The organism is Winogradskyella algicola (assembly GCF_005869935.1).
In the GTDB taxonomy this organism is placed as follows: domain Bacteria; phylum Bacteroidota; class Bacteroidia; order Flavobacteriales; family Flavobacteriaceae; genus Winogradskyella; species Winogradskyella algicola.
On sequence record NZ_SZQF01000001.1, the window covers coordinates 173014 to 288356 of the forward strand.

Annotated in this window: 96 protein-coding genes and 7 tRNA genes (2 of these 103 only partly in view); 50 read left to right on the forward strand and 53 right to left on the reverse strand. The window is 34.0% G+C overall.

Translation table 11 applies throughout. From position 1 onward, the window contains the following. Both FC091_RS00650 and FC091_RS00655 read left to right on the forward strand, forming a co-directional pair. Positions 1-651, forward strand: partial view of a DMT family transporter gene (locus FC091_RS00650; protein ID WP_138432356.1) — the 3' portion only. Its footprint begins 243 nt before the window's first position; only the last 651 of its 894 coding nucleotides appear in the window; its start codon lies beyond the left edge, outside the window; the stop codon is at positions 649-651. Position 652: 1 nt separating this feature from the next. Next, entirely contained in the window at positions 653-1783 is a 1131-nt protein-coding gene (locus FC091_RS00655) for a peptidogalycan biosysnthesis protein (protein WP_138432357.1), read from the forward strand. Between the two features lie 74 nt (positions 1784-1857). Here FC091_RS00655 and FC091_RS00660 read toward each other — a convergent pair whose 3' ends face one another. Beyond that, on the reverse strand, positions 1858-2337 hold the full coding sequence (locus tag FC091_RS00660; protein WP_138432358.1) for an acyl-CoA thioesterase: 480 nt from the start codon (positions 2335-2337) through the stop codon (positions 1858-1860). Positions 2338-2468: 131 nt separating this feature from the next. On the opposite strand from FC091_RS00660, the gene FC091_RS00665 reads away from it, so the two are divergent. From FC091_RS00665 to nadD, 3 genes are all read left to right on the forward strand, one after another. Beyond that, positions 2469-3326 (forward strand): YicC/YloC family endoribonuclease, encoded by an 858-nt coding sequence (locus FC091_RS00665; protein ID WP_076619586.1) that lies wholly within the window; start codon positions 2469-2471, stop codon positions 3324-3326. A gap of 15 nt (positions 3327-3341) precedes the next feature. Then, positions 3342-3932 carry a guanylate kinase gene (gene gmk, locus FC091_RS00670; RefSeq protein ID WP_138432359.1) on the forward strand — a complete coding sequence of 197 codons (591 nt, stop codon included), beginning with the start codon at positions 3342-3344 and terminating at the stop codon, positions 3930-3932. Positions 3933-4042: 110 nt separating this feature from the next. Beyond that, positions 4043-4621, forward strand: coding sequence for a nicotinate (nicotinamide) nucleotide adenylyltransferase (gene nadD / locus FC091_RS00675; protein ID WP_138432360.1), 579 nt, complete (start codon positions 4043-4045; stop codon positions 4619-4621). 20 nt (positions 4622-4641) lie between these two features. Here the strand turns inward: nadD and FC091_RS00680 are convergent, their stop codons facing one another. Further along, positions 4642-5001, reverse strand: a complete 360-nt coding sequence (locus FC091_RS00680) for a YraN family protein (protein WP_138432361.1) — start codon at positions 4999-5001, stop codon at positions 4642-4644. A 25-nt stretch (positions 5002-5026) separates the two neighbouring features. Further along, the gene (locus FC091_RS00685; RefSeq protein ID WP_138432362.1) at positions 5027-5956 is read right to left on the reverse strand and encodes a S66 peptidase family protein; all 930 of its coding nucleotides are present in this window, start codon (positions 5954-5956) and stop codon (positions 5027-5029) included. A 160-nt stretch (positions 5957-6116) separates the two neighbouring features. Here FC091_RS00685 and metG point away from each other — a divergent pair, with 160 nt between their 5' ends. The 3 genes from metG to FC091_RS00700 are packed head-to-tail and all read left to right on the forward strand — an operon-like array spanning position 6117 to position 11650. Continuing rightward, a complete protein-coding gene (gene metG / locus FC091_RS00690) occupies positions 6117-8207 on the forward strand; it encodes a methionine--tRNA ligase (RefSeq protein ID WP_262708970.1) in 2091 nt (696 codons plus the stop codon). 52 nt (positions 8208-8259) lie between these two features. After that, positions 8260-10728: a Plug domain-containing protein gene (locus FC091_RS00695; protein WP_138432364.1), complete on the forward strand. Its 2469-nt coding sequence runs from the start codon at positions 8260-8262 to the stop codon at positions 10726-10728. A gap of 19 nt (positions 10729-10747) precedes the next feature. Beyond that, positions 10748-11650: a histone deacetylase family protein gene (locus FC091_RS00700; protein WP_138432365.1), complete on the forward strand. Its 903-nt coding sequence runs from the start codon at positions 10748-10750 to the stop codon at positions 11648-11650. Positions 11651-11698: 48 nt separating this feature from the next. Here the strand turns inward: FC091_RS00700 and FC091_RS00705 are convergent, their stop codons facing one another. From FC091_RS00705 to FC091_RS00740, 9 genes are all read right to left on the reverse strand, one after another. Continuing rightward, entirely contained in the window at positions 11699-12796 is a 1098-nt protein-coding gene (locus FC091_RS00705) for a slipin family protein (protein WP_138432366.1), read from the reverse strand. Between the two features lie 805 nt (positions 12797-13601). After that, positions 13602-13913, reverse strand: a complete 312-nt coding sequence (locus tag FC091_RS00710; RefSeq protein ID WP_138432367.1) for a hypothetical protein — start codon at positions 13911-13913, stop codon at positions 13602-13604. 22 nt (positions 13914-13935) lie between these two features. Further along, a tRNA-Phe gene (locus tag FC091_RS00715) sits at positions 13936-14008 on the reverse strand. A gap of 450 nt (positions 14009-14458) precedes the next feature. Further along, a tRNA-Leu gene (locus FC091_RS00725) sits at positions 14459-14531 on the reverse strand. 6 nt (positions 14532-14537) lie between these two features. Then, positions 14538-14663 (reverse strand) — tRNA-Met (locus tag FC091_RS15135). A gap of 5 nt (positions 14664-14668) precedes the next feature. Next, positions 14669-14741, reverse strand: a tRNA-Glu gene (locus tag FC091_RS00730). 214 nt (positions 14742-14955) lie between these two features. Then, positions 14956-15027: transfer RNA gene (locus FC091_RS00735), tRNA-Asp, on the reverse strand. A gap of 5 nt (positions 15028-15032) precedes the next feature. Continuing rightward, a tRNA-Tyr gene (locus FC091_RS15140) sits at positions 15033-15114 on the reverse strand. A gap of 54 nt (positions 15115-15168) precedes the next feature. Beyond that, positions 15169-15750, reverse strand: a complete 582-nt coding sequence (locus FC091_RS00740) for a tetratricopeptide repeat protein (protein WP_138432368.1) — start codon at positions 15748-15750, stop codon at positions 15169-15171. 922 nt (positions 15751-16672) lie between these two features. Here FC091_RS00740 and FC091_RS00745 point away from each other — a divergent pair. The 12 genes from FC091_RS00745 to FC091_RS00790 all read left to right on the forward strand — a co-directional run bounded on the left by FC091_RS00745 (position 16673) and on the right by FC091_RS00790 (position 29073). Further along, entirely contained in the window at positions 16673-17197 is a 525-nt protein-coding gene (locus FC091_RS00745) for a ferritin (protein ID WP_138432369.1), read from the forward strand. A gap of 63 nt (positions 17198-17260) precedes the next feature. Continuing rightward, complete coding sequence (locus FC091_RS15145) at positions 17261-17437, forward strand: hypothetical protein (RefSeq protein ID WP_171032428.1); 177 nt, start codon at positions 17261-17263, stop codon at positions 17435-17437. Positions 17438-17486: 49 nt separating this feature from the next. Further along, the gene (locus FC091_RS00750; RefSeq protein WP_138432370.1) at positions 17487-18329 is read left to right on the forward strand and encodes a helix-turn-helix transcriptional regulator; all 843 of its coding nucleotides are present in this window, start codon (positions 17487-17489) and stop codon (positions 18327-18329) included. Between the two features lie 90 nt (positions 18330-18419). Beyond that, the gene (locus FC091_RS15150; protein WP_171032429.1) at positions 18420-18575 is read left to right on the forward strand and encodes a hypothetical protein; all 156 of its coding nucleotides are present in this window, start codon (positions 18420-18422) and stop codon (positions 18573-18575) included. Between the two features lie 123 nt (positions 18576-18698). Further along, positions 18699-19247, forward strand: coding sequence for a carboxymuconolactone decarboxylase family protein (locus FC091_RS00755; protein ID WP_138432371.1), 549 nt, complete (start codon positions 18699-18701; stop codon positions 19245-19247). Positions 19248-19455: 208 nt separating this feature from the next. Continuing rightward, positions 19456-20964 carry a sodium/pantothenate symporter gene (locus FC091_RS00760; RefSeq protein ID WP_138432372.1) on the forward strand — a complete coding sequence of 503 codons (1509 nt, stop codon included), beginning with the start codon at positions 19456-19458 and terminating at the stop codon, positions 20962-20964. Then, a complete protein-coding gene (locus FC091_RS00765) occupies positions 20939-22441 on the forward strand; it encodes a class I adenylate-forming enzyme family protein (protein WP_138432373.1) in 1503 nt (500 codons plus the stop codon). The genes FC091_RS00760 and FC091_RS00765 overlap by 26 nt, the downstream gene beginning before the upstream one ends. A gap of 5 nt (positions 22442-22446) precedes the next feature. Continuing rightward, positions 22447-23394 (forward strand): alpha/beta fold hydrolase, encoded by a 948-nt coding sequence (locus FC091_RS00770; RefSeq protein ID WP_138432374.1) that lies wholly within the window; start codon positions 22447-22449, stop codon positions 23392-23394. 64 nt (positions 23395-23458) lie between these two features. After that, entirely contained in the window at positions 23459-24874 is a 1416-nt protein-coding gene (locus tag FC091_RS00775; RefSeq protein ID WP_138432375.1) for a hypothetical protein, read from the forward strand. Between the two features lie 157 nt (positions 24875-25031). Further along, on the forward strand, positions 25032-27509 hold the full coding sequence (locus tag FC091_RS00780) for a TonB-dependent receptor (RefSeq protein ID WP_138432376.1): 2478 nt from the start codon (positions 25032-25034) through the stop codon (positions 27507-27509). An 18-nt stretch (positions 27510-27527) separates the two neighbouring features. Then, complete coding sequence (locus FC091_RS00785) at positions 27528-28310, forward strand: alpha/beta fold hydrolase (protein WP_138432377.1); 783 nt, start codon at positions 27528-27530, stop codon at positions 28308-28310. Continuing rightward, the gene (locus FC091_RS00790) at positions 28303-29073 is read left to right on the forward strand and encodes a 3-hydroxybutyrate dehydrogenase (protein ID WP_138432378.1); all 771 of its coding nucleotides are present in this window, start codon (positions 28303-28305) and stop codon (positions 29071-29073) included. Before FC091_RS00785 ends, FC091_RS00790 begins: the two co-directional genes overlap by 8 nt. 173 nt (positions 29074-29246) lie before the next feature. Here FC091_RS00790 and FC091_RS00795 read toward each other — a convergent pair whose 3' ends face one another. Continuing rightward, the gene (locus FC091_RS00795; RefSeq protein WP_138432379.1) at positions 29247-29579 is read right to left on the reverse strand and encodes a single-stranded DNA-binding protein; all 333 of its coding nucleotides are present in this window, start codon (positions 29577-29579) and stop codon (positions 29247-29249) included. Positions 29580-29958: 379 nt separating this feature from the next. Beyond that, on the reverse strand, positions 29959-30090 hold the full coding sequence (locus FC091_RS15355) for a hypothetical protein (RefSeq protein WP_262708971.1): 132 nt from the start codon (positions 30088-30090) through the stop codon (positions 29959-29961). A gap of 80 nt (positions 30091-30170) precedes the next feature. On the opposite strand from FC091_RS15355, the gene FC091_RS00800 reads away from it, so the two are divergent. Continuing rightward, a complete protein-coding gene (locus tag FC091_RS00800) occupies positions 30171-30776 on the forward strand; it encodes a hypothetical protein (RefSeq protein WP_138432380.1) in 606 nt (201 codons plus the stop codon). Between the two features lie 180 nt (positions 30777-30956). Here the strand turns inward: FC091_RS00800 and FC091_RS00805 are convergent, their stop codons facing one another. Continuing rightward, positions 30957-31154 carry a transposase gene (locus tag FC091_RS00805; protein ID WP_138433059.1) on the reverse strand — a complete coding sequence of 66 codons (198 nt, stop codon included), beginning with the start codon at positions 31152-31154 and terminating at the stop codon, positions 30957-30959. A gap of 266 nt (positions 31155-31420) precedes the next feature. Here FC091_RS00805 and FC091_RS00810 point away from each other — a divergent pair, with 266 nt between their 5' ends. Beyond that, positions 31421-31771: a hypothetical protein gene (locus FC091_RS00810; protein ID WP_138432381.1), complete on the forward strand. Its 351-nt coding sequence runs from the start codon at positions 31421-31423 to the stop codon at positions 31769-31771. Here the strand turns inward: FC091_RS00810 and FC091_RS00815 are convergent. Beyond that, positions 31768-32250, reverse strand: a complete 483-nt coding sequence (locus FC091_RS00815) for a CBS domain-containing protein (protein ID WP_138432382.1) — start codon at positions 32248-32250, stop codon at positions 31768-31770. The genes FC091_RS00810 and FC091_RS00815 overlap by 4 nt on opposite strands. Before the next feature lie 112 nt (positions 32251-32362). Here FC091_RS00815 and FC091_RS00820 point away from each other — a divergent pair, with 112 nt between their 5' ends. Together FC091_RS00820 and FC091_RS00825 are read left to right on the forward strand one after the other, a co-directional pair. Further along, positions 32363-33172 carry an NAD(P)H-binding protein gene (locus tag FC091_RS00820; RefSeq protein WP_171032430.1) on the forward strand — a complete coding sequence of 270 codons (810 nt, stop codon included), beginning with the start codon at positions 32363-32365 and terminating at the stop codon, positions 33170-33172. A 69-nt stretch (positions 33173-33241) separates the two neighbouring features. Then, positions 33242-33946, forward strand: a complete 705-nt coding sequence (locus FC091_RS00825) for a protein kinase family protein (RefSeq protein ID WP_138432384.1) — start codon at positions 33242-33244, stop codon at positions 33944-33946. A 68-nt stretch (positions 33947-34014) separates the two neighbouring features. Here FC091_RS00825 and FC091_RS00830 read toward each other — a convergent pair whose 3' ends face one another. Then, a complete protein-coding gene (locus FC091_RS00830; protein WP_138432385.1) occupies positions 34015-36081 on the reverse strand; it encodes a M13 family metallopeptidase in 2067 nt (688 codons plus the stop codon). A 190-nt stretch (positions 36082-36271) separates the two neighbouring features. Further along, positions 36272-36799 carry a hypothetical protein gene (locus tag FC091_RS00835; protein ID WP_138432386.1) on the reverse strand — a complete coding sequence of 176 codons (528 nt, stop codon included), beginning with the start codon at positions 36797-36799 and terminating at the stop codon, positions 36272-36274. Between the two features lie 166 nt (positions 36800-36965). Here FC091_RS00835 and FC091_RS00840 point away from each other — a divergent pair, with 166 nt between their 5' ends. Together FC091_RS00840 and FC091_RS00845 are read left to right on the forward strand one after the other, a co-directional pair. Beyond that, entirely contained in the window at positions 36966-37922 is a 957-nt protein-coding gene (locus FC091_RS00840) for an NAD-dependent epimerase/dehydratase family protein (RefSeq protein ID WP_138432387.1), read from the forward strand. A 54-nt stretch (positions 37923-37976) separates the two neighbouring features. Then, positions 37977-40031, forward strand: a complete 2055-nt coding sequence (locus FC091_RS00845) for an ATP-binding protein (protein ID WP_138432388.1) — start codon at positions 37977-37979, stop codon at positions 40029-40031. Between the two features lie 629 nt (positions 40032-40660). Here FC091_RS00845 and FC091_RS00850 read toward each other — a convergent pair. From FC091_RS00850 to FC091_RS00890, 9 genes are read right to left on the reverse strand one after another with little or no spacing between them, the layout of a single operon-like run. After that, positions 40661-41368 (reverse strand): M48 family metallopeptidase, encoded by a 708-nt coding sequence (locus FC091_RS00850; RefSeq protein ID WP_246035776.1) that lies wholly within the window; start codon positions 41366-41368, stop codon positions 40661-40663. Positions 41369-41378: 10 nt separating this feature from the next. Further along, on the reverse strand, positions 41379-44411 hold the full coding sequence (locus FC091_RS00855; RefSeq protein WP_138432389.1) for a type I restriction endonuclease subunit R: 3033 nt from the start codon (positions 44409-44411) through the stop codon (positions 41379-41381). Continuing rightward, the gene (locus tag FC091_RS00860; protein ID WP_138432390.1) at positions 44408-46882 is read right to left on the reverse strand and encodes a DUF262 domain-containing protein; all 2475 of its coding nucleotides are present in this window, start codon (positions 46880-46882) and stop codon (positions 44408-44410) included. Before FC091_RS00860 ends, FC091_RS00855 begins: the two co-directional genes overlap by 4 nt. Then, positions 46879-48756: a DUF262 domain-containing protein gene (locus tag FC091_RS00865; RefSeq protein WP_138432391.1), complete on the reverse strand. Its 1878-nt coding sequence runs from the start codon at positions 48754-48756 to the stop codon at positions 46879-46881. Before FC091_RS00865 ends, FC091_RS00860 begins: the two co-directional genes overlap by 4 nt. Positions 48757-48759: 3 nt before the next feature. Continuing rightward, positions 48760-49269 carry a hypothetical protein gene (locus FC091_RS00870; protein ID WP_138432392.1) on the reverse strand — a complete coding sequence of 170 codons (510 nt, stop codon included), beginning with the start codon at positions 49267-49269 and terminating at the stop codon, positions 48760-48762. Positions 49270-49289: 20 nt separating this feature from the next. After that, a complete protein-coding gene (locus tag FC091_RS00875) occupies positions 49290-49781 on the reverse strand; it encodes a hypothetical protein (protein WP_138432393.1) in 492 nt (163 codons plus the stop codon). A gap of 10 nt (positions 49782-49791) precedes the next feature. After that, positions 49792-51051: a restriction endonuclease subunit S gene (locus tag FC091_RS00880; protein WP_138432394.1), complete on the reverse strand. Its 1260-nt coding sequence runs from the start codon at positions 51049-51051 to the stop codon at positions 49792-49794. Between the two features lie 4 nt (positions 51052-51055). Continuing rightward, entirely contained in the window at positions 51056-51490 is a 435-nt protein-coding gene (locus tag FC091_RS00885) for a hypothetical protein (protein WP_138432395.1), read from the reverse strand. Between the two features lie 17 nt (positions 51491-51507). Beyond that, positions 51508-53940 (reverse strand): type I restriction-modification system subunit M, encoded by a 2433-nt coding sequence (locus FC091_RS00890; RefSeq protein ID WP_138432396.1) that lies wholly within the window; start codon positions 53938-53940, stop codon positions 51508-51510. A 151-nt stretch (positions 53941-54091) separates the two neighbouring features. Here FC091_RS00890 and FC091_RS00895 point away from each other — a divergent pair, with 151 nt between their 5' ends. Beyond that, positions 54092-54292 (forward strand): hypothetical protein, encoded by a 201-nt coding sequence (locus FC091_RS00895; RefSeq protein WP_138432397.1) that lies wholly within the window; start codon positions 54092-54094, stop codon positions 54290-54292. 224 nt (positions 54293-54516) lie between these two features. Beyond that, entirely contained in the window at positions 54517-55011 is a 495-nt protein-coding gene (locus tag FC091_RS00900) for a hypothetical protein (protein WP_138432398.1), read from the forward strand. Between the two features lie 101 nt (positions 55012-55112). Here the strand turns inward: FC091_RS00900 and FC091_RS00905 are convergent, their stop codons facing one another. Beyond that, the gene (locus tag FC091_RS00905) at positions 55113-55610 is read right to left on the reverse strand and encodes an Lrp/AsnC family transcriptional regulator (protein WP_138432399.1); all 498 of its coding nucleotides are present in this window, start codon (positions 55608-55610) and stop codon (positions 55113-55115) included. Positions 55611-55841: 231 nt separating this feature from the next. Between FC091_RS00905 and FC091_RS00910 the strand changes: the two genes are divergently transcribed. Both FC091_RS00910 and FC091_RS00915 read left to right on the forward strand, forming a co-directional pair. Further along, entirely contained in the window at positions 55842-56159 is a 318-nt protein-coding gene (locus tag FC091_RS00910) for a hypothetical protein (protein WP_138432400.1), read from the forward strand. 95 nt (positions 56160-56254) lie between these two features. Beyond that, complete coding sequence (locus FC091_RS00915; RefSeq protein WP_138432401.1) at positions 56255-59611, forward strand: TM0106 family RecB-like putative nuclease; 3357 nt, start codon at positions 56255-56257, stop codon at positions 59609-59611. Between the two features lie 480 nt (positions 59612-60091). On the opposite strand, the gene FC091_RS00920 is transcribed toward FC091_RS00915, so the two are convergent. The 5 genes from FC091_RS00920 to rseP form a co-directional block, all read right to left on the reverse strand. Beyond that, the gene (locus tag FC091_RS00920; RefSeq protein WP_138432402.1) at positions 60092-61018 is read right to left on the reverse strand and encodes an Abi family protein; all 927 of its coding nucleotides are present in this window, start codon (positions 61016-61018) and stop codon (positions 60092-60094) included. A gap of 529 nt (positions 61019-61547) precedes the next feature. Beyond that, a complete protein-coding gene (locus FC091_RS00925; protein ID WP_138432403.1) occupies positions 61548-61904 on the reverse strand; it encodes a hypothetical protein in 357 nt (118 codons plus the stop codon). Then, positions 61905-63119 (reverse strand): site-specific integrase, encoded by a 1215-nt coding sequence (locus FC091_RS00930; protein WP_138432404.1) that lies wholly within the window; start codon positions 63117-63119, stop codon positions 61905-61907. A 225-nt stretch (positions 63120-63344) separates the two neighbouring features. Next, positions 63345-63418, reverse strand: a tRNA-Asn gene (locus FC091_RS00935). 72 nt (positions 63419-63490) lie between these two features. Further along, positions 63491-64834, reverse strand: coding sequence for an RIP metalloprotease RseP (rseP, locus tag FC091_RS00940; protein WP_138432405.1), 1344 nt, complete (start codon positions 64832-64834; stop codon positions 63491-63493). A 194-nt stretch (positions 64835-65028) separates the two neighbouring features. Between rseP and FC091_RS00945 the strand changes: the two genes are divergently transcribed. The 6 genes from FC091_RS00945 (at position 65029) to FC091_RS00975 (ending at position 74223) form a co-directional block, all read left to right on the forward strand. Continuing rightward, positions 65029-65703, forward strand: a complete 675-nt coding sequence (locus tag FC091_RS00945) for an SCO family protein (RefSeq protein WP_138432406.1) — start codon at positions 65029-65031, stop codon at positions 65701-65703. Between the two features lie 78 nt (positions 65704-65781). After that, entirely contained in the window at positions 65782-66009 is a 228-nt protein-coding gene (locus FC091_RS00950) for a FeoA family protein (RefSeq protein ID WP_138432407.1), read from the forward strand. Next, the gene (feoB, locus tag FC091_RS00955; protein ID WP_138432408.1) at positions 66002-68101 is read left to right on the forward strand and encodes a ferrous iron transport protein B; all 2100 of its coding nucleotides are present in this window, start codon (positions 66002-66004) and stop codon (positions 68099-68101) included. The genes FC091_RS00950 and feoB overlap by 8 nt, the downstream gene beginning before the upstream one ends. Before the next feature lie 196 nt (positions 68102-68297). Then, complete coding sequence (locus FC091_RS00965) at positions 68298-68696, forward strand: hypothetical protein (protein ID WP_138432410.1); 399 nt, start codon at positions 68298-68300, stop codon at positions 68694-68696. A gap of 69 nt (positions 68697-68765) precedes the next feature. Further along, complete coding sequence (locus FC091_RS00970) at positions 68766-73085, forward strand: CusA/CzcA family heavy metal efflux RND transporter (protein ID WP_138432411.1); 4320 nt, start codon at positions 68766-68768, stop codon at positions 73083-73085. A gap of 1 nt (position 73086) precedes the next feature. Beyond that, complete coding sequence (locus FC091_RS00975; protein ID WP_138432412.1) at positions 73087-74223, forward strand: efflux RND transporter periplasmic adaptor subunit; 1137 nt, start codon at positions 73087-73089, stop codon at positions 74221-74223. A gap of 6 nt (positions 74224-74229) precedes the next feature. Here FC091_RS00975 and FC091_RS00980 read toward each other — a convergent pair whose 3' ends face one another. Both FC091_RS00980 and FC091_RS00985 read right to left on the reverse strand, forming a co-directional pair. Beyond that, complete coding sequence (locus tag FC091_RS00980) at positions 74230-75051, reverse strand: ZIP family metal transporter (protein ID WP_138432413.1); 822 nt, start codon at positions 75049-75051, stop codon at positions 74230-74232. 49 nt (positions 75052-75100) lie between these two features. Continuing rightward, the gene (locus FC091_RS00985) at positions 75101-75766 is read right to left on the reverse strand and encodes a metal-dependent transcriptional regulator (RefSeq protein ID WP_138432414.1); all 666 of its coding nucleotides are present in this window, start codon (positions 75764-75766) and stop codon (positions 75101-75103) included. 102 nt (positions 75767-75868) lie between these two features. On the opposite strand from FC091_RS00985, the gene FC091_RS00990 reads away from it, so the two are divergent. Further along, a complete protein-coding gene (locus FC091_RS00990; protein ID WP_138432415.1) occupies positions 75869-78160 on the forward strand; it encodes a TonB-dependent receptor in 2292 nt (763 codons plus the stop codon). Between the two features lie 35 nt (positions 78161-78195). Here the strand turns inward: FC091_RS00990 and FC091_RS00995 are convergent, their stop codons facing one another. The 4 genes from FC091_RS00995 to FC091_RS01010 form a co-directional block, all read right to left on the reverse strand. Continuing rightward, a complete protein-coding gene (locus tag FC091_RS00995) occupies positions 78196-78807 on the reverse strand; it encodes a hypothetical protein (protein WP_138432416.1) in 612 nt (203 codons plus the stop codon). A 12-nt stretch (positions 78808-78819) separates the two neighbouring features. After that, on the reverse strand, positions 78820-80820 hold the full coding sequence (locus FC091_RS01000; RefSeq protein WP_138432417.1) for an energy transducer TonB: 2001 nt from the start codon (positions 80818-80820) through the stop codon (positions 78820-78822). 12 nt (positions 80821-80832) lie between these two features. Next, a complete protein-coding gene (locus FC091_RS01005; protein WP_138432418.1) occupies positions 80833-81375 on the reverse strand; it encodes an RNA polymerase sigma factor in 543 nt (180 codons plus the stop codon). A gap of 97 nt (positions 81376-81472) precedes the next feature. Further along, positions 81473-82267 (reverse strand): TerB family tellurite resistance protein, encoded by a 795-nt coding sequence (locus tag FC091_RS01010; RefSeq protein ID WP_138432419.1) that lies wholly within the window; start codon positions 82265-82267, stop codon positions 81473-81475. 119 nt (positions 82268-82386) lie between these two features. Here FC091_RS01010 and FC091_RS01015 point away from each other — a divergent pair, with 119 nt between their 5' ends. The 3 genes from FC091_RS01015 (at position 82387) to FC091_RS01025 (ending at position 84348) form a co-directional block, all read left to right on the forward strand. Next, entirely contained in the window at positions 82387-82797 is a 411-nt protein-coding gene (locus tag FC091_RS01015; RefSeq protein WP_138432420.1) for a BrxA/BrxB family bacilliredoxin, read from the forward strand. A 90-nt stretch (positions 82798-82887) separates the two neighbouring features. Continuing rightward, the gene (locus tag FC091_RS01020; RefSeq protein WP_138432421.1) at positions 82888-83625 is read left to right on the forward strand and encodes a lysophospholipid acyltransferase family protein; all 738 of its coding nucleotides are present in this window, start codon (positions 82888-82890) and stop codon (positions 83623-83625) included. Positions 83626-83691: 66 nt separating this feature from the next. Beyond that, positions 83692-84348: an HD domain-containing protein gene (locus FC091_RS01025; RefSeq protein ID WP_138432422.1), complete on the forward strand. Its 657-nt coding sequence runs from the start codon at positions 83692-83694 to the stop codon at positions 84346-84348. Positions 84349-84404: 56 nt separating this feature from the next. Here the strand turns inward: FC091_RS01025 and FC091_RS01030 are convergent, their stop codons facing one another. Next, complete coding sequence (locus tag FC091_RS01030; protein ID WP_212745825.1) at positions 84405-85187, reverse strand: hypothetical protein; 783 nt, start codon at positions 85185-85187, stop codon at positions 84405-84407. 73 nt (positions 85188-85260) lie between these two features. After that, positions 85261-86133, reverse strand: a complete 873-nt coding sequence (locus FC091_RS01035) for an AraC family transcriptional regulator (protein ID WP_138432423.1) — start codon at positions 86131-86133, stop codon at positions 85261-85263. A gap of 210 nt (positions 86134-86343) precedes the next feature. On the opposite strand from FC091_RS01035, the gene FC091_RS01040 reads away from it, so the two are divergent. Further along, complete coding sequence (locus tag FC091_RS01040) at positions 86344-86901, forward strand: hypothetical protein (RefSeq protein ID WP_138432424.1); 558 nt, start codon at positions 86344-86346, stop codon at positions 86899-86901. Positions 86902-86968: 67 nt separating this feature from the next. Here the strand turns inward: FC091_RS01040 and FC091_RS01045 are convergent, their stop codons facing one another. The 7 genes from FC091_RS01045 to hemH all read right to left on the reverse strand — a co-directional run bounded on the left by FC091_RS01045 (position 86969) and on the right by hemH (position 96790). Beyond that, positions 86969-88042: a PA0069 family radical SAM protein gene (locus FC091_RS01045; protein ID WP_138432425.1), complete on the reverse strand. Its 1074-nt coding sequence runs from the start codon at positions 88040-88042 to the stop codon at positions 86969-86971. A gap of 107 nt (positions 88043-88149) precedes the next feature. Continuing rightward, the gene (locus tag FC091_RS01050) at positions 88150-88932 is read right to left on the reverse strand and encodes an enoyl-CoA hydratase/isomerase family protein (protein WP_138432426.1); all 783 of its coding nucleotides are present in this window, start codon (positions 88930-88932) and stop codon (positions 88150-88152) included. A gap of 53 nt (positions 88933-88985) precedes the next feature. Next, positions 88986-90395, reverse strand: coding sequence for a sensor histidine kinase (locus FC091_RS01055; RefSeq protein ID WP_138432427.1), 1410 nt, complete (start codon positions 90393-90395; stop codon positions 88986-88988). 174 nt (positions 90396-90569) lie between these two features. Continuing rightward, the gene (locus tag FC091_RS01060; RefSeq protein WP_138432428.1) at positions 90570-91118 is read right to left on the reverse strand and encodes a CopD family protein; all 549 of its coding nucleotides are present in this window, start codon (positions 91116-91118) and stop codon (positions 90570-90572) included. A 142-nt stretch (positions 91119-91260) separates the two neighbouring features. Continuing rightward, a complete protein-coding gene (locus tag FC091_RS01065; RefSeq protein ID WP_138432429.1) occupies positions 91261-94347 on the reverse strand; it encodes a VPS10 domain-containing protein in 3087 nt (1028 codons plus the stop codon). Between the two features lie 49 nt (positions 94348-94396). Beyond that, positions 94397-95749: an MATE family efflux transporter gene (locus FC091_RS01070; RefSeq protein ID WP_138432430.1), complete on the reverse strand. Its 1353-nt coding sequence runs from the start codon at positions 95747-95749 to the stop codon at positions 94397-94399. Positions 95750-95752: 3 nt separating this feature from the next. Beyond that, on the reverse strand, positions 95753-96790 hold the full coding sequence (gene hemH / locus FC091_RS01075; RefSeq protein ID WP_138432431.1) for a ferrochelatase: 1038 nt from the start codon (positions 96788-96790) through the stop codon (positions 95753-95755). 225 nt (positions 96791-97015) lie between these two features. On the opposite strand from hemH, the gene FC091_RS01080 reads away from it, so the two are divergent. Further along, a complete protein-coding gene (locus FC091_RS01080) occupies positions 97016-100534 on the forward strand; it encodes a TraB/GumN family protein (protein WP_138432432.1) in 3519 nt (1172 codons plus the stop codon). Between the two features lie 195 nt (positions 100535-100729). On the opposite strand, the gene FC091_RS01085 is transcribed toward FC091_RS01080, so the two are convergent. Further along, positions 100730-101629, reverse strand: coding sequence for an AraC family transcriptional regulator (locus FC091_RS01085; protein ID WP_138432433.1), 900 nt, complete (start codon positions 101627-101629; stop codon positions 100730-100732). Between the two features lie 200 nt (positions 101630-101829). On the opposite strand from FC091_RS01085, the gene hemA reads away from it, so the two are divergent. The 6 genes from hemA (at position 101830) to hemF (ending at position 108779) form a co-directional block, all read left to right on the forward strand. Beyond that, positions 101830-103080: a glutamyl-tRNA reductase gene (gene hemA, locus FC091_RS01090; RefSeq protein WP_138432434.1), complete on the forward strand. Its 1251-nt coding sequence runs from the start codon at positions 101830-101832 to the stop codon at positions 103078-103080. Continuing rightward, positions 103073-104665: a hydroxymethylbilane synthase gene (gene hemC, locus FC091_RS01095; protein WP_138432435.1), complete on the forward strand. Its 1593-nt coding sequence runs from the start codon at positions 103073-103075 to the stop codon at positions 104663-104665. Before hemA ends, hemC begins: the two co-directional genes overlap by 8 nt. Before the next feature lie 52 nt (positions 104666-104717). After that, positions 104718-105743, forward strand: coding sequence for a uroporphyrinogen decarboxylase (gene hemE, locus FC091_RS01100; RefSeq protein WP_138432436.1), 1026 nt, complete (start codon positions 104718-104720; stop codon positions 105741-105743). A gap of 177 nt (positions 105744-105920) precedes the next feature. Further along, entirely contained in the window at positions 105921-106703 is a 783-nt protein-coding gene (locus FC091_RS01105) for an EI24 domain-containing protein (RefSeq protein WP_138432437.1), read from the forward strand. Continuing rightward, positions 106703-107239 carry a GNAT family N-acetyltransferase gene (locus tag FC091_RS01110; RefSeq protein ID WP_138432438.1) on the forward strand — a complete coding sequence of 179 codons (537 nt, stop codon included), beginning with the start codon at positions 106703-106705 and terminating at the stop codon, positions 107237-107239. Before FC091_RS01105 ends, FC091_RS01110 begins: the two co-directional genes overlap by 1 nt. A 637-nt stretch (positions 107240-107876) precedes the next feature. Continuing rightward, positions 107877-108779 (forward strand): oxygen-dependent coproporphyrinogen oxidase, encoded by a 903-nt coding sequence (gene hemF / locus FC091_RS15315; RefSeq protein ID WP_246035798.1) that lies wholly within the window; start codon positions 107877-107879, stop codon positions 108777-108779. A gap of 2 nt (positions 108780-108781) precedes the next feature. Here hemF and FC091_RS01120 read toward each other — a convergent pair whose 3' ends face one another. Next, positions 108782-111418: a DEAD/DEAH box helicase family protein gene (locus FC091_RS01120; RefSeq protein ID WP_171032432.1), complete on the reverse strand. Its 2637-nt coding sequence runs from the start codon at positions 111416-111418 to the stop codon at positions 108782-108784. A 77-nt stretch (positions 111419-111495) separates the two neighbouring features. Between FC091_RS01120 and hemB the strand changes: the two genes are divergently transcribed. Both hemB and FC091_RS01130 read left to right on the forward strand, forming a co-directional pair. Continuing rightward, on the forward strand, positions 111496-112488 hold the full coding sequence (hemB, locus tag FC091_RS01125) for a porphobilinogen synthase (protein WP_138432441.1): 993 nt from the start codon (positions 111496-111498) through the stop codon (positions 112486-112488). A gap of 86 nt (positions 112489-112574) precedes the next feature. Further along, positions 112575-112955, forward strand: a complete 381-nt coding sequence (locus FC091_RS01130; RefSeq protein WP_138432442.1) for a c-type cytochrome — start codon at positions 112575-112577, stop codon at positions 112953-112955. 20 nt (positions 112956-112975) lie between these two features. Here FC091_RS01130 and FC091_RS01135 read toward each other — a convergent pair whose 3' ends face one another. The 3 genes from FC091_RS01135 to FC091_RS01145 form a co-directional block, all read right to left on the reverse strand. Then, a complete protein-coding gene (locus tag FC091_RS01135; protein WP_138432443.1) occupies positions 112976-114250 on the reverse strand; it encodes a hypothetical protein in 1275 nt (424 codons plus the stop codon). Then, positions 114243-114668, reverse strand: a complete 426-nt coding sequence (locus FC091_RS01140) for a hypothetical protein (protein WP_138432444.1) — start codon at positions 114666-114668, stop codon at positions 114243-114245. The genes FC091_RS01135 and FC091_RS01140 overlap by 8 nt, the downstream gene beginning before the upstream one ends. Before the next feature lie 217 nt (positions 114669-114885). Further along, a protein-coding gene (locus FC091_RS01145; RefSeq protein ID WP_138432445.1) for an MG2 domain-containing protein crosses the window boundary here: on the reverse strand, positions 114886-115343 show its end. The gene runs 2299 nt beyond the window's last position; the window shows 458 of its 2757 coding nt (coding positions 2300-2757); its start codon lies off the right edge, out of view — the gene reads right to left on this strand; the stop codon is at positions 114886-114888.

Sequence of the window (115343 nt, forward strand, 5' to 3'; positions counted from 1 at the left end):
AATCTTTTATTCTTTTTTAAAGGTTTAGAATACACATCACCTATACATGCCTCTTCCATTATGACCATTATTCCGGTGATTATCCTTATACTTTCTTCCTATTTTCTAAAAGAGAAAATAACCTCAAAAAAAATTATAGGTATCGTCATTGCGCTATGTGGTGCCCTTGTTCTAACCATTTATGGAAAATCTGGTAGAGCAGGCGACAATATACTATTGGGTAATTTTCTTATCCTAATTAATGCCATTTCGTATAGTATATACGTAATTCTAATAAAAAAACTTACTGAAAAATACCATCCAGTTACATTTATAAAATGGCTATTTTTAATTGGTTTGTTTATGCTAATCCCTTTTGGCTATAATGAATTAGGAGAAGTGCAATGGCAATCATTTACCCCTTATATTACATTCTCTGTAATCTTTGTAGTTGTTGGTGCGACCTTTGGTACTTATCTTTTAAATCCTTTTGCACTAAGCCAGCTAAAAGCCTCAACTGTTGGCATTTTTATTTACCTTCAACCTGTTATAGCTGCACTTTATGCACTTGCTGTTGGAGCTGATTTTATAGATGCAATAAAAATCGGAGCCATGGTTCTTATTTTTACAGGTGTATATTTAGTGACTATGAAACGAAAGCAGAAAAAGTAGTTTGTCTCTTAATTCTGAAATATTTAAAACTGTTGATTCTATTCCAAAATCCTATTGGGACAGTCTCGATTGTACAAATAATATTTATTATTCACCAGAGTTTTTAAAGGCTTTTGAAATAGCAAATACAGATATCGACTTTAATTATATCTTCATTTTAAAAGAAGGTAAGGCTGTTGCTTTTGCAAATACTCAGATTGTAACTATTGGTATAGAAACTATTACCAAAAATATCGCTATGTCTCGTAAATTAAGAAACATAGTAAATAATCTATTTTGCAATAACCACATCAAAGTATTGTTTTGTGGTAATGTGTTTTTAAGTGGCGAATATGGCACATTTTTAAAGGATGGTGAACCAAAGGTAAAAACGTTTAAAGCCATTGCAAAAGCTGTAAAAAAACTCTATCGCTGCAAACGTCTCAGCACCATCTTTATTAAAGATTTTGAAGACGAATCTCTCTACATCACAGATCATTTAAAAACTTTTGATTATACATCCATGCATGTGGAGCCTAACATGATTATTTATCTTGATTCTGCGTGGAACTCTTTTGAAGATTACACTTCTGTTTTAAAGTCTAAATACAGAGTAAAAGCCAATAGAGCTGACGCAAAAAGTGAGTTATTAGAGGTTAAAAATTTCAGTAAAGAAGACATAGAATTTTATAAAGACGAATTACAAAGCTTATACCAAAATACCATTGATAATGCAGATTTTAATGCTCAAATACTAAACCTAAACACCTATACTCAACTAAAAAACACCTACAAAGAATCATTTATTGTTAAAGGTTATTTTCTCGATGGAAAGCTCGTAGGCTTTTTATCTGCAATGCAAAATGGTGACCACCTTGATGCGCATTTTATTGGCATAGACTATTCAAAAAATAAAGAATATGCTATCTATCCTAGAATTTTAAATGATTATGTTCGCTTAGGAATAGAAACTAAATCTTCTCAAATAAACCTTGGCAGAACAGCTTCTGAAATTAAGAGTACACTTGGCGCACAACCGAAAACCTTAACCTGTTATTGCAGGCATAAGTACGCATTGCCAAATAAAGTTCTTAGGCCTTTTATAAAGAATGTTCAGATAAAAACATTTAAGCAGCATCAACCGTTTAAGTAAATTCCTGCGAAAGCAGGAATCTCTTGGTCTTTATTTGCCAACCCTTTGAACTTATGTAAAAGAGTTTCTTGAGTTTAAATCTCTAGTGGTTTCGGTCTTACACCATGTTTCCTAGTATCTTCTTTGGTAAGCACTTTATAGTTTTCAGACTTAGGAAATGTATGTGCCATCTTTAATAATTCGTCAGGCAAAGCAGTCAGTTTTCTAGCTTTTAGGTCTATCCAAGCTCCTTGCATTTCACAATAAGCCAAATGCTCTCCTTTATGGTTATAAAAATTATGTTCAAACATAAAAAGCATACCATCCTCACTCAAACCAGACACTTCAATAGTAACTGTAATTGGCGTACCAATAAAAGACTCTTTAAAATAGTACATATGCTCATAGAATACTACAGGTCCAATATTGTGCTTCATAATTTCTGGCATAGAAAAGCCTTGTTCACTAAAAAAAGACATCCTAGCATGACTCATAAAATTGGTGTAAGCAGAGTTAGCCAAATGGCCATTAGCATCAACATCGCTCCAACGAATTTCAAACTGTTTTTTATACATGGTAAATCTTTGGTTTCGTTAAACAAAGTTAACAAACCTTATTATGCACGCATAAGGGTTTCTAAAAAATTTAAAATAACTTCAAAACGGTTGATTTTTGTACCTTTGCCAAACTTTAATCATATCTTTTAATGATACAATCCATGACTGGTTATGGGAAATCAGTTTTACAACTCCCTACCAAAAAAATATCTATAGAACTAAAATCACTAAACAGTAAGAATTTAGATGTTAATGCACGCATGCCATCCATGTATCGTGCTAAAGAATTAGACATAAGAAAACTTCTGGCCAAACATTTAGTTAGAGGAAAAGTAGATTTTTCGCTTTATGTTGAAATTACTGGTGAAGACACCAGCTCTAAAATCAATAAAACAGTAGTAAAAGAATATATTAAACAACTTAAGGATGTGGTTGATGGTGATGATACAGAACTATTAAAAATGGCTGTTCGTTTACCAGATGCAGTGACGACAGAGCGCGACGATATTGACGAAGACGAATGGTTAAAAATAGCAGATAGTATTAATGAAGCCATCTCTAAAATTGTAAACTACAGAGAAGACGAAGGTGCTATTTTAAAACAAGATTTTACCGATAGAATTGCTACGCTTAGAGAATTGCTAGAGCAAGTCATTGCAATGGATCCAGAACGTATAGAAGGCGTAAGAACGCGACTAGAAAAAGGCATTGCAGATATTAAGGAAAAAGTCGATGAAAATCGTTTTGAACAAGAGCTTGTTTACTATATAGAAAAGTTTGACATCACAGAAGAAAAAGTAAGGTTAGACAACCATTTAGATTACTTCATTAAAGCTTTGAATTCTGACGATTCTAACGGAAAAAAACTTGGTTTTATCTCTCAAGAAATTGGTAGAGAAATCAATACTATTGGTTCAAAATCTAATTATGCACCTATGCAAAAGCTCGTGGTGCAAATGAAAGATGAGCTTGAAAAAATAAAGGAACAATTATTGAATGTGCTTTAATTAAAAACAAATTACGTGTCTAAAGAAGAATTAAAAAAACAAGGCAAGCTTATTGTATTTTCAGCACCTTCAGGTTCTGGTAAAACCACAATTGTTCGTCATTTATTAAAACAACCAGAATTAAATTTAGAGTTTTCAATATCTGCAACATCTCGTGATGCTCGTGGCAACGAAGTGCATGGTAAGGATTATTACTATTTATCATTAAAAGAATTTAAAAACAAAATTAAAAACGATGAGTTTTTAGAATGGGAAGAAGTTTACAGAGATAATTTTTATGGTACATTAAAAGCTGAAGTTGAGCGTATTTGGGCAAAAGGAAAGCATGTTATTTTTGATATTGATGTCTCAGGTGGTTTACGTATAAAACGTAAATTCCCAGAACAAACTTTAGCCATTTTTGTAAAGCCACCAGATTTAAATGAATTGGTAAGACGTTTAAAAGATCGTGGAGAAGAAAGCCCTGAGAAAATAAGTATGCGTGTTGCAAAAGCACCTGCAGAGTTAGCAACAGCTCCACTTTTTGATGAGATTGTTGTGAACTCTAATTTAGACGAAGCTCTAGAAAATGCTTATAAATTAGTATCAGAGTTTATTAAAAAATAAATAGCCATCTGGTCATCCTGAACAGCTACACTGAGCACAGTAGAAGTGTTATTTCAGGGTCTTAATTTGTTAAAATAGATGCTGAAAAAAGTTCAGCATGACAAAATATTATGAAAATAGGTCTTTACTTCGGCACATTTAACCCAATACACATTGGTCATTTAACGATTGCAAACCATTTGGCAGAGCATAGTGATTTAGACCAAATATGGTTTGTAGTAACTCCTCAAAGTCCGTTTAAGAAAAAAAGTAGCTTGCTAGACAATCGACAACGCTACGAAATGGTTTACAGAGCAACTGAAAGCTATTTAAAATTAAAACCTAGCGATATAGAATTTGGATTAAAACAACCCAACTATACCATTGACACACTCATATATCTTGAAGAGAAATTTCCTGATTATGAATTTGCCTTAATCATGGGAGAAGACAACTTAAAGAGCTTTCATAAATGGAAAAATTATGAGTTAATACTAGAGAATTACAGCGTTTATGTATATCCTCGTATCTCTGAAGGCAAAACAGATACTCAGTTTAAAGATCACCCGAAAATTCATCATGTAGATGCTCCTATTATGGAGTTATCATCTACATTTATAAGACATTCTATTAAAGAAGGTAAAAACGTTCGTCCTATGTTACCGCAATCAGTTTGGGAATACATTGACGAAATGAATTTTTATAAGTAAAATTCCGTATTTCTCAGGAACTAGAAATGATAAAAAGCATTTTCTAAATGCTCAATCTTGTAGGCTTTATTTTCTTTAACAATGGCAATAATATCGAACCTAACCTCAACATCTAGGTCATTTTCGGTCACATATTCGTCAACTGTTTTTACGAGGTTTTTTATTTGTTTTGGCTTTACAAAATCTTGAGGATTACCAAACTCTAGAGAGCTTCTGGTTTTTACTTCAACTATTGCCAAAATATCATCTTTTTGAGCAATAATATCTACTTCGGCTTTATCAAAACGGTAATTTCGCTCTACAATATTGTAGCTATTCTCAATTAGAAAGTCTACTGCTAATTGTTCGCCTTTTTTACCAAGTTCGTTGTGTTGTGCCAAAACAGTAGTAGTTAGTAATTAGTTTTTAGTTACTTTGAAATTTGATGCTAGATTTTTCCTTCCCAACCTTCAACTCCACTACTCTACCCAACACTAATGCTCTATTATCTTTCTCATGTCCGGCTGGCATATTAAAAGCTATTGGAAAATCGTAATCTTCTAAAGCATCTAAAATCAATTGTTCTACGGAAGTTCCCCAAAGCGTGGTGTTTTTTCTCAACTTAGACATATCGCCAACAACCAACCCTTTAAGGTTTTCAAAATAACCTGCACGCTTCATACTTTGTAGCATACGATCTATATGATATTTGTACTCACCTATTTCTTCAATAAAAAGAATTTTTCCAGAGGTATCTAAACTTGTATCAGAACCTAACATAGTGTGCAACATAGTTAAATTGCCACCAACTAATTGCCCATTTGCTTTACCTTCTCTATTATACTTAGAACCATTTAAAACATAATTTTCAGGCTTACCGAACAGAGCTGCTTTAAAGGTATCTACAGATGTTTGTACTTTAGTAATATCTTGAGTTAGACTCACACACATTAACGCATGTAGGGACTCAAACCCTTCGTTATGCAACTGATTATGTAATGCTGTAATATCACTGTAACCGATAATCCACTTAGGATTCTCTTTTAGTTTTGTGTAGTCTAACTTATCTAAAATCCGCACTGTACCATAACCACCTCTTGCACACCAAATAGCACTAATTGTTGGGTCGTCCATAGCTTTTTGCAAATCTTCGCAACGTTCTGCATCAGTACCTGCAAAATGATCTGCCTTACTAAACACATGTTCACCAACAGTAGCGTACAAACCCCAACTTTTTAGTAAATCGACAGCCAGTTGTACTTCTCGTTCTCTGTTTTTTAGTATTCCCGAAGGTGCTACAATAGCAACTGTATCTCCTTCTTTTAGGTATGGAGGCCTAATTAATTCTGATGTCATTTTCAAAGTTTCCTCTTGTTTATTTTGACCATGTAAAACCAAACACAAAACTAGTGTAGCTGATAACAATATATGCAAAAAGCGTTGTCTAAATATCATATTTTGGGCTTTATGTAAATGTACATTTTTTTTCTAAATAGCCTTTATATTCCGTACTTTTGTGGCTTCAAAATTTTCTAAAAACATGTCAAAGAGATATACCATTACAGCTGCTTTACCTTACACTAATGGTCCAATTCATATTGGTCATTTAGCCGGTGTTTATGTACCCGCAGATATTTATTCGAGATATTTAAGATTAACAGGTAATGACGTTGCTTTTATTTGCGGTAGTGATGAGCATGGTGTTCCTATTACCATTAAAGCAAAAAAAGAAGGTGTAACACCACAAGATATTGTAGATAAGTATCATGCTATCATCAAAACTTCATTTGAAGATTTTGGTATTTCTTTTGACAACTATTCGCGTACATCAGCGAAAATTCACCACGATACAGCTTCAGAATTCTTTAAAACGCTTTATGACAAAAATGAGTTTGTTGAAGAAGTGTCTGAACAATTATACGATGCTGAAGCTAATCAGTTTTTGGCAGACCGTTTTGTTATTGGTACGTGCCCAAAATGTGGTTATGAAGAAGCCTATGGCGACCAATGTGAAAACTGTGGAACCAGCCATAACGCAACGGATTTAATTAATCCAAAGTCTGCAATTACAGGTAACACACCAACATTAAAAGAAACGAAACACTGGTTTTTACCTTTAAACAAGCACGAGGAATTTTTGCGTAAGTGGATTTTAAAAGGTCATAAAAAAGACTGGAAACCTAACGTTTACGGCCAAGTAAAATCTTGGATAGACGATGGACTTCGTCCTAGAGCCGTAACCAGAGATTTAGATTGGGGAATTCCTGTACCTGTAGAAGGCGGAGAAGGGAAAGTGCTTTATGTTTGGTTCGATGCACCAATTGGTTACATCTCAGCTACAAAAGAATGGGCAGAACGTGTAGGTAGAAAATGGGAAGATTACTGGAAAGACGAAGACACCAAATTAGTACACTTTATTGGTAAAGATAATATTGTGTTTCACTGTATCATATTTCCTTCAATGCTAAAGGCTGAAGGCTCATACATTCTACCTGAAAACGTGCCTGCTAACGAGTTTTTAAATTTGGAAGGCAACAAGCTTTCAACTTCAAAAAACTGGGCAGTTTGGTTACCAGAGTATTTAGAAGATTTTCCAAATCAACAAGATGTGTTGCGCTATGCTTTAACAGCAAATGCACCAGAAACTAAGGACAATGATTTTACATGGAAAGATTTCCAAGCCAGAAACAATAATGAGTTGGTGGCTATTTTTGGTAATTTCATTAATCGTGTTGCTGTACTAACCAACAAATATTATAACGGAGAAATTCCGCAACCAGCAGGATTTAAAGCGATAGATGAAGAAACCTTGGCAGCAGTAAAAGCGTATCCTGCAGTGATTTCAAGTTCTATTGAGCGTTACCGTTTTAGAGAAGGTAGCCAAGAATTAATGAATTTAGCACGTCTCGGAAACAAGTATCTAGCAGACGAAGAGCCTTGGAAAACTATAAAAACAGACGAAGAACGTACTAAAACCGTAATGTTTGTGGCTTTACAAATTGCTTCGGCTTTAGCTGTGTTAAGTGAGCCGTTTTTACCATTTACGTCTGATAAATTGAAATCAATTTTAAACCATTCTGAACTTGATTCTGAATTGACTTGGGAAGACATTTCAACAAAAGATGTTTTACTTCCTGCAGGTCACAGCATTCAATCCGGAAAACCAGAATTATTATTTTCAAAGATTGAAGATGATACCATTCAGAAGCAATTAGATAAGCTTGAAGCTAGTAAAAAAGCCAACGAAGCAGCTAACAAAAAAGTAGAGCCTCAAAAAGAGGAAATCACTTTTGATGATTTTACAAAATTAGACCTTCGTGTGGGCACCATTTTAGAGGCTGAAAAAATGCCAAAAACTAAAAAATTACTGGTATTAAAAGTTGATACAGGTATCGACACACGTACTATTGTTTCTGGTATTGCAGAAAGCTTTAAACCAGAAGACGTCATCGGCAAGCGTGTTACTGTTTTAGTAAACTTAGCACCAAGAAAACTAAGAGGTGTAGAAAGTCAAGGTATGATTTTAATGACCGAAGATGAAAATGGTAACTTAGTGTTTGTAAATCCTAATATTGAGGGTGTTGCTAACGGGCTGAAGATTAGTTAAAGTGTTTCGATATTAGCTTGATTTTTAATAACTTCATTAAAAATTGGCTATTATGAAATATACTAAAATCCAATCTTTCAGTCTACTATTAATTTATTTTATTATGTCACTTGGGTATCTCTCTGCTCAAGAATATGAACTAGTAGATACATACGAAGAGTACATAGACGCACCAAGAGAGGTGGTCTACCTCCACCTTAATAAATCTACATACATAAAAGGGGAGTCTATAGGATTTACCGCCTACGTATTAGACAAAAGAGATAAAAGACCTTCGTTATTAACAACAAACTTATATGTTAGTATTGAAGACACTAATCACAAGATTGTGAAACAAAAACTTATCAAGGTTAATAATGGCATAGCTTCTAATGTATTTAATGTAGACTCTTTGTTCAACTCTGGTTATTATAACATAAAAGCCTATACCAATTGGATGCGAAACTTTAATGAGCCTAATTATTACAACGAATCTATACGTGTTATTGACCCAGAAAAAGAAAACTTTATTGAAAAACCAATAATTAATAACGATATAGATGCACAATTCCTTCCAGAAAGTGGACATCTGCTCAATGGTATTTTAAATAAAGTTGGGGTTATAGTAAAAGATAATCAAGGATTTGGTGTGCCAAATACAAAAGGTGAAGTTATTGACCAAAATAACAAAGTACTAACAGCATTTACCACTAACGAACTTGGCATTGGTTCATTTTTCTTAATTGCAGACACTAAAACCAACTACAGTGTAAAAATAAACCATGCCAATGAAGATTTTAACTTTCCGTTAGGCCAAACTGTAGAAAAAAATGGCATTATTCTTTCGGTAAAACGTTTAAAAACCAAACTCTATGTTTCTATAACAACGAATGAAGACACCTTTGACATTATTAAAAGTAAAAGACATACTCTTTTAATACACAATGGTAGTGGTTATGAAGTTATGGATATCTATTTTACAGATGCGCCAGTCATAAACAAGGTTATTGAATTTAACAGTATACCTGCTGGTGTAAATATCTTAACCTTGTTCGACGAGAATGAAAAACCCATTGCAGAACGTATGTTCTTCAACTATGAAGGGATAAACATTGAAAAATCAGATAAGGTCTCAGCAACTGGCTATGGTGATTCACTTAATGTAAAACTGAACTTTAAAAATCTAAGTGCAGAACGGTTCCATAATATCAGTATCTCAGTCCTCCCACAGGAAACACAATCCTATAATAGGCACAACAGCATCCTGTCACAGACCTTTTTACAGTCCTACCTAAAAAGTGCCGTCGAAAACGGCAGGTACTACTTCAGCGATATCGACCAGAAAAAAATATTGGACCTAGACAACCTCCTCATAACCCAAGGATGGAGTAGCTATGACTGGAACAATATGTTTTTGCCTGATGAATTACCACATCCTTTTGAACAGGGAATTATGGTTAAAGCGAATATCAATGACCAAAAGTACCTCAATGATGTTTATTTATTGCATCACTCTGGTGATAATCCTCCACAATACAAGCAGACTTCAAATGGTAATAAAAGTATCATATTCGACAGTACATTTCCTATGAACAGTAATAAAGTTTATGTTTCAAGAATAAATGATAATGGTGATCTAAAGCCTGCTAATTTATATCTACAATCTTTCCCTAACAAAATACCAAAACTTAACACCGAACTTAACCCTAAAAAACCTAAATCCAGTTATAAAGTTATTGAATCTCTTAACACCACAAGACCTTTTACGTCGAGAGCTAAAAATGAGCAAATTTTGGATGAAGTCTTACTAGAAGCAAGTAATAATAAAGAATTGGTTAGATCTAGAAAACTGTCTCAATATTCTTATGGTACAATTAAAGTACCTTCTCAAAGTGATAAATTGGCTTATTTCTATTTAGAAGATTACTTAAGAGCCAATCGTGTTAGCGTAAGTTATAATACAACAAATCAACAAATGTATTTTACGGCTGGTAGAGGAGTGTCTTTTGGCAATGGAGGAGTTAGAAATAATACGGTTGTTGTGAGCGGTCGAAATGTTTCTCCCATACAAGACGATACAGGTGGTGGCAATAGTGCCATGCTAGTATATTTTAATGATGTTGCTTTATCAAGTACGGGTTTCTTATATCGTTTTCCCATGTCAGAAATAGATTATATTGAAATTAACAGGTCTGGTCTTGGCGCCTTTGGTGGTTCAAGAGGTGCCAACGGAGTTATAAAGATATATACATCTACAAAAACTATGTTTGATTCTATAGATACAAAAACAGCCCAAAATTATAATCTCCCCCTTACTTTCAGCCCATCCAAAAAATTCTATGTTCCAAAATACAGGTATTATAACGATGACTTTTACAAAGCTTATGGCACTGTAGATTGGAAACCAAATCTTACAACAGATTCCAATGGAAACATGTCTTTTAAAATTGTAAAACCAGAAGTACCTATCACCTTATTTATAGAGGGTATTACAAATGATGGTACGTTTATTTTTAAAGAAAAATCATTATCTCTAAATTAGCAGAAAAGCAAATTTCTTTATGCTAAAAATAGCATACCACCCAATTTATAAACATCCATTACCAAAAGGGCATCGTTTCCCAATGGAAAAATATGAACTTCTCCCACAACAGCTATTACACGAAGGCACCTGTAATGCGGATAATTTTTTTGAACCTGAAAGACCTAATGATAAATATATTTTGGCTATCCATGAACCAGAATATTACTATGACTTGGTTAATATTACCTTAGATCAACGTTCAGCCCGGAAAATTGGTTTTCCATTAAGCGAAGTGCTTGTAGAACGCGAAGTTATGATTGCAGATGGCACGATAAAAGCTTCCGAATACGCTCTAAGGCATGGTATTGCTATGAATATTGCTGGTGGTACGCATCATGCCTATACCAACCGTGGTGAAGCGTTTTGTTTACTCAACGACCAAGCAATTGGAGCTCGATATCTTCAAAAAAAGGCATTAGCAAACAAAATTCTTATTGTAGATTTAGATGTTCATCAAGGTAATGGTACTGCAGAAATTTTTCAGAATGATGATTCTGTATTCACATTTTCTATGCATGGCAAAGGCAATTATCCTTTTAAAAAAGAGTTAAGCGATTTAGATATTGCATTAGATAATGATACCAACGACAATACCTATCTCAAAATTCTAAAAGATACGCTTCCAAAACTTATAGATGAGCAACAACCAGATTTTATCTACTATCTCTGCGGTGTAGATGTTATAGCTTCAGATAAATTAGGAAAACTCGGCATGAGTGTAGAAGGCTGTAAAGAACGTGACCGCTTTGTGCTTCAAACTTGCAAAGACCTTCAAATTCCTATAATGTGCAGTATGGGAGGAGGCTATTCACCAGATATTAAAATTATAGTAGACGCACATGCCAATACATTTCGGTTGGCCCAAGACCTTTTCTTCTAATAAAACCAAAAGCGCTAGTTAGTACCAGCGCTTTTTTTTTACACCCACTTATTTTCCAGAGAAAATCTCTTTTAATTGTGTTACCATATTTCTATTACCTGAAACGGTGATTTCACCAATCTTTTCGGCAATTTTTTCAACATACTCCATCTCCTTTAGTTTGTACAACATATCATTCTCCTCCATCAACTTTGCCGTGTTTAACAAACTACGTGTAGAAGCTGTTTCTTCACGTCGCATAATAACGTTAGCTTGTGCTTTCTTTTGCGCAACTAAAACCTGGTGCATAATATCCTTCATTTCACCAGTTAAAATCACATCTCTTATACCGCAGTTTATAACGGTAACACCTAACTTTGATGCGCTTGCTTTTACATCTTCAAACACTGCTTCTGCAATATTATCTTTACGCTCTAACAATTCATCTAAGGTGTAAGCACCAACATATGCACGCAATACTAACTGCATTGTAATGTATAATTGCTTTTCGTAATCCTTGTTTTCTAAAAGTGCTTTTTCTACATCTGTAACTTTGTACTGTGTGTAAAAGTTGATACGGATAGCAGCTTTATCTTTAGTTAACAATTCTTGTCCTGCAATTTCTAATTGTAGCTGACGTAAATCGGCTTTAGCAATTTTAATTGAAGTATCATTTCTCCAAAAGCGGTAAGTACCACCTCCGAGTGTCTTTGTATATACATCATCTACTAAAAGCACCGCTTTTTCGTAAGCTGCAACTTCAAAAGTTCTGATGTATTTATTAACTTCATAATTACTGAAAAGTGATTTATCCAAGTTTTCAGTAATGTAAATTTTGCTTAAATCTACACGCACATACTCACGTTCAACCAGACCTTTCCAAAACACATAACGACCAGCGGTTAGAACATTCTTAAAGTTTCCTTTTTCATAAAGTAAAACAATCCCTCCGTCCTTTACCTCTACCACATCTAACATAGCAGCTAAAACCTCATCTTTTAAGAGAATTTCTAATGCTATTGGTGCAGTAAAACTAGTGCTCAAATTATACATTTGTACACGCTGGTTAAAGCCTAACCAGTGCAAACCTTCAGTAATAACTCTAACGTAATCACCTTTTTTGAATACCAAACCTACTTTTCCGGCATTAATTCTTACTCGTAACATTGTTTTTTAGTTTTTAAATTAAACATCATTTTTGCCAACTAAGGCGAATTGGTAATACTTGTAACGGACGGATTACCAGCTTCAAAATAGTATTGACGAGTTCAACATTTTTTTGAAGTTTATCTTTGTTTTAAATTCTATTTTTTAAAAAATAGCAGATTGCAAATCATCTCTTCTCTACGGAATTACTCATAGTAACTTCAGCCATAATCAGTGCGATGACAGCGCGCTAAAAAAGGAAATCATATTGATTTTGTCTTTTAACTTTTAGTCATAACAGTAACTACTTTTGAAATTACAAATCAGTAATTCAAAGTATATCTGAGATTGCTTATTGTTGAACACTAATAGTTACTATTAAAGCCAATCTACAATCTACTATTTCGTCATTTTTGTTGAGTAGTGTTACGGACTACTTGTCTATCAGTTTTATAAGATGATAAGCTTTGGTGGCCACCCTTTGCCCTAAAAGCTGCATTTACAGTGCAGTGTCTACTCTTCCAATTGAGTTACAAAAGCCAACGAGGATTTCCTCGAGCTAATGACCGGACTCGAACCGGTAACAAGACAACCTATTGTTCTAACCTACTGAACTATCTCATATGAACTGAGAGTGGGAATCGAACCCACGACCTATAGAATCGGAGACTATTTTTTGGTTAACAGTCAAAACCTTCAAGTCTAGTTGAACATAAAACGAGATACATCTCTGCATCGCATTATGCAATAGTGCTATACCGAAACACCCAACAAGACCAGCTTGATATTCTTTGCCTCACTCAAAATTTGAATGAGGCGGTTAAACTTATTTTCTTTGATGCAACGCATCTCTTCTATCAATTTCAGCTAACGGACTTCCCGTAAAAACTCCAATATTATTAAATCCGTTTTCTTCTGTTATTAAGGATTCCTCTTCCTTAACAGCACCTATACGTTTATTACCATAATCGCCAGTCAGTTTTTTTGTTGCAGGATCAAAATCTCCCCATAACGCATTTGGCTTGCCATTATCTATTGGCTCAACGAAATAGATAATACCTGTAACTTGAGATTTAACAATAAATCGTCCACTATCTTCCGTTTTAAACAAAAACCTTTTTAAAATGTCATTTCTCATAATTGCTAAATTTAAACTTTAGTGGAACAGACAGGACTCGAACCTGTATCGCCAGATCTTCAAACTGGTGCATTGACCAACTTTGCTACTGTTCCAAAACTTTAGTGTCTATCAAGATTCGAACTTGATCTAGGTGGATATACCTCCCGTCCGATGAACTTGTACTGAGCACAGTCGAAGTATTACACTATAGACACTTTTTTTGATAACCTGAATGGATTTGAACCATTACTTCAAGAGTCAAAGTCTTGAATGCTGCCCTTACACCACAGGTTAATATTGTAAGCTCAATAGGATTCGAACCCATACCTCAAAGTCCGTAGCTTTGAATGCTATCCATTACACCATAAGCTTATTGTACTCCACCCAAGACTCGAACTTAGACTTAAAGTTGCTTAAAACCAGAGCTACGCTCGGTGCCTTCGTAAAAACTATAGTTTTTACTTGCCAATCTCTTCCATTTGGGCTAGTGGAGCTTCAGTACAGGAAGAGAGATTCCCTTCGACTATACTCAGGATAAACTTCTCATCTTCTTCCTTACTTTGTACAGGAAGAGAGATTCGAACTCCCAATTTCTCGATTCTAAATCGAGTGCGTTTACCATTTCGCCATTCCTGCAAATTGTTGAGATATTAGGATTAGTTCGTTTTGTATCTATTTTTATAAATAGGTACTTATGAATGCTATGCATTTCGAACCTAAACTTTTCGCCTTATGAGAGCGATGCTCTGCCAATTAAGCTATATCTCAATTTGTACTCCGTAAGGGAATTGAACCCTTAATTCCACATAGAAAGTGTGGCGTCTTAAACCATTTGACCAACGGAGCAAAGCGGAGAGCAAAGGAATTATTCATGGCATACTTATTTTAATAATTATGTATTCATGAATGCATCGCATTTGAACCTTCATTACCAAAAAGGTAAACTTACTTAGCAGGTAAGCGCAACAAACCAATATTTGCCTACTCTCCAAACTGCAGTACCGACGAGATTCCCTTCGACTGCGCTCAGGGTAAACTTCTCATCTCTTGTTCTGCTTTGCAGTACCGACGAGATTCGAACTCGCAACTTCTCGGGAGACAACCGAGTGCTCTACCATTGAACTACGATACTAGTTGTGGGAATCATAGGATTCGAACCTATTAAGCCTATGCATCAGTTTTACAGACTGACTCCACTCTCCTACTTGGACGCATTCCCATTAAATCGGCAAACCGAGATTTGCCGATTTGTTTATTCTCCTTTCTTTTTTTATTACAATAAATTATTCAACCGATTCTGAAACCAACTTTTTGGTTGTGCTTCAGTCTCTTTTTTCACCTGATTTTCTAATATCCTGTTTTCGTTTGCCTGTGCTTTTCTTTTCTTTTTTACACGAGACAACACGTTATCAACAAAACTTATAAAATCATCATTCAACGCTAATTGCTTTGCTTCTTTTAAAGCGCGTTCTGCGTCTTCAAACTGAGCCATACTCTCAAACAATTGACCTTGTGCCAGCGCTATACCAGCCTTATCTATACCTTTTACAGTCTTGGCAAAATCAATAACTTTTTGAGCTTCTTCAAAGTCCTCGTTATTGGTTAATAACCGTATGTAATCTGGATAAATATCTGTTAAATCCAATCTGCTCGCTAAGGCACTTTCGTAATATGTCTTAGCTGTTTCGTAATCACCCAGTTGCTCTGCATATACTTTTGCCATTAAGTGCAAAGCTTTAGCATTTTCTGGGTCGTAAGACAACGCGTAGTGTAAGGCTTCTACTGCTTTTTCTAATTCCCAAGGGTATGCTTCAATGGCTCTAAACAAGTGTATGTTTTGTAATATATTTCCCATTTTTCCTTTATTCAGTAGTTAATACTGTCTTAAATGCATCGCCTTTAATGGATGCTTTTAAAACTGTTTGTTTTTGATTAAATATTAATATTGAGACATAAAAAAATCCGAAACAGTTTTATTGCTTCGGATTTTTCTCTGGAAGTTGATCTGCCTATTTATAAGCAGATATTTCAGAAATATACCGAAGCCATTTTTTATACGACTCGAGGCCACGTTCAACCATACTTGTTGGCTGATTAAAATTTTGAAATGCTATACAATGCTTTAGCATGGCTTCTTGTTTTTATTATTGTTTTTGTTTTATGCGAATCTGCTTGTTTGATTCTGCGGTGCAAATATAAAATTGATTTTTTGAAACTTCCAAATAAAATTGAATTTAATTTATTGATTATCAATTATTTAACTTCCTTTTTAAACAAAGAAAATCCTGTCCGCTTTATGCAGATACTTGAAGGTTTTTCGCAAAAGTTTGTCTCCCAATTGCTTAATCTTCAAAGCTTATATTTTAGTTGTTAAAATCTTGTTTCAATTCGTTTCGATATTTTTTTTCAGTTTTTATGTTTATTTCTATCAATCGCTTTGTTTTTACATAAAAAAAGCGCCCAATTTCTTGGACGCTTGTAATCTATTATAATGGTTTAAGTCTAAATCATCTGTTAATAATGACTAAAATAGATACATAACGTCCTTTCTCGTTGAAATAATTCGATACTATTTCCACGATAATCCCACTGACACATCAGTGATTTTGGTGCTCTATGTACTATTGATGTTTTCATTAGCATTACAAATATGAAATAATTGTGACGTAAAATCAAAAATCAAGTCCAAATTAGATTAAATCTGAATAAGTCCTAGAACAAACTATTAACTTAGTTTTTAGTTTTTAGTTACTATTTTTATAAAAAAGAAAGGAATTATGTTATCAAAATCAATAGAAACTGCTTTGAACAAGCAAATCCGTATAGAGGCTGAATCTTCTCAAGTATACTTAGCCATGGCAGTATGGGCCGAAGTAAAAGGCCTAGAAGGCATTTCAAACTTCATGTACGATCAGTCTGATGAAGAGCGTGAGCACATGTTAAAGCTTGTGAAATTTATTAACGAGCGTGGTGGCCATGCACATGTTTCAGAATTAAATGCACCTAATGTGACGTTTAATTCGTTTCAGGAAATGTTTCAAAAACTGTTGGATCACGAAATTTTTGTGTCAGAAAGCATTAATGAGCTTGTCCATATAGCCCTACAAGAAAAAGACTATGCGACACACAATTTCTTACAGTGGTATGTAGCTGAACAAATAGAAGAAGAAGCTGTAGCCAGAACCATTTTGGATAAAATAAACATGATCGGAGATGATAAAGGAGGGCTTTATTTGTTTGACAGAGATATACAGCAATTAACTGTAAGCTCTGCGGCTCAGACACCTGGACCAGGTATATAATGTTAAAATTTATTTAGAATAAATTAAAATAATTATTTTTGCCCTGTTGATTTTTAAGTCAATATGGGCAAAAAGAAAAAAGATAAAAAACTTAAAAAAGAACGCATTAAAGTTCTTGAAACTTCTGGTATAGAAACTTTAGGTAAAGTAAAGTCTAAATGCTGTAAGAAATATAAAAAGGCAGAGCATAAGCGATGTAAAAAGTGCCCTTGCTTTGATCTTATTAAAAAAGTTGCATAAAAACGTTTAACGGTGTAATGTTTTGTATTCTATGTAGACTTACTTACACATGAAATATACTTTTAGCGAATTTTCTACTGGTGCGATTTTTAGTATTGGTAATTCCGAAGATCTTACTCTATTAAAAAAAGCACAACAAGTTAATCTTTACACTTTTATTTGGGCTAAGTCTCAACCTATAGAACTCATTGTTGATAGTATACCTATTACGCTTCCACCAAATCATATTTTAGCACTCACACCAATACAATATGTACGATATATAAGTGGTTTAGACCTAATCGTATATCAATTCAATAGGGAGTTCTACTGCATAAAAGATCACGATCATGAAGTGAGTTGTGCTGGTATGTTGTTTTTTGGCAATACCAATATCCCAATAATAAGCCTAGATGAAAGAGAACAACAAAAGTACAATACACTTCACGAAGTTTTTATTGACGAGCTAGAGACCAAAGACAATATACAAGCCGAAATGCTTAGAATGTTGATGGGTCGATTTATCATAAAAAGTACACGCTTACTAAAAGCAAAAGAAGGTATTATTGAAACCCCAAAAAGTTCTAAGGTAGACTTACTAAGAGCTTTCAATGTATTAGTAGAGCAGCATTTTAAAGAAGAGCATAGTGTGTCTTTTTATGCTGAAAAACTCTTCAAGTCACCAAAAACCCTTTCTAATAATTTTACAAAACTTAACCGTAGTCCGTTACAAATTATTCATCAAAGAATTGTTTTAGAAGCTAAACGCTTGTTGACCTATACCGATAAATCTGCAAAAGAAATCGCTTACGAAATTGGTTTTGACGATGCTTCGCATCTTAGTAGATTATTTAAAAAGTATACTTCTCAATCACCTTCAGAATTCAAAAAAGCACTTCCTGCTTTTGTTTAGGAAATATTGACAAGACTAAGGGTAAATTCTTCATTCTATTCTCTTACTGCTTACTTCATCTTTGTAGTGTAATTTTTAAAACTATAAAAGATGAAACATTCCATTAAATCAATATTCAATCTCATTGAAATATTTGCAAAAAGCCCTAAACGTATTGTAACAAGCACATTATCTAATACGCATTGTGAACACGAGCAATTGCATGATTATTACTGTGACGCCGAAAAACCACACATTAACCCTTAAGGAAATATTGACATGTGCAAGGGAAGTATTTTCATTCTATTACTTCCCTTTCTACTGCAACTTTGTACTATCAAAAAAATCAAATAATAATCGCTGATTTATTCAGCATAAAAAATTAAAATTATGAGCACATTTAATGTACCTACAAGAGAAAACGTTAGTGAAAACAACCAAGCAATTTTTGACAACCTAAAAAAAGCTTTAGGATTTGTACCAAACTTATACGCAACTTATGCACACAGCGATACTGCTTTAGAGAACTACTTAAACTTTGCCAATGCAAAAACATCTTTATCGGCTAAAGAAAAAGAGGTCGTAAACTTAGCAGTAAGCCAAGTAAACGACTGTATCTATTGTTTATCTGCACACACTGCAATTGGTAAAATGAATGGTTTTACAGACGAACAAATTTTAGAATTAAGAGCTGGCTTTTCTTCTGTAAATACCAAATTAGATGCACTTGCAAAATTGGCAAAAAACATTACAGAAAATAGAGGTCGTACAGACGCTGAGGTTTTAGAAAACTTCTTTAACGCTGGTTACACCAAAGCTAATTTAATAGACACTATTTCTTTAGTGGGAGACAAAACCATCTCTAATTATGTGCACAGTACTACACAAGTACCAGTTGATTTTCCTGAGGCACAGCCATTAGAAACTGAAACTGTATAAAAAGAATTTTAAAAGTGTTTTTTATAGCGCAACTTCAATTAAGTTGCGCTATTTTTTAATAGTCACACCTTATTTAATATTAAATTTTATTAATGTTTATTTTAAAAATATTCATATATAATTAATAGTCATACTATATTTACACTAAAACAAAATCTATTAGTTATAGATTTATTTTTTATTTGTTAGTAAGATACGTTAATAAATTATGGTAGCATCAGACCAATGGGTAACCTACATGTATATTTTACTAGCAGTTTATGCTTTAGTTATACTCTATTTTGTAATACGAGGAGCTCGAAAAAACACCAATATTAAAGATTATGCAGTTGGGAATTTAGGTTTTCCTGCTTGGGTCGTTGGTTTGTCTTTAGCTGCGTCTATGACAAGTGCAGCTACATTTATAATCAATCCTGGTTTTATTGCACTTTATGGTTTTTCTGGAATTATTTCATTCGCTATTGTACTGCCTATTGCGGCATTTATTTCACTCATAGTATTTACTAAAGGTTTTGTAAAGCAAGGAAATGCGGTAAAAGCCACGACCATGGCACAGTGGATTGGCAAACGCTATAAGAGTAAAAATTATGCCTTTTTCTTCGGAATTATTGCCTTGCTTTTAATCACTTTTATTGTGCTTATTAATGTTGGTTTAACACAAGTCATCTCAAAAGCACTAAATGCAGACCCATTCTATATTTTGCTCTCTATAACTACTTTTGTGTTTGGCTACATGATGTTTGGAGGTGCAAATTCTATGGTTTATACCAATACTATTCAGGCAGTAATTATGTTTATTGTCGCTTTAATTTTAATAGGCTCTGGTTGGGAGTTCTTTTCAGAAGGTATAGGTGGTATAGTAAAAAAACTAAATGTAATTGATCCTAACCTTACAAAGCCTACTAACGAGAGTAGTTTTCTTTTTAGAGACTATTTTGAAATTATTGCCACACAAATAGTCATTGGCGTTGCTATTGTTTGTCAACCTCATATTATCACCAAATCGCTTTTACTCAAAGATTCTAGCAAAATAAACACCTATTTAGCTAGTGGAATCATCTTTATGATCGTATTCTTTTTGGTAGTAATTGTAGGCCTTTATGCCAGAATTAGTTTTCCAGATTTTATGGTAAACGGCAATAAATTAAAAATGGATGAAATCATTCCAACCTACGTAGTTACCAAGTTTTCTGTTGGTGTTGGGCTAATTATTGTTGTTGGCTTAATTTCAGCAGGACTTTCAACACTAGAAAGTTTAATTCAATCATTGTCGATCACCATTACTTCAGATATCATAGATCCTATTTCAAAAAACAAGCTAGGAAGCAAAACCATCATGGTAAATAAAATGGTTATTATCGGTTTAGCCATCGTCAGCTTTGTTTTGAGCTGGCAACAAATTAAGTCGCCCGACGTAAGCGTAGCTATTTTTGCTCAGAATGGTGTATATGCCTATTTCGCCGCAGCTTTTGTTCCTGTTCTATTTGGTACATTCTTAAAAAACGTAAGTACACGTTCTGTACTTATTGCTAGTATTACAGCTATTGTAGTGCACTTTGGCATATATTACGGAAGATTAACACCATACATGCAAGAACCTGTAAATAATCCTGGAGTATCAGCCGCTATCGGAATTGTTTCTTCGTTAATTATAGGATTCGTATTTTACAAACTAGATTTAAATAAACAACGTGAATACGCTAGACTGGACCGCTAAATGGGCTGATTACACGCCAAACAAAATTGCACTTACCTCTTACGATAGTGGTGAGCAATACTCATATAGCGATCTTAATACCTACGCTAATCGTTTAGTAGCAAAATTCAAAAAAAATGGATTACAAGAAGGTGACAGAGTAGCTGTTTTAGCAGAGCATGGCCTAGAATACATTGTTCTATTTGTAGCTTGCCAACGCCTGGGAATTATCTTGGTGCCATTAAACTATAGGTTCTCTGTTAACGAAATCCAAAAGCTGATTTTAGACTGTACACCTAGTCTATTTATTTATAGTAATAATCACTCTGAAAAGTACGAAGCGCTAAATATTACAAGTAAACATAGCTTTAACATTAAAGATGTTAGACATTTTTATTTAGATGATACTGTAAATAATGAATCTACAACTTATAAAATAAAGGAAAACAGTCCACTATTTATATTCTATACTTCTGGTACAACAGGACGACCGAAAGGTGTCATTTACACTAATAAAATGTTGTTTTGGAATAGTTTAAATACATCCATGCAGCTAGGGATAACATTTAGAGACTCTACTATAAATACACTTCCACCCTATCATACTTCGGGTTGGAATGTGTTTTTAACACCTTTGTTACACAAAGGAGCACATATTGGTATGCTAGAGAAGTTTAACCCCAGAAAAGTGCTTCAACTTTTAGAGGCTAACAGGACGACTCTTTTTATGGCTTTGCCAACCATGTTGTTAATGATGCAAAAAGAACCATGCTTTAAAACTATTAGCTTAAAAAAATTAAGATATATAATCTCAGGAGGGGAAAAAGTACCACCAGAATTAGTCTCGCATTGGAAAAACGAAAAGAACATCTACATAAGGCCAGGTTATGGCCTTACAGAAGCAGGTCCAAGTATTACTTCGCTTCATCATAAAATGGCACAATTAAAACCTAACTCTATAGGAAAACCCAACTTCTATCTCGAAACTAAAATTGTGGATAAGAACGGAAAAATTGTAAAAAACAACACCATTGGAGAACTTTGTATTAAGGGCAATATCGTAACTCCAGGGTATTGGAACAACTCTGTAGCCACGAGTAATAGCATTAAAAGAGGCTGGCTCTTTACAGGTGATTTTGCTTATAAAGATCGTGAAGGCTACCTATATGTAAAAGGGCGTAAAAACGACATGTATATTTCGGGTGGAGAAAATATTTATCCTCAGGAAATAGAAACCCACCTAGAAGCATTAGCTGGCATTAAAAAAGCTGTGGTTTTAAGTATAAAAGATGAAAAATGGGGAGAATGTGGCATTGCTTTTGTTACAGCAACAAATAAAGCATTAACAGCACAAGATATAAGAGAACTTTTAAAGGAAAGATTAGTGGCTTACAAACATCCTAAGTACATTTTCTTCTTAGACGATATACCATTAACGAGTATCGGAAAAGTATCTAGAATAAAATTATTGAAGTATTTCAATTCGATAAAAACTTAATAAAGATGAAACAACTAAAATTAGTTCTATTATTAACACTAATTAGCACTCCAATTTTCTCACAACAAGAATCAAAACCTATGAAAGAAGTCCTTTCAGAATATAAATTCGAAACAAAATCACTCACTTTAGACAGCTTAGACATTAGCTATGTAAAGGAAGGTAACGGCAACAAAACCCTCTTGTTCTTACATGGTTTAAGCAGTAATTCTGACGCATGGTCTAAAAATATTGAGACATTAAGTAAAAACTACACCTGCATTGCTTTAGATCTACCTGGCTATGGTAAATCTTCAAAACCAAAAGTGGATTATACTCCTACTTTTTTTGCAGATGTTGTTTACCAATTTCTTCAAAAATTAAAACTGAAAAATGTTGTTTTAGTAGGCCACTCAATGGGCGGGCAAGCTAGCATAAAAATAGCTGTACAATATCCTGAAGTCATTGACAAACTCATTTTAGTAGCGCCTGCAGGTTTAGAACAGTTTACAAAAACCGAAGGTGATATGATTAGAAATATCTATACTTCAGAAATGGTGAAGTATACCACAGATGAGCAAATAAGAAAAAACTATGCGTTAAACTTTTACAAGCAACCAGAAGATGTCTCTAAAATGATTGAAGACAGAATTAACATAAAATCCTCTTCTGATTTTGATGCACATTGCGAAGCCATTGTAAAGAGTGTGTCTGGTATGATTGACGATCCTGTTTTTGAGAATTTAAAAGATATTAACCAAAAGACATTAGTCATTTTTGGAAAAAACGACATGCTTATTCCAAATCGTTATTTTCACCCAACATTATCAGTAGAAAAAATTGGTGAAATCGCAAAAGAGCAAATCAAATCGGTAATCGTAGAGTATATTGATGAATCTGGGCATTTTGTTCAATTTGAAAAACCTGAAGGGATCAACACTCTAATTAATACATTTGTAAACAAGACTGATTAATGAAATGTTCCTTACCTGTGCTGAGCGCCGTCGAAGTATGACCATAAAAAATAAATATTAACGTTTGAAACAGAAGCTCAAGAAATTTACAGAGTTTAGCAAAACCATACTCCCACATGAAGCCAATTATTTAAAAAGAATAATTCAATTTACTGATGGAGAAAAGCTTCAAATCATAAATCTGTTAATTTCTAATGCACTATCTAAACTAGAATTTAAGGAATATGACACTACAATTAACAAAAGAAAGTATTCCTATATCAAAGATTGGATTGAAAAAAAGTTGCTTTATATAGATGTAGATGCCACTATAGATTGGCTCATTTCTCTCAAAAAGAAAATTCTAACAGATGCCATTACTTCAGCTGAGGAGTTAGAGTTCCTTCAGTACATTATTCAATATAAAGCTATCGAATACAACTTTCAAAGCCTTTATGAGCTTGCAAAAGAGTACAAGTCGTATTTATTGGTTAGAATGCGCTATAAAGACCACGAGATCATTGCGCGCTTTTTAAACAATTACGAATCAGCTTACAAAAAGTCGATCTCTATTCACGAAAAACTTTATGCAGCAACAACAGAAATCACCAACCAATATACACTAAATAATAACGAAACAAAGCATTTAGAATCTTGGCTGTCTGAAGTCTTTAACAATCAAGACCTTGATGGTAAAAACAGGTATCAAGCCTTTGTTTTATTGGCATTTATGTACACCAATTATAACGAAAACGAAAAGTTAAAGTCTCTTTTTGACCAAATTGACGTTCATTTTAGTAAGGGCGAAATGTACTCGAGACGTTTGCTCTCTAATTACTATGCCAGCAGAGTATTACTACATTCTAAGCAAAACGAATTTAAGGAAGCTGAGTATTACGGATACCTCTCCATTCGCCAAAACAATAATGATACATTAATGTACGTAAATAATTTGGCAGCTATCTTACTTAGAAACGGTAATTTTAAGCGGGCTTTTGAGCTCTTTGAAAACTACAAGGAGTTATACAGGGATGTAAATAATTACCATCAAAAAATAGGATTTTGTTCGTACTTAATCCGAATATATGCTGAATTGGACAAAGTAGAACTTGCAGAGGCCACTGCTAAAACATTTTTAAAAAAATATAAAAACGAAGTTCTTCAGCACCGTTGGCATCACTTTTTTACCTCATATATTAATATTTTAATTTCGAGAGAAAAATATGATGAAGTTTTAAAGCTGTCCTCAAAATTCAATCTTATCAAAAAAGAAAAGGAACATCAAAAGAAAAAGAATTATGTCCCTAATATATCTTGGAGCATATCACTCTCTAGGTATATGGAGGGCAAAATAAATTCTGAAAAATTATTTAACGAAATAAAGGAACCTCTAAAATGTATTGAGCCTACCTTAAACCAAAAACAGTTAATATTAAAGGTTATAGATCAGCTTTCTAAAAATCTACCTGAGGCATTTTTAAAGCTAAAGTCACACATCTAAAAAAACGTTTAAAAAACTACAAAAATAGAAGCTAAACCTCTTTTCTGATCTCATAACTATAAAAAGTCACATTTTGATACTTTCTTTTTTAAACGTGTATGTTTTCTTTTTCATAATAGATTGCAATAAAATGTAATCAAACAACTAATCTATAATTATGAAACAATTATTACTATTACTAACCCTTATTGGCTCTCTATTTGCTAGTGCTCAAAACACAGGAAAAATAGAAGGGAAAATAACTCTTGGAGATGGTATGCCATTATCAGGAGCAACTGTTTATATTGAAGCGTTAGACAAAGGTGCTGTTACAGATTTTGACGGTAATTTTACTATTAACGATGTTGCCGAAGGCACTCATAGTGTTTCAATTTCATACGTAGGTTTTGAAACTGTAACACAAGATATTTCTGTTACAGCAGGACAAACAACAATGCTAAATACAATATTAAAAGAGTCTGACAGTTTGCTAAACGAAGTTATTATCACTTCGAGCAAGCAGCCTCAAAAAATTACAGACGTGCCAGCTTCTGTTAGTGTTATTAGAGCACAAGACATCCAACAGTTCCCAAGTTTTAATATCGGAGAACTTGCCGCAAGACAAAAGGGTGTGGACTTTGTTCGTACAGGTGTTTTAGGAACAGGTATTAATATTAGAGGTTTTAACTCAGCTTTTAATTCAAAAAACCTTCAGGTTACAGATGACAGGGTTTCAATGCTCATAGCCACAGGACTACCATTCGGAACATTCTCAACAGTTACTAAAGATGATATAAAACGTGTTGAAATTCTTTTAGGACCTAACGGAACACTCTACGGACCTAACGCTCACAATGGTTTAGTGAGTACAATTACAAAAAACCCGAGAACATCTGAAGGAACTACTCTCGTTTTTGGTGGTGGTAACCAAAACGTTATCACAGGTCGTTTACGCCATGCTCAGGTTATCAATGATAGATTATCATACAAAGTTCATTTTGAAAGAACAGCTGGTAGGGAGTTTCAGTATGTGGACTCAGTCTACGTTGGTAATACAGCATATACAGAAGAGAGATTAGATCGTGATTTTGATATATTAAGATATGGTGGTGCAGTACACTACAAGACTGGTAAGCAGTCTGAACTTATCGGATACTATGGTCACAGCAATAATACCAATTTAGGGGTAACTAATGCAGGTAGAAACCAAATTAAAGATTGGACTATAGACCTTGCACAGTTAAAATTTGTTTCTAAAAACTTCTTCGCCAATGCATATTACACATGGAGTAGAACAGATGAGACTTACGCCATCAATCAGCGTACACAAAACTATGTTTCTTTTATTGAAAATGGTTTCTCTGAAGAAGAAGCTTGGGATCGTGCGCTTTTTGAGCAATGGGTACCTGCTTTTGGTATAGCTATACCAAGAGGGGCTTTATTTAGGGACGCATCCGAACGTTTTAACGCAGAAGCACAGTACAATAATAATTGGGGTAACTTTCACCTAACGGTTGGTGCGCAATACCAGTTAGACATGGCAGATTCTAAAGGTACTTATCTATTAGACCAAGATGGACCGATAGAAATAGGACAAACAGGTGTTTACGGACAATTTGAATATAAATTAGACTCTGGCTGGAATTTCTTAGCAGGTATACGAGCAGATAATCATGATTTGTACGGCACCAATATACTACCAAAAGCCGCTATTACAAAAGCAATAGATGCAGGAACGTTTAGACTTACCTACGGAAGAGGTATGGCGGTACCGTCGATACTTAACCTTAGTGGTAATCTATTTGGTGGTCTAGTTTTAGGAAATGGCGAAGGATTTACACGAAGTGATGGTTCTGTAATTGATCCGTTAGAAGTTGAAACAATTAACACGTTCGAACTTGGCTTTAAAGGACAATTAGCTGATAAACTATTTATTGATACAAGTGTTTATTACAACATGTCAGAAAATTTCATAAGTCCATTACGTAATATTGCTGATGCAGAGAATGGTATTTTTGTTACCGAAATAGGTGGTCAGCCAATTGATGATGTAGTACCTGGTGCAAGTGCTTCACCATTTTTACTTACATATAGCAATTTTGGACAAGTTGATACTTACGGCTTTGATATCGGGTTAAACTATTATTTCTCTGATGCAGTAAGAGCAACGCTTAATTATTCTTATTTTGGAAGTGCAATAGACACAGACGACCTCAACAACGATGGTAACCTAGATGGTGTGGTTTTAGAAAGCGAGTTACCAATAAACACACCTGCCAATAAAGTAAATCTTGGATTGCATTACACAAAAAATAAATTCTACGGTGCCGTTTTTGGCCGTTGGATAGAAGATTATGATTTCTTCTCTGGTATCAATGTAGCTGCGAAAACTCAAGATTTAGATGGTGATGGTGTTAATGAAATCGTAGAAAATGCCCAAGTAGGAAGAACATGGAACTATGGTCCACTAGGTGGCTTTGTAATTGATGCCAACGTAGGATACACCTTAAATGACAACGTTTCGTTTGGTTTAAATGTTACCAATTTGTTTGACACAGAAATGAGAGAGTTTGTGGCTTCTCCAGCAATTGGTAGGCTAATTTCTTTTGAATTAAAATACAATCTCAATTTTACAAAAAACAAAAAGAACCAGTAACAACTAAACGTTTTTCTAATGCCACAAATTAGAGTTAATAATATTGACCTAGATTATGAAAATGTAGGCTCTGGCAATGTTTTGCTAATGCTTCATGGTTTGGGCTCTACAAAAAAAGATTGGGACGCTCAAGTCCCATTCTTCTCTAAGTACTTTAGAGTTATAACTTTAGATTTACGAGGTCATGGCAAATCAACGATACCGAAAACGGATTACGGTGTACATTTAATGACTGAAGATGTTAAATGTTTTTTAGAAGCCCTAGACATAAAAAAAGCAACTTTAATAGGTTTCTCGATGGGTGGCGCAGTGGCTTTTGACTTTGCAGCAAAACATCCGGAATATCTTGATAAGCTTGTAATTGTTAATAGTGGCCCAGATTTTAATAATATGGGACAAATTGGTGAAGATCTACTCCATAGTCGTACTAAGTTTTTGGAAACTAAAGGGCTTGAAGCATTAGCTAAAGAGATTTCATTTAACATGTTTCCCGAAGATCACCAAATAGGTTTAAGAAACGAGTTTGAAGAGCGTTGCAAACTAAACGATTATAATGCGTATTACAAATCCTTCACCACACTTATGAATTGGGGACTGGGCGAAAAACTAAAAGATATAAAAACCAAAACTCTAGTCGTAGCTTCAGACATGGATTACACACCTGTTTCTTTCAAAGAAGAGTACGTATCAAGACTACCAAATGCTAAACTAGTAGTAATAGAAAACTCTAGACACGGAGCTGTTTTAGATCAACCAGAGGCTTTTAATCATGCTTTGTTAAATTTTTTAAATAATGAATAAAGTAGCTCTCATTACAGGAAGCACAAGCGGTATAGGTCTTGGTATAGCCAAACATTTTGCTAAGGAAGGTTATAATATTATGTTTCACGGCTTAGAAGATAATGGTGAAGAGATTGCCAAATCTATAGGTGAAGAATACAAGATTACAACTTCATTTTCTAATGCCAATATGTTACAGTCTGAAGCCATAGAGAATCTTGTTCAACAAACCATTGAAACACTTGGAACAATCCATGTTTTAATCAACAATGCAGGTATTCAATTTGTATCACCTATTGAGGAATTTCCAAATACAAAATATGAAAACATCATAGCTGTGAATATGAATGCGGCTTTCTACGCATCAAAAGCTGCTTGGCCATACATGAAATCTCAAAAATTCGGTAGGATTATTAATATTTCTTCGGTTCATGGGTTAAGAGCCTCAGAATATAAAACAGCATATGTCGCAGCAAAGCATGGTGTTATTGGCATGACCAAAGTATTGGCATTAGAAGGAGCAAACCATAATATCACATGTAATGCCATTTGCCCTGGGTATGTAAAAACACCGTTAGTAGAAGGTCAAATAAAAGACCAAGCAAAAGCGCACCAAATGTCTAAAGAAGAAGTCGTTGAAAAAGTAATGCTAAAAAAACAAGCTGTTAAAGAGTTTGTACCATTAAAAGCTATTGCCGATATGGCTTTATTATTGGCTAAGGATAGCTCTGCAACGATAACAGGCACTTCTTTTGCCTTAGATGGAGGTTGGAGTGCACAATAAACAAGGAATAGTATTATATAATTTGATAAGAGTTAGTTAATTGGTAAAGAGTATTTTTTCAAATTATTAAATACAATTTGTAGACCTATAATCTGCAATACATAAAGACATCAGAAGAATCTTTTAAGTTTTTATTTATCTTCTGATGTCTATTTTTTTATGTAATTACACTTTTACTTTCCTAACATTAACAACTCATTACAAACCACTTCTGTGGTGTAACGTTTCATACCGTCTTTGTCTTCCCAAGAGCGTGTTGTCAACTTACCTTCTATAGCTACTTCTTTACCTTTGGTTACAAATTTTTCAATAATCTGAGCTGTTTTTCCCCAAGCCACAATATTGTGCCATTGTGTGTCTGTTACTTTTTCACCATTGGCATTTTTGTAACTTTCATTAGTAGCGATGGAAAACTTTGCCAACATTTTACCAGACTCAAGGTTAATGATTTCTGGGTCTTTTCCTAAATTACCAATCAACTGTACTTTGTTTTTTAATGTGTTCATGTGTTCTAAATTTTATATGTTAAACAGTTAATACAATTGAACCTTCAATGATTCAACACTGCAAAGATGAGATGACTAGCAAACTTTAGTCGGTAGTTACCTATTTAATTTCGTTTGTAAATGTTTGTAGTCGTTTGCAAACGTATAATGCTTTGTTATTATAGGCATCTATATACAATTTACCACAAACATTATAAGTAATTTTACGTTAGCGAGATTTCGCTTTTTTGAGAAGTACGCAATTCATTTAACCGTCTTACCCTTGCCACTAATTCAGCAATTCGAGATTGAGCACCTTGCCGACCATTCAAGGTCTAATTAAACTATTGCAGTCAATGAACGTGACGATCTTATCTATAATTCTACTAACATTATAGAATTAATCATCCTTTTTATCTTTATTGTCCTCTTTAGGTTGAAGAACTGACACCTTTAGAACGTCGTCCAAAGTGCCTTTAATTTTTAAACTACCGTTTTTGTTGGTAGGTTTTTTGTCGTGATTTTTAGTCATAAAACAAAGATAGTCAATGTATTTTAAAAAAAATTATATATTAGCGATTCTATCCCTTAAGTAGAAATAAAAGTTAACGTATGAGTATTTTATATCTAAACATCGCATTAGATGTGTGCCTGACTTTGTTCTATGGTATTATATCTGGAGTAGTAGCGGCTGTTGTTTACTATTACATAATGAAGAGTATTAAGCCAAAAATTGAAATTAGTGATCACATAGCTAAAGAAAAAAAACTAGATGAAAATGGTAATCATATTAAAGATGAGCATGGCAACCTTCAATATGAATATGTTTTAAAAATTATAAATAGAACCAAATCTAACATTGAAGATGTGTCATATCAAATGTTTATAATGGAGGATTGGTTTGAAGGTCCAACTGTCGGAAATAAAAATTATGAAGCTAGAGATATTGCTTTTAAAAAAAGAAATTCAGTAAAATTTATAGTTGGTACAAAAGAAAAGAATACAACTTATTTTGATAATTGTCGACAAATTGCTTTAAATGGAAATTTAGAGAAAGAATGGGACAAAAACAATGAATGGGTAGAGTTTCAGATAGTATCATACCATTCTAAGTCTGGTAGTAGAAAAGTTCATAAAATGAAATATACTGATAGAAAGTCACATATAGTTTGTGGCAAGTTCAATTCTGGTGAAACAATGGAAATAATTCCAGATTAACACAACATTGGCACAATATTTACATTATTTATTATATATTTGTTTAACTTCAAAATTCTAAAATTATGAAATTCAATCATTTAAACGACATTAGACATTAATGTGTTAAGTGTCAAAAATTAGAAAATTAATTAATTCAAAATATAAAAGAGACCGCTATTGTAGCGGTCTCTTTGTATTTTATATATTAGTTAATCTCTTATAACTCAAAGTACTTTCACTATCTTGTAAAAACTTTTCAAAACGCTCTTGACTATCTAAAGAACGAGTATTAAATCTAGCCGAATACTCATCTAAATAACGTTCTAAATGCTTATCACTTACTTGGTGGTAAATACCATAAAGACCACGCTTTAAAACAGACCAAAAGTTCTCAATTGTATTGGTATGTACTTTAGATCCTCTACATAGATGTTAAATATCTGGAAATAAAAAAAGCACCTCCTAGCAGAGGTGCTTTGTGTTAGCTATTAATTTAAGAGTTCAATGGATTATATTAAGATTCCCCTTAAAAATCTTAACACGTCAAAAATAAAGAATAATAACCAGATACATGGTAAAATTTTATAAGAAAAATCTTTCAGTTTAATTACAAGCGTTTGTAAACGAATATTTTGTAATTTGTAGTATTCAAAAATTAGCTTATGCATAAAACGTGTCCTGAGTGCGGAGATCGAATTATTGGTCGGATTGACAAAAAGTTTTGTAGCGACAGTTGCAGAAACGCACATAATAATCGTATTAACAAAGACTCTAAAAATCTAATACGAAACACAAATAATAGGCTAAGAAAAAACTACAGAATTTTAGAAGCGTTAAACCCTAACAAAAAAACAAAATGCTCTAGAGCCAAACTCATAGAAAAGGGGTTTGACTTTAACTATTTTACAAGTATATACACCACAAAGGCAGGTGCTATATACTATTTTGTATATGACCAAGGCTACCTTCCTCTGGAAGGAGATTATTATGCTTTAGTAAAACGAAATGATTAACCTTTTGTGCTGCTATTCCAATTCTCTCCTTTAAGTTGTAAAGCGGCCTTAAGAATATCTTTCTGACTAATCTGACCTACCAACTTACCATTTTCTACAATAGGAAAACGTCTGCGTTTAGAGTTTAAAAACTTATTGGCTGCGTCAAAAACATCCATATTACCATCTATAGTTTCTACATCTCTTGCCATACGTTTTTCTACATTATCGTGTTCCAATGGCATATTATAATAACGACTTTCGCTAAGTTGCTTTAGACAATCACCTTCTGATATAATACCAACCAATTCTTGCCTCTCATTAACCACTGGTCCACCAGAAATTTTATACTTTATAAGAGATTCTACCACTTCTTGCACTGTTTGGTCTGGTTTAAACGTTATAAGATTAGTGGTCATGTAATCTCTTACTTTTAGTGCTGTTGCTGGTGCAGTATTCTGTTGCTGCTTGCGTGCTCCTTGAAAACTTTTTATTCCCATAACATTTAGTTTTTAGTGTTTAATTTAAAGTTACTGAAAATTAATCGGTTAGCAAAATCAAAAAATTCTTAAGTAATTGTTACGTACATTTATCATAAAACATAATTACATCTTGAAAAAGCAAATTAGTATAATAGGTTGTGGCTGGCTCGGTTTTGATTTAGCCCAAAACCTTATTAAAGAAGGTTACCACATTAAAGGCTCAACTACCACAGAAGATAAACTAAAAAAATTAGAAGATGCCAACATTGAAGCCTATCATATTCAACTAAATGAAGATGGTATAAGTGGAAATTACATCGATTTTTTAAAAGGAAGCGAATCGGTTATCGTTAATATTCCGCCTGGTTTAAGACGAAATCCTAATAAAAATCATGTGGCTGAAATACAGCATTTGATGGATGTAATAGCATATGAAAACATCAAAAACATTATATACATAAGCACTACTTCTGTTTTTAAAGACGATGTTGATTTTTCAACTTACAACGCTGATTCTGTTCCAAATGCAACATCCAACAGTAGTGAACAACTTATTACTGTTGAAAAGATGCTTAAAGAAAACACCAACTTTAATACTACAATCATTCGTTTTGGTGGTTTATTCGATGCGCAGAGACATCCTGCCATGTACTTAGCTGGTAGAACAGACATTTCTAACCCAGATGCACCTGTTAATCTTATTCATAAAGAAGATTGTATTAATATTATTTCTTTAATCCTAAAAAAAGATATTTGGAATCATGTTTTTAACGCAGTATTTCTTGAGCATCCTACCAAAAAAGAATACTATACTGCCTTTTGCAAACAACATCGGTTAGATCTACCGCAGTTCAACACTTCAGAAAAAAGTAAAGGAAAAATTATTGCAAGCACCAAAGTGGAACAACTTTTGAACTACAGTTTTAAACAGGCACTATAGAAATTAATAGTTTATTAAGAGCTATATTGACAAAATTTTATAGTTTTAGCCCTCAAAATTTTATTTATAATGAAACAGATTACAATTGCAGTTGTTATGCTTTTCTCGGTAAGTGTTTTTGCCCAGACTAACGCAGATTTAAAAGCACATTACGAGACTTTTTACAAAGAGATGAAAAAGCAAGGTGATGTACAAGGTATTATTAATGCATTAACGCATCTTAATATACTTGAGCCTTCAGTAGCAAGAAAAGATACTTTAGCTTATTTATACCTTTCAGAAGGTAAATATATGCAAGCTCTAAACACTATTGGTGTAGAAAAAAATGCTTCAGATTCTGATATGAATGTTGAAGTAAAAGCTTTAGCTCTTAAAAATCTTAATCAACCAAAACTAGCTTTAGAGCATTATGAGGTTTTATTTAAAAGAGATCCGAATGTGTATTTAGCTTATGAAATGGCTGATATGAAAATTCAAGTGAATGATTTAGCTGGTGCTAAAACTAATATTGAATATGGTTTGGCTAATGTAAAAGACGATATGAAACGTGCGTTTTACGAAACTCAGCAACCCTATGAAACGTCTATGAAAGCTGCGCTTCTTTGTTTAAAAGGCTTACTAATGTTTACTGAAAATAAATCAGCTAACATTGATGCTGCTATTAAACTTATGAATGATGCACTTGCCATTGATCCTAATTTTAATTTGGCAAAAGTTAGCAGACAAGCATTAGAAAGCCAAAAAGCACAACAAGCCGCTGCTAACAAGAACTAAATTCTTAAAAATATTGAACAAAAAAGCTGCCCAATGGGCAGCTTTTTTAGTTTTAATTCACCTTTAGTTTACCATATTCTTACACGCTCTTCTGGCGGTAAGTACATAGCGTCACCTTCTTTAATATCAAATGCTTCATAAAAAGCATCAACATTCTTTAAAGGCTGTGTAGCTCTAATATGACCTGGAGAGTGCGGATCTGTATTAATTTGTGTTCTTAAAGCTTCATCTCTAATAAGTGTTCTCCATACTGTTGCCCAAGACATAAAGAAACGTTGCTCTGGTGTAAATCCATCAATATCATCAGGTCTTCCGTTTTCTTTAAAGTATAATTGTAATCCGTCATAAGCACCTAGTACTCCACCTAAATCACCTATATTTTCACCTAAAGTAAAAGGGCCATTAACATAAACACTATCCAATACTTCTATCGCAGAGTACTGATCTGCTAATGCTTTTCCTCGCTTTTCAAACTCAGCTAAATCTTCAGGTGTCCACCAATTATTTACATTACCATCACCATCAAAACGCGCACCAGAATCATCAAAGGCATGTGAGATTTCATGGCCAATGACAGCGCCTATTCCACCGTAGTTAACAGCTTCATCTGCTGTGTAGTTGTAGAAAGGAGGTTGCAAAATTGCTGCTGGAAAAACAATCTCGTTGTTTAATGGATTGTGGTAAGCATTTACCATTTGTGGTGGCATTCCCCATTTTGTTTTGTCCACAGGCTCGTTGATTTCACTTAAGTTTTTGTTTTGAGACCATGCACTAACAGCCAACATGTTTTCTGCATAAGAATTTCCTTCTTTTACTTGTAGATCTGAGTAGCCTTCCCACTCATCTGGATAAGCAATTTTCACAGTAAACTTGTCCAGCTTTTCAATAGCTTTCTTTTTAGTTTCATCACTCATCCAATCTAAATTGGTAATTCTGTTTTGAAATGCTGTTATAACATTTTCTATCATTTTCTCAGCTTTCTCTTTTGCTTCTGGTGGAAATTTTGCCTGCACGTAAAGTTGGCCCACAGCTTCACCAACACTTCCATCTACAGTGCCAAGAGCTCGCTCATCTGCAGGACGCATAGCTTTAGAACCGTTTAAAGTTTTTCCATAAAACTCCCAATTGGCTTTTTCAATTTCTGTAGTTAAATAACCTGCGGCTCCGTTTAAAGTACTCCAGTCCATTAACGTCTTAATATCTTCTATTGAAGTTGATCTTAAAAACGCATCCATAACCTTCATATACTTTGGCTGCATTACCAAAAGCGTATCTACTTTCTTTTCAATTCCCATATCGTCCATAAACTTTTGCCAATTGATAGATGGTGCCATTTTTTGTAAATCAGCAACTGATGTTGGATTGTTGAAATTTCTAATATCTCTACTAGCAACTTTATCTAAACGTGGTTCAGCAAGTTGTGTTTCCATAGCAAGGATTTTCTCAGCTGCAACTTTAGCATCAGTTTCAGAGTAATTTATGTATTGAAGCATTCTTGCTATATGATCTACATATTGTCCTCTTATTTCTTTAGTTTTTTCGTCTTGATCTAAATAATAATCGCGCTGTAATCCTAAACCTGCTGGGAACAACCAGGCCATGTTCATACTACTATCATTAAGCCCAGGATTAGAGCCTATTCCTGCAAATGGCGCTCCTACTCCTAGTGTTGAAGCATAAACTGTCTGCATGTCGTTTAAGTTCTTAATCCCATCTATTTTATCTAATAATGGCTGTATTGGTTTTATACCAGCTTCATCTCGCGCAACTGTATCTAACTCAGATTCAAAAATCAACAATGCTTTTTGCTGGTCTGAGCCTTCTTTGTATGTTCCTAATTCTTTAGATGTATTTAAGATATTTAATACATCTTTTCTCGTAGATTTACGCAATACACCAAATCCGCCCCAACGTGTTTCATCGTCTGGAATGGTGTTTGTTTCTAGCCATTTTCCGTTAACATACTTGTAAAAATCTTCTTTAGGACTTACACTTGTGTCCATATTTTCCAAAATAATACCTGGAATTTTCTCTTCTGCCATGGCAGTGTCTTTCTTGGCTTCTTCCTTACATCCCAATACAGTAAAGAAAGCCAAACCTGATATCGCTAGAACGCGACTAAGATTGGTTTTCATGTGTTTTTAATTGTTTGATTAATTATGGTCACATGCAATTCGCTATTGATCATTCTAGAAAACGATTGTATTAAGAATGTGCTCGTGTCATAATTTGGTTTTAGTTAATTCGAATTAAACGTAATTAGTGATAAGACCTGTAGAACAGATAAATGTTACAACTTTAAAAAACTTTAACACAAATAAAGCGCTAGAATTCAGACTTTATTTTCTCATATAAATCGCGCTCTAACTTCTTATTTATTTGATAATTAAGATTAGAAAATGCGACTAACACTTCTTTTACACTTTGTAGTTTTAGTTGGTTGTCTATGTTATCTAGTATTAAATTTTCATTTAATCGTAAAAGTGTAGTTTCAATAATTGCGGTTCTCGATATGATAGGATTTGTTTTAAGTAAACTCGGAGTTTGTTTTTTAAATTCATCAATAAACTTTGTGAGTAGCTCCTTATCGCCATTAAAAAATGACAAATCTGCTTTTTTGAGATAATTAATCTGTATGGCCAATTCTTGATATTTTTCCCAATCTGCTACAGCTTTTTCACCTCTTGGGCTTAATACATAATCCGTGTATTTAAAACCCTCTATTGCTTTAGCTGTAATAACTGGTTGTTGAGTCGTATTTTCTTCAGTATTATCTTCAGAAGACAACTTATCATCTCCACAATTTATGAAGAGGAGAAAACATACATTTAGAAGGAAAAATCCAATTCTCATAACCGTTTTTATTTGATGTAAATATACTTAAACTATTATTTTCAATTTATAGTATATTCTTAAAATATAGATTATCAACTTTTTACTTAAACATCGTTTTTTTTGAAAATTTTAATTTTTGAACATATAAATTCTTCATATTTTTGAGAATACTTTAATTACACTTATGCCTTCTAAAATATTAATCATTGGAGCCTGTGGACAAATAGGCACAGAACTAACCACCAAGTTAAGGGAAATACATGGCGTTGAGAATGTTATTGCCAGCGATATTAATACCCGAAAATTAGATTTAGTAAACTCTGGCCCTTTTGAAATTATTGATGCCAAAAATTTTAATGCCATCAAAGATTGTTGTATTAACTACAATATCGATACAGTCTATCTGATGGCTGCGCTTTTAAGTGCAACAGGTGAAAAATATCCTATGGAAGCTTGGGATCTTAACATGAATTCGCTTTTTCATGTTTTGAACTTAGCAAAAGGTGGTACCATTAAAAAAGTATATTGGCCGAGTAGTATTGCTGTCTTTGGACCATCAACTCCAAGAGACCATACACCTCAGCACACAATTTGCGAACCAACCACAGTATACGGCATTACTAAACAAGTTGGTGAGCGTTGGTGCGAGTATTACCATAAAAAATATGGTGTTGATGTTAGGAGCATTCGTTATCCTGGTATTATTAGTCACAAAGCTATGCCTGGAGGTGGTACAACAGATTATGCTGTTGAGATTTATCATGAAGCCATCAAATCTGGTAGATACGAATGTTTTCTTTCTGAAAACACAAGTTTACCCATGATGTTTATGGATGATGCGATAAAAGCAACGGTAGATTTAATGGAAGCAACTGCTGAAAATTTAAGCATTAGATCTTCTTATAACCTTTCGGCGATTTCATTTACACCAAAAGAAATTTTTGAAAGCATAAAACATCACATTCCAGACTTTGAAATTACTTACAAACCAGATTTTAGGCAAGCCATTGCTGATAGTTGGCCATCAACAATTGATGATTCTGTAGCTAGAAATGATTGGAACTGGCAACACAGTTTTGATTTGGATGCAATGACAGAAGTGATGTTAAAAGAATTAAACAAAAGATATGCTAATGACTAGCCTTAACTGTCTAGTTTACATAATTTTATTATATTTAGCACTTTAAAGCCTCAAATGTTTTCAAAAGTTAAAAAAAGAGAGGTATTAATCCCTTTTTTTTCCTTTTTACTCCTCAATCTACTCGTTCTATTTCTATGGGACCAATCTGTTACTGCTCAAAAATTAGCATTACAGAAACGGGTGCACAACTCTGGCGAACTTCTTTCTAAAAAATTTCTTTCCATAATTAAAAGAGATATACAAAGTCTTGAGAACTTAAAATATAGGTTTGAGATTACCAATGGCGACTATTTTTACTACTGGGAAAATGATGCAGAATTAATATTGCAACAAAATGCTTCCTTTAAGTTTATAGAATGGATTGATAATCAAATGATAATTCGTAAAATAAACCCAACAAAAGGTAATGAAGCTGCAATTGGGTTAGATATATCTAAAATAAATTATCGTCGCGAGGAGTGGATTAGGCATAGTAAAGATGGCTCAACAAATATTACACCTTGGTCTAAAATGACTCAGGGTGGACATGCCTTTTTAGTAGATGTGCCTGTTTATTTTGATAATAAATTTAAAGGTACAATAACTGCTGGTATGGATTTTAAAAACAATCTTGATGCATTTGCAGAAAATCTCCCAGATTATAGTATTGAAATGCGAGACGAGAACAACAGCGTCTTTTACACAAAAAATGAACCTAATGAACAGGTTGTTAACCAAGATTTTGTGTATACCAACGTTTTTAAAGTAGATACTTTAGATAATCAAAATTGGGCTATTAAAGTTACTCCAGCCTCTGCAAGTTTCTTAAGTGATAAAAGCTCCTCTATAAACTATATGTTGCTTTTTGGTTTGATACTGTCTACCTTAATGAGTTTACTTATTTATTTCTATTTAAGGGCAAAACGAGAAGCATTAAGAGCTCTTAAAGCTAATAAAAGATTAAAAATAACAAACGAAAAACTCAGTGAACAGAGAAATAGAGCTGAAAAGGCCTCTAGAGCTAAAACAGAGTTTTTGTCTAATATGAGTCATGAAATAAGAACTCCGCTAAATGGTATTTTAGGGTTAATACAATTAGTAAAAAACTCAAATAAACGTGATAATCATGATCACTATATAGATTTAATGGATCAATCTTCTAAAAACCTTCTAGCCTTAGTGAACGATGTTTTGGAGATAGATAAAATTGAGTCTGGAAAAGCCAGTTTAAACGAGGTTACCTTTAAACCAAGTGAAGCGGTATCTAACTTAGTAAGTCAGTTTAAAGATGAGTTTGAAGCTAAAAATCTTTACCTAAATCTTAGCCCTGTTTCTGACTCTAATCTCTCTGTAATTGGAGACCAAGGTAAGTTCAATCAAATCATTATAAACCTTATAAAAAACGCTTTAAAATTTACAAGTACTGGTGGCACCATAGTAATTTACGAAGAGACTGTAAAAAATGATGGTGTAGTTATAAATATTAAAGTATCTGATACAGGCATTGGAATTCCTCAACACACACTTTCTAAAATTTTTAAAAGATTTACACAAGTAGATCAAGGTATTAAGAAAAAGCATGAAGGTAGTGGTCTTGGTCTAGCGATTAGTCAGAATTTAGTTGAGTTAATGGGTGGTGAAATTTCAGTAGAAAGTCAACTTGGAGAAGGTAGTACATTTCAGATTAACATCCCTTTTAAAGTATCAGATTTGGAGGCTAGTGAGATTAATTATGATAAAAGTTCAGATCTCAATTCTTCTGAATTAAAAGTTTTAGTTGTAGATGATAATAACATAAATATACTTGTCTTAACCAAGCTTTTGGAAAACCTTGGTATTAAATCAGAACAAACCAATGATGGTATTTCAGCAGTTAAGATGGCAAAAAATAATAATTATCAACTAATTTTTATGGATATACACATGCCTCAAATGGATGGTTATGAAGCTACAAAACTCATAAAAGAGAATAATCCTGAAACACTAATTATAGGGCTTTCTGCAGACGTTACGACACAAACAATCAATAAATCCTTATTTTATGGCATGCAGGATTATTTGGCAAAGCCACTATCTCAAGAAAAATTACATGAATTATTAATTAAGTACTTCGCAAGCAATAATAAGTAACTTACAGTATTTTTTAGTTTTAGTTTAATTACCAATAAGTGGTAGGAAACTTAATTTTTAATATTGGTTATTGGTAATTAAAACTTATGCAAACAAAAAAGCCTGATAAAATTATCAGGCTTTTTTTGCTCCTCAGGTTGGGCTCGAACCAACGACTGTAAACATCACTATATCTTTTATTTATATACTCTAAACTTCAAAGGGTATCCGAATTGTATACCTTTTTTATGTTTATTATCTATTTCGTATAGCTAAGTTATGAATTTTTAATCATGTGGAAAACAAGCTTCTTATTGATATGAATTGCAATTATTTAAAGTGAATTCAAGTACAAATGCAAGCACCAGACTCCGATTCTTTTTATTAAAGGTCTATAGTATTTTATAGAATATTCCTAGTTAACCCAAATTCACATCTAATTCCTAGGGTATTTAACCTACCTCACGCAAATTCTAACTGATTTACAAATCGAAGTGATAACATAAAATATATCTACCTGCAGGAATGCCAACCATCTTTAGAAAGGCTTCTGTAAATAATATAATATTCTAAAAAATTAGAATCTGTATTTCATTGTAGTCAATAATGCGTTCTATTGTATTTACCACTTTTGAATTACTCATACGCTACTAATATCCCCAGTCATTATGAACCACAGGCAGGCTATTCAGCTGATTACGGTAGAGTCTCCACTTTGGCATAAATGTATCCATATATTGAATAAAACGGTCATTGTGATGCCTTTCTAGTAAGTGAACAAGCTCATGAACTACAATGTATTCTAGACATATCGTTGGCTTTTTGGAAAGCTCTAGATTTAACCATATCCTTTTCTCCTCTATGTTACAAGCACCCCACTTGGTTTTCATCTGACGTACACCCCAATCGCTGGCTTTAACCCCTATTTCTTTCTCCCATTTGGAAATTATATCTGGAAGTTGCTTCTTCAGTTTTCTTCTATACCACTCTTTTAAAACCTTAGCTTTATCTTCTCTAGTTGATCCTCTCCTAACATAAAGGTCTAAGCACTTCGTTCCCCTTATGCTTACCTTACTTTTACCTTGATGCTCTATCACATTTAGAATATAACGCTTACCTTGAAAATAATGACTCTCACCAGAAACATAGGTTCTAATAGACTCTCTTGGCTGAGCTTGAAAGTTCTTAACATGCTTTTTTATCCACCCCAATTTTGAAATAGCAAACAGCCTAAGGACCTCCTCGTCTGTTTTGGAAGGCACTGATAGACGTATTTTACCATTGGGTGGATAAACGGCTAAATGCATATTCTTTATGTCTTTGCGGACAATATCTATTTCTACGTTAGCTATCTTCAAAGATTCCTGTTTAGTATTCACGTTGTGCTTTAATAATATCCATAACTTCTAAAGTTTTATCTGGATCATCCAGAACTTTATTTACCGCTAACATTAGCTTTTTCTCTTTTATGCCGCCATCACGCCATCCATCTAATTTTGAAGATTGAATGACTTCATGAAGTCTTAATGCCAGATACTCATCTTGGTCTAAGTTGTCGTAAAGTGATCGTTTGGCAGGGCTATCTAAAGTACTTGGATAGGATCCGCTATCTTTTGGGTTAGAAACTTTTTTTGCTAGTTCTTTGATGTGATCCAAGTACTCAACGTAATTTAAGACCTGTTCTTTTCGCTGCTTAATGATTTCATCTAAAAGCTTGGACATTTGCTCGTAGTACTTGGGATTGGTCTGGGATTCTTCAATAATTACCCTACGTACATTATTTTCTATAGTTTCTGCTACTGCTTCTTGTTTTTTTGAATTTGAGTATTCCTCTTCAGGTTCCCCCACCTTAACAATAAGTTCAACTAAGCTTTGATTTTCAAAATCAGATATTTTCTTGGAAGCTTTAGCGTCTAGATACATATCCATAAGCTGTCGCATACCTGGTTCAAATCGCTTAAAATCCAAATAGTCTCCACTTGCCCGTTTTATGGTTTCTCGAAGATCTGAGTAATATTTTACTTCTTCCTTAATACTACTAGCCTCCTTTAACGAATAGCCTAATTTATGCATTTCGTTTGCTACGTTGGCATAAGCTCTTATCAATTTGACGACAGCTTTGTATAGTGCGACACGTTTTTCTTCAGTAGCCTTAATAGCCATTGGATCTTCCGCATTACCACAAAAGAATTTGATAAATGTCGGTTCGTCTTTTGGCAATACTGGCTCGCACATAGCTCTAACCGATTCTAAAGCGGTTTCTAAGCGCTCTTTACTTTCTTCGTATCTATCCTTTAAAAGCCCCTTAACATCGTCTTCATCATAGTTATCAAAAACCTCAGAAGTGTAATCTGAGATGGATTTCTGAAGGCTCTTAAACAAATCTTTATAGTCTATTATATACCCATAGTCTTTACTGTCGTCATCCACTCTATTTACACGGCATATCGCTTGAAAAAGCCCATGATCCTGCATTGACTTATCAATGTATAAATAAGTAGCTGAAGGCGCATCAAAACCTGTTAAAAGTTTATCCACGACTATCAGTAACTTCATTTTTGAGGGCTCGTTTATAAATTTAGATTTGGCTAGTGCTTCAAAATCCTCTGTGGATTTTCCATTCAACATCTTTTTATAAACTTCATACTTTAGAAGTTTATCTGTTAGTCCTTCTCCTGTTTCCTCCCCTTTAATATCACCATGATGTGGCTGGTATGAGGTGATAATGGCACATTCTTTAAAACCTACCTTCTGAAATAGTTCGTAATATTTACATGCCTGATAAACAGAACCAGAGACTAACATTGCATTTCCATCTCCAGACGATAGACGCGGCTTTATCTTGAAATCTTTAACTATATCAATAACTATCTTATTTAGCCTAGACTCAGATCCCAATACCTTTTGCATAGTTCCCCAACGTTTTTTAAGCTCGGTTTTAGCAACATCTGTTAATCCTTTCGTTTCTGCTTCAAACCACTCATCGACACTTCTCTGATCTGTTACAAACTGTTCTACATCTCTCGCTTCATACAGTAAATCTAATACTACACCATCCTCTACAGCTTCATCAAACTTGTATGGTTCACCTATGTACGGTCCGAAAACCTCTATACTCTTTTGTTTATCCTTTTTGAGCAATGGGGTTCCGGTATAACCAATGAAGAGCGCATCAGGTAAAATCATTTTCATTGCCTCATGTAATTTACCTGATTGGGTTCGGTGGCATTCATCTACAAATACATAAATATTACCTTTAGCCTTAAAATCAGAGGGCAAATTTGCCCTTACTTCTTCGATATAGGAATCATAGTCCCCTTCTTCTGAATTACGACCAAACTTATGTACCAAACTACAAACTAGCATTTCAGTCTTATGATTGAGTACACTTATTAGGTCTCTCCCACTCTTGGTACGGTAGATACTTTCGTTGACTCCTTTGAACAGTTTTTCTATCTGGTCGTCTAGTTCATCTCGGTCTGTGATAATGAGTACCCTACTATCTTTTATGTTTTCGCGAATCCATTTTGTTAGCCAAATCATTGTAAGGCTTTTGCCAGATCCTTGTGTGTGCCAAAGTATCCCACCTGTATTAGTTAGGACATTGGTTTGTGCAGCCTTAACACCAAAGTACTGGTTTGGTCTTGCCAGTTTTTTAGTCCCCTTATCAAATACGACGAAATCATGTATAAACTCAATTAAGCGCTCTTTTTGAAAAAGCTGACTCAAATGTTTATCTAAGATATAATCATATTCTATGGACTCTTCCTCTTTCCATTTTAAATAATATTTTTCTGGTGTTTCTATAGTACCATAACGTGCTCCTTGGGTATCATTACCTGCAATTACCAATTGCATAGTTGTAAAAAACTTTTCAATAAAGTCTTTTTTCTGGTTGTCTAGATTTTGACGGATGCCTTCGCTAACACTTACCTTACTTCGCTTAAGCTCAATTACTCCTACGGCTATTCCGTTGATGTAAATCACTAAATCCGGACGTTTTGTATGTTTGCCTATAACTGTCACCTCTTCTGTTATGGAAAATTGGTTGTTATTAGGATTCTTCCAATCAATTAACCAAACTGTTTCCTTTAATTCTCCAATATCCTCTCTTACAGTTACACCGTAACGCAAAAGCCCATAAACCTTTTTATTAGCTTCGTATAATCCCTCAGATAAGTTTGTAGCTGTTGTAGTAAGTTTGCTAATTGCTTTTTGTGCGAGAACTTTTGAGTATCCTTTCTTTTGGGTTAAATAGGCAAAGAGTTCAGCCTCTTCTATGGGCTGGGTGCGTGATTGGTCTTCCCAATTACCCAAATAGGTGTATTTTAACTCTTCTTGGAATAGCTTTATTACTCGTTCTTGAGTCGTTAATTCTGATTTACCTATACTATTATTCATCGTACTTTGGATAAGGTTTGTAGTGTGTCTGACAATCTGGTTTTGATTTCTGTTTCATCATTGAAAGTTAGATATACTTTCTTTTCAGAATTGTCTATCTGCCATTCGTGCAGGCTTAATTTCTCTATTATATCTGAATTGATAATCGTATTCTCTTTGCTCACCAATTGCATTAAGAATTCCTTTTTGGTAGTGTAGGTAAGCTCTAAATTGTATAAATGGTCTCGATACTTCCAACCTTCAAAAATGATACACGAGAATGTATGTCTGGACATTGGGTTTTCCCAAAAGAAAATCTTTTTAAAAGGTTTGGGGTCCATCGCCTGCACCTCTTGAGTACAATAGTTCACATAAGATCTCAATTCTGCATGGCTTCCATAAATCCTAGTGGTTCGCAAGAGATAGATTTCATCTTCAGAGTTATACCTTATGAATCCTTTTTTACAAAAATCTATTGCGTGACGACTTGATATAAAGTACCACTTCCAATCCTTGGTACTATAATCACTTATTATTGCATTAAGATAGGTCTTTAAATCCCCTAAACTGTTTTCGATAGCGATAAAGAAGTTTTTAAGAATGTTTAACCCATTTTCACTATTGAATACTTTCTGCCAATTATCTCTTCTCGCTCTAAGTGAATCACCATTAGATAAAGGGATTAAATGATTTACCCGAACACTAGGTAAATAATCCCCAAAGGTTAACAGACTTCTCTGAAGAATACTCTCTTCATGACTTCTGATCTTTTCGCCAAACACTTCTCTTGCACAGTTACTAAAGGAAACGAAATTTTTATAGTTATAAACATTGTCTTCTAAAGATAGCTTTAATATGAAACCTATATCTCCTTTAAAGTACTTATGGTTTTCAGTCTCATTTATCTTAATTTCCCAATCGTTATCCGTATCTCTTTTTAGATTAAATTTGATTAATTCCTGCTTTACAGTATCACCAAAGAAAGAAACACTACCTCCTTCTTCCAACAAGTAATTGTCTATCGTATCTATATGTTCCCTAAGACTATACAAGGCAATTACAGCGTCAATGTAGTTGGAAGGGTTTTGGATATAGGTATTGAAAATAATATTTCTCGTAAACCGCATCCATTTTTTGAATTTGTCTTCTGAGTCTTTTTCTTGTGAGTAATTGAGGAATAGTAGCAATACATAATAAAAAACAGATTCTGGTCTGTCTATAGCTTGGTCATTGTTAAGGTAAAACTTTGTAAGATGAAGGTCTTCACCAAAGAATACCTCTCCCGTGATTTCCTGTAGCCAGTTTTCGTACTTAGCTATCAATTCCCGATTTGAAACTGCGTTTAGAGAGCTAAACAGAAAGTTGAGTGTTTCAATATTAAAAAAGTCCTTTTCTTCAAAAAGCGAAAATGGGATGTAGGCACTTTCTCTTACTATACGTGTAAATTCTTCATCAACCTTTTTACCCTCAGTTGCTATATAATGATATAGTGTTATTTGCTTAAAGGCATGGTACATAATATCATCTACATAAAATATGCTAGGACTCTTATTTTTCCAAAATACGTCTAGCCACTCCTTATCTAATTTCCTTTTCCAATCCTTTTCTTTAATATTATCGCTGTACTCATTTTTAAAAACATAATTTTGAAGCCAAGCCTTGAAATGCTCAAATTCTGACAACTGTTTTCCCCTTGCATTCATTTTAACATAAAGCTCATCTGTTTGGTTTAGCTTATCTAAATCCAAAAAATCAAAGGCAATACTTGGGTTTTCTATGTCAATCAATCTCTCTAGCAAGCGCTCTTTTTCCTCTGCACTACTTAACTGGCTGTCGAGTTCGTCTAGCATTACTAACATACCTCTGACAGTTGCATCTTTTAGCCATATATGCCTGAACCATACTTTATTTTTAATGTTTTCTGATACAGAAGATTTTCTACTTTTTATATCCTCTACATTCTCAAAATCACAGATAGCATTAGTAAATTCCATAGAACTCTTACGTGTTTTGTAAGTAAATCGTCTAAGGGTTTTTAAATGGTTTTTTAGGTCTGAATTTGCCGAATGTACCGCCAAGTACCAGTGCAGTAAAAACAACGTCGTAAGCCTTTGCTGACCATCTAAGGGTATAAATATAGGAAGGTTTACATCGTCGTTTCTTTCATTACTTAACGATTCTATTTTGGTAATAATCCCCATATCCAATTGCTTGGCATATCCTTCTACTGCGTTTAGTATATTCTCAATGGCTCTTTTGTTTCGTTGACGTTCTTCAACCTTTTCCTTACCATCTATCTTACCATAAACAAAGCCTAAGTGAAGGGGAACATCTTGTTTATCGGTTAGAGAAACTATAAGGTCTTTTACAAATTTTTGTCGAATAGTCTTAACCCTATCATCTTCTCTACCCTGAGCGTACTCACGCTGTATCACAGGTACTACGATCCTATTATCTTGTATTAACCTCCAAAACGTTTCGCTTCGTCTCATACTATAGCTTCTGTTTTTAGGAATTTTTCGATACTTGATTGGATATTCTGAAGATAGTCATCCCTGTCAATCGATCCCCAAAATGTCATGTTCACATCTCCTTGACTTGTAAAGTATTTTAAAAATACATGTTTTGTACTTATAGGAATGTAAGGTTTGATTTTTTCGCTTTTCTCATATTCCTTATTGTACTCTTCTAAGGTCATCTTATCTATGTTTAGTATCTTTTCCCTCTTTTCATTGAAAAACAAATTACCTACACTACTATTTGTGCGTCTGTCTAAAAGACAAAGATTGCTAAGACTGTCTTTGTTAAAATAACTAGAAACCGATTCATCTAGACTTCTTACAAGCCTTTTTAACTCTCTGTCGTTACCTGAAACACCTTCTTCCTTAGTTTTACTTCGTACTATCGCAATCCGGCTTTGAAGCACTTCTAGATTGTCTTTATTAAGTTCTTTTTCTCGACTAAAGTTATCCGCTAAAGCTTCAATATCCCTTAACCAAGATTCTATTTGTGATATACTTTCAAACAAGTCAGTATTCTGAGCATGTATATGTTCTAAACTCCAACCTTGTTCCTTTTTAAGCCTATCGAAAGGGAATCTGTAGTAGTTATCTGTATAGTAGTAGTTAATAATATTGTGCAGTACCAGTATGGTTTCTATTTGTTTGTTGCTTCCGCCATAGGTCACTGTTTCTAAATTGAATTTATCCTTTGCTTTGTCACCATACAAATAACTATAAATAGCTCGTTTTAAGCCTTCTACAAATTCAGACTTTATTAAAGTCTCTTCGTAATCTTTCTTAAGTTGCGATATTGTTGTTATACCTTCAAATACAATAAATCCTATGAGGTGATATAAATGTCTATCGTGATACCACTCGTATAGTTGATTGAAAAGCTCATTGATTTCTTGCCAATTAAGCCTTTCTTGGTCGTTATTTATTCTATGATCCTTGAATTCCTGCAAGTATTTATGGTAACTGTAGAGTTCGTCATTGTTACTCGCAGGTTTTTCTCTGATTAAATCGAATAGCAGGTCTATTCTGTTGGACTTTTTATTATCTGAAGTGTCATTACTAACAAAAAGCCAGAACGTATCGTCTTGCAGTTGATTTTCAATAAAATTCCACTCTTCGGCGAACTGGTTTAATTTAAAACTCCGTAGTTCTACGTTTTTTTCCTCGTTAAGCTGTAGAACGAATAATGCTTTAATAAGCTCTGCCTGTGCGAGCTCTATTTTTCCTTGATTAAATTTAATAAAAACCTCCTCGGGATTTTCCTCTCCTTTATGCTGATACCAGATGATCTTAACATACTCTAATAGGTTAGTTTTAAAGTATTGACGTGACTCTTGCATATAATCTAACCATGCTTTAATGTACTGATACGCACAGTAAAAATGGTAATTATCTACATTATCTATATCGTCTTCTTCAAAATCCTTAGCATACGCTGTCCATGCTTTTTGTAGCATTGGTGTAATTTGAGTATCCAAGTCAGCTTGTACATCTATACCTGCTACTCCATTTATTTGGGTTATCTCATTTAAAAATGCTTCACTGCTTTCCCTAGTTCTATAGGTTATACTGTAGATATTTTCTTTTAAGCACTTAAGTATAATAAAAATGGTTGTGAGCCTTTGCTGACCGTCTATAAGCTCATAAGTGTTTTCTTTGATGGGCTTTACCACCAAAGGTTGTAAACAATAAAAGGATTCATTTCCTCCCCTTTCAAACTCTAAGATATCTGTCAGTAGCTCATGAACCTGCTGTAAACCCCATTTGTAACCTCTTTGGTAATCCTCTACCAGAAAGTGATAGTCTTTTAAAGCCTCTATTGATACTATGTCTTCGTTACTTTTATCCAACCTCTATTTCTTTGTATTATATCCTAAGAAGAACTGCTCACCTTCTTTTAAATAAAAAGCTTCTTGTCCAAATCTGTTATACTCTTCTTGCCATGCCTCTCTAATAATCCGATGATTATTGTACCAGGAATTCATACCTGCTTCCCAGGATTTCCATAAATCTAGATCTATTCTCTCGTTTTTATACCAGTAATATTCTTCTGCACAGAGATTGAAATAGTCGTTAAGTTTATATCTTAAAAGCTTGTATTCATCTGGCTTTTGATCCATTAACATCTCCATAGACTCAAACTGGGTAATGGCTTCTAGATCGTCATTTAGCTTATCGTATCTTTTATTGAACTCACTAAAGAGCTCTTTTTGTAGCCTGTGCTTTGCAATATTGTTTTGTGTTCTGTTATAAATAATGGTTGCACCAAGAACACTGAAGCCTAAAATACTAGTGATAACGATTTCACTTAATTTAATTGCTGTATCAGAGTTTGTAGAGATTATGTCTAAGATAAAAGTCATTGAATACGCTTATTATATGATTAAAAGTTGTCATCTATAAAACCTATCTCTTCTAAGCTAAGATTAGGCATATAGTCAGAGTCCTTCATTTTAAAAATGGCTGAAAAGAACTTTCCTATCGTTTTTGAATCCCTGAAACACAGTTTAAGATCTTCGCTTATTTGTTTACGATACTGAAGCTTTAACAACCATACTTTAGTGTATATAGTTTCTAAATCCTCTGGATCTTGTGATATGCCTTTTGCCGCTTTTGTTATCTCTTGTTCGTGAGATTTAAAATTCATAAGGTTAACAAGCTCATTAAAATCATCGTAAGGATATTGATCTATTGTTACCTCTAGATAATCATGGCAGATGTATGTAAACGCTATGGCATATAATTTACCTTCTAAACTTTCTATCTCATTTTCTGAAATACTAGGGTAACCAAAAAGTGATTGCACAACCGCATAAAGGTTAGTACATTCTTTGCTATAGGCATCTAGCGTATTAAAGGGTAGGCTCGTTTTCATATACAGTATGTTAATTAACTAATCTAGTTTTACCGGTTAAAAGCTCTTGCATCATGCCCTGCTTAAGAGTTTGGTATTTTGCTTTTTTGATTTCAAGTAGTTCTATCTCGGTATCCATATCAGATAAGATCTCAGCGATAGCTTTTTGTTCTTTTACATCAATCGGGTAAGAACAATGAAACAATACTAATCTGCCTTTTTGAATATTAGGCAATCCACTACCTACCCTAAGAGACATTATTGAATTTTCCATGTATTTCAAAAAAAGATACAGATATTGTTGATTAACCTCTGGCGTTTTCAGTTGCAAAGTATAACAATGCCCTCCGCTCCAAAATTTTGTTTTTAATAAATTTACATATCCACAAGAATTTCCTCCCTCACTTATAGTTATGGTATTTTCTCTTCTATTCCATTTTTCACAATATCCAGATGGTTCTACACCTCCATTAATGACAGGATAAGCCCCACTTGAAGAAAGTCTATCCCTATTAAGTTGCTCTCCTTTATCAAGCTTTATTATTTCTCCCAAAGTCTTCTCTGTCCACTCCTCATTAAATCCAGGTAAGCGTTTACCTCCTTTTTGGGGTGGTGTGAGCAACTGTTGCATGGCTCCTTGCTTAATGGCTTTCTTTTTTGTGATTAGCTCTTCTAGGTTGCTTATAAGGGCATCTACATCGCTTAGGGCTGTCGCTATGGCTTTTTGTTCTTTTAGGGTTGGGGGAAGATTTATAGGCAAAATTTTGGCTATTTTCCCAGTATAACTTTGCTGTTTGGTACCTTGACAAAATTTAAATGCAAGTAAATTTCCATATTGAACATAGAAATGATAAAGGTATTCTGTCAAGATTTTACCTGCTAAAGGAAATAAAGCCATGCAGGACTGATTTGTAGTTGCCTCTATACCGGTAACTCCACAACTACCTCTGGTACCCGCAGCTTCAAGTCCCGTGATAGCCATCAGAAATGTACCTACTGGAAGAAGTTTTAAATTTGTTTTTACAACCGCTTCATTTGTGATTTTTTCTTCAGTATCACGGATAATGTTATACTTAAGTTCACCACTAGTTATCCAAGGAATTTTACCTTTATAAAACTCTGGGTTTCCTCTATACGGCGTCATTCCACTGCTGAAACCCGTTAGAACATCTTGAAATTCGCAAGAAACCCAATCAGAAGGAATAACCCCCAACTCAGTTTGTTTATAGCCTACAGGTGCGGATTTACTATGGTTTGTACTTTGCTCTTTATTTATTTGCTGTTCTAACATTTTACTACTCGTCTTCTATACTTATCGATAGCTCTATTTTAGAGTGCTCTTCCTCATTTTCGAGGCGATTTAATATTAAAATGGCATCTTCCTTAAGTTTATAGATGTCTCCATATTCCTCTGCAGCAAGATCGCTTAAAACATATTCGTACAGGCAGGTTCTATGACCTCCAAACTTAGCATCATAACTATACGTTGTTTCTTCTATTACAAAATTTTCGCCTTCCATTGAAATTGTTATATCCATGGATTCGTTATTATTTCTATACACTATGGAAAAGGAAAACTCAAGTTGTGATTCATCATGGTCAAACCAGTGCAATACTTTCTCTAAGGCGATTAATTCACTTTTTGTAAAACGCTCAAGGTCTGCAGCGCGAGCGATAATCTCTCTACTTATTTCTCTCTGTTTTTTCTCTATTGGTACTTCTGAAATCAATTTATGTTTTTTTTAGGTTACACTTGAGGCACTGTTAGCCCCATTTTTTTTAGATGTTCTTCTACCTTATTTTCTAAGGATTTGGTTTGGGCATCGATTTCAGCCAGGGTATGCTGGTAACGCTCTGCCAGTTCTTTTATACGTCCTGTTAAGCGTTGTGAAATACCATCTATTTCGGTCTGTACCGAAGTTTTAATGCTAGATAACCACTTGTCATCTACCACGAGGGTTCTTACCTCTGGTTCTGTAAGCTTTCCGTACTGCTCTAAGGTGAGTTTGTCGAGCTCTTGCTCTTTGGCTTTAATTTCCTTTTTGAGTTTTGTTTCCTTGTTGAACTCTTTTAAAACTTTAGACCCAAGTTGGTAGGCTTCCTTCTCATCTTTGTCTTCCTTAATTTGTTTTAGGTACTTGGTTAATGTAGCTTTAGTAATAGTTCCCTTATCTGTAGTAGCTTCGTTTAACAGCCCTTCTTCGCCTGAGTGTTCTTCCTGGTATCCACTTATTGTAGCTTGGGTATTTTCAAGGTCTGTCTGTAAATCTTGAAGTTGCTGAAACTCGTCTTTAAGGTACTTTTGTATTACTAAATCCTTAGGGATAAGATCGCAGGTCCACCCTTTATCTATCTCGTTTCCTTTTTTATTTTTCTCTATAATGCGTTTTACCTTAGCTTCCCAACCATCTTCTACGATCAGATAGGTATCATCTTTCATAATCTCCTTCCAGTAATCTAGTAACAATTGGTAAATATCGTAATGGTTTATCAATGCTTTGTTACGGTACTGGTCTAAAAACACTTCTGAGATGTGATGGATAAACTCCTTAGGTGCTGTAGTTTCATCTATGCCCTGAAGATGGTCGTAAACTTTTGTTTTCCATGATTTAAACACCCGTTCTAGTTCTTGACTGTACACTTCAAACTCTTCATGGTTATATATGGTATCCTTAATTTTAGGCACTTGAACCATAAGCTTAGAATAGCCTTCTCTTAAAGGCTGAAAAAGTGTTTTCTTGAGGCTTGGATACACTTGCCAGAATTGATTTAGACTCTCGATATCTTCATTAGGAATGCCGCCATTGAGATGTGCATTAAGGTCTTGTTTGTCCTCCTCTTCTTGCGTATCTATATACCTTGGGATATTGAGGTTGTACTCGTTTTTTTCAATCTCGTCGTACGGAACCAATCTCGAGTACTTGTCCAAGGGCTTTTGGAATTTGAAGATGTCTACTATTTTGTGTAGATCTTGTTCGCGAAGCCTATTTTTATTGCCGTCTTTTATGAAGCCCTTACTAGCGTCTATCATAAAGATGCCCTTACTATCCTCTGCATTCTCCTTATCCACTACAATTATACACGCAGGAATACCTGTACCATAAAAAAGATTAGCTGGCAGCCCTATGATACCTTTAATCCACTTGCGCTTGATTATGTTTTCTCGGATTTCTGCCTCTGCATTACCTCTAAATAGCACACCATGAGGAAGAATGACCGCACCTTTACCAGAACTTTTTAGAGACGCCAGAATATGCAACAGAAAGGCGTAGTCTCCATTTTTTTCAGGTGGAACACCGTAGCCTTTAAATCGATTATACTTGTCATCCAAAGGCGAAATTCCACTCGTCCAATTCTTAACCGAGAACGGTGGGTTGGCAACTGCAAAATCGAAACGCTTAAGTTGCCCATCATCTTCTTTGTACTCTGGTTTTGCAATAGTATTACCGCCAGCAATTGAAGCTTCCGGGTACCCATGCAACCACATATTCATAATTGCCAATCCTTTTGTAGCAATGTCCTTTTCTTGACCATAAAGTGTTAAGCCATGAGGGGCTTCGTCAGCAACTTTTAAGAGAAGCGATCCAGAGCCGCAGGTTGGATCATAAGCTGTATAAGAAGGCTTGTCAGCCTTTTCCACTCCGATAACCTTAGCGAGTATCCTAGAGACTTCTGCAGGCGTGTAAAACTGTCCTTTACTCTTCCCTGACTCGGTTGCAAAGTGACGCATTAAAAACTCATAAGCATCACCTAGTATGTCGTCATCTTCTGCCCGGTTGTTCTTAAAGTTAAGAGCTGGGTTTTCGAATATAGCGATGAGTTTTGATAAGCGATCTACCTTCTCTTTATCAGTTCCAAGTTTATCGTCATCGTTGAAGTCTGCCAGTTCCATAGCTCCTTCCAAGCCATTAGCAGCAAAAAGAGGTCTGAGTATTTCTTTATTGATACGGTCTCCTATATCAGGTTGTCCCTTGAGAGCCACCATATCATCGAAGGAAGCACCTTCAGGCACCTCTATAAGACTCATTACATTTGTAGTTCCTGCGTACTTGTCGCTTACGTACTTTACAAAAAGCATAGTAAGCACATAGTCCTTGTATTGTGAGGCGTCCATGCCGCCTCGTAATTCGTCACAACTAGCCCACAGAGAGCTGTAGAGTTCGGATTTTTTTATTGCCATTGATTATTTTAGATTGATCTGTAAGTTTAGAATGTGAAAATAGGAAAATGTCTGTTTTTATGAAAGGTTTTTTGTCAGGTACCGGAGATAATGAATTGAAAAATTAATTTGGATATGTGGTATTATTCTTTACTTTTAAAATATGCAAAATTTGAATCCCAAAGAAACTCAAGAAGAAATACTCGAAAGACTTAAAAAAGAACACAAGCCAAAAGGTATCTCAACATCTACAATAATAATTGGCTTAGCTTTAGTTATAGGAGTTATCACAAAACAACAAATAGTTCTTCCTGCAATAATAATCGTGGGGTTAATCTTTTTAGGTAAGCGAGTGCTTAAAAAGAAAAGGTAGATATCGAACATTTGTGGATCAGTCCTATTAATTTTTCATCTAATTCTCAGAATAAAAAAACAGTATTAAATTATATTTATATAATACGAATACTTTTTTTAATAAGTTACTGATTATATTATATTTAATGTAACTTAATTTGCAATATTACATTAATAATAACCGTTTTTTAAGTAAAAAATTACATTATTTTGCTATTTTTGTTTCTTTAAAACCACAATATTATGCCCAAATCAGAAGATATCAATCCCTTTGTATTAGCTAAAAAAATACTAGCTATTAAACTACACAAAAACAGCAGATTAAAGTCTAAAGATAAAGAAGAGGAACACTCTTTTTCGAACTCTTACATTGTTGATAGAGACTACTCGACAAAACTTTATCGTAGTAGAGACACTGAAGATATAATATTTGCTTTATCAAACTCTGGTCAAAAGCTTTTTTTATACCTCTTACTCCATATCCAAAGAAAATCCGATTCCATACAATTAATACCTTCTAAGATTGAAAAGAAAACTGGAATGAAGGAGACTAGCTTTAATAAAGCCCGTAGTGAACTTAAAAAGAAGGGAATAATCAAGAAAAAAACGGGAAGAGACAGAATGTATTGGGTAAACCCTCATATATTTTTTAACGGTAACAGACCCAAATTCTATTCTAACCATATACTAATGGCAACTGACAACTCCACAAACATGAAAAAGATGATTCAAGATTAACCTTGTTCAATAACAATGTAATACTTATCTTTTTTTGACTTCTTACAGAAAAATAGCTCATTATTAAAAAAAGGACAGCCTAAGCTGTCCTTTACACCATATTACACCCTATTTAACGGAACAGGAAGAACCGACTGTCTCTTCTCAAGTACTGAGAACACCTTAAAATCTAACACCACCTCTTTTGAAAGGATACAAGACTCACACGATCTCTCCCACTCCTCTTTGCTTTTAAATACACCAAAAAGGACATAATGAGCTTGTTTTAGGTCTATACCGAATAAACTTTCACATTCTAACTGGTAGTATTCTCGTACCCGAGAATATGCTCTTAGAAGCTTTAAAAATGCTTCCTTTTTGGATGAGTCTACTACACAGTAAACCGTTACGTAATAATAGTATCCTAACAACCTCCAGTTTACCTGGTATCTGGAATCTAATAGGTGTTTTGAAGCCTTTAAATGGTTTGTTCTAACTAAAGTTGCAGGTGGACTTAAGCCTACTCTTCTCGCAAGTTCTTTGTTAGTAATAGCTCCTTCTTGCTGCAGGATCTCTAAGATTGCATAGTCGTAATTGTCTAAATTCTTTTTTCTTGACATGTCTTTGGTTTTAATATTAAACTTGGTACGGGGACTTCTTCCCCAGATTTAGGAGGGGGAGTGATTCATGGGCATGTCTGCGTTTACAAAAAGGGGAGGTTAAAATTTTTTTTGGGATTTTTTTTAAAGTATTTAGTGTAGATACCAAGTTGGTATCTTAAAGGTTATTTTTTTATCACCTTAGAAGACTGCAATATTTTTAACTATATTTATGGTTGTCAACCAATTACAATGAGCAAAACAACTCGAGAGGCTATATATCTATATAATGGCTTTAGACCATACGTACCAAAGAAAAAGCTTAACGACTATGACACCACTTTCCTGAATAGAAAGGTGTACACCGTGAAGTTTATGACGAAATTCATCCGTGACTTTGTAAATCTTAGGTACTATAGAAAGAAGCTTAAAGACCCTAATGATGCTCCCTTGTTCAATTTCTTTCTATTAGAATTTTCAGAACGATATTCTAAATCTACCAAAGCTATAAAAGACTTTAGAGATACCCCTAGAACACTTGACAGGTCTTTTATGTACAAGAATAAGTAGATTAAAATACGTAACGTTACGTATTGACACACATTGAGAATTACGGTATGTTTGATTGATTGTAATAACCCTGTAAAACGGTTCTTCATTATCTCATGAAACTCAAAAAAAATCAACTTATTTATTCTCCATCAGATCTTTCTGCTCACGCTAGCTGTAAGCACCTTACTCAACTCAACAAACAACATGCAAAAGGCGAAATTCCTGACCCACAACCATATACCAATCGCGTATTACAATTACTAAAAGAGAAGGGTATTGAATTTGAAACACGTCACCTTCAAGACATTAAAGATTGTGGTAAGAATGTAATAGAAATAAGCAATGAAGATCCTCATGCTGAGAAACACACCATTGATGCTATGAAAGCCGGTGTTGATATTATTTACCAGGCAAGTTTAAGGGAGGACGGTAAATGGAGTGGATGGGCAGATTTTTTGAAAAAGGTTGATAAACCTAGTAATCTTGGAGATTGGTCCTATGAAGTTTGGGACACGAAGCTGTCCAATGAGACTAAGGCAGGAACGATTTTACAAATTGGACTATACTCAGAACGTGTTGCACAAATACAAGGCTGTACACCAGAGTTTATGGGCGTAATAAAGCCTGAAGGTGAAGAACTCTATCGTTATGACGAACATGCAGCCTATGTAAGACTCGTGAAGCATAATCTGGAAAGCGCAATACAACATGATGAACAAACGTACCCAGAGCCTGTAAACCATTGTGACATCTGTAAATGGTGGGGGACTTGTAATTCCATAAGACGAAAAGATGACCACCTCACGTTTGTAGCCGGAATGAGTACATCTCAGATGAAAGAACTAAGAGCGCACGACATCGATACATTAGAGCAATTAGCACAGCTTCCGATACCAGTACCTTTTGATCCTAGCAAAGGTCATAAAGAGACTTATAACAATCTTCGTGAACAAGCCCATCTACAGTACAAGAGCAGAAACAGAAATTTTGAACCCATCTATGAAACATTAGACGTCGAATCAGGGAAAGGACTCAATAAGTTACCTAAACCCTCCGAAAACGACATCTATCTTGACTTTGAAGGTGATCGGTTAGTTGAACCCGATGGTCTAGAATATATGATTGGCTTCGTACATAAAGGCATATATCACGCGTATTGGGCTAAAAACGAAAAGGAAGAACTAGAGGTTTTTGAAAAATTCGTAGACTTTGCTTTTGCTTTAAAACAAAAAGACCCCTATCTGCATATTTATCACTACGCACCCTATGAAGTTACAGCTTTAAAGCGTTTAATGAGTAAGTATGCCTCCCGAGAAAACGAAATAGACACCTTTTTAAGGTCTGATACTTTTGTGGATCTGTATAGCGTTGTTCGGCAATCTTTACGAGCGAGTGTAGAGAAATATTCAATAAAAGATTTAGAAGTCTTTTTTGAGTACGAGCGGAAAATGGATTTACGAGAGCTTTCTAGTCATAAGTCGCAACTAGAATTACTACTTCAAACAGGAAACATTGACCAATTAACCAAAGAAACTAAAGATGCCGTTCAACTCTACAACCAAGATGACTGCGAATCCCTGATAAAACTTCAAGACTGGTTAGAAGGAATTAGAGCAAAACTCATTGCGGATGGCAAAACCATTCAGCGTCCTGTGGATGATGATGGTGAGGCGAGCGAAAACATTACAGCACATCAAGAACGTATTCAACCGATAATGGACCGTTTGCTTGATGGCATACCCACTATTAAAGCAGAAAGAAGTAAACCTGAACAAGCGCAATATCTCTTAGCTCACATGTTAGATTGGTATCGTAGAGAGAAAAAGTCATTTTGGTGGGAATACTTTAGGTTAAGAGACCTTCCTGTAGACGAGCTTCTGGATGAGAGAAAGGCACTTTCTTATCTTACATATACTGGTATTCGAGAACCAGAAAAGAGAAGTGTAGTTGACACCTATAACTTTCCCGTTCAAGAGTGCGATTTACGTGTAGATCAGAGTTTAAAAGATCAAGAAGGTAACAAGATTGGTTCCGTTTATGAGATTGATATTGATAAAGGTATCCTAAGAATAAAAAAGGGTCCTTCTATTGTTGATTTACCACACCCAGCTTCCGTGTTTAGTTTGGAACATATTTCTACAAGTACTAAAGAAGAAGCTATAATCAGGTTGGCAGAATGGGTTGTAGAAAATGGAATAGATAGTAAGGATACAACCTATAAAGCTGCAAGAAACATGCTTATGAGCGCCCCACCTGACCTTAAATCAGAATTAGGGAATTACAGTAATGTTTTAGAAAGAGCATTTGACTTTGCAAATCTGCTAAACCACAGTTACCTTCCTATTCAGGGTCCTCCTGGTTCAGGTAAAAGTTATACAGGCAGCCATCTTATCTTCAAATTGATTCAACAAGGAAAGAAAATTGGCATTACCGCTCTCAGTCACAAGGTAATCACCAACCTACTCTCCAATGTTTGGAACGTATCTCAAGACTTTGGCACCTCACTCGAAATAATTCAAAAAACAGAGCCAGATGAAGACAACCCAGCTCCTTGGATAGTTAAAAATGATGAGAAAACTATTCAATCTTACATAGGCAAAGCGGATATCATTGCCGGAACTTCTTTTATGTGGAGCAAACCACCTTATGAAAACAGTGTGGATTACCTGTTCATAGATGAAGCCGGTCAATTGTCATTGATAGACACACTTTCTGTAGCTCATGCCTGTTCTAACCTAGTACTCCTCGGTGACCCACAACAATTAAAACAACCACAACAAGGAGTACATCCAGACGGTACAGAAGTCTCAGCCTTAGAACACATTCTACAAGGCGAAAAGACTATTTCTGATGAACAAGGGGTATTCTTAAGTGAAACATGGCGAATGCATCCTAAAGTTAACCGATTCGTTTCAGAACTGTTCTATGAAAATAGACTAAAATCAAAAGCTCACTTAAATGTTCAGAAAATATTAGGCTCTAAGTATCCTGGTGCTGGATTATACCTAGAAAATGTTGAACACTCTGGAAACACCAGTTCTTCCAATGAAGAAGTTGATAAAGTGGAAGAAATTATGACACAACTAACAAATGGTAATGTCTCCTTCATAAATGAAAAAGGTGAAGAAAATGTCCTAACTAAAGATCATATAAAAATAATAACACCTTACAATGCTCAAGTACAAGCTATAAAACAACGTTTACCGCATTTAGAGGTTGGTACAGTAGATAAATTTCAAGGTCAAGAAGCCCCAATAATCATCTATTCCGTAGCCACATCTAGCACAGAAGAAGCTCCAAGAGGCATGAGCTTTTTATTTAGCCCGAACAGACTCAATGTAGCTGTATCTAGAGCTCGTACTTGTTTTATAATGGTATCCAATCCAGCTATCTTTGAATCGGAATGCAAAAGTCCACAACAAATAAAACTCGCTAACGCTTTTTGTAGGTATAAAGAGCTTTCTGAGTGAGAGAATGATGGAAAACACCAGAAAACTTAAAATTGTTGGTTAAAACTAATAGACAAAAGGATCTAAGTTCGATAAAAAATGGTATCTATATACAATTTACCACAAACTAAGAGAGAGATTCTATGTTAGCGTGAAATATATTTATTGAGAAGTACACAATCCATTCTATCACCTTTCATTCACAATTGATTCAGCGAAATTAGATTCGCTATTTCTGACTATCCAAAGCCTACTCGAACTATTGCAGTCAATGAACGTTATCATCCTTTCCATTGCTTTTGGAACTCCGTTTCCTCTGCACCTAATGGAAAAAGGACATGATTCCATAGGCAGTTAAGGTAGTATCTAATTATCCTTATCGTCCTTGGTAGTTTTCTTTTCATCTTTTGGTATAGACACTTTTAGAACGTCGTCTAACGCACCATTTATCTTTAATCTGTCTTTTTCTTCTTTAACAGGTAATTCCTTTTCAAAGTCTTTTTACAAGCTGCTTGTATTTAAAAAACCATTATCCCATAGAGGTTGTTTTATCCAATTTTCTGGAAAAGACATACCTTTATAAATATCAATATTATCATATTTACTAAACAAATCCAACAATCTTTCCCTTAATGTGTTTTTTGGATTTACTCTATCTAATAAATACTTTATTATACAAATATAAACATAAGATGAGTTTTTTGGAACTCCTGTTAAGTCAACCCAATTATAAGTAAGTTCTTTCTTAAATTTTGCAGCTTTATGGGATAAATTTCTGTTCCAAAACCTTGAATGATGAGCACAAATATTCCTAGTGTAAGTTAAAATCATCAACCAATTTTCTAAAATAGGTGTATGCAAACCATAAAATGATGCTATTTCACTTTTAGCTGAAGAATCCTTTAAGTTACTATAAAGTTTAGATAAATGCGTAAATGTAACAATCTCTAGAGCCATCCAACTGGGTAAGTATGTGTTTAGATAGTTTTTTCTGTATTCAAGTGCAAAATCTTCAGCACTATCGATTGACATATCATAAGTACTCTTTAAACTATTGTTGTGAAGACTTGTGTCTTTAAACAATCGTTTATGAGTGTACCAAAAAGAATCATACTTATGTGATAACACATATGTTAATTTTGCTCTGAAAGAAATTTCTATTTTCTCAATATCACTAGAAAGTAGCTGTTTTAATTCCCTGTCAAAGCAATAAATTTTAAATGCATTTTCAAAGGTACTCCCTTCCTTAAATTTATGTTCGCTTTTTGGTTCCTTTAGCATAGGATATAAATATCCGCTAATTCTATAATAACTTAAATTTTCTAGCAAGTGAAGTGCTTTTTCCTTATTTTTAACCTCTAAACCTCTAGAAATAAGTCTTTCTAGCTGTTCTTCGTAAGTAAGAGCTGTTTTTTTATAAACTTTCAAGACTTCTTAAAAATAAAATACCACCCCTAATGCGCTTCAGATGACGAATCATGTGCTAGGCGGGAGTGGTTTGTTGTATGCGAAGATAACTTAATTTGTTGTTGTTGTTGGCAACAAACAATACTTTTTATCTATAATCAACAGGTCTGTAATAGCTAATAATTATATTATTAGCAAATTAGTATCAAATTATTATTACCTTTTTATTAGTCGCTCATAACTCAAAGTACTTTCACTATCTACTAAGAACTTTTCAAAACGCTTTTGGCTATACAAACTAGGAGTATTAAATCTAGCTGAATATTCATCTCTAAATTACGCTTCAAATGGTTATCGCTAACTTGGTATAACGTGTAGACCACACTTTAAAACAGACCAAAAGTTCTCAATATGATTAGTATGTACTTGCCCCTTTATATAGATATTCTATATTGCATATAAGTTTTAGGTATATTTATAAGCATTGCCAGCAAGACTTTTTATATGTCTAAGAAGATTACTTAGTGACAACTTTTTATCTCTGTTGACATTACAAGATGTTCAGAACAAATTCTGAGCTCTCATAGTTACCCTTAGCATAAAGCCTATACTTTATATCCTCAATGCTAGTACAGAGACAACACATGTAAACATCAACGAAGAGGTTGTTTCTTTCATAATAATCGTACTCCCATTGTCTTGGCAATATCTCCTTACAGTACTCCTCCAGCTCTCCAATTGTATAATGAACAGTAAATGACACCTTATTAAACACGTGTTTCTTTTCTTCACTATAAAAAGCGTGTACCAGGAAGAACATTCCCTCTATTCTATCTATTTTGTAATGTGTCGTTATGAACGTTAAGTATGCTTTTAACTGCTGATCAAAGTTTAGTCTTTTTGCCATTTATTTATGTTTAGTTTGTTTTAGTTTCTCGATTTGCTCGCTAACCTTTAGCTGAACTACTTTACCATAACTATCTTGTGTAATTTTCATACTAGAATGCCCTAACAGCTCGCTTACAATTTCCATAGGAACATCGTTATATAATAGCACAGTACTGGCAAATGTACGCCTAGCCATGTGCGTTGTCATTCGTTTGTCAATACCTATGATATGGGCTATTTCCTTTAGGTAAGAATTATACCTCTGGTTACTAATTTGAGGAAGTACTTTAGATTCTGAATTAGAATACCGCTCTATGATCTCTAATGCCTCTGGAAGCAGAGGAACTGAAATTTGCTTACTTGTTTTCTGCCTTTTCATTTGGATCCATGGGTTTCCATCAAAACCTTTCACTATATGATCCTTGGATAGACTCATAGCTTCTATATACCCTAGCCCAGTGTAGCAGGAGAACACAAATAAATCTCTTATAACACCTAGTCTAGACTGAACAAAAGAAAATTCCTTGACTTTTTCCAGCTCTTCTTGACTGAGGAATATTACCTCTCGATTCACTCTTTTTGCCTTATGCAATAGAAATGGATTTTCGCTTAGTACTTTCTTGCCAATAGCAGCTTTAATCACCTTTTTAAATCTCTGAAGTTTCTTATTAATTGTGACCTGCTTCAGCTTACGGGTTACTTTGTAATAGTACTCAAGGTCATCTATGAATTGGATATCTAGTGATGTAATGGGCACATCTTTCTTCTTGTACCTTATATATATAAACCTTTCTATGTCCTGATAGATGTACAGAAACTTATTCCAGGTTACTTCCTTTAAATCGACTCCTACAAGGGCTTTATTTCGCTTTAGATAACCTCTATAGAATTCTAATAAGCCTATCTGATTTACTGCCTTTTCACCTTTAACAAGCCTAACTATGTCTACTACGTCATACTGTCCTTTACGCACTTCTAATTCCAACTGAGCAGTTAGAATTTTAGATCGAATTAATTGTAATTTTCTAGTGTGTAGAACCTGATCTTGGCAGGTACCTAAAATTGACTGTTTTTTTGCATTCCAATGCTCAGGGTTAACAAAAATTCCGGTAGAAAAGGGCTTCCTTTTTCCATTAAATGTGATTCTACATGATAAAGGACATTTACCCTGTTTATTCTCTTTAGACCGCATTAACACGAATCTTATGCTAACTGGTTTGCCTAGTGATTCCATAGTTACCATGGTGTTTTACTAGGTATGTTTTTCGGATTCAATTTTGGGTACCTCCAGATTTTTTTTTGGGTACCCGAATTCTCTACCTTTTTTAAGACAAAAAGCCTATTTTTCTAAAAAAGGTTATTTAGTGTAGATTATAAAGATATTCGTGTTATCGTACTACAGGTAAGGCTTTAACAAAAAAAAGACGCCACTTTTGAAAGTGACGTCAGGCTTTTTTTGCTCCTCAGGTTGGGCTCGAACCAACGACCCTCTGATTAACAGTCAGATGCTCTAACCAACTGAGCTACTGAGGAAGGTGTTTTTTCGCTTTAGCGAGCGCAAATATAAATTATTTTTTAATCTCTGCAATATGAAAACTTATTTTTTTATTGTGTAATTGCTTTAAATATATCGTTACCGTTTGCAAACAATACTAACGCTATTAAAATAAAGAACCCAACAATTTGCGCACGCTCTAAGAATTTTTCGCTTGGTTTACGACCAGACACCATTTCATAAAGTAAAAACATCACATGCCCGCCATCTAATGCTGGTATCGGTAATAGATTAAGTATCGCTAACATTATTGACAAAAAAGCTGTTAATCCCCAAAAATAAGGCCAACTCCAAACTGGTGAAAATTGATCGTAAATTGCTTTAAAACCTCCCAATCCTTTGTAAGCTCCTGTACTTGGATTAAAAATTGCCATTAATTGGTCTCCATAGTTACTAATGGTTTTAGTAAACTTTCGCCATCCTGCACCAAAACTTTCACCAAAGCTATACTCTTTTCTAAAGATATCATAGTAACCTAATTCTTCAAAACGTTTAGGATTGTTGTAAGGTATAATCCCAAACTTCCCTCTTTCATTAAGTTGAAGTTTCATTGTTGAACGTGTATTGTCCTCATGCAATACCTCAACAGAAATACTCGTATCTTTTAAGTCTCCTTTAACTTCATCTAGTTGATCGTAATACTTTAATGGTTTTCCGTTAATACTCGTTATAACATCTCCTTGCTTTAAGCCTTTATCTTTGTTTAAAGAAGAGTCGGCAACTTTACCAACCATAAAAGGTATGCGATATTCGAAATTAGTTTTTACACCACTAGCAGAATATTGTCCTAAAAAATCTTCAGGTAAATCAATGGTTTGTTCTTTACCATCTCTACTTATTGTAATAGACTGTGCTTTAATGAGATTAAAACCAATGTCAGAATCGTTAATAATTGGCTCATCGTTTATAGCTAAAACCTTGTCTCCTGTCTTAAAACCTAAATCACTTAACAACGGATTTTCTATTGAATAACCATCTTTTAAGCTTTCAACTTTAACATCAGAATCACCGTAAACAAAGGATATAGCTACGTAGATAACATAAGCTAAAATAAAGTTTACCGTTACACCACCAAGCATAATAATTAAACGTTGCCAAGCAGGTTTAGATCTAAACTCCCAAGGCTTTGGTGGTTGTGCCATTTGCTCTTTATCCATGCTCTCATCTATCATTCCGGCAATTTTCACATAACCACCTAAAGGCAACCAACCAATACCATAAACGGTATCACCGATTTTCTTTTTGAATAGTGAATACTTTACATCAAAAAAGAGGTAAAATTTTTCAACCTTAGTTTTAAAAAGTTTTGCTGGTATAAAGTGACCCAACTCGTGCAATACGATAAGAAGGGATAAACTTAGTAAGAATTGGGATATCTTAATTACAAATTCCATGTAGTCATTTTCAAATTTCGATTGACAAAAGTAACGTTTTCAAGGCATTTAGAAAACAATTGTATTTCCAAACAGAATATTTTTTACAATGAATTATAAATCACTGTCTTACAGCATTATATTTCTGTTAAAAATATTTAAGAAAATTTACCTTAATCGTATCTTTGCAATTCATAATTTTTGAAGCTTAATCTATGTCTTTCCTCTCTTTTTTTAAAGAATATAAAAAATTTGGAATTTTCTTTACCGTATTGTCTCTTATCATACTAGCAATCATCTACAATGTACTCAATGTTCCTACACCTCTACCTATCTATCAACCTGCTATGGTAAGTGAAGAGTTGGTAGATAGTACTATACAACATCAGGCAAAATATCATAAGATTGCAGATTTTAGTCTAATTAATCAAAATGGCGAAACCATTACTCAAGACACCTACAAAGATAAAATTTATGTTGCTGATTTCTTCTTTACAACGTGCCAAACCATATGTCCGATAATGACAGACCATATGTACCAAATACAAAAAGAAATTATTAGTGATGATGAAGTGATGCTACTTTCGCACTCTGTAACACCAAAAATTGATAGCGTTGCACAGCTTAAAAAATATGCCAAGAAAAAGGGTGTCATTGACCGTAAATGGAATTTAGTAACAGGTGATAAAAAACAGATTTATGAATTGGCAAGAAAAAGTTACTTGGCTGTAAAAACAGATGGCAATGGAGATGAGTATGATATGATCCATACCGAAAACTTTATGCTTATAGATAAAAAGCGCCAAATCAGAGGTTTCTACGATGGCACCAATCCTGAAGACATCAAAAAAATCCTTGAAGACATCAAAATCTTAAAGCAAGAAGACTAAATTCTTCTAAAAGCACTTTAAACACTTGAATATTTAGCTTATTTTTGCTTCTTTAAATTCAATCTAAATAAGGATAGCTTGACACTTGCAGATTTAAAACGCGGAGAACAAGGCATCATAAAAGATGTATCATCAATACATATTCCATTAAAATTATTAGAAATGGGATGTTTGCCTGGTAACACAGTTGAATTGGTTCAAGTTGCGCCATTTGCAGATCCTATGTACCTCAACATTAATGGTACACACCTCGCCTTAAGAAAAGAGACTGCAATACACATAACAATAGAAATCGTCAATGGGTAAGCAGATCAACGTTGCGTTAATAGGAAATCCTAATACTGGTAAAACTTCGGTATTTAATGCTTTAACAGGTTTAAACCAAAAAGTTGGTAATTATCCTGGTATTACTGTTGAAAAAAAAGAAGGGATTTGCAAACTTCCGCGTGGTGTTAAAGCACACATCATAGATTTACCCGGAACATACAGTCTTAATGCTTCTTCTTTAGATGAAAACGTAGTTATTGAGTTATTGCTTAACAAAAACGATAAAGATTTCCCAGATGTTGCTGTAGTAGTTAGCGATGTAGAACATCTTAAACGTAACCTTTTGCTCTTTACACAGATTAAAGACCTGGAAATCCCGTGCATATTAGTTATTAATATGTCTGATAGAATGGCTTACAAAGGTATCACTCTCGATATTCCTTATTTAGAAAAGCAACTAAACACTAAGATTGCACTTGTAAGCACAAGAAAAAACAACGGAATATCTGAACTAAAAGAACTAATCACCAATTTTAAAGAGCTTTCTACAGAGCCTTGTATGAATGCCTCTTCCATAGACGAAACTTACTTTAATAACCTAAGAAAGGCATTTCCTAATCAGTTACTATATAAACTGTGGTTAGTAATAACGCAAGATGTCAACTTTGGTAAAACAGATAGAAAGACTATTGAATACGTTACCAATTTTAAAACAAAAACCAAAGCCGATTTAAAACGTCTTCAGCAAAAAGAAACCATTAAGCGCTATCAGTTTATAAACGACACCCTTAAAGAAGGGCAAACAATTGACTTAAAATCTGCTAAGGATTTAAGAATTAAACTCGATAGAATTTTAACACACAAAGTTTGGGGTTATTTAATATTTGGAATAATCTTACTTACCATTTTTCAGGCAATTTACGATTGGTCTAGTGTACCAATGGATTTTATAGACGAATCTTTTGCCTCTCTAAGCGAGTGGACTAAGAGCATTTTACCACAAGGAGCTTTTACAAGTTTGCTAGCTGAAGGTATCATTCCTGGTTTGGGTGGTATTGTCATTTTTATACCTCAAATAGCCTTTTTGTTTCTCTTTATTTCAATCTTAGAAGAAAGTGGGTATATGAGTCGTGTTGTTTTCCTAATGGATCGTATTATGCGTCGTTTTGGGCTTAGCGGAAAAAGTGTTGTGCCTCTAATTTCTGGTACAGCTTGTGCCATCCCAGCAATTATGGCTACTCGTAATATTGAAAGTTGGAAAGAACGTCTCATTACCATTTTAGTAACACCTTTTACAACATGTTCTGCTAGGTTACCTGTATATCTTATAATCATTGCATTAGTAATTCCTGAAGGCAGAATTTTAGGCCTCAGTTATCAGGCATTGACTTTAATGCTCTTGTATTTAATTGGTTTTGGTGCTGCAGTTGGATCTGCTTGGGTACTTAACAAAGTATTAAAAATTAGAAGCAAAACCTTCTTTGTGGTAGAAATGCCTAATTACAAAGTACCATTAATAAAAAACGTTGCGCTTACAGTTTTAGAAAAAACAAAAGCCTTTGTATTTGGTGCTGGTAAAATCATCTTAGCTATTTCGATAATTCTATGGTTTTTAGCCTCTTATGGACCAGGAAACGATTTTAATAATGCTGAAGAAATTGTAACAGAGCAATATGCTTCTAATAATCTTTCAGATGAAGAATTACAACAAAAAATAGCATCTCATAAATTAGAGCATTCGTTTATTGGTATCACAGGAAGAGCCATAGAGCCTGCTATTAGACCACTAGGTTACGATTGGAAAATAGGCATTGCAATAGTATCTTCATTTGCTGCTCGCGAAGTATTTGTTGGTACTCTTGCAACCATTTACAGTGTAGGTAGTGATGAAGAAGAGACTATAAAAAACCGAATGGCTGGCGAAGTAAACCCTATTCTTGGTGGACCACTATTTAATTTTGCATCTGGGATTTCCTTGCTACTGTTTTACGCCTTTGCAATGCAATGTATGAGTACGCTCGCTATTGTAAAACGTGAAACTAATTCGTGGAAATGGCCATTATATCAATTAGTAGTAATGAGTTCTTTTGCTTATATTGTAGCATTGATTGCATTCCAGATCTTAAAATAGATGAACGATATTATTCAAAATATACTAGTTTTTTCGGCACTGCTGGTTTCTTTAGGGTTTCTAATCAAAAAATTCATCTGGAAACCTAAAAAAGTATCAAACAAATCTTGTGACTCTGATGGTTGTGGGTGTAACTAATCTACCATAACTGATATATATCAAATTTTCTTTTTAAAAATTCACTAACTTTGTTTTCGTGAATAAACTGATTGCCATACTATTATCGGGTTTTATACTTACACAGAGTTTTCAGATAAGTATAGATGATATCATGCAATTAGATGAACTCATTGAGCATGCTCAGTTTCACAAACAAGAGTATGGTGATAATTTCTTTGTGTTCCTTTCTAAACATTATGGCGAATTAAAGGTCGAGCATACCGAGCACAACCATAAAGAGCAAAATGACCACGAACAATTACCGTTTCAATGCCAAGGACATTATGTCTCGCTTTTGGCTATTGTTCAATCGCCTTTTCAACCTTCATCAGATACTTTTGAAATAACTTCAACTAATGAAGCTAACTTTCATTATTTAAACCTATACGCTTCCATAAGCGACACTCAACTTTTACAGCCACCTCGGCAAGCATAATTCATTTTAAAATTTTTCACTGTTTATGAACCATAAACAGGCAATTTTTCAATTTTAGTATTATGAATTATGTTAGAAAAGATTATCAAGTTAAGCTTAAAAAATAAGCTTATCATTTTCATATTTACCACATTTATTATTGGTTTCGGAATTTTCTCTTTAACCCAAATTCCTATTGGTGCTGTACCAGATATTACCAATAACCAAGTTCAAGTAATTACTACGTCACGCAATCTATCCACCCAAGATATTGAACAATTTATTACCTATCCCGTAGAGCTAGAAATGGCTAATTTACCAGGTGTAGAAGAGATTAGGTCAGTTTCAAAATTTGGTCTTTCAGTAGTGACTATTGTGTTTGAGGATGACATGGGTACGTATCTGCCTAGACAACTCATTTCCGAAAAAATAAAATCTGCTTCAGAGAAAATACCTGATGGTTTTGGCTCACCAGAAATGGGACCAATTACTACAGGTTTGGGTGAAATCTATCAATACATTTTGGATGTAAAGCCTGAATATAAAGATCAATATTCTATTACCGATTTACGTACCATTCAAGATTGGATTGTAAGACGCCAATTATCTGGTATTCCTGGTGTTGTTGAAGTAAATACTTGGGGTGGTTTTTTAAAGCAATACGAAGTTGCCATTAACCCAAACAAGCTAAATGCGATGAACATTTCGGTTTCCGAAATTTATCAAGCTTTAGAAAAGAACAACAGTGTTGCTGGTGGTGGTTATATTGAAAAGACTAACGAAGCGTATTTTATTCGTGGAGAAGGTTTGGTTAAAAACCTTGAAGACATAGAACAAATCGTAGTCAAAAATGAAGGTACACCAATTTACATTAGAGATGTTGCTAAAGTTGGTTTTGGTAGTGCTACACGCTTTGGTGCCATAACTGGTAATGGCGAAGGCGAAAAAGTCCTTGGGCAAATTATGATGCTAAAAGACGGAAACTCTAAAGCCATTATCGACGCAGTGAAAGAACGTGTAAAAAGCATTCAAAAAAGCTTACCTGAAGGTGTTTACATCAACGGATTTTTAGAACGTAGCGAACTGATAGGGAAAACCACTTTTACCGTATCTGAAAACCTAATTTTAGGATCATTAATCGTCATTTTTGTTGTGGTTTTATTACTTGGTAATTTACGTTCTGGTTTAGTGGTCGCTTCTGTCATTCCTTTGAGTTTATTATTTGCTATTTCAATGATGAATATTTTTGGCGTAGATGCCAATTTAATGAGTCTTGGCGCAATAGATTTTGGGATTATTATTGATGGTGCTGTCATCATTGTAGAGTTTATTGCTTTTAGAATTATTACCGAAAGTGAAAAACTAAAATCACTAAAAAAAGAGGCAAAACAATCCGAAATTGATCAAATCACACTAAAAAGTGCCTCAAAAATGATGAATTCTGCCATTTTTGGACAATTAATCATCTTAATTGTATTTATTCCTATTTTATCATTAAGTGGTGTAGAAGGTAAAATGTTTAAGCCAATGGCGTTGACATTCAGTTTTGCGTTAGTTGGTGCAATGTTACTTTGTCTAACATACGTTCCCGTAGTATCATCTTTATTTTTGAAACCTAAATCACCAAGTAAAAAAAATATTTCTGTTAGGTTAATGAAAGTGCTTAACTCTTGGTACAAACCATCTATACACTGGGCTTTAAACCATAAAAAAATAGTGATTGGTTTAGCAGGAATTTTACTAGCTTTTAGCGTCTTTTTATTTAGCAGAATGGGTGGTGAATTTGTGCCAACTTTAGATGAAGGCGACTTCGTAATTCAACCTGTTTTAAAAACAGGAACATCGCTTGGAAAAACCATCGAAATTACCACCAAAATCGAAAAAACACTGTTAGAAAATTTTCCTGAAGTAGATCAGGTAGTGAGTCGCATTGGCGCTGCAGAAGTGCCAACAGACCCAATGTCTATGGAAGAAAGCGATGTGATTATAAAACTAAAACCAAAAAAAGAATGGGTAAGCGCAAAAAGTAAAGACGAACTAGCCGATAAATTTAAAGAAGCACTAAGCATAATACCTGGTATGGAAGTCGAATTTACGCAACCTATTGAAATGCGTTTCAACGAGCTAATTACTGGTGTTAGAGCCGATGTAGCTATTAAAATTTTTGGTGAAGATTTATCTGTTTTAGCAAATAAAGCTGATGAAGTTAAAGAACTCATTAAAGACGTTGAAGGTGCTTCAGATATCATCATTGAAAAGGTAGAAGGTTTGCCACAAATGAGTGTGTCTTTCAACCGAAGTAAAATTGCACGTTACGGACTTAATATTTCAGATGTTAATCAGTTGATTTCCATGGGATTTGCAGGTGAAGCTATTGGACAAGTATTTGAAGGCGAAAAGCGCTTTGATCTGGTTATGCGCTTAGACCAAAACAATAGAAAAAATCTAGCCAGTCTTCAAAATTTATATGTTGATACACCAAGTGGAATAAAAATCCCACTTAGCGAATTAGCAGAGATTACTTACACTACTGGTCCTGCAAAAATTTCAAGAGATGATACAAAACGTCGTATTGTGGTTGGGATCAATGTTCGTAATAGAGATTTACAATCCGTTGTAGACGATGTAAAAAGCATAATTGACAATCAACTCAAAATACCTGTTGGCTACAACATAACGTATGGCGGACAGTTTGAAAACTTACAAAGCGCCAAAGCGCGACTCTCTGTAGCTGTACCAATTGCTTTAGTTTTAATTTTTGTCTTACTCTATTTTGCGTTTGGCTCTGCTAAAGAAGCCTTATTAGTTTATACAGCAATTCCGCTAGCTGCAGTTGGTGGTGTACTATTATTATGGTTACGAGATTTGCCATTTAGCATCTCTGCTGGTGTTGGTTTTATTGCGCTTTTTGGTATTGCAGTACTTAATGGTATTGTCCTTATTGAGCATTTTAAAGAACTAAAAGCACAAGGCATCACCAACATAGAAGAGCGCATTAAACGTGGTGCTACAGACCGTTTAAGACCAGTACTGCTTACCGCGTCTGCTGCTGCTTTAGGCTTTTTGCCTATGGCCATTTCTACAAGTGCTGGTGCCGAAGTACAACGTCCGTTAGCAACTGTAGTCATTGGCGGATTAATCACTGCAACCGTACTTACCCTACTTGTTTTACCAGTGTTATACGCCTGGTTTGAAACTAAAAAAGACATAAAAATGAATAAAACAGCAATCATTAGCATAATTGGTTTCTTTTTTATGCTGAATGCTAATGCTCAGCACTCATTAACTATTGAAGAAACTTTGGCGTTAGCCATAGAGAACAATGCCAGCTTAAAAGCGTCGAATCTTAAGGTAGACGAAAGTAATGCTTTGATAGGAAGTGCTTTTAGTTTTGATAAAACGTCTATTTACTACAGTTATGACGAAAATAATCTAGCTATAAATAATGAGCCTATTAGGGTTTTTGGAATTTCGCAAGATTTCAAGTTTCCAACAGTGTATTTTGCAGATAAGAAGACCAATAAAGCAAAAGCGAGTTTAGAAGAAACACATTACAATCTTCGTTTTAAGCAATTACAACAAGCTATTTATGCTAACTATTATCAGTTAAGTTACGCTAAAAACAAAGCGAAAACCTACAGATATTTAGATAGTTTATATCAAGATTTTGCTAGTAAATCAAAACGTCGTTTTGAACTTGGTGAAACGAATTATTTAGAAATGATTACCGCTAAATCCAAACAAAAACAGTTGGAAACCTTGTACAAACAAGCTTTAAAAGAAGTTTCGTTTTCTAAAGAACAACTCAAAAGTGTTGTGCAAGTAGATAGTTTAGATATCCTTGATCAACCGCTTGAACAGTTACAAATTGAAACTATTTCAACACAAAACAATATTGGTTTACAATACTTTGAACAAGCAAAAAACTATCAAAACGCTATCTATCAACAGGAAAAGCAAAACCTGTTGCCAGATATTAGTATTGAGTATTTTCAAGGTACAAACGACCAATTAAATACCAATTTAAAAGGATATCAAATAGGTTTAAAAATACCATTTTTGTTCTCTGGCAATACTTCAAAAATAAAAGCTTCAAAAATTGCTAAAGACATTATTAAAGAGCAGCAACAAGATTACAAAACCAAGTTAAATACTAAGTACAATGCACTTTTAGCGACGTTAGCGCAATACGAAGAAGCTGTAAATTATTATGACAATGAAGGTGAAGATCTAAAAAATCAAATTATAAAAACAGCAAATCGCACTTTTAAAGAAGGTGAAATTGACTTTTTTCAATACATACAAAGTCTTGAAACCGCTAGCGAAATTGAATTATCGTACCTAGAAAATTTAAACGCTTACAATCAAACCGTAATACAAATTAACCACCTTACCTTAAACATTTTTTAAGATGAAATATATATTTATACTTCTTTTTTCGCTTTTACTTTTAGCCTGTGGAAATAAAGAAAATAACACAGGAACCGTTGATAACACTACAACCAAAAGCAATATTATAACCGTAACTAAAACTCAATTTGAAAGTGAAAACATGGTTTTAGATACTTTAAAAACATTTGATTTTTCAACAGGAATTGCTGTTACCGGAATGATAGACGTACCACCAAAAAACAAATCGAGCATCAGTACTTTTGTTGGTGGATATATTTCTAACACACCGCTTTTAATTGGCGACCAAGTTAAAAAAGGACAACTTTTAGTGAGCTTAAAAAATCCTGAATATGTCGAAATTCAGCAAAACTATTTAGAAGTCGCTGAACAACTTAATTACCTAAAAGCTGAATTTGACAGGCAAAAAACATTATTTGATGAGGAAATTACTTCAGAAAAAAACTATCTAAAAGCGCAAAGCACTTACAAAAGTAGCCTTGCCACTTATAACGGACTAAAGAAAAAACTACAAATGATGAATATAAGTCCTACAGCTGTAGAGCAAGGACGTATAACCTCAACTATAAATTTATATGCACCGATTAACGGAAACGTAACGAAGGTAAACGTTAGTAATGGTGCTTATGTTGCACCAAACGATGTGATATTAGAAATTGTGGATATTGACCATATTCATTTAGAATTATCTGCTTTTGAAAAAGACATTATGCGCATCAAAAAAGGTCAAAAAATACGGTTTAAAATTCCTGAAGCTTCAGAAAAAACCTTTGAGGCAGATGTACATTTAGTCGGTACAACCATTGATGAAACTACTAGACGCGTTAAGGTTCACGGACACGTAAATAAAGATCTAGCTAATTTCATTGTAGGTATGTTTGTAGAAGCTAACATTATTACGAACAGTAAAAAAGGGATTGGTTTGCCAAACGACGCGATTATAGAAGAAGGCAAAAGCAAATACGTACTAGTTTTAGACCAAGCAACTACTGACAATTACCAATTTAAAAAACTAAAAGTCAGCATAGGACAACAAGACGAGAACGTAACAGAAATTTTAAATCCTGAAACTTTACAAAACAAGCAAATGTTAGTTAATGGGATTGGGATGTTGCTAGAAACACCAACTGAAGAGTGAGTCTCTTTAGCCAAGACCTACGTCTAAAGTCATCATAATAATAAAGCCACCAATAAAGCCAAGTGTGGCTAAATCAGTATACTTATCGCGTTGGGTTTCGGGTATGACTTCCTCAACGACAACAAAAATCATAGCACCTGCAGCAAAAGCTAAAGCATATGGTAAAATAGGTTGAAAGAATGTAACCGCAACTGCACCACAAACTGCAGCGATAGGTTCTACAATGGCTGAAAGTTGCCCATACCAAAAACTTTTAAATTTGCTAACTCCGTGACGGCGTAATGGCATAGATACCGCTAATCCTTCAGGGAAATTTTGAATACCAATACCCAATGCTAAAGCTACAGCACCACCAATAGTGGCTTCTGGTATACCTGCAGCAACACCACCAAACAGTACACCTACTGCCAAACCTTCAGGAATATTATGCAAGGCTATTGCCAAAACCAAAAGTGTTGTTCGTCTCCAAGGTGTCTTTACACCTTCTTTTTCTTCTTCTTTAAAATTAATGTGTAAATGAGGTAGTAACTTATCTAATCCAAAAATAAAGAGTGCTCCTAACGAAAAACCTACAACAGCGGGAATAACCTTTACAAAGCCTTCGCCTTCGCTCATTTCTATTCCTGGAGCTAATAAACTCCAAAAACTTGCAGCTACCATAACACCACCTGTAAATCCTAACATTGCATCCAAGAGTGCTCTATTCATTCCTCTAAAAAAGAATACCAATGATGCTCCTGCAGCAGTAACAATCCATGTAAAAAGTGAAGCGTATAATGCACCTAATACTGGATCTATAGTTTCAAAATATTGTATAATACTTTCCATTTATTATTTGGTCAATTAATTGGTTTAATTAGTAGTTACTATTATGGGCTTAATGCTCATTATGAGCTTTTACATAAATATTGTTTGTAATGGACTTAGACATTACCATTTCTTTCTTGTTAATTTTTAAAGTCATAGACTGATCGAATTCTTCTTTATCCTTAACTTCTATCTCTGTACCAATACCTATTTTATGCTTATCAAGATACTTTAAAAATTCACTCGAAGAGTCTAGCACACCAACACAAGTATAGGTTTTGTCAATTTGCGCCATAGACAAAACAATCTTTGCGGTACGCTGTATTTGTCCATTTTTATCTGGAATAGGATCTCCGTGAGGATCGTGGCTAGGGAATTTTAAAAAAGCATCTAACTCATTAATCAGTTTTTGTGACTTAATGTGCTCTAATTGCTCTGCCACATCATGGACTTCATCCCAAGAAAAATTCAATTTATCTACCAAAAAAACTTCCCAAAGTCTATGCTTACGAATAATATCTACTGCAGTTAATTTTCCTTCTTTAGTAAGATTAACTCCTTTATATTTTATATAAGTAATGAGATTCTTTTCAGCTAATTTCTTGAGCATATCTGTTACTGAAGAAGCTTTTGTCTCAATCTTTTCAGCAATAGCATTTGTGCTTACTGCGTTTCCTTCTCTACTTTCTAGATGATAAATTGTTTTGAGATAATTCTCTTCTGATAATGTAATCATAAGCTTTAAAACTTTATACAAATATACTTTAATTTTATTTAAGTAAATATTTTTTTAGTCTTGTCTAAATTTTATTTTACCTTTGCTTCAAATTTTGTTGTGATGTATCGAATACTATTTGTTTTTCTTATTGCTTTTCAACTCGTAAATGGTCAAACTACATTTACGATAAAAGGAAAAGTAACCTCTGGTAACGAACCTATTACCTATGCTAATGTGTATTTAGAAACTACATCTTATGGAACCAATACTGATGCTAACGGATATTATGAAATTATGAATATTCCATCAGACAATTATACAATTGTGGTTTCAATGGCTGGTTATATTACCCAACGTAAAACAATTAAAATTGAAGAAAACTTAACAATTAATTTTGATCTTGAAACAGAGTCATTAGATGAAGTTGTTATAACAGGTACCAGAACCTTTAAACGAAAAACAAACTCTGCAGTAATAGTTAATATTTTAAATAGCGAAAGTCTAAACACACTACAAGCTTGCAACCTTTCTGAAGGCTTAAAATTTCAGCCTGGATTGCGTGTAGAAACCGATTGCCAGACCTGTAATTACACCCAATTAAGAATTAATGGACTTGGTGGTGGATATTCACAGATTTTAATTAACGGAAGGCCTATTTTTAGCCCTTTAACAGGTCTTTATGGATTAGAGCAAATTCCTGTAAATATGATAGAGAGTATAGAAACCATAAGAGGTGGAGGCTCATCGCTTTACGGTTCTAGTGCTATTGGTGGTGTGGTTAATGTAATTACCAAAGTGCCTAAAACTAATAATTTTGATGTAAGCTATACCTACCAGAACATAAATGGAAAAACGGATGACCATATGGTGTCTGGCAATGCAACTGTTGTATCAGATTCTAAAAACGCTGGTGTATCATTGTTTATAAACAACCGTAATAGGGATTTTTACGACCATAATGATGATAATTTTTCGGAATTAACCAAATTAAAAAACACTGCTCTAGGTGCCAACTTTTTCTTCTTACCATCAGAAAATCAAAAACTAGAAGCCAGTTTTAGCAAACTCAACGAATATCGTTATGGAGGTGAAATGGTAGACCAACCTGCTTTTTTAGCCCAACAAGCAGAAGAAAGAACACACGATGTACTTATGGGAAGCCTAGACTACCAAATAAATTTCAACAATGACGATAGTTCTTTTATATCTTATTTTGGCGCTCAGCAAACAGATAGAGACCACTATACTGGTATTTTCCCAGATGATGAAACCGAAATAGACACTCATATTTCTAATCCACCTTACGGAACTTCTAAAACTGTGACTTTACAAGGAGGAATTCAATTAAACCATAGATTAAAAGACTTTTTAAATGGTACCAATGTACTTACCATTGGCACAGAATATTTAATAGATGATGTATTAGATGTTATTGAGTCTTACAATTACAGAATTGACCAAACTACAAAAAACTTAGGCACATTTTTTCAAAGTGATTGGGAAATAACATCAAAATTAAATTTGCTTTCTGGTTTTAGAGTAGACAGCAATAATTTGGTAGATAATTTAATTTTTAGTCCACGGTTTTCTTTGCTGTACAAGTCTGAGTCTAACTTACAACTAAGAGCAACTTGGAGCACAGGGTTTAGAGCTCCACAAGCTTTTGATACTGATTTGCATATTGCTTTTGCAGGAGGAGGTATCTCAAGAATCTCTTTAGACGCTGATTTAACACAAGAACGTTCTAATAGTTTCAGTGCCTCAATTAATTACGACAAATCAAGCGAAAAATTTATTGCTGGCTTTACACTCGAAGGATTTTACACCAAACTCGATGATGTCTTTTACCTCAACCCAATTGGTGAAGACGAGTTTGGGCAGCTTTTTGAAAAACAAAATGGTGATGCCGCTGTTGTGCAAGGTATCACTCTTGAAGCTAGAGCAAACTACAACAAAAAAGTGCAATTAGAAGCTGGTTTTACTATTCAAAAAAGTGAATTTAATACAGCTGTAGAAACTATTGAAGGTTTAAACCCAAGACGTGAATTCTTAAGAACACCTAATCATTATGGATTCGCAACCTTAAGTTTTATGCCTAATGATAGATTTAATAGCAACTTAAATTATGTCTATACTGGAGATATGCTAATTGCGCATTTTGCGGGTGCACCAGAACAGCTTATTAACGAATACAAAACCACGCCTTCTTTTCACGAATTTAGCTGGAGAAGTAGTTATAAATTTAATCTCAAAAATCTCAATACGGATTTAGAAATTTTTGGAGGTATAAAGAATATCCTTAACGCCTACCAAGATGATTTTGACACTGGCAAAAACAGAGACAGCAACTTCGTTTACGGACCTGGTATGCCTAGAACATTTTTTATTGGTTTAAGATTACTTTCTATTTAGAATATTCATTACAAAAGCAAAAGTCCTTCTAAAAATCAATCTTCAAACTGCATTTCAAAAATGATGTAATGTTCAAGGTTGAATTTATCTCCCCATTCTTCTGGCGGAATACCTTCTTTTGTTAACTCACAATAAAATAAATAGTCAGGATATTTAGGATCTTTATAAGGTAAGGTATAAACCAATAATGGAAATGATTTTCCTAATTGAAAATTCGTTTCAATTCCATTAGATAAATCTCTTGTAGAATAACTATTAGCCTCTGTCGTTTTATATTTTCTATTAGTACTAAAAAGTCCTTTAAATTTAACGAACAACTGCAAACTATCCTTACTTACTTTTTCAGTTATAATATTTAAGGAAAGTGTATCAGCCTCAATTTTTCTTGGAGAATTTTTTAGATTAATAATAGTATCTGTTTTTGTTAATTCCTTATTCCAGTATTCTTTTGAAACAAGTGTAAAGGTTTTTCCTTTTAGATTTTTGTTTGAAATATTTACTTTATAAAAATCAATATTCTTCATAAGCAAATAATCTTGAAATTCTTCAGACGCTACTCCATAATCGATCTTTACTTTAAGTGAATCTTGATTTTGAGAAAAGCAAACCGTAAAACTCAAAAAGCTTAATAAAAACAATGCTTTCATAATATATTTTTTTTAAAAGTTAGAGTTAAGTTTTATGAGCTCCTTTTTCAGTTCGCTTAAAGACACCTCCTTAAAATCTATATCCTGTTCTTCTGAAGTTGCTCTTATTCTTAACTCTTTAAGACCTAAAAATATTTTATCCCCTTTTTTCTTTATACCAAGCAGAATAACTTCTTCGTTAACAGGCACTACGCCAAAATCATAAAATCCGTTTGAGGCTCTACTTGGCAGAATTGAACTCATCGACTTAAAAATCAACTTTACATTGGCACCTTCAGCATTGCTAATGTTAATGTTATATTTAATTTTATTTTTTCTACTGTTTATAAAACGGTCGCAATTAATCCAGCCTAGCTGTGTTGTTGAAAGTGTATAACGCTCAAGGTCTGATTTACTAACTTCTGAAATGGGTTTTTCTTCAATCTCTTTCTGAACTTCTTTTTTGTTTCCAATGATTAATGCAGAGTCTTGTTGAAAAATCATTCCAGATGTTCTCGTGACTGGTATTGAGTTTTCACTACCTAATATTCTATATGCTATCGGAAAACGATATTTAACATTAACATACCTGCTATTTATTTTACCAGGAACTACCTTCGGAAACAATTCTAAAACTCTTATTGCTTCTGCAGCAAGCGCATCATATTTAGATCTGGCTTCTATTTTACCAATATTTCCTCTCCTATCAATTTCAAAGGAAACGTATATATTTTCTTTGGTTATTAGGTTTAGCTTCTCACCTATTTCGTGATTAAATTTTCTAGCCACAAACTTTGTTATCTCTTCATTAAAACATTGCTTTAATTGTTCATTATCTCCTGGCTCGCAATTAGGATGTCGAGGCACTACATCTAAAAACTCAAAGTTTGAAGAGCTATCAGTATTCTCATAGTATTCGCTAGACAAACTAACTTCTTGTGATATACTTTTGGATTGACTTGACAATATATCTATAGATTCTGGCAAATTCCAATTCATCACTCCATCAATTTTATCTCCATTAAAAAGCTGCATATCCTCTTTGCCCTTGTTATTAAACACAATCTCTAATTCTTTGCCTTGTTTTAATTTTAAATTAGAATTGTTCTTCTTGGCTTCTATATACAGCATGCCTCCTGTTTCGAGAATTTGGTCATATGATTTTGTACTTAAATCTGCCAATAGCATATCTGATAGTTTATAATACTCTGTAACTTCTAAGCTAACATTTCCTGTCACCTCTTTTTGAGTTTTAGAATTGATAAAGGCATTGGCAGGTATTAAAATTTCGGTGCCTTCTTTTAAGGTGACTTTATAATCTTCACTAGCGTTAAAAGTTACTATTTGTGCTTCCTTTTTAGTTGGATTAAAAAAAGATTCTACGTTTTTAGAAACTGCCTTGGTAGCTTCATTATTCTTATTTTCTTTCAGGACTATTTGCTGTGCTTTTTCAAACTCAATAAGAAGATTTGGATTAACAAAAATGGTATCGTTTTCCTTTTTAAAATCAATATTTTTTGGAAAGGCTGACTTGAATTCTTCAATCGTATAACTACCAATTACTTCCTTTATAATGGTATCTTTTACAATTTCAACACCACCAAAAGCTTTGGTTCTTTCTTCAAGAAAAATCTGCTTTTTATGATATTTAACTGTAATGCATTTTGAGATAGAGTCTGCTATAGTTTCATTTAAAACTGAATCCTTAACAACCTCAAAAGAGGTGTTGTTATTACTTTGTTGTTCTCCGCTTTGAGCACTAAAACACAAACTGTATGCTATTATTGTAATTGTAATCAATAGTACAAATCCTCCGAAATACTTTAGCCATTTACTTATGAGATACTTATTCTTAGAGGTTTTTATTTCTTCAAGTAATTCTACACGCTCAATCCCTTTTAAAATTGTTTGGTGTTCAACAAAAAACTCATAGAATGTTGCGTCTGTTTTAAGCCTATTTTCAAAAGCTAATCTTTCGGTTTCAGAAAGGCTATTGTTTAAATATGCGTTGATTAGATCTATATCTTTTTCCATAGTATTTCCGAATTAAGATTGAACTGTTTTTGATTGAGTTCTGTAGATGTCTTTTGCCTTTTGCAAGCATTTGTACTTTTGGTTTTTTGCAACTTTTTCGCTTTTAAATCGCATTTGCTCTGCAATAACCTTAAAAGTCATTTTCTTTACATAAAACCATTGTAGTAACTGTTGACATCGTTCTCCTAATTCGCGAAACGCCTTTTCTGCCGACTTGTATTTTTGCTCTTCTAAAACAGCATCAAATACTAAAACTTCTTCACTTTGTAAATTATGTAGTTCTTGTTTGGTAAATTTTCTTTGAGTGTCTTTCCAAACAAATCGAGATACCGAGTAGAGATAGGTGTAAAATGAAGATGTGAGTTTAAAATCTGATTTTTCCAGATTTCTATTTAGAATAATTAACGCTTCCTGAAAAACATCATTAGCGTCTGCTTTTGTTCCATTGTTGGACAGGATGAGTTTTTCGATACGTGGATAGAGTTTGTACAACTCCTTAAACGCTTTTTCGCGTTTACCATTTTTAAACAATGCCATTATTTTGTCGTCGCTCATAAGAGTGGTTTATTTATTAATGGCGTTTTGTTTAAAAGGTCACCTAAATATTTTTATTTTTTTACCGCCTACTGAACACTTTACACTGTTTACTAGTTTATTTAAACCCTCTCTCCTTCTGAACATGTTCGTAGGCTTCTTGTACTTGTCTAAACTTTTCTTCGGCACCTTCTTGATGTTCTTTTCCTAAGTGACCTACACGATCTGGATGGTATTTTTTAGCCATTTTTCGATAAGCACTTTTAACAGCATCATCTGAAGCCGTTTTATCTACTTCTAAAATTTTATAAGCATTATTTGTCATGTCATAGAACATGGCTTTAATGCTTTCAAAATCTTTTCTGCTAATGCCTAGATAACCAGACATGGTATAGATTTGCTTTATCTCTACCTCAGCGACATGACCATCTGCCTTTGCGATACCAAATAAAAAATGAAGTAATTGTAAACGCGAAGCATGATCCATCATTTGTTTAATCTGCAAGCATACCTGACGCATAGATATATTTTGCTTAGAAATACGTTTAAATAATTCAAAAGCATGATTGGCTCTCTCCTTACCATACATATTTCTGAATTGCTGACGCACAAAGTCTAGTTCTCTTTGGTCTTGCTTACCATCTGCTTTTATAATTATTGATGCTAAAATCAACAAACTAACCTCAAAATCTCCAGACTGTGTTTGAGGTTTTTGATCTCTGCGTGTTTGTTTTGGTCGCTGACGATATGGATCACGATTTCGGCTTCTACCTGTTTGTCGGTTTCCTATTAAAGGGGTTCCGTTGTCAGATAAATTATCTACAAAACTTCCTAAAGCTAGTCCAATAATAGCACCTATTGGTCCTCCAAAAGACCAACCTATTGCTCCTCCTATCCACTTTGCAAAACTCATATATTAACTATAGATTTTATGAATGCATAAATATACTATTAGTTAGTGTATTACTTCTATTAATTGTTACACATTTGGTATCTTTGCACTTTAAAATTGATAATTAAAAAGAATAAGATATGTATCCAGCAGAATTAGTAAAACCAATGCGTGAAGATTTAACAAACGTAGGTTTTGAAGAATTACATACAACAGAAGCCGTAGACCAAGCCATAGCAAAAGAAGGTACAACATTAGTGGTTGTTAATTCGGTTTGCGGATGTGCTGCTGCTAATGCAAGACCAGGTGCTCGTATGAGCCTAGAAAATGCAAAACGTCCTGATAATTTAGTGACTGTTTTTGCTGGTGTTGATAAAGAAGCAACTAACAAAGCTAGAGAGTACATGATACCTTTTCCTCCAAGCTCACCAAGTATGGCATTATTTAAAGATGGTGAATTGGTACACATGCTAGAGCGTCACCATATTGAAGGAAGACCTGCGGAATTAATAGCAGAGAACCTTATGGACGCATACAATGAGCATTGCTAAGATGTAGTCGACGCAAAAAAAATTAGTTAAAAACCACGAAAGTATTCGTGGTTTTTTTGTGCTTAATAGTCATTGGTATACTTTTGTGGTATGCAAAAAATTTTGGCTTACCCTATTACTATTTTATACTTTATTTGCTTTGGATTAACCTTAGTGATATTTCATCCTATACAATGGTTTTGCAAAAATGTCTTCGGATACCAAGCTCATAAAATTAGTGTAGATTGGCTTCAGTTTTTTATAATGCGCAGCCTAAATGTATTAGGCACAACCTTTTCTTTCACCAATCCGTATACCATAGAAAAAGATGTGCCGCTGATCATTGTAGCCAATCATCAAAGCATGTATGATATACCACCATTAATTTGGTATATGCGTAGACATCATGTAAAATTTATAAGCAAAAAAGAACTAGGAAAAGGCATCCCTAGTGTGTCCTATAATTTACGTCATGGTGGTTCTGTACTTATAGATAGAAAAGATGCAATTGGTTCTATAAAAGCCATTGAAGATTTTGCAAAAAGAATAGAGGATAATAAGTGGGCTGCGGTTATTTTTCCAGAAGGTACAAGAAGTAGAGACGGAAAACCAAAACCTTTTAAAACCAAAGGTTTACTTACCATGATAAAGCATGCACCAAATGCCCTAATTGTTCCTATTACCATTAACAACTCTTGGAAAACGCTTAGATATGGTAAGTTTCCTATGGGTTTAGGTACTCGTATTTCTTTTTTGGTACATCAACCAATACAAGCTAATCATTACGAAGACAAGCTTGAACTAATTAATATTGTTGAAGCTCAAATTAAAAGTAATATTGAGTCATAGAAGCCCTTTGTAGCCATTTGGCAGTCAAAGGAGATACATAGCTGCTGATCTTTAAAATCTAAATAGATGGAAAAACAAAGCTTAATAAAAGCTACAAAAGATTTTGTAAAAAAGGAACTTGAATATGCTGAAGGCGGACACGATTGGTTCCACACACTTCGTGTTTACAATAATGCCAAACTCATTTCAAAAAAAGAAGATGTCGATCTTTTGATAGTTAAACTAGCTGCTTTACTCCATGATATTGCAGACCCAAAATTTTATGGTGGAGATGAAACCGTAGGTCCCAGAAAAGCTTCTGAATTTCTATTAAAACAAAATGTAGACAGTACTGTTATTGAGCATGTAACCCAAATCATAGAGAACATGTCTTTTAAAAACTCTTTTGATTTGGATGTCTCGTTTAACTCTAGAGAAATGGAAGTTGTACAAGATGCTGATCGATTAGACGCTATTGGTGCTATAGGCATTGCCAGATGTTTTAATTATGGAGGATTTAAAAACAGAACTTTATACAATCCTGATATTGCACCAAATCTTAATATGACTAAAGCCGAATATAAAGCCGCAGAAGCACCAACCATCAATCACTTCTACGAAAAATTATTGTTGCTCAAAGACCAAATGAACACTAAAACCGGAAAGCGAATTGCTTCAGACAGACATAAGTTTATGGAACACTATCTAAAACAGTTTTATGCTGAGTGGGAAGGTGACAAATAAAAAAAGTGATTTTAAATAATTTAAAATCACTTTTTTTATTATTGAATATTAAATGCTTACTCTCTGTAAGTATATGTTGCAGAAAAAACACCTGTTTCACTAACAGGGTTGCCGTCATAATCTTCATCATAACTTGTTCCTGTTACTGTGGCAGAGGTTGGATAGTCGTCAGAATTATATACATAATCTGCTTCTATTTCATAAACAACATTACCGTCTTCATCTCTGTAAGTAATGCTACTAACATTATTTAGTGGTAGCAAAGCTCTGGCTTGTATAATTTCAGGATTAGATACATTCATTGAAAAATTTAGATCTACCTGATCCATAGCATCGATAATTCCAGCTGCATCTAAAGTATAGAAATATGGGTTTGGATTAGAGTCATATGTTATCTGTGCAGTGTATTCCACCTGATCCTCTGTATCTGTTTGCCAGTCGTATTCATACTCATAAAATGTAATATTAACAGGATTACCATTAGAATCATACTGATTAACAATACCTGTCTCAAACGCATCATAAGGAGATTCGTACAATTCTTCAACATTAAGATTATCTCCTTGTCCAGTAATATTGCTCAACTCACCATTACTGTATACAAACAAACTTGTATCTACACCATCTGTTACACTAGACACTCTTCCGTTAGCATCATAATTAACTGTAACTGTCGTGTTTTCTGATGCATCTTGGGCAGAAACGACGCTTATAGTTTCAATATATCTTGCAACTGCATCTGGATTTGCGTCATCAAACTCATCTGATGCAGATTCGCTACAGCCAAAAAGAGCAATTAGAAATAAAAAAGCAATGGGTAATAAAAATTTGTTATTCATAATTAAAATTAATTGATTAATAGTTTCACAAATATATATTTTAAAACAGGAAAGTTATGATGAAAGCCTATTTTTATTGAAGCATCAATTTAACTTCACGTCTATACTTTGACGCACTTTTACCTGTAAATTCTTTAAACAATTTATTAAAATGAGAAAAGTTGTTGAAGCCACACTCAAAACTAATATCTGTAATACTCATTTGGCTTTCAGTTAGTAGTTTGGTTGCATGTACCACTCTATACTCATTTACTAGTTTAGTAAATGTCTTTCCTGTTACTTTTTTAAAATATCTGCAAAACGCTGGTACTGTCATACTTACCTTATCTGCTATTTCGTCCAGACTAATATGTTCTTTAAAATTTTCGTTTACATGTTTAAAAATTGTATCAATTTTTGCACTGTCTTGTGGTTCTGTTTCAAATCTGTAACCATCTGCATTCAATATAGTATAGTCCTCTGCTTTGGCTAGACTATGTAAAACCTCAAGTAGAATAAGAATTTTTTTAAAGCCTTCCTTTTCAGACAGCTTTTCAATTTTTTTACCTAGCTTTTGTTTAGTAGGAATACCAAAAAGAATTCCACTCTTGGCGCGCTCAAATAAATTATTGATTTTTTCCATTTCTGGAATATCAAAAAAATGTTCACCTAAAAACTCTGGCTTAAACTGAACAATGGTTTCTGTACCATTTACAGTAAGCCTATCTGTAAATCCATTATGAGGTAAATTAGATCCAATAAGTAAAAGCTGGCTATTATTAAAATACGATAAATGATTACCTATATGTCGCTTTCCTTTTCCTTTATTAACATAAACCAATTCAATCTCTGGATGAAAATGCCAAAATGGTTTCTTTTCACCTACATATGCTCCATGCTTGATAACTTTTATAGAGCTTCCAAATTCTGGACTAATTTTTTCTAGTATAGGTTTTCTTGTATTCACTGCTAATATTTTAGTACAAAGTTAGTGTATTAAAAAAATCAAATATATATAAAATTATCACCATTGTATACTATTTTAACCACACAAATAGAATCAGAGTTTTTTTGGGTTAATTTTATATATAAATATGCCAAAATTGTTGTTTTCAGCAACCTCTTTTCATTATACATTTGTAGTGTTAATTCAGTTTAACCTTAAAAAAGGAAAAAGATGAAAACATTAATTAAAAGTATTTTGGTAGTAGCAGTGATGTTGGGAACATACACAAGCTATGCAAGCGAGACATTAAAGGATTTACCAACATTTAAATTTGTAAATGAAGGGCATAATCTTTCTGTAACTAATGATTCGGGTGAAGTTATTTTTAGTGGTCGTATTAAGCATGATGGAAATCTAGTTAGACTCTTTGATTTTAGTCAACTAAGCAATGGAATATATACTGTAGAAATCAGTAAAGATTTTGAAATTGAAGTTGTTGATTTACAGGTAACTAACAAGAGTGTTAAAATCTTAAATGACACTCAGACAAAAATTTATAAACCTGTTATAAGATCTGAAGAGGGTTTACTTATCGTTTCAAAAATTGGTTTAGACACTAATGAAATGGTAGTTGAACTTTACTTTGAAGATGAATTAATTCATACTGAAAATGTAGAGGGAAAAGACGTCTTAAACAGAGTTTATAAATTAGATAACACCATCTCAGGCGACTATACAGCTGTTATTAAATCTAATGGCAGAGTATACACTAAGAATTTTAAGATATAAATTTTGATTGTTTATATATTAGTTATTTTTTTACTTCGGAAGTGGGCTTTATGCCCACTTTTGTTTTTTAAAATAGTTTCATTTGACCGTCTTTATATTGCTCGTGCAGACTGGTATTAAGATGAGGCATGGATCTACCCTTAAAATATTTTAACCTAGCCAAAGCCATAAGATCATTAATTTGTTTTGCTATTTGTCCTTCACCTCGCATTCTCACTCCATATCTGCTTTCATTAAGGGTTCCGCCATGACAATTTTCAATTTGATGCAAAACCTTATCTGCTCTATCTGGTAGTGTTTTTCTAATCCAATCTGTAAAAATCTCACCAATCGCTCCGTTTAACCGCACAATAGTATGCGCAATACTCAGTGCGCCAGCTTCTGATACTGCCTTAGCCATTGGTAAAATTTCGTGACTATTTATTGAAGGGATTATTGGTGCCAACATCACATTTACAGGGATTCCGTTATCGCTAAGTTCTTTTACTGTTTGTAATCGCCTTTTTATAGTTGCGGTACGTGGTTCTAAAATACGTCTCGTTTCCTCTGATAATGATGTTATCGATATATTTACGGCAATTAAATTATCTTTTGCCAGCGCTTTTAAAAGCTTTATATCTCTTAGTATAAGGGCATTTTTTGTAATTATTGCTACAGGATGCTTGTACTTTAAAAAGACTTCTAGGCATTGTTTTGTTAACTGAAACTTTTGTTCAGCAGGTTGGTAACAATCCGTATTCCCAGACATTACTATAGGATGTGCTTTCCAACTTTTCTTTTTTAAGAGACTCTCTAAGAGTTTTGGCGCATCCTTTTTAACTAGGATTCGTCGTTCAAAATCTAGACCTGCACTAAAACCCCAAAACTCATGGCTATTTCGCGCATAACAATAGATACAACCATGTTCACAACCTTGGTACATATTCATTGAATAAGCCATACCAACATCTGGACTTGTAACCTTGTTAACTATGGTCTTAGGAAAAACATTCAGATACTGGGTCTTGTTTTTATCTGCTATTTCACCTTCTTTTTGGCAAAACTCTAAGAAATCATTTCGCATTTCATGAGACAACTCAAAAAAACGATTGTGAACATTTTTTTGAGCTCCACGACCTTTAATGATTTCTTTATTAAACATATCTAAATTTTATTTGTAAAAATACAAATAAAACTAAATCAAAATTACAAACATATGTTTAATTTATTAACATCTAAAGTATTACACGCAAAAGAAGTGGTAACTATTTATTTACCAGGAAAATCAGCCTTACGTTTTTCTAAAAATGCTGTTGTACCTTCAGTAAAATCCTCAGTACCAAAACAATCGCCAAAGGCTTTAATTTCTACTTCATATCCATTAACTCCAGCTTTATAATTAGCATTAACTGCTTTAATGGCTTCAGATATTGCAACGGAAGAATTGCGCATTATTTTACTAGCTATACTTTCACAAAAATTTAATAAACCTTCTTGCTCAACAACATGGTTTACCAAACCATAGCTTAAAGCCTGATTAGCTTCTATCATCCCAGCTGTCATAATCATTTCCATAGCTCTCCCCTTACCTACCAATTGCGGTAAACGCTGCGTACCTCCATATCCAGGAATTACTCCCAATGATGTTTCTGGCAGTCCCATCTTGGCATTGGTGCTGGCTACTCTAAAATGGCAAGCCATTGCTAGTTCTAACCCACCACCTAAAGCAAAACCATTAACAGCTGCAATTACTGGAGTGCTTAAATTTTCAACAAAATCGAATAATAGTTTTTGGCCTTCTGCTGCTAATCTTCCACCCTCTGCAACATTGAAATCTGCAAACTCACTAATGTCTGCTCCTGCAACAAATGCTTTTTCACCACTACCAGTAATAATAATTACTTTTGTGTCTGCATCTTTATTAGCTGCATCAAAAGCCTCGTGCAGCTCTTTGATGGTCTCCTTATTTAAAGCATTTAGTTTTTTGGGCCTGTTGATTGTAATGGTGGTTATACCATTTTGGTAATCGGATAGTATGTTGTTAAAAGACATAATGTATTATTGATTTAATATGTGAATTGTTAAACAAATTCAGGGTAATAAATTTACTCCTTAGGAAAAGACACTGTAAATATTGTACCTTCTCCTTCTTGAGATGTAAAGGTAATACTTCCTTTAAAGGTTTCCACAATATTTTTCACCATTGCCAGTCCTAAGCCCATTCCACTGGACTTTGTAGTGAATTTTGGTTCAAAAATTTTAGACTTTGTCTCCTCTGCTATTCCGTTACCATTGTCCTCTACGGTAATTTTAACCTTCTTATTGTCGGAAAATACCTTCACCTTTATACTTGGATTTTTACTAGTGTCTGGAATGGCTTGAATAGAGTTCTTCACCAAATTAGTAACTACTCTAATTAGCTGTGTTCGGTCAAACTTGGCTATTATCTCTTCTGCTTCAGCTTCAAAAGAAATGTAATCTTCATTAAAAATATCTAATGCCAACTTAACAATATGTACTACATTAAGATTTTCTGATTGTTGAGCTGGCATCTTAGCAAAGTTAGAAAACGCTGAGGCTATAGAGCTCATAGTGTCAATCTGTTGAATTAGCGTACTACTATATTCATCTACTTTTTGATGAATATTTTCATCATTAGGATCAAACTTGCGCTGAAAGCTTTGTACGCTCAATCGCATAGGAGTTAAAGGATTTTTAATCTCGTGTGCTACTTGTTTTGCCATTTCTCTCCAAGCCTGTTCACGCTCGCTTGTGGCTAACTTCACAGCACTAGCTTCAAGCTCATCTATCATACTATTATAAGAATTAACAAGCGTTTCTATTTCTTCACTTGTTGAGTCTACTTGTATTTTTTTATTGCGTTTTTCAAGTCGCGTTTCATTCATTTTATCACTAATGGTCTTTAGTGATTTGGTAATATATTTTGAAATAAAATACGCAAACACAATTGCCGCTAGTATCATGGCTAAATAGGCGTAGCCTAAACGCATTAAGAACTCATTCAGCTCCTTATTTAAAAAGTCATCGTTTTCTAAATAAGGTAAATTGAGTATGGCTAGATTTTTGAATTTTTTATCGGTGATGTAAGAATATGATGATTGAAAAACCTCCCCGTTTTCCTCTTGTTTAATAACATAACGATGCTCTGCAGTATTGGATAGAGCATTTAAGATTTCTGCATCTAAGCACTGCTCCGTAGTGTCTCTTTGTATTGTACGTTTAGAACTTTTTAACAGCTCACCTTCTAAATCATATAAATTAATCTGAAGGTTGTGTATGGCGTCAATATCAAAAATTGCGTCTTTAAATATTAACGGAATATTCTCTGTTGTTACAGGATAAGTCGTTTCTTGTATAGTGAACTCGATACTTTTCCTGATTGCCTTTTCTTTTCGATCTAAGCGTTCCCTGTGATAATCTCTAGCTTCTTCGTTATATTGATATATTGTTACTGCAGCAATTAAAACAGATGCTAATAACACTAAGAGTATCATAGCAATGAATATCCGAGATCTTAAAGAGAGTTTTTTAATTTTCATCAGCTCATTAATGGACTAAATATAGCAATAATCACACCAAAAGTGCAGCGCATAAATTTTCAAATTTTAAAAACAAAATTCCAATCTTACATATTTGGAATTTATAATTTTAGCCTTTGGATTTTGTTTTTATGCATCTGGATTTTTTTCGCGTATACGCTTATATACTTTAAACCCTAACATTATAAGTATCCCAAGAACAACAATACCAATGACACCAAAAATCCAATTAATAGTACTTTTTAGAATGACTAAAAAAACAACTGCAAAAAGTATAAATGTTGCACCTTCATTCCAAATACGCATATAATTTGAAGTTACTTTTACCTCATCATTTTGAAGTTGTTTGTAGTATATATGCGTTTTATAGTGGTATATGAAAAGTAAGACCACAAAGGCTAATTTTACATGCATCCAACCTTGCTGAAACCAACTAGGCATTAAGATCATTAACCAAACTGCGAATAACGTTGCCAAAATTGCAGAAGGCCAGGTGATAATAAACCACAAGCGCTTCGCCATAAGCTTTAGCTGCTTCCCTAAAATTTCCTTTTCGGGTGATGGTTTATGAAATGCTTCAATTTGATACACAAATAATCTTGGAATGTAAAACAAGCCTGCAAACCAAGTAATCACAAAAATGAGGTGTAATGATTTAATGTAGTTGTAGTATTCCATAGCTTTACGTTGTCACCCTAAACTCGTTTCGGGTCTATCTTATTTTTTATTAGATGCTGAAATACACTTCAACTGTGCTCACGCTAAAGCTTCAGTAACACGAGTGCGCTCAGTGGGACAATTCAGCATGGCAAATTTAGACTTAATCTTCAACAAATAAGTAATTCAGCTGCTTAGAATTAAAGGCTGCATTAAATGCTTTTACCTCATCATTGAGAATTGTATTAAACTGAGATAATTGTGTTTCAATTTTTGAAGTCAATTCATTTTTAACAGCAACATCTTGATCGGTTGGTGCAAAATCTCCCATCCTTACCAAAGAATTGAGATGACCTAATTTATTAGTCAACCTAATCGGAAAATTCAAAGGGTCTTGACCACTTCTGTTTTTTGTTTGGTATAATTCTTTTTCAATGTTTGAAAGTTGCTCCTCTAAAGCTTTGGCTTTTTCCACCAGGTCTTTCACATTATCATCGTCCTTATATTGCTGTTGAAATGCACTTAGCTGACCATTAATATTTCTTATTTTTTTAATGGATTTATGTGCCTTATCCATAGTTTCATTAACATCTTTTATAAACTGAAACTGTTTTTCCATATCGGCAAGGGTGCTTTCTGCTCTTGGGTCTGCAAGAATTGTAAATTGTTGTGATTGCTCATCTCCGTTAACATTTAAACTCACTTTATATTTACCAGGAATTGCCCTTGGCCCTTCTAAACTTGCCCACCACAATATCATACCTGGTAAACGTTCTGCACCATCATAGGTCATATCCCAAACAAACTGATTTGCTCCATTTTCAACTTTAAGCACATTCTTTTTGTCTTTGGTTGAAAAGGTCTTAATGGTATCTCCTTTTGTGTCAAAATAGGTTAGAGATACTTCGTCATCTTTCTTGTAATCTTTTAAATTGAAATACGTGATCACACCATTTGGATGATTAGCACCAGATGTTAAACTACCACTTCTTCCGCCACCTCGCATTCTGTAGGTGTCTTTAGGCTGAAATAAAACAGTTTTACTTAAATCTGAATCGTATAATTGATGTATTACGGTTAAATCGTCTATCATCCACAAGCTACGTCCTTGAGTTGCCACAATTAAGTTATTGTCTTTTATCGTTAAATCAGTTATTGGCACTATTGGTAAATTCAATTGAAATGGTTTCCAATCCTTACCATCGTTAAACGAAATATACATGCCTGTTTCGGTACCTGCATACAGTAAACCTCTACGTTTTGGATCTTCTCTTAAAACTCTTGTAAAATGCTCTCCGTTAATACCAATAGTGATTTTTTTCCAGGTTTTTCCGTAGTCGGTGGTTTTGTACAGATATGGTGCAAAATCACCTGTTTTATATTTAGTACCAGCCACATAGCAGGTACCTTCATCAAAAGCACTTGGCTCAATACTGTTTATCATCATCCATTCTGGCATTCCCTTAGGAGTTACATTATCCCAAGTTTTTCCTCCATCTTGTGTAACGTGAATTAAACCATCATCACTACCAACCCAAAGTAATCCTTCTTTAAGTGGTGACTCTTGTGCTGCAAAAATGGTACAGTAGTATTCTACTGATGTGTTATCTTGTGTAATTGGTCCACCTGAAGATTTTAATTTTTCAGGATCATTTCTGGTTAAATCCGGACTAATAATATCCCAAGATTGACCTTCGTTTTCAGTAACGTGTACATGCTGCGAGAAGGTATATAATCGATCTGGATTATGCTTTGAAAATATTATTGGGAAATTCCACTGAAAACGATATTTCATGCCTTCAGCCCCATGACCCATTGGATTATCAGGCCACACATTAATAGCTCTAACAGTTCCTGTTTTATGATTCACTCTTGTTAAGAAGCCATCGTAACTTCCGCCATAGACAATATCATTATCCTTCGGATCTACAGCAATATGTGCGCTTTCACCTCCTGCTGTACTTTCCCAATCATCTTCTGTAATAGCATAACCATCTGTTCGATGCGGAATTCTTATGGTAGAGTTATCTTGTTGTGCCACATAAATTCTGTACGGAAAGGCATTATCTGTTGTTACTCTGTAAAATTGAGAGGTTGGTTGATTATGATACGTACTCCAGGTTTCTCCACCATCGTAAGTAACTTGTGCTCCACCATCGTCACCAATAATCATTCGGTCTGGATTTTCTGGAGCAATCCATAGATCGTGATGATCTCCGTGTGGTGCGTTGTAGGTACTGAAATTTTTGCCGCCATCTGTACTTTTATGGTAACGCACATTAAGTACATAAACCGTATTTACATCTTTAGTATCTGCATAAACTCTGGTGTAATACCAAGCGCGCTGACGTAATTTTCTTTCGCTATTTACTTGTGTCCAAGTTTCACCACCATCTTCGCTTCTGTACAAACCGCCTTGATCTTTATTTTCAACAATTGCCCAAAGACGTTGGCTATTTATTGGCGATACTGTTATACCAATGATGCCCAAAACACCTTCAGGAAACCCTTTATTAACTGAAATTTCGGTCCAAGTTTCTCCACTGTCTGTACTTTTCCACAAAGCTGAACCTTCACCACCAGAACTTAAACTGTAAGGTGTGCGCTGTACACGCCAGGTTGAAGCATATAAAATTCTAGGATTTGTTGGATCCATGATTAAATCTACGACACCAGCATGTGCGTTAGAAAACAAGGTTTTTTTCCATGTTTTTCCGCCATCAGTACTTTTGTAAACACCTCGTTCTTGTGTTGGTTTATAGATGTTACCTAGCACACCAGCATAAACAATATTATGATTCGTAGGATGAATTGCGATACGTGGTACGTGCCTACTTTGAGGCAAACCAGATGCTTGCCATGTTTTACCAGCATCTACACTTTTCCAAATACCATAACCAGAAGATACATTTCCTCTGACTGTTTTTTCACCACCACCAACATAAATAACATTTGGGTCGCTTTTAGAAACAGCTATAGAACCTATACTACCACCAAAATAGCCATCAGAGATATTTTCCCAGGCACGACCTCCGTTCGTAGTTTTCCAAATACCTCCACCAGTAGCTCCAAAATAATACAAGTTAGGTTGATTTGGCACTCCTGTAACAGCAGCACTTCGTCCGCCTCTAAAGGGTCCGAGTAATCTGTATTCTAAGGCTCCGTAATCTGATTCCTGAAAATCTTGTGATTGTAGGTTTAAGCTAAAACATGCTATTAAAACAGCTAACAAATAAGATGAAAATCGCATAAAAACTAGTAGTTGGTTAAAGAACAATAAAATTACGGATTTAAAATTATTATGCTTCCTTCGGTAATAAATTTAACTTTACCTCTCTATTTAAAAAGTAAACAGTAACTATGGTTGCTAAAACGTCTGAAATTGGAAAAGACATCCAAACTCCTAATTCACCATAAAAACGTGGCAGTATAAAAATTAACGGAATAAAGAATATGCCTTGACGAAGCAACGTAAGTAATAAAGCTGGTGTTGCTTTACCTATAGCCTGAAAATAGGCTGCACCTATTAATTGAATACCAATGATTGGTGTTGCTGCAAATACCCAACGCATAGCTGGTGGAGTTTCTTTTAATACTTCAGCATCTTGTGTAAAAAGTCTGGTAATAGCATCTGGGAAAAGCATTAGAAAAACAAAAATAACGGCAGCTAATAAAACTCCATACTTTATTGCCGTTATTATAGATTCTCTGACGCGTGTGTAGTGTTCTGCGCCATAATTATAGCCTGCAATTGGCAAAAATCCTTGGGTGATACCGTAAACTGGAAATAATGCAAACATGAGCATTCTTCCAACAATAGCATATGCTGTTACAGAAGTTTCCCCTCCTAAATTGAATAAAATATTATTCATTAAGAGATATGTAACACTTACAATAGCTTGCCTCGCTAAGGTTACAAAACCCAAACCACCTATTTCTTTGATGATCGGGAAATTCAGTTTATAAAAACACTCAGTGATTTTTAATTCTGAATTATTGGATAAAAAATACCAGATAATAAACCCCAAACATAGCATGTATGAGCCTGTTGTTGCCCATGCCGCACCATGCATACCGAAGCCCAATATTTTTATAAAAATGTAGTCTAAAATAAGATTGCCAACAGAAGGAATCATCATGGCATACATCGCAAATTTTGGTTTTCCTTCTGCACGAATTACGGTATTTCCCATCATGCACAAGGCCAAAAATGGCACACCATAAAGCACAATAACATAATAGATTTTTGCAGGATTAAAAATGGCTCCCTTACCTCCAAATGCAGGTATTATAGAATCTACAAAATATAAACCTGGAATAACGAATGAAATTGTAAATAAGAGCGTTAAGGTTATTTGATTCCCAAATGTAGTAAGTGCTTTTTCTCTATTATTTGCACCTAGTGCTCTAGAAATAATTGAGGAACCACCAATACCTATAGCCATACCCAAAGCCGCAATAAAAAACGACACTGGCAATACCACATTTATGGCAGCAATAGCATTAGGTCCAATCCAATTACCAACAAAAATAGTATCTACAAGAATGTTAAGCGACATTACCAAAATACCTATAGAGGCTGGTACAGCTTGTTTTACAAGCAGTTTACCTATTGGTTGACTACCTAAATCTTGTGAGGATACTTTAGCCATTTATTACACAGCTAAAGTTTCAGATGTTGCCCATTCTTCAATCATATTAGTTAACACTTGTGCAAAATCATCTCTGTCATTAAGGCAAGGAATTACGGTAAACTCTTTTCCGCCTACTTCGTGGAAAATTTCCTCACCTTCCATGGCAATTTCTTCTAAAGTTTCTAAACAGTCACTAACAAAGGCTGGAGTAACAATGGCCATTTTTTTAATACCTTCTTTACCCATACGCTCAATGGTTCTGTCGGTATATGGTTTTAACCATGGATCGAAACCTAATCTAGATTGAAAGGTCGTAGAATACGTTCCATTTTTGAGTTTTAATTTTTTAGCCACATGTACTGTGGTAATTTCACACTGATGACGGTAACAAAACTCATGTTGAGGACTACCCATTTTAAAACAACATTTACCATTCATTTTGCAGTTACCATTGGTAATATCGCTTTTTCTTATGTGACGCTCTGGTACACCATGATAACTGAATAAAATGTGCTCGTAATCTAAACCGTCTAGCTTTTCGGCAATGCTTTGCGCTAGGGCCTCTTTGTAATCTTCTCTATGATAAAATGCTGGAGTTCTGGTTATTTTTAATTGTGGAAAGTGCTCAGCAACCAACTCGTCTACCTTTACATCAATCGTTTCGGTAGTTGCCATAGCAAATTGTGGATATAGCGGAATTGTCTTTACTTCTGTACAACCTTTATCAACCAGTTCTTGCAGTCCTTTTTTAATGCTCATGCTTCCGTAACGCATGGCCAAAGCCACAGGATAATCTACTTTGTTTTGCACTTTTTCCTGAAGTCTTTCGGACAACACAATTAATGGTGAGCCTTCTTCCCACCAAATTTTTTGATACGCTTTAGCTGAAGCCTTTGGTCTGGTATTTAAGATGATTCCTTTTACCAATAATGTACGTGCCCAAAGCGGAAGATCTATAACGCGTTCATCCATTAAGAATTCATCCAAATATTTTTTCACATCTTTTGGATTAGGACTATCTGGCGAACCTAAATTAACTAGTAAAACTCCTTTTTTCATATTCATTTTTTCTTATAACAAAAATACAACCCTTTATACATAGAATAAAATCACTTGTATTAGTTTTATTTATAATGCTATGTTAAATACTGTTTTTACTTTTTTTGAGTTGTTATATTTAACAAGTAATATCCATAATATTAGTTTTTAAACGAGTTTTAGTGATTGAGCATGGCTATTTCAATGATTTAAATATCTTTACAAGTCCTGATTATAAAGTACAAAATGAAAAAAATTCTTACAGCCCTAATATTTACAATTTCAATAACAGCTTTTTCTCAACAACAATATCAAAGTCTACTTTGGGAGATTTCTGGTAACGGCTTAGAAAAAACGTCATATTTATACGGCACCATGCATGTAAGCAAAAAGGTAGCCTTTAGATTAGATGATGTGTTCTACAAAGCGCTTAATGAGAGTGAATGTGTTGCGTTAGAATCTGACCCTATCACATGGCCAGGTTTTAACTACGACATGATGATTGATGAAATGGCCTTTTATAACAATTACAGACAAGGGTTCTACACCAATCTTTTCAAGCTTACTCATCCTGAAGAAATGGCCGTTAGAGCTTCGGTTAGAATGGATAATGGCGCTGTCAATGCTTATTTGTACAGAAAAAGTAATGCAGCAGATAATTTTGAAGAAGAAACGTATCTAGATATGTTTATCTATCAGGCAGGAAAGAAAAACGGCAAAGAAATTTATGGACTAGAAGACTTAGCTGAATCGCGTTATTTAACTACTAAAGCGGCTTATAACGCAAACAAAAAAGATATAGATCCTTGGTTACAAAAACTATATGCCAAAGAGAATCCTTACCTCATACAAGAAAATCTTTATCGCGACAGAAACTTAGATCTTTTAGATTCGATAGGCGCAGGTTCTAATACAGAGTTTTATAGAGAAAATATGCTCTTTATTAGAAATGAGAATATGGTAAACTCACTCGTAGATTTAATGCCTAAAAAATCTGTGTTTGCTGGCGTTGGCGCAGCACATTTACCAGGTGAAAAGGGAATGATTAATATGCTTCGCGAAAGAGGTTATACCGTTAGAGCTTTAACATCTGAGCAAACTGATTTTAGTAAAACCGAAAAAACAAAACTCGACAGCCTTTTTGTAGAGCCTATTCTAAAAAAGCACATTACACCAGACGGTTTTTTAAGCCTAAATACTTATGATGAATTACGCGAATTCGCCTATGGAGGACAGAAGTATTATTTAGATCCGGATATGACAAACGGTGCTTATTTAACAGTAAATCGAATTAGTCGCTTTACTTATTTGCCAAACGAAAAAGAGAACATGACACTTAAGGAAATAGATGATTTATTGTATGAAGATATACCTGGTGATATTGTAAAAAAAGAAGAATTAAAAGAGCCTTATCCTGGACTAAGTATCGTTAATAAGACTAAAAAGGGTGAATTTCAGAAATACCATATTTACCAAACACCTCTTGAAATCATCATTATAAAATATGCAGGGCGAAGTGATTTTGTGCTTAAACACGAAGCCAAAATATTTAATTCAATAGACATAAAAACACCTACAGATTCTTTAATAACGTTTGTATCACCTGCTAAAAAGTTTCAAGTTAAGTTTCCTGAATATTACGTTACAAGTAACATGGCTAATAAAGGAAAAAAGCTATTAGAAGGTTATAAAGATGATGCTTACTATTTTGCTGAAGAATCCACACTTCATGACTTAAGCTATATCGAAGAAGACAGCTTTGAAGCTAAGTACTTCCATCATGCACTTTATTTAAATTATAAACTTGAAGAAGCTGAAGGTGGATTCAAAAGAGGTGATTATAAAACCTATGAATCTCGTGCTGTTTTAGACTCAACATCTGGTAAGAATTTACACTTAAAGACAATTGTTAAAGATGGTAGCTACTATCTTTTAGGCTATGTTGGCACTAATACTGATGACAAAACTGAATTTTTTAAATCTTTTAAATTCAATGAAACAGATTATTCAGGGTTTGAGAAATTGGTAGATACCTCACTTTATTTTACGGTAAACACCAATGCTAAATCTCCTATGCCAAATCCTTACGGTTATGGCTATTATGGATCTGATAAAGACGATAAAGATTACGAAGAAAAAACAAAGTCTACCACCTACTCCACAAAAGCCAATGAGCAAATAGAAATTACCAGAACCAAATTTCATGACTTACAAATGTTTCATAACGTTGATAGTCTTTGGAAAGATGTTGATCGAAAAGCCAATGGAGCTACGCGTTATTATACACCAAAAAAGAAATTTAGAATTTTCAATAGGTCTATGTCCAATAAAGATGGTATTTATTCCTATACATTTAATTACACGGACAGTAATAGTGCCAAGCAAGTAATGGTGAAGAACATCCTCAAAGAAGGTGTGCTTTTTGAACTAAAAACATTAATAGATTCTATTAGTGGACCATCTAAATTTGTAACTGAATTTTACGATTCATTTACACCAATTGATACCTTAATGGGTAAAGACGTACTAAAGGATAAAACACACCAATTTTTTGAAGCACTAAAAAACAAGGATAGTATAATTTTAGAATCTTACGATCTTGTTAAGTTCAAAAAATACAATAGCAGAGATATTGTTTCTGTATTAAAAGATTTTGAATTCGATAAAGAACGTTTAAATATAAAGTCGCACTTAGTAGGTCAACTTGTAGAGATAGATCTTAAAAACAATCTAGACTTTATAAAACAACTATACTACGACAGCTACTCAGATCCACAAACCCAGTCTGCGATATTAGAAGGTTTGTTTGACACCAAGAAGAAAGAAAACTTTGAGTTGGCTATGGATTTAATGGAACGCGATTTACCACTTGGTGGTATTGGTAGCATTTTTTATAGCTACGCTAAGAAAGATTCTTTAGAGCTAAAAGCCGATTTGTTTCCTAAAATTTTACAGTACAGCACTATTAGCGAATACAAAGAAGCGCTCTACGGTTTGTTGGCTCGTGTTAAAGATTCTGGTTTGGTAAAAACAAAAGATTACAAAAAATATAAAAACCAGATAATAAATGACGGTAAGATAGAAGTAAAGCGCAGCCTAAGTAACAGTGGTTATGGTTACTACTCTGATGATCTTTCAACTTACGTTAATTTAATTTTTCCTTATAGAAATGAACGTACTGCTAAAGACTTTTTTGATAAAATGCTCAACGTAGATGATACCTCAGCACTAACAAGGTATTATGTGCTATTGGCTAAAAACAAAGAAAAAATCCCAAGCGAATTAAAAGAGAAGCTGGTAGAGGATGAAGAAAATCAATACAAACTTTTAGAAGAACTGGATGAGGCAAAGCTCTTTAATTCTATAAGGTCACTTAATATTAGTCAGCAACAATTTGCAAAATCTAAACTCATAGGTAATGCAGATTATGAGAAAGAAAAGGATTCCCTTGTTTTTTTATTGAAACGCGATTTTAAAACCGACAAAGGTAACAGGGATGCTGTAATGTACTTCTTTAAAATAGATAAAGATGATGAGTACTCTGGTAAATCCGAAGTACTACATTACATCTCTTTTATAAAACCAAAAGACAGTAAAAAACTCATTGTCGACTATTATGATATAAGCAACAGCTATGGAACTACTGTTGATGAAACCAAAGAGCTAGACGAACAAATTGAAGAAATCATTAACCTTGCGATTTACAAAGACCGAAAACGGGTAACACCAACCTCACGCGGCTATAATGGGTATTATGATTATTAGGTTTAATGAGAAAAACTTCGTCTTTGCTAGTCTTTTTTTATTGATTTTCGGACTTGGTTTTTCTCAAAACTCATATATCTTACAATTAAAGAAGTTTCAGAAAGAAATAGACTCCATTGAATATTCATCTGATGATTTCAATAAATTAAAACAGCATTTCAACAATAACAAAAAAGTGCTAAAATTAGTACTACCTTAACTAGAAGCCGTAATATACTTCTTAGGCGTAGTACCAAATTTCTTTTTAAAAGCTGCAATGAAATGACTAGCTGTACTGTAACCTACCTTTAACCCAACCTCATTAACATTATGGTCTCCAGACTCTAAAAGTTTGCGAGCCACTTCCATTTTATAATCAAACAAAAAGCCATAAACAGTATCGCCGTAAATCTGCTTGAATCCTTCCTTAAGTTTTTTGAGGCTTAACCCAATGGTTTCTGACAACTCTTGTAAAGTTGGAGGTTCAGCCATGTTGGCAATAATAATATCTTTTGCTTTTTTGAGTTTAGCAACATTAACCTCATCTACCAAAAAAGGACATTGCTCAACATCTGCATCTTCATTTCTATTAAAATACAAACTCAAAAGTTCGTAAACTTTACCTTTAAAATAAAGTGGTTTTACAGTTTGATTAAGATTAAAACTTATCATTTGGTTTAATACGACAGCCATAGATGGGTTTATATTTCCGTCTGTATAGTACTTTTTATTTTTATTCTCATCCGATAAAAAGGTTACGTAGTTAGCGTCTTGGGAAAACAAACTATGAAACTTTTTTATAGACATTACGAAAGACACCAACCAAGAATGAGGCTGCATTTCTAAATGAATTGGTAAATCGCGTTGCGGATTATAGAGCAGTAAAGATGTTTCTTCCTTAATATTTAGGTTGTAGGTTCCGTTATTAAACACAAAATTGGCTGAACCTTTAGTACAAAAATGAAATTGTATATATGTGCTATCAATCTCACGTTCAAGAATTTCAACAATATCGTTTTCATTCTTATGTGTTAATACAAAAAAGCCATCTTCAATAAAAGTTTCTTCAAAAGCACCTCTAGCGACACTTTTTGAAGCCGTATTTTCCAATTTCATTTTCTTGTTATTTAGATTTGTTCTAAACAAAGAGTTGAAAAACCCTTGGTTTTACGGTAAAAATATGACAAAAATCATGTTTTTTAAAAAAATAACCTTAAAAAACCAGAAACGACACTTTAAGTTCTTTTAGCGTTATTTTTTTTGTAGCATCAAACATAAATTTGCTGTGTTAATTTCCAAGTCAGGTAAACGAGCGAATGCAACAACACAAAAACACATATTTTTATGCCATTGGTCTCAGCTATCAAAAAGCTGATGCCGAAGTGCGTGGTCATTTTAGCTTAAGTGATACTGCTAAACAAAACTTGTTAGTAGAAGCCAAGCAAAATGACATAGAAAGTCTTATTGTAATTTCTACGTGTAACCGTACCGAGCTGTATGGTTTTGCTGAGCATCCATACCAACTTATACATTTACTTTGTGAAAATACGAGAGGTACTGTAGAAGAGTTTCAGGATGTGGCTTATATACACAAAGGTAAAAGCGCCATACATCACATGTTTAGAGTTGGCTCTGGTTTAGACAGCCAAATCTTAGGTGATTTTGAAATTATTAGCCAGTTAAAATTTGCGGCAAGAGCTTCTAAAAAAGAAAACTTATTAAACTCGTTTACTGAGCGCCTTTTAAATTCTGTAATTCAAGCAAGTAAGCGCATTAAAAACGAAACCGAATTATCCTCTGGAGCAACATCAGTGTCTTTTGCGGCTGTACAGTACATTATGAATAATGTAGAACATATTTCTGAAAAAAATATTCTACTTTTTGGTACTGGTAAAATAGGACGAAACACTTGTGAAAATTTAGTAAAACACACTAAAAATCCGCACATCACGCTTATTAACAGAACAAAAACCAAAGCTGAAGAAGTTGCAGGAAAATTCAATCTTATTGTAAAAGATTACGAAAACCTTGAAACTGAAATCAACAATTCTGATATTGTTATTGTAGCTACAGGTGCACAGAACCCTACGGTTTATAAAGATTTAATCACTACAGAAAAACCATTATTAGTTTTAGATTTATCAATCCCTAAAAATGTAAACGAGGATATAGCAGCATTAAAAAATGTATCTTTAGTACATATGGATGATTTGGCCAAAATCACAGATGACACTCTAGAAAAGCGCAAAGCATTTATACCAAAAGCCGAAGCAATTATAGAGGAAATTATGGCCGATTTTAACACTTGGCTAAACACCTTAAAGTTTGTACCAACAATACAGGCTTTAAAACACAAGCTTACCGATTTAAAAAATTCTGAATTAAATACACAGCGCAAGAAAATAGCCGATTTTAACGAAGATCAGGCAGAACTGATTACCAACAACATTATTCAAAAGATAACCAATCAGTTTGCACACCACTTTAGAGAAGACAATGATACGTCTGATGAGAGTTTAGAGCTCATCAAAAAAATATTTCAGCTAGAAACTCCACAGAATGTCTAAAATTATTCGCATTGGCACACGCGATAGCCAATTAGCATTGTGGCAAGCTAAAACTGTACAATCACAATTAGAACACTTAGGTCATAAAACCGTATTAGTGCCTGTAAAATCAACAGGAGATATTGTACTAGATAAACCGTTATACGAACTAGGTATTACTGGCATTTTCACCAAGACTTTAGATATTGCCATGCTTAATGAAAGCATTGATATCGCAGTACACTCACTAAAAGATGTCCCTACAGTTTTACCAAAAGGTATTGTGCAAGCTGCTGTTATAAAACGTGGCAATGTCAATGATACTTTGGTATTTAAAAACAATGAAGAATTTCTATCTGCTAGAGACGCTGTTATAGCTACAGGCAGTCTTCGTAGACGAGCGCAATGGCTTAACCGTTACCCTACACATACCGTTGAAAACATTCGTGGCAACGTTAATTCAAGATTGCAAAAACTTGAAGACAACGAACATTGGAATGGTGCTATTTTTGCTGCTGCTGGTATTGGTAGATTGAATATAAGACCAGAGAATGCTATCAATTTGCATTGGATGATTCCTGCCCCTGCGCAAGGCGCCATTATGGTTACTGCTTTAGAAAAGGATGAAGAGATCCTAGAGATTTGCCAGGAAATTAATCATGAAGAAACTCAAATTTGCACAGCAATTGAGCGCGAATTTTTAAATAGATTAGAAGGTGGTTGTACAGCACCAATTGGCGCCTTAGCCTTTATTAAAAATGAAGAAGTCAACTTTAAAGGCATTCTTCTAAGTAAAGATGGTACCAAAAAAATAGAAGTTGCTAAAGTTGTGCCTTTAGGAAAGCATAACGATTTAGCAGAATTTTGCGCCAGCTATATTATTGGCAAAGGTGGTAAAACACTTATTGACCAATTACAACGTAGCAATAAGGAAACCAATATCTATTCCACAAAAAAGCTAACAGACGACCAATTGTTATTATTTCATAATGATGTTGTTGCAGATAGCAATGATGCAATTAAAATCAGTCTCAATCGTATTCCAAAAACAGTTGTTCGTAATGAAATTAAAAATGTAATTATTACCAGCAAAAATGCTGTTGAAGCTTTGCTTCATAATTTTTCGGCAATAGAATTACGATTCAAAAATATTTATTGTGTTGGCAGACGTACAAAGCGTTTGGTTGAAAAACGAATAGGCAAAGTTACACATACAGAATCTAACGCTAAAAAATTAGCCAACTATTTAGTTGAATATATTGAAGGCACAGAGGTTACCTACTTTTGTAGCGACTTGCGACTAGATGATTTACCAAACATTCTGTCTGAAAACAACATAACAGTTAACGAAGTTGAAGCCTACCAAACCAAGTTTGATGCTGATAAAGTTGAAGCTAATGTAGATGGAGTAATGTTTTATAGTCCTTCAACAGTAGAAAGTTACTTAAAACAAAATAAAGCAACAGGTATTGCATTTTGTATTGGAGAAACCACCGCAAAAGCAGCAAGTCACTATTTTGAAGATGTTAGAGTTGCAAAAGTACCGACTGTTGAGAGTGTTATTGAGTTGGTGAATGATGAATTCCTGCGAAGGCAGGAATCTTAAAAATTAAGTTACACTTAAACTAGATTCCTGCCTTCGCAGGAATGTCATAATTATGATAAAGAACGACCTATACCTAAGAGCATTAAAAGGAGAAACTGTAGAGCGTCCACCTGTTTGGATGATGCGTCAAGCTGGTAGATACCTTCCGGAGTTTATGGAAATTAAGGCTAAATACGACTTTTTTACGCGTTGCCGTACTCCAGAATTAGCAAGCGAGATTACTGTACAACCTATTCGTCGTTATGGTATGGATGCTGCTATTTTATTCAGCGATATTTTGGTGATTCCACAAGCCATGAATATTGAGGTAGAGATGAAACCTAATTTTGGTCCTTATTTACCAAATCCTGTGCGTTCTCAGAAAGACGTGGATAATGTTATTGTTCCAGATGTTCATGTTGAGTTAGATTATGTAATGCAAGCTATAAAAGCTACCAAAGAATTACTTAACGACGAAATTCCACTTATTGGTTTTGCAGGTTCGCCATGGACTATTTTATGCTACTGCGTACAAGGGCAAGGTTCTAAAAACTTTGATAAAGCCAAAGAATTTTGTTTTACAAATCCTGTTGCAGCTCATAATTTACTTCAAAAAATAACAGACACTACTATTGCTTACTTAAAAGCGAAAGTGGCTGCTGGTTGTAATGCTGTTCAGATTTTTGATTCTTGGGGAGGCATGCTATCTCCTGTAGATTATCAGGAATTTTCTTGGCAATATATTAACCAAATCATTGAAGCTTTAAAAGACGATGCGCCTGTAATCGCTTTTGGTAAAGGTTGTTGGTTTGCACTTGGTGAAATGGCAAAATCTAATGCGTCTGCTTTAGGTATTGATTGGACGTGTTCTGCTAAAAACGCACGTTATTTAACTGGTGGTAATATTACATTACAAGGTAATTTTGACCCAACACGTTTATTTTCACCACCTAGTGAAATTAAGAAAATGGTGCACCAAATGATTAATGAGTTTGGAAAAGACAAATACATTGTAAATTTAGGCCATGGAATTTTACCAAATATTCCACTAGATAACGCCAAGGCTTTTATTGATGCTGTGAAGGAATATAGAAGCTAGCCCATCCTAACCTTCTTTAAGGGAAGGAGCTGTTATTACTACTAAATTTTAAATATCTTGTAGGCTATAAATAAAGATTTGATAGATCTGATTTATGTAACATAGTAGAGCTCAAAACGTCTAGTTATATAGAGCTAAAGTTTAATTAAAAAGATTCCTGCCTTCGCAGGAAGTATTATGATACAAAACATTTTTAGAGGACTACAGGTTTATACAGGAGCTTACGGATTAATTTCAAAATTAAAATTGTGGAAATACTTCGTTATTCCTGTAATAATAAGTGTTGTTGTATTTGCTATGATTTTTGTATCGGCTTACGGATTGTCAGATAATCTTGGCGAATGGCTGGCTGGTATTTGGATTTGGGAAACCGGCAAAACAACGTTTACAGCCATTTCAACCTTTATTGGTGGCATTGTCATTTTTGCCATAGGGCTAATTCTCTATAAGCATATAATAATGGCATTGTCTTCGCCTTTTATGAGCCCAGTTTCAGAAAAAATTGAAGCTTACTTTACTGGCAAACCTGCCAAGAATTATGTGAGTACTAATTTTAGCAAACAGCTTGTTAGAGGCATTAGAATTGGTTTACGAAACCTATCCAAAGAACTGCTTTATACACTGCCAATATTAATACTTAAGCTTATTCCTGTTGTAAATATTTTTTCAACCGTTTTACTCTTTTTAGTTCAGGCGTATTATGCAGGTTTTGCCAATATGGATTACACACTCGAGCGTCATTTTAAGTATAAAGAAAGTGTTGCGTTTATAAGACAGCATAGAGGTTTGGCCATTGGCAATGGTATTGGGTTTTTACTATTATTACTCATTCCTGTGGTTGGTGTTGTTTTAGTGCTGCCACTTAGTGTTACCTCAGCATCAGTAATTGCTGTAGATTTATTGTTTGATGATGACGAAGAAATTGGTTTTGAACCTTTTGATAAAATAGATCTTAGCTAATGATATTACGTTTTAACGATTTTGAAATTAATGCTGTACATGAAGGTGATGCCTGGAAGATTTGCGACTTTTGCGTTGCGAATTCAGATCGATTAAAACGCTTTTTTCCATTAACGTTGCAACAGAATTTAAACCCAACTTTATCACAATTATTCGTCGATAAAAAGGTAAAACAATTCAAAAATAGCGAAGAGTTTTTATTCACATTAAAGCATTCTGAAACCCGAAAACTAGTTGGTCTTATCTACATTAAAGAACTCAATTGGGACGCCAAGCAAGGTGAATATGCTTATTGCATTGACTACAACCTAAAAGGCAAAGGGTTAATGTCTGAAGCCATTGCAGAACTTAATAAATATGCGTTTAACACTTTGGGTTTAGAAAACCTTCAAATTATAACACATAAAGACAATATTGCCAGTGCTAATGTTGCTAAAAACAATAATTTTGTGTGGCAAAAGACACTCTTAAATGAATATACTCCTCCTGGTGAACAGCCTTTGGATATGGAGTTATATGAACTGTATAATATCTAGACCTAGCAGGTTTTTAAAACCTTGCAGGTCTATATTTTGAAAAATGGAAAAATTAGAAAAAGGAAAATTATATCATATATACAATAGAGGCATTAACAGTACTGTAGTTTTTAAGAATGACGATAATATGTCTTACTTCTTACAGCTTGCACAAAAGCACTTAGACTCTAAAATAAACATACTTGCCTTTTGCCTTTTAAACAATCACTATCACTTTGCTGTTGAAGTCTTAGGTGAAACAAAAGAAGTTAATCAAGCCTTATCTAACTTTTTTAATGCCTACACCAAAGCGTTCAATAAACAAAACCAGCGAACAGGAGCATTATTTGAAAGACCATTTAAAAGAAAAGAAGTTAAAGATGAAACATATTTAAAACAACTCATTTTATATATTCATCAAAACCCTGAAAATCATAAAATAGTAACAAATTTTGAAGATTATAAATTTTCATCATATAACTCTTATATATCAAACTTAGATTTTATTTCTAAAGCATCTAGAGACTACATTATAACTCTATTTGATAACTCAGATAATTTTAAATACACGCATCAAACAATTATGTCTGATTTTGACACTCAAATCGATAACGAAGAAAGCGCAAGACCTGCTAGGTTTGAAAAACCTGCAAGGTCTATGAAAGAAAAATTTTACAACTACATACAAGAATTACAAGATACCATAACCTCTAAACTTGAAGCTATTGATGGCAAAGCAAAATTTCAAGAAGATCTTTGGAAACGACCAGAAGGAGGTGGTGGCAGAACTCGTGTGATAGAAAACGGCAATGTATTTGAAAAAGGCGGAGTTAATATTTCTGCTGTTCATGGTGCGTTACCAAAAAGTATGCAAGCCTATTTTGGTGTTAAAGATGCTGATTTTTTTGCCTGTGGATTGAGTTTGGTCTTACATCCAAAAAATCCTATGGTACCAACCGTACATGCTAATTGGCGCTATTTTGAAATGTACGACCAAGACGGCAATATTGTAGATCAATGGTTTGGTGGTGGACAAGATTTAACACCTTATTATTTGTTTGAAGAAGATGCAAAACATTTTCATCAAACTTGTAAAACAGCTTGTGATAAGCACAACACAGACTTCTACCCAAAATACAAAGCACGTTGCGATGAGTACTTCCATAATGCGCACCGCAATGAAGCTCGAGGCATAGGTGGTTTATTTTTCGATTATTGTAAAGCAACTAATGAGATGACCATGGAAAACTGGTACGATTTCGTCACTGAAGTTGGTGATAGCTTCTTAGAAGCTTATGTTCCAATTGTTGAAAAGCGTAAAGATTTGCCATACACTCAAGAACAACGCGACTGGCAAGAAATTAGACGTGGTCGTTATGTGGAATTTAATTTAGTACACGACAAAGGCACACTTTTCGGACTTAAAACAAATGGTAGAATTGAAAGTATTTTAATGAGTTTACCACCACACGTGCAATGGGTTTACGACCATCATCCTGAAAAAGGAAGTGAGGAAGAAAAACTGATTGATGTTTTAAAAAATCCTAAAGAGTGGGTTTAGTTCTACTGCCAAACTGTAGAAGTATCTAAATTATTTTTTAGTTCATTAGACCTGTGGAATAATCTGGCTTTTAATAGCAATCGTCTACCTTCAGGTTGTCTTGTGTAAACCAGTTTGGTTTTTCCCATATGTTTTACCCAATGCTTCAGAAAGCACTGCGCATCCTCTTTGTTTTTACCAAACACTTCTGGAACTGGATAGAAATTTTCAATATTAAATCCCTTTTTAAAAAAATTGGTGTTGATAATTATATATCTCGGAGATATCACTGGCTCTAAAAGTTCAGTTAATGTCTTAACAAAAAAGGCTTCTTCATAATTACTAGCACCTTTTAAATTACAAACCACAGCATTAGAGACTAATTTGTGCGTGTAGACTTTAATCCTGTTTCGATCTGTATTTAAAAGTTGCATCTCATCCATAGTATCTACAATTGTTAATCCCATATTCTTTATTTTTCTATGTAAAAAACCATGTCTTAAGTAGTAAACTGTAGCCTTGTAAAGTTTATAGCCAAAGTATGCCAAAGCAATACAACCAATAATCTTTAATCCTGAAATAACCTTTGGCGGAGCTGTAAGATTGAATGCTAACAAAATACTACCGAAAAAGAATACTACTAAAACTAAAACTATTTCGATGATGATTAACTGCGATGCTTTTGCAAAATAGAACTGTCGTTGTGCATTAAACTGCGGTGTTTTAAAATCTTGAAGTTGTACTTGTCTGGTTAATTTATTGCCTTCACCTATTGAATTTTTCCAATTCACAAAGGTCTGTGCTCTTCCTACAGAATTGGTTACACTTGATGCATTTAAAGTCTCTAAATCTTGCACAGATATTTCATTTGGGATACCCAAACGTTCAAAACCATTTGTGATGTATGGTAATTTTGTATTGGTAATACCAACAAAGGCTTCAAACCTTCGCTTTAATAATTCTAACTCTTTTCCTCCATATTCATCCGTAGGATCAATGCAAGCTAAATGCCAGATATTACTGGTTTTTTGAGGATTATTTGCATCTCTTCTAATGGCTCTTCCTCGCATTTGGTTAGACGACACAAAAGACCCAACAAAAGAAGCCAATATTAAACTGTTTATAGATGGTGCATCCCAACCTTCGCCAAGCAAGGCTTTTGTGCCTATTAAAACTTTAAAAACACCATCTTCAAAAAGTTTGGTTACAATACCTACAAGGGCTTTTCTCGCTTTATCAGATCCTGTAACTAAGACAAAATTATCGTCTCCTTTTAAGGTTGTAAACACATACGAATTTTCATTGCCATAGGCTTCAATAGCGTGCATTTTAGAGTAGTGAATTACAACAATAGTACCTGTAAGTACAGCCAAATCCGTGTTATCTACAGAGCTTGTTCTCAGATAATGAAAAATAGGAACAACACCTATCTTATTAATTTGCTCAAAATCCTGATCTGAAGTGTTTAAGAATTCTTTCCGAACATAGTCCGTTAACACCACACAGCGTAAATCATCTTTAAGTGATAGTCGTTCTGAGTTTACAATTTCTACAATACTTTCAAGCTTACTAGGACTAAAAGCCAATGATTTGTAAACTGTATCATTACCTGATAAATTAACCTTGTTTTTTTCTAAAAGATTAAGTTGTCTTAATTGTTTTCCGAGCTTTGAAAGATATTCTTCATAATCTTCAAGTTGCTCTCTGTCTTCAACTAAAAGGTTTTGCAACAAAATTTCTAACCATTCAATATCTAAGTTTGGGAAACTAACATTATCTGTTTTACTCAATCCTAAAATGCTCAATCTATAATTATCTACAGGAATATTAACTGCATTAAGCGTTATAAGAAGTGATGAAAAAAACGTGGTATTGGCATAAATTGCATCTTCATAATCTTCTGGATTAGTGTAAAAGCGATGATTTTCAATAAGCGAAATAAACGTCTCATCGCTTAACAAATCTGCTTTTAGCGTTTCAATATTATCTCTATATTCTTGAATGTGATACAATTCAGAATCGTATGGTTTTGAGAAATAAACAAAATCTTGATGTGGACTCAAATCCTTTTCCCTTATAAGATTTGGTACTGAGATTTCATCATCTACATCACCACAGAGTGTAAAATATTTACTTACCTCTAAACTCGAACTATCGTAAGGTGGTGTTGCTGTTAGTGCTACAATAAAATACGATTTGCTCTTTTTTAGAGCGATCAAACAATTCCACCACGCATTTTTTAAATGATGTGCCTCGTCTAAAACGAGTGTTTCAATATTGTGCGTTTTAAAAAATTCAAGAAAGTCCGTTTTATCCTCAAATGATTTGTAAAATGAATGCAGAGACTGATAGGTAGAGAATGTGATATCGCTTGGATCTTTTACATCAAACGAAAAGGCTTCAAACGCCTTGTTATCTGTAAAAAACGACTGTAATCTATCTTGCCATTGATCTCTAATGGTTAATGTTGGTGCAAGCACAAGCGTCTTTTTTCCTATTCGCCTTAAGATTTCAATACCTAAAATTGTTTTACCAGAACCAGGTGGTGCAATAACATGAAAATGCTGATCTGAAATGTGTGTCTCAAAATTATCTAATAGTTGCTTTTGGTAGCTTCGCCAAGGAAATTGAAATTCTAAAAGACTGAGACGTTCTGACACTCTTAAATGGGTTATATTGATTAACTTTGTATTTGCTAAAAATAAGCATATTCACTTTTATATTCAGATTTACAATTATGTTCCCAATACGAAGAAACCGAAGATTAAGAACAAGCGAAGCAATTAGAAGTTTAGTTAGAGAAAACTACATAACGCCAAACGATTTTTTGGTACCGCTTTTTGTGGTTGAAGGCAATGGTGTAAAGGAAGAAATTGCTTCTATGCCTAATTACTATCGTTTTAGTTTGGACTTACTTAAAGACGAAGTAAAAACACTTTGGAGTTTAGGGTTAAAATCGGTTTTATTATTCGTAAAAGTTGATGATAAATTAAAAGACAATAAAGGTACTGAAGCATTAAACCCAAATGGTTTGATGCAACGCGCTATACAAACCGTAAAAGCCGTTTGCCCAGACATGTTGGTAATGACAGATGTGGCTTTAGATCCATTTTCATCTTATGGACACGATGGTATTGTAGAAAATGGAAAAATTATCAATGACGCTACCGTTGAAGTTTTAGCCGAAATGAGTCTTTCTCATGCTGAAGCTGGCGCCAATTTTGTAGCACCAAGCGATATGATGGATGGTCGTATTCTAGGCATTAGAGAAGGCTTGGACCAATCTAACTTTTTAGATGTTGGCATAATGAGTTATTCTGCAAAATATGCCTCAGCTTTTTATGGGCCTTTTAGAGATGCTTTAGATTCTGCACCTGTAGATATGATAGATGTACCAAAGGATAAAAAGACGTATCAAATGGATTTTGCTAATCGTGAAGAAGCGCTTAGAGAAACTGAAATGGATATTAACGAAGGAGCAGATATTGTTATGGTAAAACCAGGACTTTGCTACTTGGATATTGTAAGAGATATTAAAAACACTTTTGATGTACCTTTAGCTGTTTACCAAGTATCAGGTGAATATGCTATGCTTAAAGCTGCTGCAGAAAAAGGTTGGTTAGACCATGATGCTGTAATGCTAGAGCAAGTTACATCTATTAAGCGAGCTGGTGCTGATATTATAGCTTCTTATTTCGCTAAAGATGTTGTCAGAATTTTAAATTCTTAGACGAAATTCTAAATTAATTAAACTTATGTCATCCTGAGCGTAGTCGAAGGGTTGCTAAGGATGTTGTGAAATTAATACAATAAAACTTGAAACGGTTTGCCTCTATAGCATTAATTATAATTATTGGAGGCTTAGGAGTTTTGTTTATTTCCTTAAAAACACTACAACCTCAAGTTTGTGGTGTAAAAGATTTTGAGCCATTTTGTGGAACAACAAATCTATCTGAAAATGCTTATGAAGGCAAGCAAATCTTTAATGCCAATTGTGCTGCATGCCATAAGTTAGATCGAGACATGACAGGTCCTGCACTACGTGAGATAGGTAAGAAATATGATACTTTAACAATTATAAAATTCCTTCATGGTAATAAAACCTTAATTAAAAGTAAGGGGTATAATAACGTTTGTGTAAACTTCCCAAATTTGACTTATGAGGAAGCTTCTAACCTGCTGAAGTATACACAATGATTCATTATCTTTATTGGGCTTTAGTTTGAAAACAACCCTTCACCTATATCTAGTCCCCAATTTATTCCGAGAATCGTGACAAGATTGTCTTCTACTTGAAAATCTTTACCAAAACCTCCAGTAATATTAATTTTTTTATTGAGCTGATAGGTAATATTACCTACCGATCTAAATTTATTATCACCATTGGTTCTTCTTAGATATTCGTAAGAAAATTTTATCTTTTTAAGCTCAAATTCTAGCTTTCCACCAACATCCCAGAAATCTTCTTCAAAATACATGCCTTCTGAATTTATATTAAACCCATTATCTATATATCTACTTATTCCGTAGATGTGTAAATAATCTTGGTCGTTAAATTTAACTGCAAAGTCTGCTGTAAACCAACTACCAAATCTATTGGCAGTGGAAGCGTTAAATTCATTTTCTTTAAATAAAATACTATAACCTAAGGCTGCATCTAATCTAAAGATAGGCTTTACTGCTTTTGCGTTGTTAGCAACAAAATATTCTATTAGGTTACATCTTTCCTCTAAATACTCAGCAACTACAAATTCTTTAGTTATATCTTCCTTCTTGCTAACATTCATTGCAAGTAGAATTTGCATACCTTTTTCCGCAATCTCATCAGGATCGTCTGGATCCTGTTCTTCAAAAATTCTATCTAACATTGCATCTGCTTCTTCATGTATCTTTTCTGAGTAGCTTTCATCGATAGATTCACAAGAACCAGAAGCAGGCAGATTCAAATCACTTGCTATTAGAAATTCTTCAAAAAGTTGATTTAAAGGTTTTTGTACACCTTCTTCAATTTTTTTAATTGAACCCTGAATCTTTTGTAATCTATTTGAATTATAAAATTGTAAAAGCGTAGTTCTTAACCCTAGAGCAGCTACTTTTTTTTCGTCATCGAATCCCTCAAACTTTTTATCTAAGTAGCCCATAGATATTGATGTATTAGTTTTTATACCTATAAATGGGTCGATGTAGAATTCCCCTTTTTTATTTGTTTTAATCCCTCTAAAACGCTCATAGGATCGCTGCCTTTTTAAGTCAACTAACCAATATGGATTTACTTCTACTGCAATATTATTATTAGAAAATCCATTTGATAAATATACACCAAGGGCTCTAATATTATCTGGTGTGTTTATCTGGGTCGGTGTCTCTTCTAACAAACTAAAAGCAGGATTGCTAGTGCTTTCAAAATTAAAACTATTAATAGACGCTTGCTCTTGTGCGGCCAATAATAAGCCACAAAAGCAAAATACCAGTGTATATTTTATTCTAGTCATCAAAAATTACTTTTATTTTTTTAACCACGTTAAATGTCTGGTCATTTGAACTTCCCATATTAAAGTCATCATCATATTTTGATTCATATAATTCAGCTTTTGTTGGGTCATTAGTATCGTTAAGATGATAATCAATTTCAGTTGTTTCAGCTATTTGTTCTTTAAGATTTAAATCATCTACTATAAGACTTATTCTTATTTTAATAATGGGTCTTGCGACCAAACGCTTTTTGGTAATTATAGCCTCAAATTGGTCTTGGTCATTAACATAGACTTTAACTTTTCGCCATTTTCTTGGACTATCTGGACGATAAATTGATATATATACGCCATTTGGCCCATCAATTAAAGCGTCTGTATTGATTGATAAATTAATTTTTATCAGATTGTCATTTAGTTTCGTTTTAAAAGTTTCCATTACTTCTTAAGTATTTTAAATAAAATCAATAATGTATTCTCAAGACTTCAACTTTTTAAAACACATTATTTTTTCAAAAATTAAATTATGCTACCAAATTAGGTCTAAAGGGAAGGGAGATAAATACCCAATTACAGGTATATTAAGTTTAAAGTTACAAAAATGTATACTATTATTTAAAGTGAAAAATAGATTTTGTGTTTTTTATGACTATATACTAGCGTTCCGCTTCTTTCACTGTATAGGTTTTTTCAACATAACCTATTTTACCATCCTTAGAAATTGCTTCAACAATCACGGAAACCTCACCTATATAATCATCATTATAAAATTCTAAATAATATTTACCCTCATCGTTTAATTTAATATCTGGTTCCCAGTGGATGACGCTTCTATTGTCTGGTATTACCCAATCTTGGTTAGATAGGGTGTCATAATTTGGAGCATAAAAGTCTACTGATTTTGAAAATCCTTTAATGACATCTATTTTTGCTCCTTTTGTCTTAACAATACCATTGATTCCATTACCAGATTTTGTGTAAATATTTATAAGAGCTACATAAGTTGGACACGTATGTGCCCTTAGGACCTCATCGCAATATTTATTCTTATTTCTTGGAGATTCTAAAATATCTATACTTTCTACTTCTTCTACAGGAATGCTTTGAATAAAAG

Excerpts from the sequence above, each read along its gene's own strand:
- FC091_RS00660 (WP_138432358.1), bottom strand. The coding sequence starts at position 2,337 with ATGTATAAAAAACAGTTTGAAATTCGTTGGAGCGATGTTGATGCTAAT.
- FC091_RS00665 (WP_076619586.1), top strand. The coding sequence starts at position 2,469 with ATGATACAATCCATGACTGGTTATGGGAAATCAGTTTTACAACTCCCT.
- nadD (WP_138432360.1), top strand. The coding sequence starts at position 4,043 with ATGAAAATAGGTCTTTACTTCGGCACATTTAACCCAATACACATTGGT.
- FC091_RS00685 (WP_138432362.1), bottom strand. The coding sequence starts at position 5,956 with ATGACATCAGAATTAATTAGGCCTCCATACCTAAAAGAAGGAGATACA.
- FC091_RS00695 (WP_138432364.1), top strand. The coding sequence starts at position 8,260 with ATGAAATATACTAAAATCCAATCTTTCAGTCTACTATTAATTTATTTT.
- FC091_RS00700 (WP_138432365.1), top strand. The coding sequence starts at position 10,748 with ATGCTAAAAATAGCATACCACCCAATTTATAAACATCCATTACCAAAA.
- FC091_RS00705 (WP_138432366.1), bottom strand. The coding sequence starts at position 12,796 with ATGTTACGAGTAAGAATTAATGCCGGAAAAGTAGGTTTGGTATTCAAA.
- FC091_RS00710 (WP_138432367.1), bottom strand. The coding sequence starts at position 13,913 with ATGAGAAATGACATTTTAAAAAGGTTTTTGTTTAAAACGGAAGATAGT.
- FC091_RS00740 (WP_138432368.1), bottom strand. The coding sequence starts at position 15,750 with ATGGGAAATATATTACAAAACATACACTTGTTTAGAGCCATTGAAGCA.
- FC091_RS00745 (WP_138432369.1), top strand. The coding sequence starts at position 16,673 with ATGTTATCAAAATCAATAGAAACTGCTTTGAACAAGCAAATCCGTATA.
- FC091_RS15145 (WP_171032428.1), top strand. The coding sequence starts at position 17,261 with ATGGGCAAAAAGAAAAAAGATAAAAAACTTAAAAAAGAACGCATTAAA.
- FC091_RS00750 (WP_138432370.1), top strand. The coding sequence starts at position 17,487 with ATGAAATATACTTTTAGCGAATTTTCTACTGGTGCGATTTTTAGTATT.
- FC091_RS15150 (WP_171032429.1), top strand. The coding sequence starts at position 18,420 with ATGAAACATTCCATTAAATCAATATTCAATCTCATTGAAATATTTGCA.
- FC091_RS00755 (WP_138432371.1), top strand. The coding sequence starts at position 18,699 with ATGAGCACATTTAATGTACCTACAAGAGAAAACGTTAGTGAAAACAAC.
- FC091_RS00760 (WP_138432372.1), top strand. The coding sequence starts at position 19,456 with ATGGTAGCATCAGACCAATGGGTAACCTACATGTATATTTTACTAGCA.
- FC091_RS00770 (WP_138432374.1), top strand. The coding sequence starts at position 22,447 with ATGAAACAACTAAAATTAGTTCTATTATTAACACTAATTAGCACTCCA.
- FC091_RS00780 (WP_138432376.1), top strand. The coding sequence starts at position 25,032 with ATGAAACAATTATTACTATTACTAACCCTTATTGGCTCTCTATTTGCT.
- FC091_RS00785 (WP_138432377.1), top strand. The coding sequence starts at position 27,528 with ATGCCACAAATTAGAGTTAATAATATTGACCTAGATTATGAAAATGTA.
- FC091_RS00790 (WP_138432378.1), top strand. The coding sequence starts at position 28,303 with ATGAATAAAGTAGCTCTCATTACAGGAAGCACAAGCGGTATAGGTCTT.
- FC091_RS00795 (WP_138432379.1), bottom strand. The coding sequence starts at position 29,579 with ATGAACACATTAAAAAACAAAGTACAGTTGATTGGTAATTTAGGAAAA.
- FC091_RS15355 (WP_262708971.1), bottom strand. The coding sequence starts at position 30,090 with ATGACTAAAAATCACGACAAAAAACCTACCAACAAAAACGGTAGTTTA.
- FC091_RS00800 (WP_138432380.1), top strand. The coding sequence starts at position 30,171 with ATGAGTATTTTATATCTAAACATCGCATTAGATGTGTGCCTGACTTTG.
- FC091_RS00810 (WP_138432381.1), top strand. The coding sequence starts at position 31,421 with ATGCATAAAACGTGTCCTGAGTGCGGAGATCGAATTATTGGTCGGATT.
- FC091_RS00815 (WP_138432382.1), bottom strand. The coding sequence starts at position 32,250 with ATGGGAATAAAAAGTTTTCAAGGAGCACGCAAGCAGCAACAGAATACT.
- FC091_RS00825 (WP_138432384.1), top strand. The coding sequence starts at position 33,242 with ATGAAACAGATTACAATTGCAGTTGTTATGCTTTTCTCGGTAAGTGTT.
- FC091_RS00830 (WP_138432385.1), bottom strand. The coding sequence starts at position 36,081 with ATGAAAACCAATCTTAGTCGCGTTCTAGCGATATCAGGTTTGGCTTTC.
- FC091_RS00835 (WP_138432386.1), bottom strand. The coding sequence starts at position 36,799 with ATGAGAATTGGATTTTTCCTTCTAAATGTATGTTTTCTCCTCTTCATA.
- FC091_RS00840 (WP_138432387.1), top strand. The coding sequence starts at position 36,966 with ATGCCTTCTAAAATATTAATCATTGGAGCCTGTGGACAAATAGGCACA.
- FC091_RS00845 (WP_138432388.1), top strand. The coding sequence starts at position 37,977 with ATGTTTTCAAAAGTTAAAAAAAGAGAGGTATTAATCCCTTTTTTTTCC.
- FC091_RS00855 (WP_138432389.1), bottom strand. The coding sequence starts at position 44,411 with ATGAATAATAGTATAGGTAAATCAGAATTAACGACTCAAGAACGAGTA.
- FC091_RS00860 (WP_138432390.1), bottom strand. The coding sequence starts at position 46,882 with ATGAGACGAAGCGAAACGTTTTGGAGGTTAATACAAGATAATAGGATC.
- FC091_RS00870 (WP_138432392.1), bottom strand. The coding sequence starts at position 49,269 with ATGACTTTTATCTTAGACATAATCTCTACAAACTCTGATACAGCAATT.
- FC091_RS00875 (WP_138432393.1), bottom strand. The coding sequence starts at position 49,781 with ATGAAAACGAGCCTACCCTTTAATACGCTAGATGCCTATAGCAAAGAA.
- FC091_RS00880 (WP_138432394.1), bottom strand. The coding sequence starts at position 51,051 with ATGTTAGAACAGCAAATAAATAAAGAGCAAAGTACAAACCATAGTAAA.
- FC091_RS00890 (WP_138432396.1), bottom strand. The coding sequence starts at position 53,940 with ATGGCAATAAAAAAATCCGAACTCTACAGCTCTCTGTGGGCTAGTTGT.
- FC091_RS00900 (WP_138432398.1), top strand. The coding sequence starts at position 54,517 with ATGCCCAAATCAGAAGATATCAATCCCTTTGTATTAGCTAAAAAAATA.
- FC091_RS00905 (WP_138432399.1), bottom strand. The coding sequence starts at position 55,610 with ATGTCAAGAAAAAAGAATTTAGACAATTACGACTATGCAATCTTAGAG.
- FC091_RS00910 (WP_138432400.1), top strand. The coding sequence starts at position 55,842 with ATGAGCAAAACAACTCGAGAGGCTATATATCTATATAATGGCTTTAGA.
- FC091_RS00915 (WP_138432401.1), top strand. The coding sequence starts at position 56,255 with ATGAAACTCAAAAAAAATCAACTTATTTATTCTCCATCAGATCTTTCT.
- FC091_RS00925 (WP_138432403.1), bottom strand. The coding sequence starts at position 61,904 with ATGGCAAAAAGACTAAACTTTGATCAGCAGTTAAAAGCATACTTAACG.
- FC091_RS00930 (WP_138432404.1), bottom strand. The coding sequence starts at position 63,119 with ATGGAATCACTAGGCAAACCAGTTAGCATAAGATTCGTGTTAATGCGG.
- rseP (WP_138432405.1), bottom strand. The coding sequence starts at position 64,834 with ATGGAATTTGTAATTAAGATATCCCAATTCTTACTAAGTTTATCCCTT.
- FC091_RS00945 (WP_138432406.1), top strand. The coding sequence starts at position 65,029 with ATGTCTTTCCTCTCTTTTTTTAAAGAATATAAAAAATTTGGAATTTTC.
- feoB (WP_138432408.1), top strand. The coding sequence starts at position 66,002 with ATGGGTAAGCAGATCAACGTTGCGTTAATAGGAAATCCTAATACTGGT.
- FC091_RS00970 (WP_138432411.1), top strand. The coding sequence starts at position 68,766 with ATGTTAGAAAAGATTATCAAGTTAAGCTTAAAAAATAAGCTTATCATT.
- FC091_RS00975 (WP_138432412.1), top strand. The coding sequence starts at position 73,087 with ATGAAATATATATTTATACTTCTTTTTTCGCTTTTACTTTTAGCCTGT.
- FC091_RS00980 (WP_138432413.1), bottom strand. The coding sequence starts at position 75,051 with ATGGAAAGTATTATACAATATTTTGAAACTATAGATCCAGTATTAGGT.
- FC091_RS00985 (WP_138432414.1), bottom strand. The coding sequence starts at position 75,766 with ATGATTACATTATCAGAAGAGAATTATCTCAAAACAATTTATCATCTA.
- FC091_RS00990 (WP_138432415.1), top strand. The coding sequence starts at position 75,869 with ATGTATCGAATACTATTTGTTTTTCTTATTGCTTTTCAACTCGTAAAT.
- FC091_RS00995 (WP_138432416.1), bottom strand. The coding sequence starts at position 78,807 with ATGAAAGCATTGTTTTTATTAAGCTTTTTGAGTTTTACGGTTTGCTTT.
- FC091_RS01000 (WP_138432417.1), bottom strand. The coding sequence starts at position 80,820 with ATGGAAAAAGATATAGATCTAATCAACGCATATTTAAACAATAGCCTT.
- FC091_RS01005 (WP_138432418.1), bottom strand. The coding sequence starts at position 81,375 with ATGAGCGACGACAAAATAATGGCATTGTTTAAAAATGGTAAACGCGAA.
- FC091_RS01010 (WP_138432419.1), bottom strand. The coding sequence starts at position 82,267 with ATGAGTTTTGCAAAGTGGATAGGAGGAGCAATAGGTTGGTCTTTTGGA.
- FC091_RS01015 (WP_138432420.1), top strand. The coding sequence starts at position 82,387 with ATGTATCCAGCAGAATTAGTAAAACCAATGCGTGAAGATTTAACAAAC.
- FC091_RS01020 (WP_138432421.1), top strand. The coding sequence starts at position 82,888 with ATGCAAAAAATTTTGGCTTACCCTATTACTATTTTATACTTTATTTGC.
- FC091_RS01025 (WP_138432422.1), top strand. The coding sequence starts at position 83,692 with ATGGAAAAACAAAGCTTAATAAAAGCTACAAAAGATTTTGTAAAAAAG.
- FC091_RS01030 (WP_212745825.1), bottom strand. The coding sequence starts at position 85,187 with ATGAATAACAAATTTTTATTACCCATTGCTTTTTTATTTCTAATTGCT.
- FC091_RS01040 (WP_138432424.1), top strand. The coding sequence starts at position 86,344 with ATGAAAACATTAATTAAAAGTATTTTGGTAGTAGCAGTGATGTTGGGA.
- FC091_RS01045 (WP_138432425.1), bottom strand. The coding sequence starts at position 88,042 with ATGTTTAATAAAGAAATCATTAAAGGTCGTGGAGCTCAAAAAAATGTT.
- FC091_RS01050 (WP_138432426.1), bottom strand. The coding sequence starts at position 88,932 with ATGTCTTTTAACAACATACTATCCGATTACCAAAATGGTATAACCACC.
- FC091_RS01055 (WP_138432427.1), bottom strand. The coding sequence starts at position 90,395 with ATGATACTCTTAGTGTTATTAGCATCTGTTTTAATTGCTGCAGTAACA.
- FC091_RS01060 (WP_138432428.1), bottom strand. The coding sequence starts at position 91,118 with ATGGAATACTACAACTACATTAAATCATTACACCTCATTTTTGTGATT.
- FC091_RS01065 (WP_138432429.1), bottom strand. The coding sequence starts at position 94,347 with ATGCGATTTTCATCTTATTTGTTAGCTGTTTTAATAGCATGTTTTAGC.
- FC091_RS01070 (WP_138432430.1), bottom strand. The coding sequence starts at position 95,749 with ATGGCTAAAGTATCCTCACAAGATTTAGGTAGTCAACCAATAGGTAAA.
- hemH (WP_138432431.1), bottom strand. The coding sequence starts at position 96,790 with ATGAAAAAAGGAGTTTTACTAGTTAATTTAGGTTCGCCAGATAGTCCT.
- FC091_RS01080 (WP_138432432.1), top strand. The coding sequence starts at position 97,016 with ATGAAAAAAATTCTTACAGCCCTAATATTTACAATTTCAATAACAGCT.
- FC091_RS01085 (WP_138432433.1), bottom strand. The coding sequence starts at position 101,629 with ATGAAATTGGAAAATACGGCTTCAAAAAGTGTCGCTAGAGGTGCTTTT.
- hemA (WP_138432434.1), top strand. The coding sequence starts at position 101,830 with ATGCAACAACACAAAAACACATATTTTTATGCCATTGGTCTCAGCTAT.
- hemC (WP_138432435.1), top strand. The coding sequence starts at position 103,073 with ATGTCTAAAATTATTCGCATTGGCACACGCGATAGCCAATTAGCATTG.
- hemE (WP_138432436.1), top strand. The coding sequence starts at position 104,718 with ATGATAAAGAACGACCTATACCTAAGAGCATTAAAAGGAGAAACTGTA.
- FC091_RS01105 (WP_138432437.1), top strand. The coding sequence starts at position 105,921 with ATGATACAAAACATTTTTAGAGGACTACAGGTTTATACAGGAGCTTAC.
- FC091_RS01110 (WP_138432438.1), top strand. The coding sequence starts at position 106,703 with ATGATATTACGTTTTAACGATTTTGAAATTAATGCTGTACATGAAGGT.
- hemF (WP_246035798.1), top strand. The coding sequence starts at position 107,877 with ATGAAAGAAAAATTTTACAACTACATACAAGAATTACAAGATACCATA.
- hemB (WP_138432441.1), top strand. The coding sequence starts at position 111,496 with ATGTTCCCAATACGAAGAAACCGAAGATTAAGAACAAGCGAAGCAATT.
- FC091_RS01135 (WP_138432443.1), bottom strand. The coding sequence starts at position 114,250 with ATGACTAGAATAAAATATACACTGGTATTTTGCTTTTGTGGCTTATTA.
- FC091_RS01140 (WP_138432444.1), bottom strand. The coding sequence starts at position 114,668 with ATGGAAACTTTTAAAACGAAACTAAATGACAATCTGATAAAAATTAAT.